The sequence below is a fragment of the Lysobacter sp. DMC104 genome (assembly GCF_056313665.1).
Window position 1 is genome coordinate 53028 of sequence record NZ_JBQUZW010000002.1, and the last position, 114241, is coordinate 167268.

At 68.9% G+C, this 114241-nt stretch carries 104 protein-coding genes, 5 tRNA genes and 1 pseudogene (2 of these 110 only partly in view); 46 read left to right on the forward strand and 64 right to left on the reverse strand.

The window, feature by feature from the left end; genetic code table 11:
• The 14 genes and pseudogenes from rpoB to ACT53R_RS03160 form a co-directional block, all read right to left on the reverse strand.
• A protein-coding gene (gene rpoB, locus ACT53R_RS03095; protein ID WP_476170383.1) for a DNA-directed RNA polymerase subunit beta crosses the window boundary here: on the reverse strand, positions 1–1659 show its start. 2511 nt of this gene lie to the left of the window's left edge; 1659 of the gene's 4170 nt are visible here — the first part of the coding sequence; its start codon is at positions 1657–1659; its stop codon lies off the left edge, out of view.
• Between the two features lie 345 nt (positions 1660–2004).
• Complete coding sequence (gene rplL, locus ACT53R_RS03100; protein ID WP_476170384.1) at positions 2005–2376, reverse strand: 50S ribosomal protein L7/L12; 372 nt, start codon at positions 2374–2376, stop codon at positions 2005–2007.
• Between the two features lie 73 nt (positions 2377–2449).
• A complete protein-coding gene (rplJ, locus tag ACT53R_RS03105; protein WP_476170725.1) occupies positions 2450–2980 on the reverse strand; it encodes a 50S ribosomal protein L10 in 531 nt (176 codons plus the stop codon).
• Between the two features lie 491 nt (positions 2981–3471).
• The gene (gene rplA, locus ACT53R_RS03110; protein ID WP_476170385.1) at positions 3472–4170 is read right to left on the reverse strand and encodes a 50S ribosomal protein L1; all 699 of its coding nucleotides are present in this window, start codon (positions 4168–4170) and stop codon (positions 3472–3474) included.
• 4 nt (positions 4171–4174) lie between these two features.
• Positions 4175–4603: a 50S ribosomal protein L11 gene (gene rplK / locus ACT53R_RS03115; protein ID WP_476170386.1), complete on the reverse strand. Its 429-nt coding sequence runs from the start codon at positions 4601–4603 to the stop codon at positions 4175–4177.
• 110 nt (positions 4604–4713) lie between these two features.
• On the reverse strand, positions 4714–5274 hold the full coding sequence (nusG, locus tag ACT53R_RS03120; RefSeq protein ID WP_476170726.1) for a transcription termination/antitermination protein NusG: 561 nt from the start codon (positions 5272–5274) through the stop codon (positions 4714–4716).
• A 26-nt stretch (positions 5275–5300) separates the two neighbouring features.
• Positions 5301–5687, reverse strand: coding sequence for a preprotein translocase subunit SecE (gene secE, locus ACT53R_RS03125; protein WP_476170387.1), 387 nt, complete (start codon positions 5685–5687; stop codon positions 5301–5303).
• A 91-nt stretch (positions 5688–5778) separates the two neighbouring features.
• Positions 5779–5854 (reverse strand) — tRNA-Trp (locus ACT53R_RS03130).
• 167 nt (positions 5855–6021) lie between these two features.
• A complete protein-coding gene (tuf, locus tag ACT53R_RS03135; protein ID WP_476170388.1) occupies positions 6022–7212 on the reverse strand; it encodes an elongation factor Tu in 1191 nt (396 codons plus the stop codon).
• Positions 7213–7251: 39 nt separating this feature from the next.
• Positions 7252–7327 (reverse strand) — tRNA-Thr (locus ACT53R_RS03140).
• Positions 7328–7395: 68 nt separating this feature from the next.
• Positions 7396–7469, reverse strand: a tRNA-Gly gene (locus ACT53R_RS03145).
• 25 nt (positions 7470–7494) lie between these two features.
• A tRNA-Tyr gene (locus tag ACT53R_RS03150) sits at positions 7495–7580 on the reverse strand.
• Between the two features lie 117 nt (positions 7581–7697).
• Positions 7698–8654, reverse strand: coding sequence for an isoaspartyl peptidase/L-asparaginase family protein (locus ACT53R_RS03155; protein ID WP_476170727.1), 957 nt, complete (start codon positions 8652–8654; stop codon positions 7698–7700).
• A 486-nt stretch (positions 8655–9140) separates the two neighbouring features.
• A pseudogene (locus ACT53R_RS03160) lies at positions 9141–9797 on the reverse strand (cyanophycinase); the annotation flags it as partial.
• Here ACT53R_RS03160 and ACT53R_RS03165 point away from each other — a divergent pair.
• The 3 genes from ACT53R_RS03165 to ACT53R_RS03175 all read left to right on the forward strand — a co-directional run bounded on the left by ACT53R_RS03165 (position 9719) and on the right by ACT53R_RS03175 (position 14701).
• A complete protein-coding gene (locus ACT53R_RS03165; protein WP_476170389.1) occupies positions 9719–10420 on the forward strand; it encodes an RNA polymerase sigma factor in 702 nt (233 codons plus the stop codon). The pseudogene ACT53R_RS03160 and the gene ACT53R_RS03165 sit on opposite strands and share 79 nt — an antisense overlap.
• Positions 10392–11480 (forward strand): FecR family protein, encoded by a 1089-nt coding sequence (locus ACT53R_RS03170; RefSeq protein WP_476170390.1) that lies wholly within the window; start codon positions 10392–10394, stop codon positions 11478–11480. Before ACT53R_RS03165 ends, ACT53R_RS03170 begins: the two co-directional genes overlap by 29 nt.
• 137 nt (positions 11481–11617) lie before the next feature.
• Entirely contained in the window at positions 11618–14701 is a 3084-nt protein-coding gene (locus ACT53R_RS03175) for a TonB-dependent receptor (protein ID WP_476170391.1), read from the forward strand.
• 114 nt (positions 14702–14815) lie between these two features.
• On the opposite strand, the gene ACT53R_RS03180 is transcribed toward ACT53R_RS03175, so the two are convergent.
• Entirely contained in the window at positions 14816–15247 is a 432-nt protein-coding gene (locus ACT53R_RS03180; RefSeq protein ID WP_476170392.1) for a winged helix-turn-helix transcriptional regulator, read from the reverse strand.
• Between the two features lie 113 nt (positions 15248–15360).
• On the opposite strand from ACT53R_RS03180, the gene ACT53R_RS03185 reads away from it, so the two are divergent.
• Complete coding sequence (locus ACT53R_RS03185; RefSeq protein WP_476170393.1) at positions 15361–16257, forward strand: NmrA family NAD(P)-binding protein; 897 nt, start codon at positions 15361–15363, stop codon at positions 16255–16257.
• A gap of 34 nt (positions 16258–16291) precedes the next feature.
• Here ACT53R_RS03185 and ACT53R_RS03190 read toward each other — a convergent pair whose 3' ends face one another.
• The 9 genes from ACT53R_RS03190 to ACT53R_RS03230 form a co-directional block, all read right to left on the reverse strand.
• The gene (locus tag ACT53R_RS03190) at positions 16292–16654 is read right to left on the reverse strand and encodes a VOC family protein (protein WP_476170394.1); all 363 of its coding nucleotides are present in this window, start codon (positions 16652–16654) and stop codon (positions 16292–16294) included.
• 136 nt (positions 16655–16790) lie between these two features.
• Entirely contained in the window at positions 16791–17882 is a 1092-nt protein-coding gene (ychF, locus tag ACT53R_RS03195) for a redox-regulated ATPase YchF (protein WP_476170395.1), read from the reverse strand.
• Between the two features lie 83 nt (positions 17883–17965).
• Complete coding sequence (gene pth, locus ACT53R_RS03200; RefSeq protein WP_476170396.1) at positions 17966–18544, reverse strand: aminoacyl-tRNA hydrolase; 579 nt, start codon at positions 18542–18544, stop codon at positions 17966–17968.
• Positions 18545–18650: 106 nt separating this feature from the next.
• Positions 18651–19307, reverse strand: a complete 657-nt coding sequence (locus tag ACT53R_RS03205; protein WP_476170397.1) for a 50S ribosomal protein L25/general stress protein Ctc — start codon at positions 19305–19307, stop codon at positions 18651–18653.
• 103 nt (positions 19308–19410) lie between these two features.
• The gene (locus tag ACT53R_RS03210; RefSeq protein WP_476170398.1) at positions 19411–20370 is read right to left on the reverse strand and encodes a ribose-phosphate diphosphokinase; all 960 of its coding nucleotides are present in this window, start codon (positions 20368–20370) and stop codon (positions 19411–19413) included.
• A gap of 227 nt (positions 20371–20597) precedes the next feature.
• A tRNA-Gln gene (locus ACT53R_RS03215) sits at positions 20598–20673 on the reverse strand.
• A 97-nt stretch (positions 20674–20770) separates the two neighbouring features.
• A complete protein-coding gene (gene ispE / locus ACT53R_RS03220) occupies positions 20771–21694 on the reverse strand; it encodes a 4-(cytidine 5'-diphospho)-2-C-methyl-D-erythritol kinase (RefSeq protein ID WP_476170399.1) in 924 nt (307 codons plus the stop codon).
• A 5-nt stretch (positions 21695–21699) separates the two neighbouring features.
• The gene (gene lolB, locus ACT53R_RS03225) at positions 21700–22362 is read right to left on the reverse strand and encodes a lipoprotein insertase outer membrane protein LolB (RefSeq protein ID WP_476170400.1); all 663 of its coding nucleotides are present in this window, start codon (positions 22360–22362) and stop codon (positions 21700–21702) included.
• On the reverse strand, positions 22359–24107 hold the full coding sequence (locus tag ACT53R_RS03230) for a tetratricopeptide repeat protein (RefSeq protein ID WP_476170401.1): 1749 nt from the start codon (positions 24105–24107) through the stop codon (positions 22359–22361). Before ACT53R_RS03230 ends, lolB begins: the two co-directional genes overlap by 4 nt.
• Before the next feature lie 101 nt (positions 24108–24208).
• On the opposite strand from ACT53R_RS03230, the gene hemA reads away from it, so the two are divergent.
• The 3 genes from hemA (at position 24209) to ACT53R_RS03245 (ending at position 27458) form a co-directional block, all read left to right on the forward strand.
• Positions 24209–25573 (forward strand): glutamyl-tRNA reductase, encoded by a 1365-nt coding sequence (hemA, locus tag ACT53R_RS03235; protein ID WP_476170402.1) that lies wholly within the window; start codon positions 24209–24211, stop codon positions 25571–25573.
• Positions 25545–26633: a peptide chain release factor 1 gene (prfA, locus tag ACT53R_RS03240; protein ID WP_476170403.1), complete on the forward strand. Its 1089-nt coding sequence runs from the start codon at positions 25545–25547 to the stop codon at positions 26631–26633. The genes hemA and prfA overlap by 29 nt, the downstream gene beginning before the upstream one ends.
• A 321-nt stretch (positions 26634–26954) precedes the next feature.
• Positions 26955–27458: a pyridoxamine 5'-phosphate oxidase family protein gene (locus tag ACT53R_RS03245; RefSeq protein WP_476170404.1), complete on the forward strand. Its 504-nt coding sequence runs from the start codon at positions 26955–26957 to the stop codon at positions 27456–27458.
• 300 nt (positions 27459–27758) lie between these two features.
• Here ACT53R_RS03245 and ACT53R_RS03250 read toward each other — a convergent pair whose 3' ends face one another.
• From ACT53R_RS03250 to ACT53R_RS03290, 9 genes are all read right to left on the reverse strand, one after another.
• On the reverse strand, positions 27759–28151 hold the full coding sequence (locus ACT53R_RS03250; protein ID WP_476170405.1) for an ankyrin repeat domain-containing protein: 393 nt from the start codon (positions 28149–28151) through the stop codon (positions 27759–27761).
• 62 nt (positions 28152–28213) lie between these two features.
• Positions 28214–28990, reverse strand: coding sequence for a glycosyltransferase family 2 protein (locus ACT53R_RS03255; protein ID WP_476170406.1), 777 nt, complete (start codon positions 28988–28990; stop codon positions 28214–28216).
• A complete protein-coding gene (locus ACT53R_RS03260) occupies positions 28987–30198 on the reverse strand; it encodes a hypothetical protein (protein ID WP_476170728.1) in 1212 nt (403 codons plus the stop codon). The genes ACT53R_RS03255 and ACT53R_RS03260 overlap by 4 nt, the downstream gene beginning before the upstream one ends.
• Positions 30199–30270: 72 nt before the next feature.
• Complete coding sequence (locus ACT53R_RS03265; protein ID WP_476170407.1) at positions 30271–30909, reverse strand: polysaccharide deacetylase family protein; 639 nt, start codon at positions 30907–30909, stop codon at positions 30271–30273.
• On the reverse strand, positions 30906–32045 hold the full coding sequence (locus tag ACT53R_RS03270) for a glycosyltransferase (RefSeq protein ID WP_476170408.1): 1140 nt from the start codon (positions 32043–32045) through the stop codon (positions 30906–30908). The genes ACT53R_RS03265 and ACT53R_RS03270 overlap by 4 nt, the downstream gene beginning before the upstream one ends.
• Positions 32042–33388 (reverse strand): phenylacetate--CoA ligase family protein, encoded by a 1347-nt coding sequence (locus ACT53R_RS03275; RefSeq protein WP_476170409.1) that lies wholly within the window; start codon positions 33386–33388, stop codon positions 32042–32044. The genes ACT53R_RS03270 and ACT53R_RS03275 overlap by 4 nt, the downstream gene beginning before the upstream one ends.
• Positions 33385–34932: an oligosaccharide flippase family protein gene (locus tag ACT53R_RS03280; RefSeq protein WP_476170410.1), complete on the reverse strand. Its 1548-nt coding sequence runs from the start codon at positions 34930–34932 to the stop codon at positions 33385–33387. The genes ACT53R_RS03275 and ACT53R_RS03280 overlap by 4 nt, the downstream gene beginning before the upstream one ends.
• Positions 34929–36257, reverse strand: a complete 1329-nt coding sequence (locus tag ACT53R_RS03285; protein ID WP_476170411.1) for an O-antigen ligase family protein — start codon at positions 36255–36257, stop codon at positions 34929–34931. The genes ACT53R_RS03280 and ACT53R_RS03285 overlap by 4 nt, the downstream gene beginning before the upstream one ends.
• 4 nt (positions 36258–36261) lie before the next feature.
• Positions 36262–37365: a polysaccharide deacetylase family protein gene (locus ACT53R_RS03290; RefSeq protein ID WP_476170412.1), complete on the reverse strand. Its 1104-nt coding sequence runs from the start codon at positions 37363–37365 to the stop codon at positions 36262–36264.
• A 151-nt stretch (positions 37366–37516) separates the two neighbouring features.
• Here ACT53R_RS03290 and ACT53R_RS03295 point away from each other — a divergent pair, with 151 nt between their 5' ends.
• From ACT53R_RS03295 to ACT53R_RS03310, 4 genes are read left to right on the forward strand one after another with little or no spacing between them, the layout of a single operon-like run.
• Positions 37517–38224, forward strand: coding sequence for a hypothetical protein (locus ACT53R_RS03295; protein WP_476170413.1), 708 nt, complete (start codon positions 37517–37519; stop codon positions 38222–38224).
• Positions 38221–39420 (forward strand): glycosyltransferase, encoded by a 1200-nt coding sequence (locus tag ACT53R_RS03300; RefSeq protein ID WP_476170414.1) that lies wholly within the window; start codon positions 38221–38223, stop codon positions 39418–39420. The genes ACT53R_RS03295 and ACT53R_RS03300 overlap by 4 nt, the downstream gene beginning before the upstream one ends.
• Positions 39417–41504: an NAD-dependent epimerase/dehydratase family protein gene (locus tag ACT53R_RS03305; RefSeq protein ID WP_476170415.1), complete on the forward strand. Its 2088-nt coding sequence runs from the start codon at positions 39417–39419 to the stop codon at positions 41502–41504. Before ACT53R_RS03300 ends, ACT53R_RS03305 begins: the two co-directional genes overlap by 4 nt.
• A gap of 10 nt (positions 41505–41514) precedes the next feature.
• Positions 41515–42669 (forward strand): glycosyltransferase, encoded by a 1155-nt coding sequence (locus ACT53R_RS03310; RefSeq protein WP_476170416.1) that lies wholly within the window; start codon positions 41515–41517, stop codon positions 42667–42669.
• A 24-nt stretch (positions 42670–42693) separates the two neighbouring features.
• On the opposite strand, the gene ACT53R_RS03315 is transcribed toward ACT53R_RS03310, so the two are convergent.
• The 5 genes from ACT53R_RS03315 to ACT53R_RS03335 all read right to left on the reverse strand — a co-directional run bounded on the left by ACT53R_RS03315 (position 42694) and on the right by ACT53R_RS03335 (position 49661).
• Complete coding sequence (locus tag ACT53R_RS03315; RefSeq protein ID WP_476170417.1) at positions 42694–44088, reverse strand: TIGR03013 family XrtA/PEP-CTERM system glycosyltransferase; 1395 nt, start codon at positions 44086–44088, stop codon at positions 42694–42696.
• Positions 44089–44454: 366 nt separating this feature from the next.
• Positions 44455–46380, reverse strand: coding sequence for a diguanylate cyclase domain-containing protein (locus ACT53R_RS03320; RefSeq protein WP_476170418.1), 1926 nt, complete (start codon positions 46378–46380; stop codon positions 44455–44457).
• Positions 46381–46704: 324 nt separating this feature from the next.
• Positions 46705–48123 carry an alpha-amylase family protein gene (locus tag ACT53R_RS03325; RefSeq protein ID WP_476170419.1) on the reverse strand — a complete coding sequence of 473 codons (1419 nt, stop codon included), beginning with the start codon at positions 48121–48123 and terminating at the stop codon, positions 46705–46707.
• 315 nt (positions 48124–48438) lie between these two features.
• On the reverse strand, positions 48439–48780 hold the full coding sequence (locus tag ACT53R_RS03330; RefSeq protein ID WP_476170420.1) for a zinc ribbon domain-containing protein YjdM: 342 nt from the start codon (positions 48778–48780) through the stop codon (positions 48439–48441).
• 62 nt (positions 48781–48842) lie between these two features.
• Positions 48843–49661 (reverse strand): DUF2189 domain-containing protein, encoded by an 819-nt coding sequence (locus ACT53R_RS03335; protein WP_476170421.1) that lies wholly within the window; start codon positions 49659–49661, stop codon positions 48843–48845.
• Positions 49662–49761: 100 nt separating this feature from the next.
• Here ACT53R_RS03335 and ACT53R_RS03340 point away from each other — a divergent pair, with 100 nt between their 5' ends.
• The 3 genes from ACT53R_RS03340 (at position 49762) to ACT53R_RS03350 (ending at position 53928) form a co-directional block, all read left to right on the forward strand.
• Positions 49762–50727 (forward strand): UbiA family prenyltransferase, encoded by a 966-nt coding sequence (locus ACT53R_RS03340; protein WP_476170422.1) that lies wholly within the window; start codon positions 49762–49764, stop codon positions 50725–50727.
• Between the two features lie 218 nt (positions 50728–50945).
• Positions 50946–51962: a hypothetical protein gene (locus ACT53R_RS03345; protein ID WP_476170423.1), complete on the forward strand. Its 1017-nt coding sequence runs from the start codon at positions 50946–50948 to the stop codon at positions 51960–51962.
• Positions 51963–52092: 130 nt separating this feature from the next.
• The gene (locus ACT53R_RS03350; protein WP_476170424.1) at positions 52093–53928 is read left to right on the forward strand and encodes an extracellular catalytic domain type 1 short-chain-length polyhydroxyalkanoate depolymerase; all 1836 of its coding nucleotides are present in this window, start codon (positions 52093–52095) and stop codon (positions 53926–53928) included.
• A 41-nt stretch (positions 53929–53969) separates the two neighbouring features.
• Here ACT53R_RS03350 and ACT53R_RS03355 read toward each other — a convergent pair whose 3' ends face one another.
• From ACT53R_RS03355 to ACT53R_RS03365, 3 genes are all read right to left on the reverse strand, one after another.
• The gene (locus ACT53R_RS03355) at positions 53970–56519 is read right to left on the reverse strand and encodes an alpha/beta hydrolase family protein (RefSeq protein WP_476170425.1); all 2550 of its coding nucleotides are present in this window, start codon (positions 56517–56519) and stop codon (positions 53970–53972) included.
• 146 nt (positions 56520–56665) lie between these two features.
• Positions 56666–58144 carry a hypothetical protein gene (locus tag ACT53R_RS03360; protein WP_476170426.1) on the reverse strand — a complete coding sequence of 493 codons (1479 nt, stop codon included), beginning with the start codon at positions 58142–58144 and terminating at the stop codon, positions 56666–56668.
• Positions 58145–58491: 347 nt separating this feature from the next.
• Positions 58492–58758, reverse strand: coding sequence for a DksA/TraR family C4-type zinc finger protein (locus ACT53R_RS03365; RefSeq protein WP_476170427.1), 267 nt, complete (start codon positions 58756–58758; stop codon positions 58492–58494).
• 107 nt (positions 58759–58865) lie between these two features.
• Between ACT53R_RS03365 and ACT53R_RS03370 the strand changes: the two genes are divergently transcribed.
• The 3 genes from ACT53R_RS03370 to ACT53R_RS03380 all read left to right on the forward strand — a co-directional run bounded on the left by ACT53R_RS03370 (position 58866) and on the right by ACT53R_RS03380 (position 62010).
• Positions 58866–59885 carry an L-threonylcarbamoyladenylate synthase gene (locus ACT53R_RS03370; protein WP_476170428.1) on the forward strand — a complete coding sequence of 340 codons (1020 nt, stop codon included), beginning with the start codon at positions 58866–58868 and terminating at the stop codon, positions 59883–59885.
• A gap of 128 nt (positions 59886–60013) precedes the next feature.
• Positions 60014–60775: a hypothetical protein gene (locus tag ACT53R_RS03375; protein ID WP_476170429.1), complete on the forward strand. Its 762-nt coding sequence runs from the start codon at positions 60014–60016 to the stop codon at positions 60773–60775.
• 116 nt (positions 60776–60891) lie between these two features.
• On the forward strand, positions 60892–62010 hold the full coding sequence (locus tag ACT53R_RS03380; protein WP_476170430.1) for a DUF1615 domain-containing protein: 1119 nt from the start codon (positions 60892–60894) through the stop codon (positions 62008–62010).
• A 23-nt stretch (positions 62011–62033) separates the two neighbouring features.
• Here the strand turns inward: ACT53R_RS03380 and ACT53R_RS03385 are convergent, their stop codons facing one another.
• The 5 genes from ACT53R_RS03385 to ACT53R_RS03405 all read right to left on the reverse strand — a co-directional run bounded on the left by ACT53R_RS03385 (position 62034) and on the right by ACT53R_RS03405 (position 67586).
• Positions 62034–62810, reverse strand: coding sequence for a hypothetical protein (locus ACT53R_RS03385; protein WP_476170431.1), 777 nt, complete (start codon positions 62808–62810; stop codon positions 62034–62036).
• Positions 62811–63022: 212 nt separating this feature from the next.
• On the reverse strand, positions 63023–63793 hold the full coding sequence (locus ACT53R_RS03390; RefSeq protein WP_476170432.1) for a restriction endonuclease: 771 nt from the start codon (positions 63791–63793) through the stop codon (positions 63023–63025).
• Positions 63794–63880: 87 nt separating this feature from the next.
• Positions 63881–65530, reverse strand: a complete 1650-nt coding sequence (locus ACT53R_RS03395) for a flavin monoamine oxidase family protein (protein ID WP_476170433.1) — start codon at positions 65528–65530, stop codon at positions 63881–63883.
• Positions 65531–65778: 248 nt separating this feature from the next.
• Positions 65779–66510: a hypothetical protein gene (locus ACT53R_RS03400; protein WP_476170434.1), complete on the reverse strand. Its 732-nt coding sequence runs from the start codon at positions 66508–66510 to the stop codon at positions 65779–65781.
• 155 nt (positions 66511–66665) lie between these two features.
• Entirely contained in the window at positions 66666–67586 is a 921-nt protein-coding gene (locus tag ACT53R_RS03405; protein WP_476170435.1) for a M14 family metallopeptidase, read from the reverse strand.
• 194 nt (positions 67587–67780) lie between these two features.
• On the opposite strand from ACT53R_RS03405, the gene ACT53R_RS03410 reads away from it, so the two are divergent.
• The 5 genes from ACT53R_RS03410 to ACT53R_RS03430 all read left to right on the forward strand — a co-directional run bounded on the left by ACT53R_RS03410 (position 67781) and on the right by ACT53R_RS03430 (position 72633).
• Positions 67781–68095, forward strand: coding sequence for a hypothetical protein (locus ACT53R_RS03410; RefSeq protein ID WP_476170436.1), 315 nt, complete (start codon positions 67781–67783; stop codon positions 68093–68095).
• 96 nt (positions 68096–68191) lie between these two features.
• Positions 68192–69703, forward strand: a complete 1512-nt coding sequence (locus ACT53R_RS03415) for a glycosyltransferase family 9 protein (protein WP_476170437.1) — start codon at positions 68192–68194, stop codon at positions 69701–69703.
• The gene (locus tag ACT53R_RS03420; RefSeq protein ID WP_476170438.1) at positions 69700–70413 is read left to right on the forward strand and encodes a hypothetical protein; all 714 of its coding nucleotides are present in this window, start codon (positions 69700–69702) and stop codon (positions 70411–70413) included. The genes ACT53R_RS03415 and ACT53R_RS03420 overlap by 4 nt, the downstream gene beginning before the upstream one ends.
• Positions 70414–70549: 136 nt before the next feature.
• Positions 70550–71722, forward strand: a complete 1173-nt coding sequence (gene phaZ7, locus ACT53R_RS03425) for an extracellular native short-chain-length polyhydroxyalkanoate depolymerase PhaZ7 (RefSeq protein ID WP_476170439.1) — start codon at positions 70550–70552, stop codon at positions 71720–71722.
• 68 nt (positions 71723–71790) lie between these two features.
• Positions 71791–72633, forward strand: coding sequence for a class I SAM-dependent methyltransferase (locus ACT53R_RS03430; protein ID WP_476170440.1), 843 nt, complete (start codon positions 71791–71793; stop codon positions 72631–72633).
• Position 72634: 1 nt separating this feature from the next.
• Here the strand turns inward: ACT53R_RS03430 and ACT53R_RS03435 are convergent, their stop codons facing one another.
• From ACT53R_RS03435 to ACT53R_RS03445, 3 genes are all read right to left on the reverse strand, one after another.
• On the reverse strand, positions 72635–73558 hold the full coding sequence (locus tag ACT53R_RS03435; RefSeq protein WP_476170729.1) for an acyltransferase: 924 nt from the start codon (positions 73556–73558) through the stop codon (positions 72635–72637).
• 158 nt (positions 73559–73716) lie between these two features.
• Positions 73717–75762, reverse strand: a complete 2046-nt coding sequence (locus tag ACT53R_RS03440; protein ID WP_476170441.1) for a M13 family metallopeptidase — start codon at positions 75760–75762, stop codon at positions 73717–73719.
• 88 nt (positions 75763–75850) lie between these two features.
• Positions 75851–76978, reverse strand: coding sequence for a DUF7832 domain-containing protein (locus ACT53R_RS03445; protein WP_476170442.1), 1128 nt, complete (start codon positions 76976–76978; stop codon positions 75851–75853).
• 143 nt (positions 76979–77121) lie between these two features.
• Between ACT53R_RS03445 and ACT53R_RS03450 the strand changes: the two genes are divergently transcribed.
• The 5 genes from ACT53R_RS03450 to ACT53R_RS03470 all read left to right on the forward strand — a co-directional run bounded on the left by ACT53R_RS03450 (position 77122) and on the right by ACT53R_RS03470 (position 79851).
• Entirely contained in the window at positions 77122–78144 is a 1023-nt protein-coding gene (locus ACT53R_RS03450; RefSeq protein WP_476170443.1) for a TIGR00266 family protein, read from the forward strand.
• Between the two features lie 208 nt (positions 78145–78352).
• Complete coding sequence (locus ACT53R_RS03455; protein WP_476170444.1) at positions 78353–79018, forward strand: class I SAM-dependent methyltransferase; 666 nt, start codon at positions 78353–78355, stop codon at positions 79016–79018.
• Positions 79015–79314 carry a YkgJ family cysteine cluster protein gene (locus ACT53R_RS03460; protein WP_476170445.1) on the forward strand — a complete coding sequence of 100 codons (300 nt, stop codon included), beginning with the start codon at positions 79015–79017 and terminating at the stop codon, positions 79312–79314. Before ACT53R_RS03455 ends, ACT53R_RS03460 begins: the two co-directional genes overlap by 4 nt.
• 16 nt (positions 79315–79330) lie before the next feature.
• Positions 79331–79594 carry a hypothetical protein gene (locus ACT53R_RS03465; protein ID WP_476170446.1) on the forward strand — a complete coding sequence of 88 codons (264 nt, stop codon included), beginning with the start codon at positions 79331–79333 and terminating at the stop codon, positions 79592–79594.
• A gap of 35 nt (positions 79595–79629) precedes the next feature.
• Positions 79630–79851, forward strand: coding sequence for a hypothetical protein (locus ACT53R_RS03470; protein WP_476170447.1), 222 nt, complete (start codon positions 79630–79632; stop codon positions 79849–79851).
• Positions 79852–79878: 27 nt separating this feature from the next.
• On the opposite strand, the gene ACT53R_RS03475 is transcribed toward ACT53R_RS03470, so the two are convergent.
• Positions 79879–80928: a hypothetical protein gene (locus tag ACT53R_RS03475; RefSeq protein WP_476170448.1), complete on the reverse strand. Its 1050-nt coding sequence runs from the start codon at positions 80926–80928 to the stop codon at positions 79879–79881.
• Positions 80929–81151: 223 nt separating this feature from the next.
• On the opposite strand from ACT53R_RS03475, the gene ACT53R_RS03480 reads away from it, so the two are divergent.
• From ACT53R_RS03480 to ACT53R_RS03490, 3 genes are read left to right on the forward strand one after another with little or no spacing between them, the layout of a single operon-like run.
• Positions 81152–82303 carry an SPFH domain-containing protein gene (locus ACT53R_RS03480; protein WP_476170449.1) on the forward strand — a complete coding sequence of 384 codons (1152 nt, stop codon included), beginning with the start codon at positions 81152–81154 and terminating at the stop codon, positions 82301–82303.
• Between the two features lie 18 nt (positions 82304–82321).
• Positions 82322–83659, forward strand: coding sequence for a TFIIB-type zinc ribbon-containing protein (locus ACT53R_RS03485; protein ID WP_476170450.1), 1338 nt, complete (start codon positions 82322–82324; stop codon positions 83657–83659).
• A complete protein-coding gene (locus tag ACT53R_RS03490) occupies positions 83656–83919 on the forward strand; it encodes a hypothetical protein (RefSeq protein WP_476170451.1) in 264 nt (87 codons plus the stop codon). The genes ACT53R_RS03485 and ACT53R_RS03490 overlap by 4 nt, the downstream gene beginning before the upstream one ends.
• A 33-nt stretch (positions 83920–83952) precedes the next feature.
• Here ACT53R_RS03490 and ACT53R_RS03495 read toward each other — a convergent pair whose 3' ends face one another.
• Both ACT53R_RS03495 and ACT53R_RS03500 read right to left on the reverse strand, forming a co-directional pair.
• Entirely contained in the window at positions 83953–84501 is a 549-nt protein-coding gene (locus ACT53R_RS03495; protein ID WP_476170452.1) for a hypothetical protein, read from the reverse strand.
• A gap of 156 nt (positions 84502–84657) precedes the next feature.
• Entirely contained in the window at positions 84658–85257 is a 600-nt protein-coding gene (locus tag ACT53R_RS03500) for a hypothetical protein (protein WP_476170453.1), read from the reverse strand.
• Between the two features lie 376 nt (positions 85258–85633).
• Between ACT53R_RS03500 and trmY the strand changes: the two genes are divergently transcribed.
• Positions 85634–86230, forward strand: coding sequence for a tRNA (pseudouridine(54)-N(1))-methyltransferase TrmY (gene trmY, locus ACT53R_RS03505; RefSeq protein WP_476170454.1), 597 nt, complete (start codon positions 85634–85636; stop codon positions 86228–86230).
• 189 nt (positions 86231–86419) lie between these two features.
• Here the strand turns inward: trmY and ACT53R_RS03510 are convergent, their stop codons facing one another.
• From ACT53R_RS03510 to ACT53R_RS03545, 8 genes are all read right to left on the reverse strand, one after another.
• On the reverse strand, positions 86420–86623 hold the full coding sequence (locus ACT53R_RS03510; RefSeq protein ID WP_476170455.1) for a hypothetical protein: 204 nt from the start codon (positions 86621–86623) through the stop codon (positions 86420–86422).
• A 174-nt stretch (positions 86624–86797) separates the two neighbouring features.
• Entirely contained in the window at positions 86798–87682 is an 885-nt protein-coding gene (locus ACT53R_RS03515) for a DMP19 family protein (RefSeq protein ID WP_476170456.1), read from the reverse strand.
• 113 nt (positions 87683–87795) lie between these two features.
• Entirely contained in the window at positions 87796–87999 is a 204-nt protein-coding gene (locus ACT53R_RS03520; protein ID WP_476170457.1) for a hypothetical protein, read from the reverse strand.
• Between the two features lie 196 nt (positions 88000–88195).
• On the reverse strand, positions 88196–88636 hold the full coding sequence (locus ACT53R_RS03525; RefSeq protein ID WP_476170458.1) for a hypothetical protein: 441 nt from the start codon (positions 88634–88636) through the stop codon (positions 88196–88198).
• 64 nt (positions 88637–88700) lie between these two features.
• Positions 88701–88904, reverse strand: coding sequence for a hypothetical protein (locus ACT53R_RS03530; RefSeq protein ID WP_476170459.1), 204 nt, complete (start codon positions 88902–88904; stop codon positions 88701–88703).
• A 251-nt stretch (positions 88905–89155) separates the two neighbouring features.
• Positions 89156–89809: a DUF2290 domain-containing protein gene (locus tag ACT53R_RS03535; RefSeq protein ID WP_476170460.1), complete on the reverse strand. Its 654-nt coding sequence runs from the start codon at positions 89807–89809 to the stop codon at positions 89156–89158.
• Positions 89806–91935, reverse strand: a complete 2130-nt coding sequence (locus ACT53R_RS03540) for a DEAD/DEAH box helicase (RefSeq protein ID WP_476170461.1) — start codon at positions 91933–91935, stop codon at positions 89806–89808. The genes ACT53R_RS03535 and ACT53R_RS03540 overlap by 4 nt, the downstream gene beginning before the upstream one ends.
• A gap of 144 nt (positions 91936–92079) precedes the next feature.
• A complete protein-coding gene (locus ACT53R_RS03545; protein ID WP_476170462.1) occupies positions 92080–95715 on the reverse strand; it encodes a methylmalonyl-CoA mutase family protein in 3636 nt (1211 codons plus the stop codon).
• 155 nt (positions 95716–95870) lie between these two features.
• Between ACT53R_RS03545 and ACT53R_RS03550 the strand changes: the two genes are divergently transcribed.
• The 11 genes from ACT53R_RS03550 (at position 95871) to ACT53R_RS03600 (ending at position 107661) form a co-directional block, all read left to right on the forward strand.
• Positions 95871–97424, forward strand: coding sequence for a phospholipase D family protein (locus tag ACT53R_RS03550; RefSeq protein WP_476170730.1), 1554 nt, complete (start codon positions 95871–95873; stop codon positions 97422–97424).
• The gene (locus ACT53R_RS03555; RefSeq protein ID WP_476170463.1) at positions 97421–98692 is read left to right on the forward strand and encodes a 2OG-Fe(II) oxygenase; all 1272 of its coding nucleotides are present in this window, start codon (positions 97421–97423) and stop codon (positions 98690–98692) included. Before ACT53R_RS03550 ends, ACT53R_RS03555 begins: the two co-directional genes overlap by 4 nt.
• A 263-nt stretch (positions 98693–98955) precedes the next feature.
• Positions 98956–100056 carry a Glu/Leu/Phe/Val dehydrogenase dimerization domain-containing protein gene (locus ACT53R_RS03560; RefSeq protein ID WP_476170464.1) on the forward strand — a complete coding sequence of 367 codons (1101 nt, stop codon included), beginning with the start codon at positions 98956–98958 and terminating at the stop codon, positions 100054–100056.
• Between the two features lie 141 nt (positions 100057–100197).
• Complete coding sequence (locus tag ACT53R_RS03565; RefSeq protein ID WP_476170465.1) at positions 100198–101355, forward strand: isovaleryl-CoA dehydrogenase; 1158 nt, start codon at positions 100198–100200, stop codon at positions 101353–101355.
• Between the two features lie 129 nt (positions 101356–101484).
• The gene (locus tag ACT53R_RS03570; protein ID WP_476170466.1) at positions 101485–102486 is read left to right on the forward strand and encodes a 3-oxoacyl-ACP synthase III family protein; all 1002 of its coding nucleotides are present in this window, start codon (positions 101485–101487) and stop codon (positions 102484–102486) included.
• Positions 102483–103376 (forward strand): MBL fold metallo-hydrolase, encoded by an 894-nt coding sequence (locus tag ACT53R_RS03575; protein ID WP_476170467.1) that lies wholly within the window; start codon positions 102483–102485, stop codon positions 103374–103376. The genes ACT53R_RS03570 and ACT53R_RS03575 overlap by 4 nt, the downstream gene beginning before the upstream one ends.
• Positions 103377–103386: 10 nt before the next feature.
• Positions 103387–104337, forward strand: coding sequence for an NAD-dependent epimerase/dehydratase family protein (locus ACT53R_RS03580; protein ID WP_476170468.1), 951 nt, complete (start codon positions 103387–103389; stop codon positions 104335–104337).
• Positions 104316–105539, forward strand: a complete 1224-nt coding sequence (locus tag ACT53R_RS03585) for a glycosyltransferase (protein WP_476170469.1) — start codon at positions 104316–104318, stop codon at positions 105537–105539. Before ACT53R_RS03580 ends, ACT53R_RS03585 begins: the two co-directional genes overlap by 22 nt.
• Positions 105536–106138: a hypothetical protein gene (locus ACT53R_RS03590; protein ID WP_476170470.1), complete on the forward strand. Its 603-nt coding sequence runs from the start codon at positions 105536–105538 to the stop codon at positions 106136–106138. Before ACT53R_RS03585 ends, ACT53R_RS03590 begins: the two co-directional genes overlap by 4 nt.
• Positions 106135–107373, forward strand: coding sequence for a glycosyltransferase (locus ACT53R_RS03595; protein ID WP_476170471.1), 1239 nt, complete (start codon positions 106135–106137; stop codon positions 107371–107373). Before ACT53R_RS03590 ends, ACT53R_RS03595 begins: the two co-directional genes overlap by 4 nt.
• Before the next feature lie 87 nt (positions 107374–107460).
• Entirely contained in the window at positions 107461–107661 is a 201-nt protein-coding gene (locus tag ACT53R_RS03600; protein WP_476170472.1) for a hypothetical protein, read from the forward strand.
• A 92-nt stretch (positions 107662–107753) separates the two neighbouring features.
• On the opposite strand, the gene ACT53R_RS03605 is transcribed toward ACT53R_RS03600, so the two are convergent.
• Positions 107754–108461, reverse strand: a complete 708-nt coding sequence (locus ACT53R_RS03605) for a hypothetical protein (protein WP_476170473.1) — start codon at positions 108459–108461, stop codon at positions 107754–107756.
• Between the two features lie 144 nt (positions 108462–108605).
• On the opposite strand from ACT53R_RS03605, the gene ACT53R_RS03610 reads away from it, so the two are divergent.
• Entirely contained in the window at positions 108606–109796 is a 1191-nt protein-coding gene (locus ACT53R_RS03610) for a sensor histidine kinase (protein ID WP_476170474.1), read from the forward strand.
• Positions 109793–110440, forward strand: a complete 648-nt coding sequence (locus tag ACT53R_RS03615; RefSeq protein WP_476170475.1) for a response regulator — start codon at positions 109793–109795, stop codon at positions 110438–110440. The genes ACT53R_RS03610 and ACT53R_RS03615 overlap by 4 nt, the downstream gene beginning before the upstream one ends.
• 21 nt (positions 110441–110461) lie before the next feature.
• Here ACT53R_RS03615 and ACT53R_RS03620 read toward each other — a convergent pair whose 3' ends face one another.
• Positions 110462–110902 carry a DUF4279 domain-containing protein gene (locus ACT53R_RS03620; protein ID WP_476170476.1) on the reverse strand — a complete coding sequence of 147 codons (441 nt, stop codon included), beginning with the start codon at positions 110900–110902 and terminating at the stop codon, positions 110462–110464.
• Between the two features lie 300 nt (positions 110903–111202).
• On the opposite strand from ACT53R_RS03620, the gene ACT53R_RS03625 reads away from it, so the two are divergent.
• On the forward strand, positions 111203–112324 hold the full coding sequence (locus tag ACT53R_RS03625) for a Kelch repeat-containing protein (protein ID WP_476170477.1): 1122 nt from the start codon (positions 111203–111205) through the stop codon (positions 112322–112324).
• A gap of 95 nt (positions 112325–112419) precedes the next feature.
• Here the strand turns inward: ACT53R_RS03625 and ACT53R_RS03630 are convergent, their stop codons facing one another.
• Positions 112420–113109: a hypothetical protein gene (locus tag ACT53R_RS03630; protein WP_476170478.1), complete on the reverse strand. Its 690-nt coding sequence runs from the start codon at positions 113107–113109 to the stop codon at positions 112420–112422.
• A gap of 55 nt (positions 113110–113164) precedes the next feature.
• Between ACT53R_RS03630 and ACT53R_RS03635 the strand changes: the two genes are divergently transcribed.
• Positions 113165–113437, forward strand: a complete 273-nt coding sequence (locus ACT53R_RS03635; protein ID WP_476170479.1) for a hypothetical protein — start codon at positions 113165–113167, stop codon at positions 113435–113437.
• Between the two features lie 46 nt (positions 113438–113483).
• Here ACT53R_RS03635 and ACT53R_RS03640 read toward each other — a convergent pair whose 3' ends face one another.
• Positions 113484–114241, reverse strand: the 3' portion of a protein-coding gene (locus ACT53R_RS03640; protein ID WP_476170480.1) for a GDL motif peptide-associated radical SAM/SPASM maturase. The gene runs 691 nt beyond the window's last position; the window shows 758 of its 1449 coding nt (coding positions 692–1449); the start codon falls outside the window, past its right edge; the stop codon is at positions 113484–113486.

A 114241-nucleotide genomic window follows, 5' to 3' on the forward strand; every position in this document is an offset into this window, starting at 1 on the left:
CGGGTTGTTCTGGTCCATGAACTGCGACAGCTGCGAGGAGCCGAAGAACTCCTTGATGGCGGCCGCGACCGGCTTGGCGTTGATGAGTTCCTGCGGCGTCAGGCCTTCGGACTCGGCCATCGTCAGGCGTTCCTTCACGGCGCGCTCGACGCGGACCAGGCCCACGCGGAACACGTTCTCGGCCATTTCGCCGACCGAACGCACGCGACGGTTGCCGAGGTGGTCGATGTCGTCCACGCCGGTGCCTTCGTTGCGGATCTGGCACAGCACGCGGATCACGTCGAGGATGTCCGACATCTCCGGGCCGCAGGCTTCGCGCAGGCGCACGGACTCGTCGTCCTTGCGGTCGGCGAAGTACTTGTAGTCGTACAGCACGGGGCTGCCTTCCACTTCCTTGCGGCCGATGCGGCGGTTGAACTTCATGCGGCCCACGGCCGAGAGGTCGTAGCGCTCGAAGGTGAAGAACAGGTTGTGGAACAGGTTCTGCGCGGCGTCCTTGGTCGGCGGCTCGCCAGGACGCATCATGCGGTAGATCTCGACCAGCGCTTCCAGCTGGGTGCGGGTCGGGTCGATGCGCAGGGTGTTGGAGATGTACGGACCGCGGTCGAGGTCGTTCACCCACAGGGTGCCGACGCTGTCGATGCCGTGCTTGCGGAACTTCTGCAGGTGGTCGTCGCCCAGCTCGTCGTTGGCGCTGGCGATCAGTTCGCCGGTGTTCCCGTCGATGACGTCGTGCGACAGGATGCGGCCCACGAGGTAGCTGTCCGGCACGGCCAGCGCGGCGATGCCCGACTGTTCCAGCTGCTTGATGTGGCGCGCGGTGATGCGCTTGCCGGCCTCGACGATGACGCGGTCGCCGTCGGCGAGGTCGAAGTCCAGCGTCTCGCCGCGCAGGCGCTCGGGGATCAGTTCGAGCTGCACGCCTTCCGGCAGGATGTGGAAGGTGTTGACCTCGAAGAACTGCGCCAGGATCTCCTCGTTGTTGTAGCCGAGGGCGCGCAGCAGGATCGTCACCGGCAGCTTGCGGCGACGGTCGATGCGGGTGAACACCGCGTCCTTCGGGTCGAACTCGAAGTCCAGCCAGGAGCCGCGGTAGGGGATGATGCGCGCGCTGTACAGCAGCTTGCCCGAGCTGTGGGTCTTGCCGCGGTCGTGGTCGAAGAACACGCCCGGCGAACGGTGCAGCTGCGAGACGATGACGCGCTCGGTGCCGTTGACGATGAAGGTGCCGTTGTCGGTCATGAGCGGGATCTCGCCCATGTAGACCTCCTGCTCCTTCACGTACTTCACGGCCTTGCTCGACGATTCCTTGTCGTAGATCACCAGGCGCACGGTCACGCGCAGCGGGGCGCCGTAGCTGAGGCCGCGGTTGCGGCACTCGCGCTCGTCGAACACCGGGTCGCCGAGCTTGTAGCCGACGTATTCGAGGGCGGCGTAGCCGTTGTAGCTGGTGATCGGGAACACCGACTTCAGCGCGGCATGCAGGCCGCGATCATCGCGCTTGGCGGGATCGGCGTCGGCCTGGAGGAATTCACGGTAGGAATCGACCTGGATCGCGAGCAGGAAGGGCACCTCGAGAATCGAACGGCGCTTGCCGAAGTTCTTGCGGATGCGCTTCTTCTCGGTGAACGAATAGTTCGTCGAATGAGCTGTGGTCATGGGAGAAAGGCCTCTCAGCTTGGATTGCGTTGTCGCCGGCGCGCCTGTGTGTCGGCTGCGGCCGGTTGGGGCGGCTCCGGCGGAACCGGTGCCCCGGGGAATCGACAGTCGGAAGTCGCTGGTATTGCCGGCACCAGCACGCCCTCTCCCGCTACTTCCGATTGTCGACTTGCTTCACTGCTGCGTACTGCTGTACCGCATGCTTCGACTGCACCGTTTCCGGCGACGTCCGGACCTCGGAAAACGACGGTCCGCCAGAACGGCCAAAGGCCGGGGGCTTCCGCCCCCAGCCTTGGTGTGTCGCCTTGAGTCGGTTTTGCCGACCCGGGGGCGACGTGGAGCCGCTTACTTGAGCTCGACCTGAGCGCCGGCGGCTTCCAGATCCTTCTTGAACTTCTCGGCGTCTTCCTTCGAGACCGCTTCCTTCACGGTCTGCGGAGCGCCTTCGACCAGGTCCTTCGCTTCCTTCAGGCCCAGGCCGGTGATGGCGCGGACGGCCTTGATGACCTCGACCTTCTTCTCGCCGGCGGCCTTCAGGATGACGTTGAACTCGGTCTGCTCTTCGACCACGGCAGCCGGGCCAGCGGCGACGGCCACGGCGACCGGGGCAGCGGCGGTGACGCCGAACTTCTCTTCGATGGCCTTGACCAGCTCCATCACTTCCATCAGGGTCTTGCCGGCAACGGCTTCGACGATCTGTTCGTTGGTAAGGGACATTGTGTTGACCTCTGGATTGATTGGTTAGCGATCACGCGGCAGGCGCCGTGCGATCGTCAAAGACGTTGTGGACTCAGGCTTCCGCCGGGGCGGCCTCGGCAGGCGCGGCGTCGCCGCCACCCTGCTTGTCGGCCACGGCCTTGATGGCGCGGGCGAACATCGAAGCCGGCTCGGCCAGCACGCGGGCCAGCATGGCCAGCGCCTGATCGCGGGTCGGCAGCGAGGCCAGGACGTCGACGTGGCTGGCCGGATAGACCTGGCCACCGACGGAGACGACCTTCGGCTGCAGCTTGTCATTGCCCTTCGAGAATTCCTTGATCAGGCGGCCGGCGGCGCCCGGTTCTTCCAGCGAGAATGCGTACAGCAGCGGACCGACGAGCTTGTCCTGGACAGCTTCGTATTCGGTACCCGCCACGGCGCGCGAGGCCAGCGTGTTCTTGACGACTTTCAAGTACACGCCGGTTTCGCGGGCCTTCTTGCGCATCTCGGTCATCTGGGAGACCGTGGTGCCTGCGTATTCGGCAGCGACCAGGGAGTGGGCCTTCGCGGCGATTTCCGCCACTTCGGCCACGACGTCTTGCTTCTGGGTGAGATTCAGAGCCATGTGCACTCCTCTTGTGAACTCCGCTCGCGGCTCCTGCCGCTTGCGGTCCCGGACGACGTTCATCCTGAACATCGGGGACGCGGAGGCGTCCCGGTGGCGGCCCATCCAGAAAATTCCAGAGGGGGCGGCACCATCTGCGCAGGCAGCACCCTTGCGGATGCGATTAAGCGATCCCGCTTGCGACGTGACGACTCCCTGCCGTACCGGACGCTTCCGTGCCCGTGCGCGTCGCGCGCGAACCGCACCTGCGGTCTTTGACGGCGATCGCGTCGAAGCGAGGCTTCTTCGCGATGCCCTCAAAACTCGTTGCACGATGCCGGGCGCGAGCCCGGCACCGCTGAAGCGTCATCCCGGCGAAAGCCGGGACCCCGCTCCTCAATTCTTTTCCGGCTTCCAGCGCAGGTTGGCACTGGCTGGAAGCTGGATCCCGACATGCGACGGGATGACGCAGCGACAAACGCGTTCGCGCGATGCGCGAACGCGCCGTTGCATCACTTCAGCGCGAGCGACGACTGGTCGACGGTCACGCCCGGGCCCATCGTCGAGCTGATCGACACCTTCTGCAGGTACGTGCCCTTCGCGGTGGCCGGCTTCGCCTTGATCAGGTCGTGCAGCAGCGCTTCGAGGTTGCCCTTCAGATCGGCGTCCTGGAAGTTCGCCTTGCCGATGGTGCAGTGGATGATGCCGGCCTTGTCGGTGCGGTAGCGGACCTGGCCGCCCTTCGCGTTCTTCACCGCTTCCGCCGGGTTCGGCGAGACGGTGCCGACCTTCGGGTTCGGCATCAGGCCGCGCGGGCCCAGCACCTGGCCGAGCTTGCCGACGACGCGCATGGCGTCCGGCGTCGCGATCACGACGTCGTAGTTCAGGTCACCGCCGAGCATCTTCTCAGCGAGGTCGTCCATGCCGACGATGTCGGCGCCGGCGGCCAGGGCTTCATCGGCCTTGGCGCCCGCGGGCACGAACACCGCGACGCGCACGGTCTTGCCGGTGCCGGCGGGCAGCACGGTCGAGCCGCGCACCTGCTGGTCGGACTTCTTGGCATCGACGCCGAGGCGCACGGCCACGTCGACGGACTCGACGAACTTGGCCTTGGTCGCGGTCTTGATGATCTTGATCGCGTCGTCGAAGGCGTAGGCCTTGCCCGGCTCGACCGCGTTGAGGATCGCTTTCTGTCGCTTGTTCATCGCCATGGGATCAGCCCTCCACCACGAGACCCATCGAACGGGCCGAGCCCGCGATGGTCTTCACTGCCGCGTCGAGATCGGCCGCGGTCAGATCCGCTTCCTTCATCTTCGCGATGTCTTCCAGCTGCTTGCGCGTGACCTTGCCCACCTTCTCGGTGTTCGGGCGCTTCGAGCCGGACTGGATGCCCGCGGCCTTCTTCAGCAGCACCGACGCCGGGGTCGACTTGGTGACGAAGGTGAAGGTACGGTCCGAGTAGGCGGTGATGATGACCGGAGTCGGCAGGCCCGGCTCCAACTTGGAGGTCGCCGCATTGAACTGCTTGCAGAACTCCATGATGTTCAGGCCGCGCTGACCGAGCGCGGGACCGACCGGCGGCGAGGGGTTGGCCTGACCGGCCTTCACCTGCAGCTTGATGTAACCGACGACTTTCTTTGCCATTGGGGATCTCCCGGAGTGTTAGCGCCTGCACGCCTTGCGGCTGCGGGGCTCCTCCATCGTTGCGGCCCGCCGCGGGATGCGACGGGCGGATGAGGCCGGGTCGGAGCGGCTTATGCCTTCTCGACCTGGCCGAATTCCAGCTCGACCGGCGTGGCGCGACCGAAGATCAGCACCGAGACGCGCAGGCGGCTCTTTTCGTAGTTGACTTCCTCGACCACGCCGTTGAAGTCGTTGAACGGGCCGTCGGTGACGCGGACCATCTGGCCCGGCTCGAACAGCACCTTGGGACGCGGCTTCTCGACGCCTTCCTGCACGCGCTGCAGGATCGCATCAGCCTCGGAATCGCGGATCGGCAACGGACGATCGGCAGTGCCGCCGATGAAGCCCATCACCTTGGGGGTTTCCTTGACCAGATGCCAGCTCTCGTTGTCCATGCGCGGGATGCCCGCTTCGTCATGGGTCGCGATCTGGACCAGCACGTAACCGGGGAAGAACTTGCGCTCGGAACGGCGCTTCTGGCCGGAACGCATCTCCACGACCTCTTCGGTCGGGACCAGCACCTCGCCGAACTTGTCCTGCATGCCGGTGCGCGCGATACGATCGCGCAGCGCCTGGGCCACGGACTTCTCGAAGCCGGAATAGGCGTGGACGACGTACCAGCGCTTGGGGATCTCGGTATTGCTCACGGTGTTCTCCATCATGCGGCCAGCAGCTTTTCCACGCCGAACTGCACGATCAGATCGAACAACGCGAGGATGAGACTCATCAGGATGACGGCGATGATGACCACCCAGGTCGTGCGCGTGGCTTCCTGACGGGTCGGCCACACCACCTTGCGCAGCTCGAACCGCGATTCACCGAGGTATTCGCGGGTCTGGGCGCCCTTGGGCGTGGCCATGAACACGAGCGCGCCGGCGATCAGGCCGCCGATCACCGACATGACCCGGGCCACGGTCGGCCATTGGCCGTCGAACCAGTAGAAGGCGAACACGCCACCGACCACCAGCAGCAGGGCCAGGGCGTACTTGACGATGTCGGCTGCGGAAGAAGCGCCGGCCTTGGGTTGTTCGACTCTGCTGTTCAAGTACGTGTCGCCTGCATCGCGGGGCGTCATCGCGCCAGCTCGCCCGGAGGCGGGGCCGCGAGGGGCCCGGACGCGGAACGATCCGCCTGAGTGGCACGCCAGGAGGGACTCGAACCCCCAACCTGCGGTTTTGGAGACCGCTGCTCTGCCAATTGAGCTACTGGCGTGTAGTTGTGTTGACCGGTGTTCTGATACGGCGACGGCGAGCCGTTTCCGACTCGCCTGTCGCCTGCCTTTCAAGTTTGGACTGCCACACCCAAAAACAAGTTCCGGGGAAGTGGGCCTCATGCCCCGGCGCTCGCCGGGGCGAAGGCCCGCCCCTGCGGGCGAATCCTTACTTGATGATCTTGGCGACGACGCCGGCGCCGACCGTACGACCGCCTTCGCGGATCGCGAAGCGCAGGCCTTCGTCCATCGCCACCGGGTTGATCAGCGACACCACCATCTTGATGTTGTCGCCCGGCATGACCATCTCCACGCCTTCCGGCAGCGTCACCGCGCCGGTGATGTCCGTCGTGCGGAAGTAGAACTGCGGACGGTAGCCCTTGAAGAACGGCGTGTGACGGCCACCCTCGTCCTTCGACAGCACGTACACCTCGGCCTCGAAGTCCGTGTGCGGCGTGATCGTGCCCGGCTTGCACAGCACCTGGCCGCGCTCCACGTCGTCACGCTTCGTGCCGCGCAGCAGCAGGCCCGCGTTGTCACCCGCCTGGCCCTGGTCCAGCAGCTTGCGGAACATTTCAACGCCCGTGACCGTCGTCTTCGTCGTCGGACGAATGCCCNCGATCTCGATTTCGTCACCCACCTTGATCACGCCACGCTCGATGCGGCCCGTCACCACCGTGCCGCGGCCCGAGATCGAGAACACGTCTTCCACCGGCATCAGGAACGTCTTGTCGATGTCACGCTGCGGCTCCGGAATGAACGTGTCCAGCGCGTCCACCAGCTTGATGATCGCAGGCACGCCGATCTCCGACTGGTCGCCTTCCAGCGCCAGTCGCGCCGAGCCCTTGATGATCGGGGTGTCGTCGCCCGGGAAGTCGTACTTCGACAGCAGCTCGCGCACTTCCATCTCGACCAGCTCGAGCAGCTCGGCGTCGTCCACCATGTCCGCCTTGTTCAGGAAGACCACGATGTACGGCACGCCCACCTGGCGCGACAGCAGGATGTGTTCGCGCGTCTGCGGCATCGGGCCGTCCGCGGCCGAGCACACCAGGATCGCACCGTCCATCTGCGCCGCACCCGTGATCATGTTCTTCACGTAGTCGGCGTGGCCCGGGCAGTCCACGTGCGCGTAGTGACGGATCGGGCTTTCGTATTCCACGTGCGCCGTCGAAATCGTGATCCCGCGCGCCTTCTCTTCCGGCGCCGCGTCGATCGCGTCGTATGCCTTGAACTCGCCGCCGAAACGCTCCGCGCCGATCTTCGTCAGCGCCGCCGTCAGCGTCGTCTTGCCGTGGTCCACGTGACCGATCGTCCCCACGTTCACGTGAGGCTTGGTGCGCTCGAACTTACCCTTGGCCATGATTGCTTCTCTTTGAACTCAACTGGGTTGACGATGGGGTGGTGCTCACGAAAGGAATCGAACCTTCGACCTCCTCCTTACCAAGGAGGTGCTCTACCGACTGAGCTACGTGAGCAACGATGTGGTAACCGGGCAACCTGTCCGGGACGATCCGCGTCGACCGGGGTGTCCATGGTGCCACCCTGGAGCGGGAGACGGGAATCGAACCCGCACCATCAGCTTGGAAGGCTGAGGTTCTACCATTGAACTACTCCCGCTTCGTGCGGAACGGCGTGGCCAGCGTGGTGGAGGGAGGTGGATTCGAACCACCGAAGGCGTAAGCCAGCAGATTTACAGTCTGCCCCCGTTGGCCGCTTGGGTATCCCTCCAGCTGAACAACTCCGGAAAAACAGTACTCGGCGAAACAGCCCGCAATTCTGACGGCTATGCGGGCAGGTGTCAACGCTTGATGCAATGCCTGATGACGAGTTCCGCGACGTCCCGGGTCAGGGCGCCGGCGGGGTGGGCATTGTAATCGTTTCGTTGGCGAAAACGGCAACATGCGGCACGCCATCCGCACCGATCCAGCCCCGATACATGCCTTCGGTGTTGAACGGCAGGCCGATGCTGCCGTCGGCGGCCAGCACGATCGCGCCACCGTCGCCGCCCAGCGCGGGGACGTCGCGGTTGATGACCGCCTGGCCGGCGTCGGCCGCGGATTCGTGGAGGTAGGTCATGCGCGCGCAGATCTCGTGGGCGGCAGCGGTGCGGATGTAGAACTCGCCCCAGCCCGTGCCCGAGACCGCGCAGATCGCGTTGGCGTAGGTGCCGGCGCCGATGATCGGCGAATCGCCGACCCGGCCGTAGCGCTTGTCGGTCATGCCGCCGGTGGAGGTGCCGGCCGCCAGCCTGCCCTGCCCGTCCAGCGCCACCGCGCCGACGGTGCCGGTATAGCGACGACCGGGATGCGGATCGAGGGCGGCCTGCTTCGCGGCGTCCTCGCGCAAGCGCTGCTGGAGCTGCTGCCAGCGCTTCTCGGTGCGGAACCAGGCCGGATCGACCAGTTCGACGCCCTGCTCCTTCGCGAAGGCCTCGGCGCCGTCGCCGACCATCATCACGTGGGGCGAGCGCTCCATGACCGCGCGGGCCAGCAGGATCGGGTTCTTCACGCGATGCACGCCGGCGACCGCGCCGGCGCGGCGGGTGGCGCCGTCCATCAGCGAGGCATCCAGCTCGTTGCGGCCGTCATGGGTGAACACGGCGCCGCGGCCGGCATTGAAGTGCGGGTCGTCCTCGAGCACGGTGATCGCAGCGGTGACGGCGTCCAGCGCCGGCTTGCCGGCGTGCAGCGCCTCGTAGCCGCGACGCAGAGCCAGTTCCAGTGCGGCGCGGGCGTCGCGCTCTTCGTCGGCGGTGAGGTCGGCGCGCTCGACGCCGGCGCCGCCATGGACCACGAGGATCATGGGTGCCACCTCCTGCAGGCGGCCATTGTCCACCCGATAGGCCTTGCGGAACGTCGGGGCGTCGACCGTGCCGGCCGGCAGATGCAGGGTCGAGCCCGCGCCGACGCCGGTCACGTCGACCCGGGCCAGTTGCAGGGGCTTGCCGGCAACCTGGGTCTCGGGGAAGCCACCGCGGACCACCCAGGCGCTGCCGTGCGGGTCGGTGGCAAAGATGCGGGCGTTGCCCTCGCCGTCCACCGCCAGCGCGGCGCTCTCGTCGACGCCCACGCCGACCAGCGGCCGGCGCGGCGTGCCGGTCAGGGTCTCGGCCTTGGCGACGAAGGCGAACAGGCGGCCGAGGCGGTCGCGCTCCTTGAAGTGGGTGTCGGTGACCACGCCGTGAAGCGTCGCGATGTGCAGGAAATCCTGCTCGATCGTCACTGCGGGACCCAGCGGGTCGGCCAGCGCCTCGGGGCTGACGATGCTGCCGCCGTCCATCGCGCCATACAGGTACTCGCCGAGGATGGCGAGACCGGCGCTGGTGCCGCCCAGCGGCTTGCCGGCGCGGACGTGGGCATCCAGCGCGGCGGCGACGGGCGTGCCCTTCCAGTAGCGGACGTAGCGGGCCTGGTCGCCGCCGGCGATGAAGATGCCGTCGGCACGGGCCAGCGCGTCGAGGATATTCGGATCGGTCGCGGGCTTGCCGTTGGCGAAGACGAAGGTCTCCACCGAGGCCGCGCCGCCGACGTCCTTGTAGAACTCGTCGGCGATCTCGTGGGTGTACGAGGCGCTGAGCACGACGATGTGGCCGTTGCCGGCGCGACCGAGGAACCAGCGCACCGCGTCGCGGTTGCGGTCGCCGCCGCCGGCCAGCAGCAGGCCCGGCTGGACCCGGCCCGGCGTCGGCAGGCCGCGGTCGCCGATGATCAGGCGCTGGTAGTCGCGGGCGAACGCCGGCAGCGCGACCAGGCACAGCAGCGAGGCCAGGCACAGCGCGCGAAACAGGTGGCGCAACGGCGCGGCGGCACGGGGAGCGGAACGGGGCATGGCGGTCTCCGGCAAGGGGCAGTGCGAGCGGTCCGTGCGTGACGCACGGGGCCGATCCGCATTCAGACGAACGGACGCCGATCTTCCCTCCCGGCGCCCCGGCCGGCACAGGCGCATGTCCGGGGCCGCCGATCATCGGCTATCGTGCGGCGATGCGCACTCCCCTCGACGACTGGTTCGTCCGCGAGATCCTCGTCCACGAGGAGGCGCTGGCGCGCTACCTGCGCCGCTGCGCGCCCGCCGGCGAGGACCTCCTCGACCTGCGCCAGGAGGTCTACGTCCGCGTCTACGAGGCCGCCGGCCGGGCGCTGCCGGCCTCGCCGAAGTCCTTCCTGTTCACCAGCGCCCGCAACCTGATCACCGACCGCCTGCGCCGCGGACGGGTGGTGTCGATCGAGACACTGGGTGATCCGGACACCTTGAACGTCTTGATCGACGAGGTGTCCCCGGAACGACGGTTCGGCGGGCGCCAGGCCCTCCGCCGTCTGGCGGAGGCGTTCGACCGGCTGCCGGACCGCTGCCGGGAAGTGGTGTGGCTGCGCCGGGTGGAGGAACTCCCCCAGAAGGTCGTGGCCGCCCAACTGGGAATCAGCGAGAAGACGGTGGAAAAGCATCTGGCCCACGGCGTGCGATTGATCGCCGGGCATTACTTCGGCAGCGAACGTCCGCATGCGGACGCCGACGGCGCCGCCTGGCCTGCGGGAGCGCGCGGTGTCCGCGACCGACAACAGGCAGATTGAGCGCGTCGCCGCGGAGTGGCTGGCGCAGCGGGACGGCGATGGCTGGACCGCCGACGACGACGTGCGCCTGGCGGACTGGCTGTCGGCTTCGACCGCGCACCGCGTGGCGTTCCTGCGGCTGGAGGCGGCCTGGGAGGAAAGCGGCCGGCTGAAGGCGCTGGCCGCGGGCCGCGACGCAGCCGGCCCGCCCGGGCGGGCCTTCTGGCCGGCGCCGGTCGAGGCGGCCCGCGACATCGACGCGCCCGGGGGCGACCCGGCCGACGCGCACTGGCAGGCGGTGCGCCGTCGCGCCGTACGCGCACGGCCGCCGCGGTCGCGCCTGCGCACCTACGCGACCGCCGCCGTCCTCGTCCTGGCGTTGGGCACGGCGGCGTTCTTCGGCTGGCGTCAGTGGGGCAACGACCATGCGCCCGTCCAGTACGCCACCGCCGTCGGCCGGCTGGACACGGTGCTGCTGAGCGACGGCTCGCACGCGACGCTGAGCAGCGACAGCCGCATCGCACTGGCGATGTCGCCCGGCGAGCGGCACATCGACCTGCTCGGCGGCGAGGCGTTCTTCGAAGTGGCGAAGGACAAGACGCGGCCGTTCGTGGTCGCCGCCGACGGCCGCCGCGCGATCGCCGTCGGCACCCGGTTCTCGGTGCGCCGCGACGGCGAGGCCCTGCGCGTGGTCGTGACCGAAGGCGTGGTGCGGCTGGAAGCACCGGCGCAACCGGGCCGGATCGGCGCCGAACCGGTGCTGCTGCCGGCGGGCAGCGTCGCGATCGCCACCCGCAGCGGCGTCACCGTCCACCGCGGCACCCTGGCCGAGGCCGAGCGGGCCGTGGAATGGCGCGGCGGCCGGCTGTATTTCGACGACACCCCGCTGTCGGTCGCGGCCGAGGAATTCAACCGCTACAACACGCAGAAGCTGGTGATGGGCGACGCCGACGTGGCAGCGCTGCGGATCGGCGGCAATTTCCGCTGGTCCAACCCCGAGGGCTTCGTCCGCCTGCTGGAACAAGGCTTCGGCGTGCGCGCGGAGACCCGCGGCGACCTGATCGTGCTGCACGACCGCTGACGCCCCGCCGGGCCACGCGACATCAGACCTTGGTCGAAGTCCGCCCGGCGGAGGGATTCACCGCGCCCGTTCGTCACGACAATTCGGGCTGGCGCATGCCGCGCCGCCATATGCATTCCGGGGACCAAGGGGAGACCATGTCCAGACCGTTCCGACTGTTGCTGCTGTCCGCAGCCTGCAGCCTCGCGCTGCAGGCCCATGCCCAGGGCTCGACCGGCCCCAGTGCGCCGATTTCGATCCCGGCCGGCGATCTCGCCTCCGCGCTGGACACCTTGGCCCGGCAGTCGGGCACCCAATTGGTTTACCGCACCGACCAACTGCGCGGCGCCCGCACCTCGGGCGTGCGCTCCGCCCCGGACGCCGATGCGGCCCTGCAGCGCCTGCTGCACGACAGCGGCTTCGTGTCGCGACGCGACGCCACCTCCGGCGCCGTGGTGATCGTCCGCAACGACACCCCCAAGCGCGCCCCGGAGCCGGCTCCGCAGTCGGAACCTTCCAGCGGGGGCGCCGCCGCGACGACGCCCCCGCCGCCGGCCCAACTGGAAAGCGTGCAGGTCACCGGTTCGCGCATCCCGCGCGCCCGGATCGAGGGGCCGGCGCCGGTGACGGTGCTGAACGCCCGCGACATTCGCGCCGGCGGCTTCACCTCCGTCCCGGAAGTGCTGCGCAGCCTGACCCAGAACAGCGGTGAGACCCAGAGCCAGCAGTCCGCCAGCGGTGCCGACTTCTCGCCGGGCGCGCAGCAGGTCGACCTCCGCGGCCTCGGCCCGAACCACACCCTGGTGCTGGTCAACGGCCGCCGCATCGCCGACTTCCCGATGCCGTTCCAGGGCCGCAGCAACTTCACCGACATCTCCAGCATCCCGCTGGGCATGGTCGACCGGGTCGAGGTGCTGACCGGCAGCGCGTCCGCGGTGTACGGCTCCGACGCCATCTCCGGCGTGGTCAACTTCATCCTGAAGAAGCAGGCCGACGGCACCACCGTCGACGTGCGCTACGGCGACACCACCCGCGGCGGCGGCGAATCCTACGACGTGTCGCTGGCCACCGGCTTCGACCGCGGCGGCCTGAACGCGGTGATCGGCGCCGAGCTGCAGGTGCAGCGCCCGCTGTGGGCCTACGACCGCGCGATCCAGGATTCCACCCTCGATGGCCCGACGGCGCGCTCGCAGGCGGCCCGCCGTGCGTTCCTGCGCACCAACTACGACGACGAATATCTCGATCCGGGCCAGGCCGCCTGCGACGCGGTGTCCTCGCTCAACCGCGGCTCGACCTACTACGCCTCCCGCCCCGGTTTCGGCCCGTACGACCCGGTGATCGACGACTACGGCCCCGGCTACTACTGCGGCAGCGACAAGGCGATCGGCTACGGCACCATCCTGAGCGAGCGCAAGGGCCTCAACGCCTACGGCGCCTTCAACTACACGCTCGCGAACGGCCACCAGTGGTTCGCCGACGTGCAGCTGGGCTACCACAAGATCGGCCTGTTCCGCGACGTGACGTCGTGGAGCTACCAGGCGCCGGACGGCAACGAGGACGGCTACTTCTTCAACCAGGCCACCGGCCAGGTCGAATACTGGCAGCGCCAGTTCAGCCCCGAGGAAATGGGCGGCCTGAACCGCGGCATGATCCGCAGCACGCAGAAGACCTTCGGCATCGCCACCGGCTTCACCGGCCCGCTGGGCGGCAACTGGGACTACGAGGCCACGCTCAGCCACTCGCAGTACCACGCCACCATCGGCTGGCCGCAGATCGTGGCGGCCGCCGCGAACGACCTGTTCCTCGGCCCGCAGCTGGGCACGGATCCGGACGGCTTCCCGATCTTCGACGCCGACCCGGCACGCCTGTACACGCCGCTGACCCGCGCGCAGTACGACGCGATCTCCGGCCGCAGCACCTACCACCCGACCTCGCGCACCGACACGGTCTCGCTGACCCTGACCAACGCCGACCTGTTCCAGTTGCCGGCCGGCCCGGTCGGATTCGCCGGCATCGTCGAGTTCGGCAACCAGGCCTACGACCTGCATCCCGACACCCGCGCCACCGAGTACTACTACTACAGCTGGAAGGACTCCGACGGCCACGGCAGCCGCAACCGCTGGGCGCTGGCGGGCGAACTGCGCGCGCCGCTGCACGAGACGGTGAACGCCAGCCTCGCCGCCCGTTACGACCAGTACCGCTACTCCGGCCACAGCGTCGGCAAGCTGACCTGGAGCACCGGTCTGGAATGGCGCCCGGTCGAGTCGCTGCTCGTCCGCGGCTCGTACGGCACCGCGTTCCGCGCCGCCGACCTGCACTACGTCTATGCCGGCATCGGCAACGACGAGACCTCGGGCATCGACTACTACACCTGCCTCAGCGACGACCCGGGCGCGACCGACTGCTCCGACTACGACGCCCACCTGATCCGCACCCGCCAGGGCAACCGCTCGCTCGATCCCGAGACCAGCACGTCGTGGACGGCCGGTCTGGTGTGGTCGCCCTCGCCCGCATTCGACGTGTCGCTGGACTACTTCGACATCCGCATGCGCGACCAGGTGCAGGACATGAGCGTCGGCGAGATCCTGCGCAACGAGGCCAGCTGCCGCCTCGGCGACCTCGATCCAGCCTCGCCCACCTGCGTCGACGCGCTCAGCCGCATCACCCGCGTCAACGGCGACCTGTACGGCATCTACGTCAACCCGATCAACGTCGCCCGCGAGAACACCAGCGGCGTCGACCTGAGCGCCCACTACAAGCTCGAGACCGCGGCCGGCGACTTCCGCTTCGGCCTCGACCACAGCTGGGTGCGCAGCCACGACTTCCAGCGCTACAGCGGCGACCCGGTGGAAGACGAGCTGGCGGTGAACAGCGGTTTCGACATCCCGCGCACCAAGACCAGCCTGTCGGTCGCCTGGAACCGCGCGCAGTGGTCCGCCGGCGTGCACGGCCAGCGCCTGGGCAAGCTGCCGACCTCGGATTCCTACGACCAGGTCTACGACCCCGCCGACGGCAACAGCGCCTGGGTCGGCGCGACCTGGCGCTGGAACCTCACCGCCGGCTACCGCATCAACGACGCGATGCGCATCGGTCTCGCGATCGACAACGTGTTCGACAAGATGCCGCCGAAGGACCGCACCTACACCGCCTATCCCTACTACGACGTGTCGTGGTTCGACTCGATCGGCCGCACCGTGTACCTCGATTTCAGCTGGAAGTTCGGCGGCAACGGAAGCCTCTGACCCTCCGGGTGACATCCCCCGCGCACATGCCCCGCAAGGAAGTGGACGGGCCCCTCCTGGACTGGGAGGGGCCTTTTTTTCGCCCGCGATCGGCGGATCGCGGCCAGCGGCGACTCAGTCCATCCGCGCCCGTGCGGCGAGGATTTCGGCCTGGTGTTCGTCGGCCCAGCGCACCAGGCCCAACAGCGGCACCAGCAGCGACTCGCCCAGCGGCGTGAGCGCGTATTCCACGCTGGGCGGCTTGGTCGGGAACACGGTGCGCGACAGCAGCCCGTCGCGCTCCAGATCGCGCAGGGTCTGGGTGAGCATGCGCTGCGAGATGTCGGGCACCGCGCGCCGCAGCGCGCCGAAGCGGTGCGGCGCAGCGGCCAGCGTCAGCACGATCAGCACGCTCCACTTGTCGCCGATGCGGTCGAGCACGCCGCGGACCGGGCAGGCTTCGTTCGGCTGACCGCCTTCGCGCCAGGCGTCCCAACCGCCGACGAGGGCATCGGCCACGGCGCGGGGATCGGGCGCGGAGACGGCAGGGAGGGTTTCGGACGACATGGGGTGGTTACCTCGAAGTGACCAGCGGCAGCGGAAGTGCCTGCTTGTCGCGGCGATTCCGGTTCCTATTATGCACATGGTCTCGATTCGAGACTTACTCTCGAAGCAACTCCATGTCCAAGCTCATCGTCACCGGCGCCGGCGGCCATCTCGGCCAGCGCGTCCTCTCGCACCTCCTCGACACCCTGCACGTCCCGGCCGGGGAAATCATCGCCACCACCCGCAAGCCCGACAGCCTGGCCGACTGGGCCGCGCGCGGCGTCACCGTCCGCGCCGCCGATTTCGACGACACGACCTCGCTGGCCACGGCCTTCGCCGGCGGCGACCGCCTGCTGCTGATCAGCACCGACGCCCTCGACCGCCCCGGACGCCGCCTCGAACAGCACCGCGCGGCCGTCGCCGCGGCCGAGGCCGCCGGCGTGCGCCACCTCGTCTACACCTCGATGCCCGAACCGGAAGGTTCGCCGCTGCTGATCGCCCCCGACCACCTCGGCACCGAACAGGCGCTGGCCGCCAGCGCCCTGCCCGGCTGGACCGTGCTGCGCAACCACTGGTACTTCGAGAACCTGTTCCTGTGGCTGCCGTCGGCCCTGCCCGGCGGGCAGTGGTACAGCGCCGCGGCCCAGGGCGGGATCGCCCACATCGCCCGCGACGACCTCGCCCGGGCGGCGGCGACCGCACTCGCCGATGGCCAGGACGGCAAGCGCGTCTTCACCCTGAGCGGCGCGCGTGCATGGACCACGGACGAGATCGCCGCCGCGGTCGCGCAGGCCACCGGCAAACCGCTGGCCGTGGTCCACGTGCCGGTCGAAGCGCTGGTGCAGGGCATGGTCGGCGCCGGCCTGCCGGAACCGCTGGCACAGGTCTTCGCCTCGTTCGACACCAACACCGCCGCCGGCCGCGTGGCGACCGTTACCGGCGACTACCGCGCGCTGACCGGGCAGGATCCGCGGCCGTTCGAGGACTGGCTGGCCGAGAACGCGCCGGCGCTCGCCGCGCTGGCGGGCTGAGCCGCGAACGCCATCGACACCACGTCGCGTCGCTTCAGGGCGCGGCGCCGGTGTCCTGGCCGATCCACAGCCGGTTGCCGTCGGGATCGTCGATGCGGAATTCGGTCATGCCGTAGAAGGTGGTGTGCATGTCCGGCACATCGAGGCCGCGTTCCCGCACCGCGCGGTGGTAGGCAACGATGTCGTCGGGATACAGGTACAGCACCGCGGCGCGATACGCGGGTGAGCCGGTGTTGATCGACTGGTCCAGCATGATGCGGCAATCGCCGCACGACAGCAGTGCCCAGCGCCAGTCGTCGTTGCGGTCGACCACGACGAAGCCGAGGCGCTCGTAGAAATCGATCGCCGCGGCCAGCGCGGCGACGGGCTGCATCGGGATGACACGATCGATCCGCACGGCGGCTCCGGCAGGGCGCCGACGGACGCCGGCCACGGCATTCTCGGCAGCGGCACGCAGCACACGCAAGCGCGAAGCCGCAAACGACACGCCCCGCGCGAGGCGGGGCGTGATCGGAACGCGTTGAAGCAGGACGTCAGACGTTGAAGCGGAAGTGCAGCACGTCGCCTTCCTGCACGCGGTATTCCTTGCCTTCCAGACGCAGGCGGCCCGCGTCGCGCGCGCCGGATTCGCCGCGGTACTTGATGTAGTCGTCGTAGGCGATGGTTTCGGCGCGGATGAAGCCCTTCTCGAAGTCGGTGTGGATCACCGCGGCGGCCTGCGGCGCGGTCGCGCCGGCCTTCACCGTCCAGGCGCGCACTTCCTTCACGCCGGCGGTGAAATAGGTCTGCAGGCCCAGCAGCTTGTACGCGGCGCGGATCACGCGGTTCAGGCCCGGCTCGTCCAGGCCGAGATCGGCCAGGAACGTGTCGCGGTCGGCGTCGTCGAGCTGGCTCAGCTCTTCCTCGATCGCCGCCGACACCGGCACCACTTCGGCGCCCTCGCCCACGGCGCGCGCGCGCACGGCGTCGAGGTGCGGGTTGTTCTCGAAGCCCTCCTCCAACACGTTGGCGACGTACATCACCGGCTTCAGCGTGAGCAGGAACAGGTCGCGCACCGCCAGCCGATCGTCGTCGGACAGACCCAGCGCGCGCGCCGGCTTGCCGCTGTCGAGGCCGGCGCGGATGCGCGACAGCACGTCGACGCGCGCCTTCGCGTCCTTGTCACCGGTCTTGGCCGAACGCTCGGCGCGCTGCAGCGCCTTCTCGACCGATTCCAGGTCGGCCAGCGCCAGCTCGGTGTCGATCGTCTCGATGTCGGCGATCGGATCGACCTTGTTGTTGACGTGGATGACGTCCGGGTTCTCGAAGCAGCGCACCACGTGGGTGATCGCGTCGACCTCGCGGATGTGCGCCAGGAACTTGTTGCCCAGGCCTTCACCGCTGGCCGCACCGGCGACCAGGCCGGCGATGTCGACGAACTCCACCGCCGTCGGCAGCACGCGCTCGGGCTTCACGATCTCGGCCAGCGCGCCGAGGCGCGGATCCGGCACCGGCACCACGCCGACGTTCGGCTCGATGGTGCAGAACGGGAAGTTGGCCGCGGCGATGCCTGCCTTGGTCAGCGCGTTGAAAAGCGTCGACTTGCCGACGTTCGGCAGGCCGACGATGCCGCATTTGATGCCCATGTGCTGTGTTCGTCCGGTTCGGAATGCAGACGTCGGCGGCCGGATTCGCGCCCGGCCGCCGACGTCTGGATTCAGTCACGCGTTCATTTCGGGGTGTGCAGCTTCGTCATCGCGTCCATGACGTTGCCCTGCACCGCCAGCGGCAACGCGGAAAGGGCGTCGTCGATCGCGCGCAGGATCAGCGCCTCGTCGTCCTTGCCCGGGCGACCCAGCACCCACGGCGTGACCTTGTCCTTGTGTCCGGGATGTCCGATCGCGACGCGCAGGCGGTGGAACTTGCCGTGGCCCAGCAGCTTGATGATGTCGCGCAGGCCGTTCTGGCCGCCGTGGCCGCCGTCGAACTTGAAGCGTGCGACGCCCGGCGGAAGGTCCAGCTCGTCGTGCGCGACCAGCATCTCCTCGGGCTCGATCTTCCAGTAGCGCAGCGCGGCGGTCACCGACTTGCCGCTGAGGTTCATGTACGTCGCCGGCTTCAGCAGCCACACGCTCTGTCCGGCGATCTCGGCCTTCGCGGTTTCGCCGAAGAGTTTGCTCTCCAGCCCGAACCGCGCCCCGCACTGCTGCGCGAGGGCGTCCACAAACCAGAACCCGGCGTTGTGCCGGGTTCTGGCGTGTTCGGGACCGGGATTGCCCAGCCCGACGATGAGGCGGAGGCCTGCCATCGGATCAGTCCGGTAGAGCGGCCTTCAGGCCGCTGCCCCGCCTCCGGAAGAGACGAAGCGGGCTGAAGCCCGCTCTACCGTCGAAGTCATCGTCGCGAGGCGACGATTACTTCTGGTCCTTCTTGGTGACCTTGGCAGCCGGCACTTCGGCGGCGGCCGGGGCATCGGCGGACTCGGCCTCTTCCTTGCCGTGCTTGGCGATCACGACCGCGAGATCGTGTTCCTTGCCGAGCTTCAGTTCCGGGATCGAGATGCCGGCCGGCAGCGCGATGTCCGAGAGGTGGATGATCTGGCCGACGGCCAGCGCCGACAGGTCGACTTCCAGATACTCCGGCAGATCCTTCGGCAGGCACTCGATCACGACTTCGTTCAGCTCGTGGGTGACGACCACTTCGGCCGACTTGCCGGCCGGGGACTTGTCTTCGTTGAGGAAGTGCAGCGGCACCGCGGTGCGCAGCGCTTCGTTCTCGTTCACGCGCTGGAAGTCCAGGTGCATGATCTGCTGCTTGAACGGATGGCGCTGCATGTCACGCAGCAGCACCTTCTGCACGTCGCCGCCGAGGCTCAGGTCGAGGATCGAGGAGTAGAACCACTCGTGCTGGCTGGCGAGCCAGATGGCTTCGTGGTCGATCTGGATGCTGACCGGCTTGAGTTCGCCGCCGTAGACGATGGCGGGGATCTTGGCGGCATGGCGAAGGCGGCGGCTCGCACCCTTCCCTTCGTCCGTGCGGCGTTCGACCTTGATTTCGTGGGTAATGGCCATTGGACAACTCTCTTGCTTGCGAATGAACCGCCTCGCGGCGGCGATGCGACTCCCCCGCGACCAGGGGAGCCGGGTTCCGGCCGGAGCCGGGGAATGCGGCAGGTCAGTCCACGTAGAGCGAACTGACCGATTCGCCGAACGCGACCCGGCGGATCGTCTCGGCGAGCAGCTCGGCGACGCTGAGCTGGCGGATGCGGGGGCAGGCGCGCGCCGCGTCCGACAGCGGGATGGTGTCGGTCACCACCAGTTCGTCCAGCTGCGATTTGGTCACGTTGTCGATCGCCGGGCCCGACAGCACCGGGTGGGTGCAGTAGGCGATCACGCGCTGCGCGCCCTGCGCCTTCAGCGCCGCCGCGGCGGCGCAGAGGGTGCCGGCGGTGTCGACGATGTCGTCGACCAGCACGCAGGTCTTGCCGTTCACGTCGCCGATGATGTTCATCACCGTGGCGACGTTGGCGCGCGGCCGGCGCTTGTCGATGATCGCGAGGTCCGCGTCGTCGAGGCGCTTGGCGATGGCGCGGGCGCGGACCACGCCGCCCACGTCCGGCGACACCACGATCAGGTTGTCCGTGCCGTAGGCGCGCCAGATGTCGGCGAGCAGCAACGGCGACGAGTACACGTTGTCGACCGGGATGTCGAAGAAGCCCTGGATCTGGTCGGCGTGCAGGTCCACCGTCAGCACGCCGTCGGCGCCGGCGGCGGTGAACATCTTCGCCGCGACCTTGGCGGTGATCGGCACGCGCGAGGAGCGCGGGCGGCGATCCTGGCGGGCGTAGCCGAAGTACGGCACCACCGCGGTGACGCTGGCGGCCGACGCGCGCTTGAGCGCATCGATGATCACCAGCAGCTCCATCAGGTTCTCGCCGCTGGGCGCGCACGTGGGCTGGACCACGAACACTTCCTGCCGGCGCACGTTCTCCTCGATCTCGACCTGCACTTCGCCGTCCGAGAAATGGGAGACCAGGGCCTTGCCCGGGCGCACCCCGAGTTCCCTGCACACGGCATCGGCCAGGGGCCGGTTGGCATTGCCCGAAAAGATCAACAACTGACGATCGTCCTGCATGGGGGTGCTCCGCTTCGCTCTGACCTTGGCGGTGGAAGGGGCAGACACCGGACGTCCGGTCCGATTTCCGCTTCGCGTCGCGGGCGAACCCGCGTTCGGCGCTGTTGCGCCTCGCGCCCGCGCTTCCCGCCGCGGACGATCGACTACCTGCGACTACCTGACAACCGACTGCGAACGAACGACTGCGAAGGACCGATGGACATTCCGGCGGACCGGGTGAAACGGGATGGCAGGGGCGGAAGGATTCGAACCTACGAATGCCGGGATCAAAACCCGGTGCCTTAACCACTTGGCGACGCCCCTCCGGAAGGTTTCGCGACAGTCGTCCGGCCCGCCCTCGCGGAGCACGTCCGACGGCATCGCGCACCGCCATGCCGAGGAAGCCATGGCCGCCCCCGTGTCAGCGGGCGTTCGATGCCTGCGTTTCGAGCGCATCCAGCAACGGCGAGCGCGGCGCACCGGCGGCGATCCAGGCGCGTTGGCCCGGCGACAGCCGTGGCGTCAGCGCGTCCAGCGCGTTTTCGGCGGATCCGCGGTCGGCGAATTCGACGAAGCACACGCTGCCGGAGCCGGTCAGACGCGGCGTGCCGACGCTGCGCAGCAGCACGAACGCGGCCTCCACGGCCGGTTCGCGGCGACGCAGGACCGGCTCGAACGCGTTGCCGAGCGCCTGCCCTTGCAGGAATGGGTCCGAAACGAAGTCCGATATTGTCGCGGGCGCCGCATTGCGCGTCAATTCAGGGGCTTGGAACAGACCGGCGGTCGCGGCATGCACGCCCGGCGCCAGCAGCAGATACCAGGCCGGCGGGAGGTCCAGCGGGGTCAGGCGTTCGCCCAGCCCCTCGGCCCAGGCATTGCGGCCGCGGACGAAGACCGGGACGTCGGCGCCGAGTCGCAGACCGAGGTCGGCCAGGGCGTCATCGCCCAGAGCGCAGCCCCACAGTCGGTCCAGCGCCCGCAGCACGGTCGCGGCATCGCTGGAACCACCGCCCATGCCGGCGCCCGTCGGCGTGCGCTTTTCGACGACGATGTCGGCGCCCAGCGTCGTGTTCGACGCCGATTGCAGAGACTTGGCAGCACGCACGGTCAGGTCGTCGTCGGCCGCGACGCCCGGCACCGACGGGCCGTGGCGGACGATCCGGCCGTCGTCGCGGACCCGCAGGCGCAGGGTGTCGCCCTCGTCCAGCAGCCGGAACACGGTCTGCAGCAGGTGGTAGCCGTCGTCGCGGCGACCCACGATCCGGAGAAAGAGGTTCAGCTTGGCGGGGGCCGGCCACACCGACCAGCCGTCGGCGTCGGGGACCGGGGAGAGATCGTCGGACATCGGGCTCACGGCGCGGCGAAGGTCCAGTCCTCGATGACCAGCCGGACCCGGGCGACGGCGGCGCCGTCGCGGCGCTCGGCCTCGATCTTCGCCGGCAGGTCAGGGCCACCCGCCGCGCCGGGACGCCAGCCGGTGTAGCGCACGGTCCAGCCAGCCTGCTCGAAGCGCGCCGGACGGCCTTCGGCGTCGTGGACCAACCCGGTCATCGGCACCACATCCGCCGGCATGCCGCGCACCCAGTCGCCGATCTGCTGCAGCGGGACCTGCCAGCCGGTGGTTTCCAGCAGCAGCGACTCGGCATCCTCGCCCTCGCGCGGACCGCCTTCGAGACCGTCGATGCGACCGGATTCGAAATGCAGGTCGCCGCTGAGCCGCCAGCTCTGGCGGGTGATCGGCGCGCTCAGCGCGATCTCGTAACGGCGGGCGTCGTGCTGCTGCCACTCGATGCGGCCGTTGCCGCCGCGGCCGCCGCTTTCGATCGCGGCCCGGCCCGAGAACGCCCAGGCCGGATATGCGGCCCACCACGCCTGCCGCATCGCATCGGCGGCGGTGATCACTTCGGCCGTCGGCGGCGCGTGGACCGTCTCCGCCGTGGTCGCGCAGCCAGCGAGCGCCAGCGCGAGCAGCGCGCCGGCGGTGCGGATCGAAAGATGGCGTGCGCCGCTCATGCCGCAGGCTTGGCGGGCGCCGGCGGCAAGGTCGCGCCGGTCGCTTCCAGCGCACGTTGCAGTGAGCGGCTCTTCGGGTCGATCTCGCGCGCCTCGGCGAAATACTTCATCGCCTCGTCCTTGCGTCCCAGCTTCCACAGGACCTCGGCCACGTGCGCGGCAATTTCGGCGTCCTTCTGCTTGGTGAAGGCGCGACGCAGTTCGACCAGCGCTTCCTCCGGCTTGCCCAGCCGATAGAGCACCCAGCCGTGGCTGTCGATGATCGCCGCGTTGTCCGGCTGCGCCGCCAGTGCACGCGAGATCAGCTCCAGCGCCTCGCGGTAGCGGTCGGTGCGGTCGGCGAGCGTGTAGCCGAGCGCATTGAGCGCGCTGACGTCGTCGGCGTCGATCGCGAGCACGCGGCGCAGGTCGGCCTCGGCGCGGGCGATGTCGTCGCGGCGCTCCCACATCAGCGCGCGGGCATACAGCAGTTGGAGCTCATCGGGGAACGCGGCCAGACCGCGGGTGAAGGCGTCGAGTTCGCCGGCGGCGTCGTTGTCGTCCAGGCGCAGCTCGGATTCGACGAGGTAGGCGTCGCGCTGCGTTTCCTCGGCAGCGGAGGCGTCCGACTGGAGTTCGCGCAGCCGCGCATAGGCCTCGTCGGGGCGCTTGAGCTTGTGCAGCACGCTCGCGCTGCGCAGGCGCGCCTGCCAGCGCTGCGGGCCGCCGGGCACGCTGGCGTACCAGTCCAGCGCCTGCGGGTACTGTTCCATGTATTCGGCGATCTGGCCCAGCAGCAGGCGGCGATCGGGATCGGGCGCCGCGGAGTCGCGCTTCAGTTCCTCGTACACCTTCGCGATGCCGGCCTTGTCCTCGGCCTGGGCGAGATAGGCGGCGCGCAGGGTGTAGCTGCGGTCGCTCTGCGGGCCTTCGGCCAGCACCGCGGCGGCGCGCGGGTTGTCGCCCATCGCGCCGTATTCGCGGGCGACGGCGGCACGCAGTTCGGGCGTCGCCCGCGGCGCGGCCAGCAGCGTGTCCAGCACCTTGCGGGCCTCGTCGTCCTTGCCCGCCTCGCGCAGCTGGCTGGCCTGGAGCAGGCCCACCGCCGGTTCGTCGGGGAAGCGCGCGATCACCCGGTCGACGATCTTCGCCGCGAGATCGTCGCGCTGGAGCTGCTGCGAGAACTCGCCGAAGGCCAGCCACGCATCGAGGCGATCGGGCACGGCGTCGAGCAGGCGGCCGAGCAGCCGGCCGGCGAGTTCGGGATTGCCGGAGCCGGCGTCCAGCGCCAGCAGCACATGGCGCCAGCCGTCCGGGTCGGGTTTGGCGCCGCGCTCGCCGCGCATCAGACCGTCGAGCAGGCGGAAGGCGGTCCGCTCGTCCTTGCGGCGCAGCGCCAGACCGGCTTCGGCGGCGCGGATCGCCGAGGTCGGCGCCCCGGCGCGGGCCCGCCAGAGTTTCAGCGCGGCGGCGGCGCTGGCATCGTCCTTCGCGAGCATGGCGATGCGGGTGGCGCGTTCGGCCAGCACGGCGTCACCGTCGGCGGCACGGGCGGCCTGGAGATACCAGCGCGAGGCCTCGTCGAGCTTGCCGGCCTGCAGCGCGTATTCGCCGGCCATCGCCGGCGTCAGCGGATCGGGCGCGACCGCCGGCGGCTTCGCGAACGCGGCCCCGGTCGCCAGCGCGAACGCCAGGCCCAACCCCGGGAGCAGCGACGCCGAATGCGGGCGGCGCGACGAAAGTGGCAGGCGGAAACGTGGGGGCATCGGCGGGACGGCCGTACACTATGCGGGATCGCCAGCTTACCCGAACCGCCTGAACGGACCTGCCCAGGCCGTCCTGCCCCTGTCGTCCTGCCCCAGTCGTCATGTCGCATCTCGTCGCCCTCGGACTCAACCACCAGACCGCGCCGGTGTCCCTGCGCGAGCGGGTGGCGTTCTCCGAACACACCCTGCCGGCCACCCTCGCCGCCCTGCGCGCGCTGCCCGGCGTGGAGGAAGTGGCGCTGCTGTCCACCTGCAACCGGACCGAGATCTACGCCCTCACCGGCGGCGACGGCGACGCCCTGGCCGACTGGCTGGCCGCCAATCCGCAGGACGGCGGCGGCACCCGCGCTCCGCTCGCGCTGCACGACTATCTGTATCGCCACAACGACGACGCAGCCGTGCGCCACCTGTTCCGGGTCGCGACCGGGCTCGACTCGCTGGTGCTGGGCGAGCCGCAGATCCTCGGCCAGGTGAAGCAGGCCTGGTCGGCCGCCCGCGGCGCCGGCACGCTGGGCAACCGGCTCGACCGACTGTTCCAGCAGGCCTTCGTCACCGCCAAGCGCGCCCGCACCGACACCCGCATCGGCGCGAACCCGGTGTCCGTGGCCTCGGCCGCGGTGCGCATGGCCGAGGAAACCTTCGCCCGACCGGCCGACAGCACGATCCTGCTGATCGGCGCCGGCGAGACCATCGAACTGACCGCACTGCACCTGGTGCAGGCGAAGGCGAAGCGGCTGCTGTTCGCCAACCGCACCCTCGCCCACGCCCAGGAGCTGGCGACCCGCCACGGCGGCGTCGCACTGCCGCTGACCGAACTCGACAAGCACCTGGCCGAAGCCGACATCGTGTTCTCCGCGACCGCGGCGCGCGATCCGATCCTGCACCGCGCCGAAGTCGCCGCGGCGCTGAAGCAGCGCCGGCACCGGCCGATGCTGCTGCTCGATCTCGCGGTACCACGCGACATCGCGCCCGACGTGGCCGAGCTGCAGGACGTGTTCCTCTACACCGTCGACGACCTCGAACGCGTGATCGAGGACAACCGCCGCAGCCGCCGCGAAGCCGCGGACGCCGCCGAGGCGATCGTCGAACTGCAGGTCGCGCGATTCGTCGAGACGCTCGCCGCCAGCGCGCACCACGGCACGCTGAAGTCGCTGCGCGCGCACGGCGAGGCCGCACGCGACGAATCGCTGGCGAAGGCGCGGCAACTGCTCGCCGCCGGCCGCGACCCGGCGGAAGTGCTCGAACAACTCGCGCACACGCTCACCAACCGCCTGCTGCATGCGCCCACCACGGCCGTGCGCGAGGCGGCGATCAACGGCGACGTCGACATCGTCCGCGCCGCCGAACGGCTGTTCCCGCATCGCGCGCCGTCGCACACGGCACTGTCCGATGCGGTCGACCGCCAGTTGCATCCCGACCACGCCCGCCAAGCCCGCGATGACGCCGACCCTGCGCCGCAAGCTTGAAGCGCTGGCCGAGCGCCGCGAGGAAATCGAACGCCTGCTCGCCGATCCGGCGACGGTCGCCGATGCCGCGCGCTATCGCGGGCTGATGCGCGAGTTCGCGCAGCTCGAACCGATCGCCAATGGTCTGGCCGAAGAACGCCGCGCCCGCGCCGACCTCGCTGCGGCCGAGGCGATGCGCGGCGACGCCGAACTCGCGGAACTGGCCGAGGAAGAGATCGCCGCCGCGCAGGCGCGCCTCGTCGCACTCGACGACGCACTGATGGCGCAACTCGTGCCGAAGGACGCCCGCGACGATGGCGGCCTGTACCTCGAAGTGCGCGCCGGCACCGGCGGCGACGAAGCCGCGATCTTCGCCGGCGACCTGTTCCGCATGTATGCGCGCTACGCGGAGCGACAGGGCTGGAAGGTCGAGGTCGAGTCCGCGAATCCCGGCGAGCACGGCGGCTTCCGCGAGATCATCGCCCGCGTCGACGGCCGCGGCGCGTACTCGAAGCTGAAGTTCGAGTCCGGCACGCACCGCGTGCAGCGCGTGCCCGAGACCGAGTCGCAGGGCCGCATCCACACCTCCGCCGCGACCGTGGCGATCATCGCCGAGGACACCGGCGAGGTCGACGTCGAGATCAATCCCGCCGACCTGAAGGTCGACACCTTCCGTTCGTCCGGCGCCGGCGGCCAGCACGTCAACAAGACCGAATCGGCGATCCGCATCACCCACGTGCCCACGGGCGTGGTGGTGGAATCGCAGACCGAACGCAGCCAGCACGCCAACCGCGACAAGGCGATGAAGCGGCTGAAGGCGATGCTGGTCGAAGCCGAGGCCGAGAAGCGCGAGGCCGCGCAGGCGCAGGAACGCAAACTTCAGGTCGGCAGCGGCGATCGCAGCCAGCGCATCCGCACCTACAACTTCCCGCAGGGCCGCATCACCGACCACCGCGTCGAAGGCCTGACCCTGTACGACCTGCCGAACATCATGGAAGGCGGCATCGATCCGCTGATCGAACGCCTGTCGCGCGAGCACCAGGCCGACGCGCTGGCGCAGCTGACCGCGCAGGGCGGCTGAGCCTCCCCACCCCGCTTTATGTAGGAGCGACGTGAGTCGCGACAGGCAACCGCAGCGCTTTCCGCAGCCCGGTCGCGACTCACGTCGCTCCCACAGAAAAGCGATGCCGGACCCGCGCAGGCTGAACATTTCCCGCGCAATCACCATGCAGGATGCGTGATCGCGTCATGCGCATCCGCGCGTCGCGCACGACCACGCAGCGCAATCTGAGCACACTCCCAATGAAATCGGGCGTTCGCGCCATCCATGCGCATCGAACGACATTCCTGCGGCACGGCGTGCCTAGGATGCGGCCACACCGCCCTTCCACGGAGATGCCCCATGTCCGCACAACCCCACGATCTCGCGCCGCTGCGCGCGATGCTGAAGTCCCTGCCGATCGCGATGTTCAACACCGTCGCCCACGACGGCAGCGTGGTCGCCCGCCCGCTGCAGACGCTGGACTTCGACGAAGCCGGCGTGCTGTGGTTCGCCACCGGCCTCGACAGCGAGAAGGCCACCGAGATCCGCGCCCGTCCGCACGTCGGCCTGTCCTTCGCCGACCACCATGCCAACAGCTTCGTGTCGATCTCCGGCCCCGCACGCCTGGTGCATGACCGCGAGAAGATCGACGCACTCTGGTCGCCGGCGATGTCGATCTTCTTCCCGCAGGGGAAGGACGATCCAAACCTCACCCTCATCCGCGTCGAAGTCGAACGCGCCGAATACTGGAACGGCCCCGGCACCCTCGTCGGCAAACTCATCTACCTCGCCGCGGCCGCGATCACCGGCAACCCCGGCGTGATGAGCGAGAACGAGATCATCGTGCCGAGCGCTGTGATCTGATCGACGGGAATGTCTCGCCAGCAGAGCCGTGAATCCATGCTCTGCTGCGGGATGTTCAATCGATCATTCCGCAACCAAGTCGTTCCGATCGGCGATCACGCATCGGCTTGGCAGCCATGCACAGGCGTGATCATCGACCTCGACAGATGCGCCACCGCTGAGCCGGGACAGCGGCCCGGTGTCGAGTTGAACACATGAGGACTGAAGCAAATGCGTGCAATGCGCCTCGCGGACAAGGCGCGCAGGCCGGGGCGCACGCAGTCCGCGCTCTCGGCCTTCACCGGCGCATGCGCGCCGCACTCATGTGTCGCGGGAACGCCTGATCTCGCGGAGGATTTCGGCGAACTCGGCCCGGCCTTCCATCAACGTGATCGCGCTGTCGTCGTAGTCGGCGAGTTTTTCCGGGTCCGCACCATGCGCCAAAAGCAGCTTCGCGACCTCGGGATGCCGCCACTTGATCGCATAGTGCAGCGGCGTGTACCCGCAGTCGCCTGCCACATCGATGTTCGTCACGAAAGGCAGGATCATTTCCAGCAGATCAAGATTGCCGTCCAACGCGATCACATGAAGCGGGGTATCGCCGTCCGAGCACGGGCTTTCTGGCGCGACGATTTCGCAATCCTCGAACATGGCCATCTCGCGGAATTCCGCGAGCAGATCCTGGAGCACTGCGTTGTTCTTGTCTGCATTCATCGGAGCATTGATTCATCGGCTCTGCATCGCGATCGAATGTAACCGACCGCCAGCAGGCATCATCAAACCATCGATTGGCGCCGCTTCGCCACCGCGATCGCCGCATAGTGCGCGAAGTACCACGCCGAGCGCACGCGCCCCAACTGCTCGACGTTGCGATAGATGTTCCACTGCCACTGCGCGGCCTTGCGCTTGTCGGCAGAGAGTGATCCGTCGCGCACGAGGTAGTCTGCCAGCGGCTCGTCGGTGGGCACGCGATGCGCGCGACCGGCCTTGCGCACCATCGACAGCCAGAACACGTAGTCTTCGTGGCCGATCTTCTCGAAGCGGCCGTCTCCGATCGCGCGGTCGTAGAGCCCGGTGAGGTTGCCGATGCGGTTGCTCTTGAGCATGTCGGCGTAATCGACTTCGGCCGGCGGCCGCACGATCGACAGTGTCGCGTCGCGCGCATCGAAGCGGCGGTAGGCGGTGTAGCCGATCGTCGCGCCGGTGGCGCGCAGGTGCGCGAGCTGCATCCTGAGTTTCTCGGGACGCCAGCGGTCGTCGCTGTCGAGGAACGCGATGTGCGTGCCGGTCGCGGCTTCCAGACCGGCGTTGCGCGCGGCGGCGACGCCGGCGTTGCGCGCCTGTCGGATCGGCACGACGCGCGGATCGCGTGCCGCGGCCTCGGCGATCATCTCCGCGGTCGCGTCGGTGGACGCATCGTCGATGACCAGCAGTTCGAGGTCGGCGTGGCTCTGCGCCAGCACCGAGGCCATGGAGGCGTACAGCGTGGCCGCGGCGTTGTACGCCGGCATGACGACGCTGACCTTCGCCAAGCCGACCTGCGCCGTGCTCATGCCGACGGCGCCTGCGCAGCGCGCTCGCGTGCGGTACGGCCACCCGCCCACGAAGCGCGCGGCGGCGGCAGCAGGTAGTCGCGATACTGCCCCGGATCACCGGTCTCGCCGGCTTCCGCGGCCTTCACGATGTTGTAGACCTCGCGTGCGGTCACGTAATGCAGCACGTGGCGCTTGCCGTCGTTGTAGGCGCGTTCGAGGTAGTCGTGCATCGCGTCGACCGGCGCGCCCAGCAGCGTGTCCATGTCGTGTTCCTGGGTGCCGTGGGTGTGGATCTTCACGAACACCCACTCCGGCCGCCCTTCGACGTGGATGCCGGTCTTCACCCACAGGTCGACGCGCGCCTCGGTCGGCGGGCAGTTGCGGCGGATGTCGGCGTTCTCGATCGCCGGCACCAGCCCCTTCTTGCGCTCGCGCCAGTTCAGGCCCAGCGGGCCCTGCACGATCATCAGGTCGCCCTGCGTGCCGCCGCCGACCTTCACCGGCACGCCGGTGTCGTGCGACTTCGGTGCTTGCGGATCGTCGGTGGCGTAGTAGATGCGGTTGGCGGTCGACGTCTGCGTGTCGCTGGGCGCCGACGGCAGCGTGAAGTCGGCGTAGCAGCCGAGTTCGCGCAGCAGGATCAGCTCGTTGTCGAGTCCGCACCAGCGACCGTCGGCGCGCGAATTGTCCAGGCACCAGTTGCCATGGATGAAGCCGAAGCGCAGTTGCCCGGTCTCGGGATCGCGCGGCAGCGCGCCGTGCCGCTCGTGCAGCACCTTGCAGAAGCGGCCGAGCGAGGTGCGGAAATTCGCCTCGGTGTCGTTGTCGTGGTGCAGGTGCACCTCGATCTCGCCGTAACCGTCGCTGCACAGCGCGGCGATCTTGTCGAGGTGCTCCTCGGCGTATTCCTCTTCCGGATAGAAGAAGCCGTGCTGCGGCGGACGGCCGTCGGCATCGCGATGCTTCTCCGCCATCGCGCGGTATTCCGTGCACCAGCGATCGACGCGGCGACGCTGGGTGTCGAGGTCGCCACCCTTCCACATCGGTTCGAAGTGGTCGACGAAGCAGAACAGCACGTGCACCGGACCATCCGCGGGCGCCGCGGGGCGCGGGCGCAGGTAGTCGCGCAACCACAGGTGCATGTTGCGCCGGCGCATGCCGCGCAGCACCAGCAGCGCGGGCACCGCGGCGAGCGCGGCCGCAAGAGCCGCGATCCCCCAGGACATCGTCACGGGCGCCTCCGCATCGGTTCCGGCGTGGTCATGGCATCCCCCTTTTCGGTGCGTAACGTGGCCGGCTCATGCAACCGGCCGCAGCGGTTCGAAGGCGAAGCCGGCGGCCTTCCATTCGGGCAGCATCGTCTCCAGCAGGCGCCGCGACGCCTCGGCGTCGTCGTGCATGAGCAGGATGTCGCCAGGACGCGGCGGATGCCGGCGCGCGGAGTCGATCAGGGCGTCGACCGTGCGCCCGCTGTAATCGAGCGTGTCGTACGTCCAGTACGCGATGCGCGTGCCGTGGCGCAGGCAATCCAGCAGCAGGCCGCGGGGCAGCAGGCCGCGCGGCGGGCGGAAATCGTGCCGTGCAAATCCGTCGGCACGGGCCAGCAGCGCATCGGCGCGCGCGATCTCGGCACGCTGCGCGGCGACCGGCTGCGCGTCGAAATGACGGTGGTGCCACGAATGGTTGCCGAGCACGTGACCCTCGCGGACAAGGCGTTCCACCAGTTCCGGCGCCTGTTCGGCGCGATCGCCGATCAGGAAGAAGGTCGCGCGCACGTCGTGCGCGGCCAGCAGGTCCAGCAGCGGCGGCGTGTGCGTTGCGTTCGGGCCATCGTCGAAGGTCAGGTGCAGCACGCGCCGGCCCGTTTCGCCGCGGGTCAGGACCCAGCGATCCGGCAGCCAGCGCAGCAGCTGGAGTTTCCTTGGTCTCGGATTCACGGCAGGCGTCCTTCGTACAGTGCGTCGTAACGACGCATCATCGCGTCCACCGACGCCTCGCGCAGCGCCCAGTCGCGACCGGCCTGCCCCATCGCCGCGGCGGCATCGCCATCGCGCAGCAGCGACGCGATCGCCCCGGCCAGCACGACGTCGCTACCGGCCGCCACCACGCGACCATTGCCGCCGTCGCGCACGATCTCGCGGTTGCCGCCGACGTCGGTCGCGATGATCGGCAATCCCGCGGCGCAGGCTTCGAGCAACGCCATCGAATAGCCTTCGCTGCGCGAGGACAGCACGAAGACGTCGAAGCCCGCCAGCAGCGCATCCACGTCGCCGCGATCGCCGAGGAAGCGCACCGCATCGGCGATGCCGAGCGCCGCTGCTTCCGTCGCCAGAGTCTCGCGCAGCGCGCCGTCGCCGACCAGCACCAGCGCGGTGTCCGCCATGCCGCCGTGCACACGCGCGAAGGCGCGCAGCAGCGTCGACTGGTCCTTGACCGGATTGAGCCGGCCGACGGTGCCCACGAGGCGCGTGCCTTCCGGCAATCCCAGCGTGGCGCACAGCGCGGCGCGGCGCGCGGGCGTCGTCGGCAGGAAGCGTTCGACGCGGATCCCGTTCGGCACGGCGAGCAGCGCGCCGCGCGGCTTCACGCCGTGCGCGGCGAACAGCGCGCGCGCGGCCTCACAGACCGCGGCGACGGCATCGGTGCGGCGCATCGCGCGGCGGTACAGCCACTCCAGGCGACCGCGCGTCTGCGACGCGCCCATCCCGTGCCGGGTGTTGACGATGCGCGACAGCGGCAACCCCGTCGCGGCGAGTACCGCGTGGTAGTGCGCGTTCGCGTTATGGGTGTGCAGCACGGCGCCCGGTGCGGCGCGCAGCGCGTGGCGCAGGCGGCGCAGCGCACGCACGTCGGCACCGTTGCGCTTGCCGCAGTCGTGGAGCGGGATGTCCAGCGCCTGCAGTTCTCCGGCAAGCAGACCGGGGCGATAGAGGCAGATCACCTGCGGCCGATGCCCGGCCGCGCGCTGCGCGGCGGCGAGATCGACGACCATGCGCTCGAGCCCGCCACGCTCCAGCGTTTCGACCACATGGACGATGTCCGGCGTGCCGGCCGCGATGGGCACACGACTCACGATGGCAGCTCGCAGACGGTGACGCGATGCTTGCCGCTGGCGGTCAGCGCGATCCGGTCGACCTGCTCGAACTCGATCGCGATGCTGTCGCCGACCAGCTTGCGCAGCTCGGCGCGGACGGCGTCCTCGACGTGGGCGCCATAGCCCGCTTCGGGCACCAGACGCACCACCACCGCATCGATCCGGCGCTGTACCACCTGGTACTTGCTGAAGCCGGCGAGCCCCATCAGCGTGTGCACGAAGTATTCGCCGGGCAGCAGGCGACCGTCGGCGGTGCGCAGCGCATCGAGCTTGCGACCGTCGACCTTCGCGAGCTTCGGCAGGCCGCGGCCGCAGGCGCACGTCGTCTTGCCCGGCGTGCCGAGATCGCCGTTGAGGTAACGCATCAGCGGCATGCCGTCGTTGGACAGGTCGGTGATCACCAACTCGCGCGGACCGTCGACATCGGGGCCCGCATACTCGACATGCAGGTGGTCGATGTTGATGTGCAGGCCGTCGCGCGCTTCGCACTCGGCGGCGATCAGCATGACCTCGCGGCAGCCGTAGGTGTCGTAGGCCGGCGCGCCGAACACGCGCTCAATCGTTTCGCGCTGGTGCGGCATCAGCGCCTCGGCCGCGCCGAGCACGCGTTGCGGCCGATGCGGCGTGCGGCCGTGGCGCTCGATCCAGCGCGCCAGCTCGTACAGCGGCCCGACGTAGCCGATGATCGTCTCCGGCCGGAAGCGGTCGATGACGTCGGCGTATTCCGCCATGCGCCGCTCGTCCATGTCGAAGGCGTTGAGCATCCGCCGGTTGAACGCCGCGTGGTACAGCCGGTCCTTGAACAGCCCGAATCCGGCCGGCGCGGCCACCGGCGCGCCCCACAGGTAGACCGTGCGCTGGCCGAGGTGCGCACCGCTCCAACCGTAGCCGCGGTACATCACCGCGACCCGGCGCTCGTAGCTCTCGCGGGTGTAGCCGAAGCGCAGCGGCTCGCCGGTGGAACCGCCGGTCGCCTTGAAATACAGCGCATCGCGGCGCGAGGGCGCGATCAGCGCGTCGAAGTGCTCGCGGATCGTCGCCTTCGTCAGCACCGGCAGGCGCGCATAGTCGTCGCGATCGCGGATGTCGGCGGCGGCGGTCACGCCCGCGGCGCCCCACCACTGCCGGTAGAACGGCACATGTTCCCAGCAGTGCGCGATCAGCGCCTGCAACCGCTGCCATTGCAGCGCCTGCAGCTCGTCCAGCGAACGCCACTGATCGCGTTCGTAGGACTTGAGGTGGACGAAGGTGTCGCGCCGGCGCAACCCGGACTCGTAGGCCGGATACAGCACGTGGCGGAACAACGGTGCGTACAGACTCATGCGGTGATCTCCATGCGCGCATCGCCCCATGCGAACAGGCGCGCGAGGATGCGCGGGTGGCCGCGCATCAGCCGCGCGTGCAATTGCAGCATGTGCGCGATGTCGTTGCGCGACCAGCAGCGCAGCGCCAACGTCCACGGCAGGTAGGTCACCGCGCACGCCGCGCCCGCCAGCAGCGCGGCCATCGGCGACAGCCAGACGGCCAGCAGCGCCGCCGGCGCGGCCGCGCAGGTGCCCGCGAGCAGGATGCGTCCGATGCGCGCCCAGTCCGGCGACACGCCGCATTCGCGGATCGCGAGGGCGAAGCTCGCGATCACGTTGAACGCCGCGACGACGGCGAACGCGACCAGTGCGCCGCGCAGGCCGTCGCTGCGGATCAGCCACGCGTCGAGCACGAGCTTCGACAACCCGCAGGTCGCGATCAGGATCAGCACCAGGCGCTGGCGGTCGGCGCTGATCAGCAGGCTGGAGGCGCCCTGCGCCGTCGCCAGCAGCGCGCTGCCGGCGAGACAGATCGCGAACACGGTCGCGGCGCTGTCGTAGCGCGCGCCGTACAGCACGTGGACCAGCGCGCCGGACAGCGCGATGCCGAACGTCGTCAGCGGCGCGGCCAGCAGCGTGAGGTACGCCGTGGACGTGGCGAAGCGATGGCCGGCGACGGCGCGTCCCTGGGTCAGCGCGCTGGCCATCATCGGCAGCAGCAGCGCCGCGAACACGCCCGGCACCAGCGTCGCCGCGCCGCTGGCCAGCTGGTAGCCGACCTTGAACTGGCCGGCGTCGTGCGCCAGGCCACCGGCGTTGAGGAACATCACCTCGACCTCGCTGGCGACGACGAAGCCGACGGTGACGATCATCGTCGCGTACAGCATCTGCCGGCGGATGCGCGGCACGAGATCGGCGGGCAGCGCCGGCCGACGGTCGCCCGGCGGCAGCAGCGCCTGCACCTGTGTCCACGACATCGCATAGAACACAAGCCCCGACACCAGGAACACGCCGAGCTGCCATTCCACCGGCTTGTCGAGCCACGCCACCAGCGCCGCCAGCGCGAGGTTCAGTGGCGCGGCCACCAGTGCGACCCGCGCGTTGATACGGAAATCCTCCAGCCCCTTGGCGACGCCGATGTTGAACATGTAGCTGGCGCGCAGCGCGATCGAGACCACGAGGAAGGCGAACAGCAGGCGGTGGTCGAAGCCCGGCGCGACCTTCGATCCCGCCAGCCACAGCGCCAGCGCGCCGATCGCGAGCACCGCCGCCATGAAGGTGCGCTGCACGCGGCGCAGGTAGGCCACCAGCGGCCGTACCAGCGCCTCGCGGCCGGCGCCGCGCAGTTCGGCCACGAAGCGGATCGCGGTGGTGGCGGTGCCGGAGTTGGTCGCGGCCACGCCCATGCCGACCAGCCAGATCGCGGCCCCGTAGGCACCGAAGCCTTCGGGCCCGAGATGGCGCGCGATCACGATCGACGTGATCATGCCCAGCACGTATTCGGTGTACATCGCCACCGAGGAGAACAGCGTGTTGCGCAGGGTCCGTGCGCGCAAGTTCATTGCATCACCAGCAGGATCTTGACGACGATGTACAGGCCGACCGCGCTGGCCAGGCCGACCACCGGCCACAGCAGCAGATCGTCGCCCAATGCGAACGCCGGCAGCCCCGGGTCGCCACGGCGCTGGTCGGTGTATTGCGCGACCACCAGCGCCGACAGCAGATAGAGCACGATGACGTAGCTGCGGCTGAGGAAGAACGACGCGGTGAAGAAGCCGACGAGCGACAGCAGAAGCGTCATCGAGATCGCGCGGCCTTCGGCCATGTCGGCCTCGATCGCGTCGAGCTCGGCGAGGGCGCTCTCGGCATCGCCGTCGGCCGTCGGCAGGGCGTCGCTTTCCCAGGTCAGCTCGCCCAGCGGCCGCGAGCCGGCCCACATCATCCGGAAGCCGTAGATCACGAACGCCAGCCAGATCGTGAAGCCGATGATGCCGGTCTCGGCCAGCACCAGCACGAAGGAGTTGTGCGCGGTCAGCGGGTTGTAGTCGGTGTACTGGTCGGGACCGACGCCGAACAGCGGATGTTCGCGGAACATCTGCAGGCCCTCGAACCACGATTCGACGCGTCCCTGCGCCGATTCCTCCTCGGGATCGATCTCGCTGAAGCGCGACGGCAGCGCCAGCAGCACGCCGACCGCCATGACGCCCAGCGCGCCGGCGGTCATCAGGCCGCGGCGCTGCCAGATGAACACGCCCATCACCGCCAGCAGCGCGAGCAGCGCGCCGCGCGAATCGGTGAGGTACACGCCATAGACCAGCACGCCCAGCGCCACCGTCCAGAACAGCCGGCGCAGGCCCATCAGGCCGCCGCGGCTGCCGAGGTACGCCGCCATCGGCACGCAGGCCACGAACAGCATGCCGAGGTCGTTGGGATCGTTGAAGATGCCGACGTACTGGATGCGCGTGCCCTGCGACAGTTCGATCCCGGTCCAGCTCTGGCCGGTGGTCGCCTGCTCGATGCCGTGCACCGCGAGCACCGCGCCGCAGAAGGCGAACATCGCCATCACCTTGAGGATGCGACTGCGCCGGTCCAGCCCGTTCGCGAACACCACGTAGGCCAGCACGATCGGCGCGAACTTGCCGAACTGCTCGATCGCGCCGCCGACCCAGCCGTTGAACACGTGCGACATCAGCATCGCCGCGAAGAATCCGCCCAGCAGCAGGTACTGCGGCGCCTCGAAGCGCTTGTCCGGGGAAAACATCCAGAATCCGGCCGCGACCAGCAGCACCACCGGCTGCAGGGGCACGGTGGCGTAGTCGACCAGCGCCGGGTAGTCCTGGGGCCGGATCAGCACCAGCAGCAGATAGAGCAGCATCGCGATGAACATGCGGCTATCCGCTCCGGCTGCGCGTGCGGTAGCAGAACACCTCGGGCAGCGACAGCATCGCCTCGAACCAGGCCGCATCCATCGTCCGCTCCACCGGGATGCGGCGCCATTCGTGCCGCGCACGGCAGCGCAGCGACTGCGCACCGGCGATGTAACTGCAACCGACGCCGTAGCCCGCCGCGCGCGCGGCATCGAGCACCGCCGCATCGTAGGCATCGACGCCACCGACCGGGTACGACACCGCGATCGGCGCGACGCCGATCTCGCGCGCGATCGCCGCCCGCGAGGACTCCAGCTCGACGCGCATGGCCTCGCGCGGCATCTTCGCGAGCATGTGGTGGCGCACGCCGTGCGACCCGATCTCCATGCCGCCGGCGTGCATCTCGCGCAACTGCGCCCAGGTCATCGGCCGGCAGTCGGGATGGCCCGCTGTGTCGGGCATCGCCCACTCCGCCTGCAGGCGTTCGATCAGGGCCTGCTGCGCCTCGGCCGACAGCGTCTTCAGGCGGTCGAGCGCATGCGCGGCCAACGCACGCCGTGCGGCCAGCGTCTCCGGCAGCCGCAGGTCGAGCCCCAGCTCCGGCGCATGCAGGTACGCGCCCTCGGCGCTGCACAGCATGTGCACCAGCCAGTCGTAGGCATAGGGGCGACCCGAATCGATGTGCCCGGTCGAAACGAAGAACATCGCCGACAGTCCGGCTTCGCGCAGCAGCGGATAGGCGATGCGGTGGTTGTCGTCGTAGCCGTCGTCGAAGGTGATCAGCACCGCGTGGCGCGGCAGCGACCGGCCGCGATCCAGGCGCTCAAGCAGTTCGTCGAAACGCATCGGCGAGAACCGCTTGCGGACGATGCGCAACTGTTCGCGGAAGCCTTCCGCGGAAGCGCTGACGAGGTCGGGATCGAAGCGGAACGCCTCCGGCACCGCCGTCTCCAGCACGCGGTGGTAGGCGAGGATGCGCACGTCGCCGCGCAGCGCGCCGCGAAGACGCCCTGCCAGCGGCAATGTCCCGATGCGGTGCAGCGCACGCGCCAGCCGCGGCCTGAGACCGGCCGACGGCCCGTCGCCGTTCTCCGCCTGCACCTGCGCCCCCTGTTCCGGATCCCCCATCACTCCTGCCTTACGTCATTTCCGATCACCACCGGCCGCGGCCCCGCATGCAGCGCCGCGCTTGCAAAGCCGCGCGGGAAACGTTCCACTGCGCGCTTCCATCGGACGGCGGCAACGGGGACGCGCGCGCATGGGCGAACACGACCGCGGCATGCCGCCCGATGCCACGCCGCCGGATTTCGCGGCGATGTACCGCGAGCTCGGACTGGACGCGACCTGCTCCCTCGCCGAGTTGCGCCTGGCCAGGCGACGGCGCGTCGCCAGGCTGCACCCCGACCTCGGCGGGACTGCGGAGGATACCGGACGATTGCAGCGATTGAACCGCGCCTACACCGCCGCGGTCGCCTTCCACACCCGCTTCGGACGCCTGCCCGGTGCGCCGTCACCCGGAATGCGCGCCGTCCCGGCGACCGCGGACCGCACGTCCGAGACAGCGGATTTCGCGCCTCGCGCCACGGCCGACGCACCGGCCTGGCGACGCGCGGACGTCGCGACGGCATCGCCACCGGCGGCCGGATTCGGCAGAATGTCGCGTTATTCGCTGGCGACCATCGCCGTCATGGCGGTCGCACTCGTCGTCGCGCTGGCCGCTGCCGTGGGGAGCGGTGCGGTCCGGAACGCGATCGGAGACGCAGCCCCTGCTCCGTCCGGCGGGCTCGCGACGGGACAGGACAAAGACACGGTGCGCAAGCGCCTGGGGGAACCGCTCGAGATGCATGCGCTGCGCTGGCACTACGGCCCGTCCTGGGTGGATTTCCGCTGCGACCGCGTCGCCGGCTGGCACAGCGCGGCCGGGCGGACGCTGCCGGTGGACGTCACCGACGTGACCCCGTCCGACGACGACGGCGCGTGCGAATGACCGTGTCCGCGCCGCCTGCGCTCGCGGGCCACGGCATCGTGTATTTCGGCAACGACTGGTTCGCCGAGAACCGCACCAGCAGCCACCACGTCGCGACCCGGCTCGCGCAGCGGCTGCCGGTGCTGTACGTCGATTCGCCCGGCATGCGCGCGCCGAACGCCTCCGGCCGCGACCTCAGGCGCGCGGTGCGCAAACTGCTGGCCGCATTCAGACGGCCCACGCACGTCGCCGACGGCCTCTGGCACTGCACGGTGCCGCAACTGCCGTTCCGCCGTCTGCCCGGCGTCGACGCCTTCAATCGCCTGTTCGGCCGCTGGGCGGTGCGCCGTGCGCTGCGCCTGGCCGGCATCCGCAAACGGATCTCGTGGTTCGTCGTGCCGCATCCGGGCGTGCACGCCGGGAAGCTGGGCGAAGATCTCGTCGTCTACTACTGCATCGACGACTACGCCGCGCATCCGGGCGTCGACGCCGCGCTGATCGCGCAGCGCGACGAGGCCCTGAGCCGTCGCGCCGACCTGCTCTGCGTCGCGCCGCCGGCGCTGCTCGACGCCAAGCGCGCGCTCAACCCGCACACGGTGTTCTCGCCGCATGGGGTCGACGTCGACCTGTTCGCGCAGGCCCAGGATCCGGCGACGCCGGTGCCCGCGCTGGCGCGCGACCTGCCGCGTCCGGTGGTCGGTTACATAGGCTCGATCCACGAATGGATCGACGTGCCGCTGATCCAGTGGCTGGCGCAGCAGCGGCCGCAGTGGACCTTCCTGCTGGTCGGTCATGCGCATGTGAACGTCGACGGCCTGCGTGCGCTGTCGAACGTGCGCCTCGCCGGCGCGCAGCCGTACGCAACGCTGCCGCAGTGGTCGAAGGCGTTCGACGCCGCAATCATCCCGTATCGCCTGAACCGCCAGGTCGCCAACGCGAATCCGCTGAAGCTCCGCGAATATCTCGCTGCCGGCAAGGCCGTGGTCAGCGTGCGCAACCCCGAGATCGAGAAGTTCGCGCACGTGGTGCGCCTGGTCGACGGTCGCGAACAGTTCCTCGCCGCGCTCGATGCCGCGGTCGCCGACGACGCGCCCGAAGCCGTCGCCGCGCGCATGGCCGCCGTCGCCGACCAGACCTGGGACGCGCGCGTCGACGCCGTCCTCGCCGAAGTCGCCGCGCGGCTTTCCCTGAATCCTCCTTTCGCAGTCCGTTCATGACCCTGTCGTCCACCAGCACGTCCCCGCCCGCCCGTCTCCGCGTCGCCATCGTCGGCGCCGGCTACGTCGCCACGCACCACCTCGCCGCGCTGTCGCGGCTGGACTTCGTCGACCTCGTCGGCCTCTGCGACAGCAATCTCGACGCCGCGCAGGCGCTCGCGAAGCGCTTCGGCATCGCGCGCGTCGCCGCCACGCTGGGCGAACTCACCGACGCCACGCCCAACGTCGTCTACGTGCTGACGCCGCCGGCCTCGCACGCGACGCTGGCGATCCAGGCGATGGACATGGGCTGCCACGTGCTGGTCGAGAAGCCGATGGCCGACAGCGCCGCCGACTGCGAGGCGATGCTGGCGAAGGCCAAGGCCACCGGGCTGACGCTCGGCGTGAACCATTCCGACCTGTTCGACCCGGTGCTGATGCAGGCGCTGGCGACGGTGCGCATCGGCGCGATCGGCGACGTGCGCTCGGTCGACATCGTGCGCAACTCCGACTATCCGCCGTACGCCGGCGGCCCGCTGCCGGGGCTGGTCGCGCAGGGCTCGTATGCCTTCCGCGACCTCGGCGTGCATGGCCTGTACACGCTGGAAGCGTTCCTCGGCCCGATCGTGCAGGCCGAGGTGCAGTACCAGTCGCGCGGCGACAACCCCCAGATCGCGTTCGACGAATGGCAGGCGCAGGCGCTCACCGCCACCGGCGTCGGCCGGCTGCTGCTGTCGTGGAACGCGCGGCCGATGGAGAACCGGCTGACCGTGCGCGGCAAGCGCGGCCGGATCGAGGTCGACCGCTTCACCCAGACCTGCCGCGTGCATCGCGAGCTGCCGGGCCCGAAGTTCATCGGCATCCTGCTCAACGGCTTCTTCGCCGCGGTGAAGGACAGCGTGCGCATCCCGCTGAACGTGCTGCGCTTCGCCACCGGTCGGCTGAAGCCCTCGCCAGGCATCCGCGCCGGCGCCGAAGCGTTCGCCCGCGCCGTGCACCGCGGCGAGGCGCCGCCCTTCCCCGCCGAGGACGGCCTGCGCATCGCGCGCATGCTCGATCCGCTGTGCGTCGCACCGGATCGCGAACGCACGCAGCAACTGGCATCCCGCTACGTCGCGCTGCCGCCGGCCGATGCGCTGGTCACCGGCGCCGCCGGCTTCCTCGGCAAGGCCGTGGTCACGGCCCTGCGCGAACGCGGCCAGACCGTGCGCGTGCTGGTGCGTCGCCCGGTCGCCGCATTCCGCGACGACGTCGGCGTGCAGCAGGTGATCGGCGACCTCGGCGATCCGCGGATCGTCGACCACGCCGTCGCCGGCGCGGGCATCGTCTACCACGTCGGCGCGGCGATGCGCGGCGGCCCGCGCGATTTCGAGTCCGGCACCGTGTGGGGCACGCGCAACGTGCTCGACGCGTGCCGCAAGCACGGCAGTCCGCGGCTCGTGTACGTGAGCTCGATGAGCGTGTTCGACCATGCCGGTCGCCGCGACAACGAAACGCTGACCGAGGACTACCGCTTCGAGCCGCATCCGCAGCTGCGCGGCGCCTACACCCAGACCAAGCTGACCGCCGAGGACGCGGTGCATCGCGCGATCGTCGACGACGGCCTGCCGGCGGTGATCCTGCGCCCCGGCCAGATCTTCGGCCCCGGCGCGGAGCAGGTCACACCGAACGGGACCATCGCGCTGGCCGGCCGCTGGATCGCGATCGGCAGCGGCCGCCGCCCGCTGCCGCTGGTGTACCGCGATGACGTGGTCGACGCGCTGCTGCTGGCCGCCGAAAATCCGAAGGCGCTGGGCCGCACCTTCAACCTCGTCGACACCGACACCGTCGACCGCACCACCTACCTGCGCCGCTGCCAGGCGAAGCTCGGCGCGTCGCTGAAAAAGCTGTGGGTACCGCAATGGGTCTTCATGTGCCTGGCGATCGGCGTCGAACTGCTGGGCAAGGTGCTGAAGCGCGACGTGCCGCTGACCCGCTATCGCGTGCGCTCGCTGCGGCCGCTGGCGAACTTCGACACGCGCGCTGCGCGCGACGTGCTCGGCTGGACGCCGCGTGTCGGCGTGAAGCGCGGGCTCGACATCACCTTCGGCGCGGACAAGCGCTGACGGTCGCCGCATGCGCCTGCTGATCGTCACCTCGCAGTTCCCGATCGCCGGCGAGCCCAACCGCGGCCGGCCGATCCTGCAGACCGTGCGCGCGCTGTCGCGGCTGGCCGACGTGCGCGTGCTCAGCCCGATCGCAACCTATCCGCGCTGGGCGCGGCCGCGCAGCTATCTGTTCCGCGCCGCCGATCCCACGCACGTCGTGCCCGGGCTCGACGTGCAGTACGTCGACTATCCCGCGCTGCCCGCTGTCAGCCGTCCGTTCAACGGCGCGCTGTGCGCGCACGCGCTGCATGCGCCGCTGCGCGCGTTCGCGCCCGACGTGGTGCTGTCGTACTGGCTGTATCCCGATGCCTATGGCGCGATGCGCGCGGCGCGGCATGCGAAGGTGCCGCTGGTCGCCGGCGCGCGCGGCTCGGACCTGCGCGTGCGCGACGCGATCAGCAAGCAGCTGACGCAGCCGGTCGTGCAGTCGGCACGGCGTCTGCTGGTGGTCAGCGAAGACCTCGGCCGCGTCGCGGTGCGCGATTACGGCGCCGATCCCGCGCGCATCCGCGCGATCCCCAACGGCTGCGATGCCTCGATCTTCCATCCGCAGGACCGCGCCGCCGCGCGCGCCGCGCTCGGACTCGATGCCGATGCGGAACTGGTGGTCTACGTCGGCCGGCTCGTGCCCGAGAAAGGCCTGCGCGAACTGCTCGACGCGACCGCCGCACTGGCGCCGTCGCGGCCGCGGCTGCAGCTCGCATTGGTCGGCGACGGCCCGATGCGCGCCGAACTCGACGCGCGCGCTGCCGATGCGCCGCATCGCCTGCACCTGCCCGGCGCGGAGGACGCGCACGCGGTCGCGCGCTGGATGGCGGCCGCGGACCTCGTCACCCTGCCGAGCTATTCCGAAGGCCATCCCAACGTGCTGGTCGAGGCGCTGGCCTGCGGCCGGCCGGTGGTGGCGACGCCGGTCGGCGGCATTCCCGAAGTCGTCGACGCCGCGTCGGGTCTGCTGGTGCCGGCGCGCGACGCGCAGGCGCTCGCGGGCGGGCTGCGCGATGCGCTCGATCGCACCTGGGACACCGACGCGCTGGCGCGACGCTTCTCGCGCGACTGGGACGCCGTCGCCGCCGACACGCTGCGCGCCTGCGAGGAAGCCCTCGCCGAAGCGCGCCGCTGACCGTGCGCAGGAACCGCGGCGCGATCAGCGCGCGCCGCGACCGAACAGCACCACTTCGACCGTCTGCAGCATGATCATCAGGTCGAAGATCATGCCGTGGTTCTTCACGTAGAACAGGTCGTACTTCAGCTTCTCGTTGGCATCGCGCACCGACGCGCCGTACGGGTAACGCAATTGCGCCCAGCCGGTGAGCCCGGGCTTCACCGAATGGCGCACGTCGTAGTAGCGGATTTCCTGCGCCAGCATCTCGACGAACTGCGGGCGTTCCGGGCGCGGGCCGACGAAGCTCATCTCGCCGGTGATCACCAGCAGCAACTGCGGCAGTTCGTCCAGACGCGTCTTGCGGATGAACTTGCCGACGCGCGTGCTGCGGTCGTCGCCGGGCTGCGCCCAGCGCGCCACGCCGTCGCTTTCCGCGTCGACGCGCATGCTGCGGAACTTGACGATCTCGAAGTGGCGGCCGTGTTCGCCCACGCGCACCTGCCGGTAGATCGCCGGCCCCTTCGACTCCAGCTTCACCGCGATCGCCACCAGCAGCATCGCCGGCCAGGCCACCGCCAGCAGCGCGCCGGCGGCCAGCAGGTCGAAGAAGCGCTTGGTCAGCCGGCGCGGCGTGGAGTAGTCGAAGCCGCCGGAAAACACCAGCCACGACGGATCGACCACGTTGAGCTGGACCATGCCGGCCTCGCGCTCGAAGAACGTCGACAGGTCGGTGATCAGCACGCCCTGCTGCACGCACTTGAGCATCTGTTCCATCGGCATGCCGCCGCGGCGCTCGTCCGGCGCGATGACGATCTCGTCCACGTCCAGCCGTTCGGCCAGCGTGCACAGCGTCTCGTCGGTGTGGATCACGTGCTCGGGATCGACATGGATCGGCTGGTTCGGCGCCGGCACGAAACCGAGGACGTTGAAGGACTGTCGATCGGTCTTCCGCCGCAACCGCGTGTTGATCAGGTTGGCGTTGTTGCCGGCGCCGTAGACCAGCACGCGCTGCTTCAGCATCTGCGCGGCGGCCAATCGCGACACCAGCCAGCGGATCGCCATCACCGCGCATGCGCCGGTCGCCAGCGCGATCGCGAGCACACCGCGGCCGATGTAGGTCCCCGGCACGACGTAGTAGATCGTCAGCAGCGCCACGCCGCCCAGCACGAACGACAGCGCGATGCGCAGCAGCAGGTCGATCCGCCGATGGCGGACATAGCTCTGGTACAGGCCGAAGGTGAACATCGCGCCGGTGACGCACAGCGCCACGAGCAGCGCACGCGGCGCGATGCCCACGGCGAAGGATTGCAGGCCGTGAGGATCACCATGGAAGCGCAGCCGCGCGGCCACCAGCACCGCCAGCATCAACGCACACGTTTCCGTGCACCACAGTGCGCGGATCGCGTACTGCTTCCGACTCGATCGAACCGTCTTCAACCCTGTCCCCCTGAATGACGTGAACGGGGACGGCGGGCAGGCGCACGACGAAGGAACCCGCCCGTCGAAATGGACGGACGGCTTCGATCGTCACGCACATTCCCCCTGTGCAGACCACCCCCTGTCGTCGGGCAAGGCGGGACGCTTTCGCGTCGCGCGGCATCCTGCCCCCGATTCATTATCGATCAACGTCACAAATCAGGTAAACAGGTCACGACAGACGGGGCCCATCGTTCCATCCGAGGGCGCAATGCGACAGACACATTCCGATGTGCGCGAAAAAACGCATGCAAACGTTCGATATTTTCAACGCCCGTTGCAGATCCTCGCGCGCCGACCGACACGCATTGCAGCCTCTGCGCAGGCTCAGCCGCGTTCGGTGCGATCGCGGCCCTCGCGCTTGGCGCGATAGAGCGCGTCATCGGCGCGGCGCAGCAGGGCTTCGCTGTTTTCGCCGGGCTGCACCGCGGCGACGCCGAGGCTGATGGTCACCCGCCGTTCGCCGCCCGGGCTGGTGTCGGCGGCGACGGCCTGGCGAAGCGCTTCCGCCACCTCATGCGCCTCCTCCGCCGCCAAGCCGGGGAGGACCATCAGGAACTCCTCGCCGCCGAGCCGGCCGACGCTGCCCCCCTCGGGCGTCCGCGCGCGGGCCACGGCGGCGACCGCCTCCAGCACGCGGTCGCCGCCGTGGTGGCCGTGGGCATCGTTGATCCGCTTGAAGTGGTCGATGTCGAACACCGCGATCGCGAGCGGCCGACCATCCTCGCGATGCGCGGCCAGGCCACGCTCGAGCGCATCCAGGATGCCGCGCCGGTTCGGCAGGCCGGTCAGGTCGTCGGTCATCGCCAGCCGCCGCAGCCGGTGCCCCTTCTGCAGTTGCTGCAACGCCATCATGCCCAGCAACAGCAGCAGGGCCGCACCCAGCAGGATCGTCAGCCGCTGCAGCGAGCGCACGCGCTCGGCGGTGCGCAAGGCCTCGCCGCGATGCGCGTTCTCGATCAGCAGCGCGCGGTTCTCCTGCTCTTTCTTGGCGGTGTCGAACTGCACCCGCAGGCGCGAGGTCTGCTCCTCGCGGGCGCGGCGATCAAGCAGCGCCTGCGCGGCACGATGCGCCACCGAGGCTTCGTACGCCTTGCGCCATTCGCCCGCGGTGGCATGCAATTCCGCCATTTCCAGGTAGATCCGCGCGAGGAAACGCGGATTGTTGCTGGCACGGAAGTGGCGTTCGGCCAGTTCCAGTTCGGTCCCCGCCTCGTGGAGGCGGTCGAGCGCACGCAGCGCCCGCGCCCGCGGCAGGCGGCAGCGCGCGACGCTTTCCTCGTCGCCGGCGTCGGCGAACCGGCCCTGGGCGCGATCGATCCACGGCAACGCCTCGGCCGCCTTGCCCTGCCGTACCAGCAGCGAGCCGATCGCGCGCTCGGTCTCGGCGATGGAACTGCGATCGCCCGCTGCGGTGTAGGTCTCCAATGCCTGCCGGTATTCGGGCAGCGCCATGGCGTAGGCGCCCTTCTTCTCGAGCGCGGCGGCGATGTTGTAGCGGGTGGTGGCCTCGCCCAGGCGCGCGCCGGCGGCGCGATCCTGTTCGAGCAACTGCCGGTAATAGGCGATGGCCTTGTCGTATTCGCCGACGTTCTCGTCGCTGTAGACGTTGGCGATGGCGTTGAGCGCATAGCGCTGCTCGCTGGCGAGGCCGAGCTTGATGCTGATCGCATAGGCGCGGTCGAGGTCGGCGATGGCCTCGTCGTAGCGCCCCTGGTAGTGGCGGCTCTCGCCGCGCACGGCGAGCGCATCGGCAAGGACGTCGCGACTCTCGGCACGCTCGGCTTCGGCGACCGCGGATTCGTATTCGATCGCCGCTTCCACCGGATGCCCCTGGCGATCCAGCGCGGCGCCGCGGCAGGCGTGGAAACCGGCCAGCGCCCGACCATCGCGGGCCGCCTTCGCCTCGCGCAGGCCGGCCTCGGCCTCGGCCTGCGCCGCGGCGGGCGCGAGCACGCCGCGGGCATCGCAGATGTCCACCTGCACGTCGCGGCGCAGGGCGTCATTGCCGAGCCGCACCGCCATCCCGCGCGCGCGCTCGAGGATGCGCAGCGCGGCGGCAGGGTCGCGCTCGACTTCCTCGTCGGCCTGCACCATCAGCGCACGGACCTGCGCCGCGGAGGCCTGTGCCGGGGCGGTCTTCGCGCCCGTGCCCGGCGCGGACGGCGGCGAGGCACACAGGGCCGCGCACACCGGCCAGGCCACCAGCAGCGGCCACCATCGACGGGAGCGACGGGCAGTTCGGCTCGACATGCCGTGTCAGTCTCGGGCGCGACGTCGCCAGCGCGACGCGCACCGGGTGTCGTGTGCCGAACCGCGGACGGACGGCACACGGGCGCCGGGCTCTCGATGCATGTTCCGCCCCCCCTGCGGCCGATCGATCATCGTGCGTCCAGGAAACCACGCCGGGACGCGCATGGGGGATTCTAGGCGCGCATCCCCGGGAAAATTGCGGCCTGGATCGCGTTCCGGCCGCGGATCGTACCCGGGTTGGGGCCGGGTTCACCCCGTCGGCACGCCCTCCGCCGGCCGGCAGGGCCGACGGAGGGCATGGCCAGGGCCCCGGGCGTCACCGGTTCAGCGCAGCCACATCCGCGCGCTGCGGGCCGGCAGGCTGAACGTGTAACTGGCGCTGCCGATGTTCACGACGCTGCCCGAGCCCAGCGTGTCGGTGTAGTTGGCGTACCACCACAGGACGCTGTTGTTCATGTTGATCGTCGTGTTGACCGTGCTGCCGCACTTGTTGATGCCGACGATGCCCAGGCTGCCGCGGCGGAACAGCAGGTGGCAACTGCTCGACGACAGCACCTGCATGTCGGTGCCCTGCACCGCGTTGTGGAAGCGGACCATGCCCTTGATGTCGTTGCGCAGGTAGGCGTTGACCCAGCGGTTGTCGCCGCTCTCGTTGTGGTCGGAGAAGACCATCGGCTTGCCGCCGTTGCGACCGAACAGGTAACTGTAGGCCAGCGTCTCGTCGGTCGGATCCATCAGCATGAAACGGAAGCCGCTGTTGTTCGGGATGTCGTGCGTGACCGTGAAGGTCAACGCGCGGTTGCCCTGCAGCGCCTGGCCGACGGACACGGGGTCCGACAGCGTCGCGAGGTTGCCGCCGAGGCCGAACGCGCTGCGCAACTGCGCCTGCAGCGGGAAATCGTAGGCGGCATGGTCGGTGTTCTGCAGGTACGGCTGCAGGAACAGGTTGTATTCGCTGTTGCCGACGCCGCCGCCGGTGATGATCTCGCCGAACACGTACATGCCGCTCTTGATGTCGGCGGTCAGCACGCCGTTGATGTGCGGGAACGGCATGTGCTTGGCCGCATCGATGCGGAAGCCCTTCACACCCAGCGCCTTCAGCTGGCGCAGGTATTCCTGCTGCTGGCCGATCACGTACGTGCTGCCCACGAGGTCCGGCAGGCCGGTGTCGCCGCCACCACCGCACAGGCGCCAGTTCTGCACCTGCCACACGTCGCTGTAGTTGCCGATGCAGGAGGCGGGACCGAAGTCGCTGCCGCTGAGGTAGTTGAAGCTCAGGTTGCCGAACATCCGCAGGCCGCCGTAGTACGCGGAATTGCCGGCGTAGATGCCAAGCACGCGGCTGCCCGGGTAGTTCAGGTCGCTGCGCTGCGCGGATTCGTTGGCCATGTGGTTGAGCACCACGTCGGCGTAGACGTCGATGCCCTTCGCCCGCAGCGCAGCGACCATGTTGCGGAAGCTGGTGGTGTCGCCCAGGGGGTTGTGGATCAGCCGGTAATCCTGCGGCTGGTAGCGCGCCCACCACGCACTGCCTTCGGAGCGATAGGCGGGCGCGACCAGCACCGCCTTGTAGCCGGCGGACTGGATGTCGGCGGCATGCGCCTGCACGTCGGCGTAGGTCCAGTTGAAGGCGTGCAGCACGGCATCGGCGCGGGCCTGGCCGACGGCGGAAGCCGCGACGAGGGCGACGGCGCAGGCACGGAGCGTGGCGGAACGGGCGACGGACTTCGGTTCGGACGACATGCGGTTTCTCCCTGTGACCGATCATGGCCACGCCGATGGCGATTGCAGCGTCCCTGCGCCGCCGCGACGACGGCGACGGTGCGGCGGCATGGCGATCCCGCGTGCAGGAGACGCATCGCGGCTTCATGCCGCGATGCCGTCGCATGCTAGGTCTGCATCGCGCCGCAGCACGCGGACGTGCATACGTTTTCAGGGAAATGCTCGTCGACGACGATCACGAATGCGCGCATGAATACGATCGCGGAGCACGAGCACGCATGACGGCGCGTGCCCCCCCGCAGACGGCGCGCATCGTGGCGCGCCGCCGCGCGTGGATCAGGCCTTGCGCAGGAAGCAGGTCTTCAGCACCAGGCCCTTGATCTTGTCGGAGTTGCCTTCGATGTGTTCGGCGTCGCCGTCGACCAGGCGAATGTGCTTGATCACCGTGCCCTGCTTCAGCGGGATCGACGAACCCTTCACCTTGAGGTCCTTGATCACCACCACGGTGTCGCCGTCGGCGAGCAGGTTGCCGTTGCTGTCGCGCACCGTCGTCGCCGCTTCGCCCGACGCCTCGCCGGCAGCAGACCACTCGTGCCCGCAATCGGCGCAGACCAAGTTGTCGCCATCCTGGTAGGTGTTGGGCATGGCGCAGATCGGGCAGTTCGGCAGGGCGGTCATCGCGGCGTCCGGGAGAGGGAAACCGCGATTATCGCCGATCGGGCCGCCGATCGAGCGGCGGCTCACTCCAGCGCGGGCCAGGCGGCCGCGTCCAGCGTCTCGCGGTAGCCGTGCCAGGCCGCGTAGGCCAGCCACGGCATCAGCAGCGCCAGCCCGAGCAGCCCGGTCGCGAAACCGATCGCGGTGAGGACGACGATGATCCCCGCCCACAGCGCCATCACGCCCTTGTTGCGCAGCACCGCGTTGATGCTGGACACGCAGGCGGTGACCATGTCGACGTCGCGGTCGGCGATCATCGGCAGCGAGAACGCGGCCACCGCGAAGGTCAGCGCGGCGAAGATCGAACCGACCGCCGAACCGATCGCGAGGAACTGCCACACCGTGTCGGCGTTGCTTTCGTCGATCGGGAAGAACGCGCCGACCATCATGCCGGCGCGCGACCACAGCAGCACGATCACGCCCTGCGCCAGCGCGAACACGCCGGCCTGCCCGGCCACGCGCTTCGCGAGCACGAACGATTCCGACAGCGCCGGCGTGCGCCCGCGTTCCAGTGCACGGCTGACGCAGTAGAGGCCGACACAGATCAGCGGCGCGACGTAGACGAAGCCCGACAGCAACGTGGCGAGCAGCGCGAAGCGACCGAGCTTCCACGCCAGCAGCGAGATGCCGGCGCTGACCAGCAGGATGACGATGCCGAAGACCGACGTCAGCGCGGGCGCGGCGCGCAGGTCGCGCCAGCCCGCGCGCAGCCAGCGCCACGGCGCATCGAAGCCGAGCGTCGCGCACGGCACGACGAAGGGGCGGACGGGCGCGTCGTCTTGCCGCGACGCTGCCGCGTCGCCGTCGCGAGGCGACGGCGGTTGGCCGGACTGCTCTTCCATGACGCCCTCCCGCGTCCGGAACGCATTGCATCACCCTACAACCGCCGGCGCCGTGGCGGAAGCCCCGCGACGCCGGGCCACGGGCGATTACCATGCCGTGATGACCGACCCGTCTTCGACACACGCCCCGACGCCGCTCACGACCCGCGTCGCGCTGCCCGACGCGCCGACGCTCTGGCGCATGACCCGCCCGGCCTTCCTCACCGCCACCGTCGTCGCGGTCGCGATCGGCCTGGCGTCGGCGCACGCGTCCGGCGTTCGCCTGTCGCCGGTGCTCGCGGTGGCGACGCTGCTGCTGGCGGTGCTCGCGCACGCCGCGGCCAACGTGCTCAACGATTACGCCGATGCGGTCAACGGCGCGGATGCGGCGAACACCGGCGGCATCGCGCCCTTCACCGGCGGCGCGGGCCTGATCGCGCGCGGCGAGGTCGATGCGGCGCAGACGCGGCGGTTCGCGCTGGCGCTGCTCGGTGCATGCGCGATCGGCGGCATCGCGCTGGCGCTGTGGCTGCGCATGCCGGCGGTGTGGGCGATCGGCGGCATCGGGCTCGGCCTCGGCTGGGCGTATTCGATGCCGCCGCTGCGGCTGATGACGCGACGACTGGGCGAGGCCACGGTTGCAGCCGCGTGGTGGCTGGTCGCGATCGGCACCGATCTCGTGCAGCGCGGGCATGTCGACCTGCTGCCGATCGCCGCCGCCGCAGGCTATGCGCTGCTGGTCGCCGACCTGCTGCTGGTCAACGGCTTGCCCGATGCCGATGGCGATGCACGCGCGGGCAAGCGCACGCTGGCGGTTGCGCTCGGGTCGCGCGGGGCCGCGCGCCTGTACGCGGCGATCGCGCTGCTCGCACACGCGGTGGTCGTTGCTGGCGTGGCGCTGCATGCGCTGCCGACGACGACGCTGTGGTCGCTGGCGACGCTGCCGCTGGCGCTGTACGCCGCCCGCGAGGTCGCGCGCCATGCCGCGACGCCGCATCGGCTGCGGCCCGCGATCGTCGCCACGCTCGCGACCCTGCACCTGCACGGCGCACTGATGGCCGCGGCCCTGTTCGCCGCGCCGCGCTGACAGGCTGTCGAAAAGCAGCCTGTCAGCGGAGCCGGGGATGGCCGCGACGACGAAGCAAGCGCGCAAGCGCATGATTCGTCGCGAGCCAGCCCGGGCCTGTACCGGACTGGCGAGATGCAAAACGATCTGGGTGATCGTTTTTCAACCACCTGCCGAGCGCCCGCTTTGCGCGCTGGCGCGGGGATGGCAGGATGGCCCCTGGCCTCCGGGGATCGCCCATGACCGCGCCCGTGACCCAGCCCGATGCCGGCACCGCCACCACGCGCGACGACGACGCCATCGCGCGTCTCTCGGCACGCGCCTACGACGCCTTCGACGCCGGCGACCTGCCCGCGGCGCGCGCGGACTTCGAGGCGCTGCTCGCGGCCGGTCCCGCGCATTCCGCGCTGCACTACATGCTCGGGCTGATCGCGAAGTACCAGCGCGACTGGGGCGCGTCGCGGCACCACAACCTCAGCGCGCTGCCGCTGTACGAAGATCCTGCCGACGCCGAGGCCGCGCACTGGAACGCCGCGATCGCCGCGACCGCGCTGGGCGACCGCGAGGAAGCGCGGCGGCAATGGTCGGCCTGCGGCATCGAGGTGCCGGCGGACGACGGCGCGATCGAGCGGCACTTCGGCGTCGCCGGCCTGCGGCTGGACGCCTGGGGCAGCGGCGAGACCGTGTTCGCCCGGCGCATCGATCCGGTGCGTGCCTGCATCATCAACGTGCCGCTGCCCGACGGCGGCTATCGCTACGGCGACATCGTGCTGCACGACGGCGCGTCGACCGGCGAGCGCCTGTTCCACCAGAGCCGCGTGCCGGTGTTCAACGCGCTGCAACGGCTGCAGGCGTCGGCGTTCCACACCTTCGCGGTGTTCGTGCGCTGTGCCGAGCGCGACGCACTGGCGGAACTGTTCGACCTGCGCGTGCCGGGCATCGGCGCGATCGAGGACTGGACCGACAGCATTTCGCACCTGTGCCTGCGCTGCAGCTACGGCGCACCGCACGATCGCAGCGGACCGGCGCACGACGCGCGCGGCACGCAGGATCGCCCGCGCGCATGGCATCCGGAGCGCAATCTCGGCGTGGCCGCACAGGGCCGAGCATCGGTGCAACGCCTGCTCGATCGCTGGAAGGCGGGCGGGCCGGGGCGCTGGCTGGATGCGATCGAAAGCCGCAATGCGACGCCGTCCGATCCACCGGCGCGCGGGACGTGCTGGTGGCTGTCGCCGGAGGATCGCGGCGACGCGTGAGCGATGCGGTCGCGCGTCACGTTTCACGTTGTTCCATTGCACATGCTGCGGCGCAGCTTGCCCCATCGACCAATGTCCCCGCCCGGCGGCGTGTGGCCCACTGCGCGCGTCTCCCGCCGAGGATCCGCCGATGTCGACCGTCGTCGCTGCACACGCCGTGCCCCGCTCCGTCGCCCGCCTCCATCGGCGGTGCGTTCTCCTGATCCTGCTCTGCCTCGCCGCATTCGCCGGTCCCGCGTTCGCGCAGACCGAAGTCACCGGCTTCGGCACGAATCCGGGCAACCTGCGCATGTTCAAGTACGTGCCGAGCGGCTTGCCCGCCGGCGCGCCGATGGTCGTCGCGCTGCACGGCTGCGCGCAGACCGCCGCGAACTACGATGCCGAAACCGGCTGGCAACTCTTCGCGGATCGCTACAAGTTCGCGTTGCTGCTGCCGCAACAGCAGAGCGCGAACAACAGCAGCAGCTGCTTCAACTGGTTCGAGACCGGCGACACCACGCGCGGCCAGGGCGAGGCGTTGTCGATCAAGCAGATGGTCGATCGCATGGTCGCCGACCACGGCGTCACGACCTCGCGCATCTACGTCACCGGCTTGTCGGCCGGCGGCGCGATGACCTCGGTGCTGCTGGCGACGTATCCCGACGTCTTCGCCGGTGGCGCGATCCTCTCCGGCCTGCCGTATCGCTGCGCGACCACGCAGAGCGCGGCCTTCAGCTGCATGAATCCCGGCAGCGACCTCACGCCGGCGCAGTGGGGCGACAAGGTGCGCGCCGCGTCGACATGGACCGGGCCGTGGCCGATCGTGTCCATCTGGCATGGCGATTCGGATTTCACCGTGCGCCCGATGAACCTGACCGAGAGCATGGAGCAGTGGACCAACGTCCACGGCATCGACCAGACCGCCGACGTCAGCGACACCGTCGCCGGCTACCCGCACAAGGTCTACAAGACCGCGGCGGGCGTCGCCCGCGTCGAGACCTACACCATCACCGGCATGGGCCACGGCACGCCGGTCGACCCGGGCACCGGCGAAAGCCAGTGCGGCACCGCGGGCGCGTACATCCTCGACGTGAACATCTGTTCGAGCTACTACATCGCGCGCTTCTTCGGCCTCGACAACCTCGACGGCGTACCGCCGACGGCGACGATCACCGCGCCCGCGAACGGTGCCGGCGTGTCGGGCACGGTCAACATCACTGCGACCGCCAGCGACAACGTCGGCGTGGATCGCGTGGACTTCCTGCTCGACGGCGCGCTGCTCGGCAGCGACACCACGTCGCCCTACGCCTACGCGTGGAACAGCACCACCGCGACCAACGGCGCCCATGTGCTCACCGCGCGCGCCGTCGACCTGACCGGCAACACCGGTACGTCGCCACAGGTGAACGTGACCGTCAGCGGCGGCACCGGCGGTGGCGGCGGCACGCCGGTCACCGTCACCTTCACCAACGAGGACGCCAACGACGGCTACGTGAAGGCCGCCGCCAACGGCACCTCGCCGGCGGTGGGCACGCTGGAATCCAGCTTGGGCCTGGCGATCGGCCGCGGCACCGACGGCAAGTTCAACCGCAGCGTGCTGTCGTTCGACACGTCGTCGATCCCGGACACCGCGACCGTGCTGTCGGCGAAGGTCACCGTGACCTACCGCAGCGCCTCGGGCGACCCGTGGAGCGATCCCGCGGGCAACACGCTGGTCGTCGACGTCAACGCCGGTTGCATCGACGTGTGCACCATCGGCACGCCCGACTGGGCCGCCACCGTCACCGCGCCTGCCGCCGCGCAGCTCACCTCGTTCACCGGCGGCACCCAGACCAGCAGCCTGTTCTCCGCGGCCGGCCTCTCCGCCGTCAACCGCACCGGCCGCACCCAGCTGCGCCTGCGCTTCAGCGCCAACCAGGCGGCGACGAACTACCTCTGGATCGGCAACGCCGCCAGCGCCACGCTGACGGTGACGTACCAGCCCTGATCACCCTCCCTGATCGATGGGAACGACGACCGGCCGGCGCGTCAGTGCGTCGCCGGCGGGTCGCCGAGATGGGCGCGGAGGAAGCCGGCGACGGCGCTCCAGACCCGGGTCTTGTCGGCGTCGGCGTCGAAGCCGTGGCCTTCGTGGTCCAGTGCGATCAACGCCGGCGGCCGGCCGGCGAGGTTGAGCATCCGCACCAGCCGTCGTGTGTGTTCGTAGTCCACCCGCAGGTCCTCGCGTCCGTGGACCAGCAGGATCGGCAGCGTCAACTCCTTGTAGCGGTACAGCGGCGAGTTGCGCTGCATCTCCTCCATGTCGGCGTTGGGATCGCCGATCACGCGCTCCATCAGCTTGCGCCCCTCTTCGCTGCGGGCGCTGTCGCTGGCGGTGAAGAACAGGGCGCGGTCGCTGATGCCGGACATCGAGGCCACGCACTTGAGCCGGCCAGGCCAGCGGATCGCGGTCACCATTGCCGAATAGCCGCCGTAGCTGGCGCCAACCGCGCAGATGCGATCGGGATCGAGCGGGTACTGCGCCAGCGCCGCGGCCAGCGCGGCGTCGATGTCGTCCTCGATCGCGGTGCCATAGCTGCGCTCGCCCGCCTTGCGGAACGCGGTGCCGAAACCTTCCGAGCCGCGGAAGTTGACCTGCAGCACCGCGTAGCCGAGCGAGGCGATGATCTGCACTTCCGGATCGAAATAGCGGTCGTCGCGCACGCCGATGGGACCGCCGTGCGGGAACAGCACCAGCGGCACCTTGCCTTTCGCGCCCGGCGGCAGGGTCAGGTAGGCCTCGATCTCGAAACCGTCGCGGCTCTTCGTGCGCAACGCCGTCGCCGGCGCGAACGTGCGCGAGGCCAGCCACGGCATGGTCTCGCTGACCAGCGACGCCGTGTTGGCGTCGGCGTCGAAGAAATAGACGTCCATCGGCTTGTCGCTGCCGCCGACGCCGACCAGGAATTTCCGCCGCTCCGGGGTCGCCTGCAGGATCGTCGCGGAACGGCCGGGGAACGCCGCATTGAGCCGCCGGTAGAGCGTGGCATCGGCGTCGCGGAAATACTGGGTGTAGACCAGTCCGTTCTCGTAGTAGCTGGCGCCGATCAGTTCGCCCTTCACCGACATGACCGGCCGGATCACGTCGCGCCCCGGCTTCGAGAACACGGTGCGCGTGATCTGCGCGGTGGCGGGGTCGAATTCGACCAGCTCGCGTTGGCCGCGATCGCGTTCGGCCGTGCCGTAGACCAACGTACCGTCGGCCGACAGCGCCATCGGTTCGAAATCGGTGTCCTCGTCGAGCGTCAGCACCTTGCGGAACACGCCGTCCCCGCCGTGCACGAGCGCACGCTTGCCCGCCTTGTCGACGGTGATCGCCAGGCGGATGCGGCCGGCGGCATCGGCGAAGAAGGCGCGTCCGTCGACGATGCCGCGGTCGTAGCGCGGCGACGAGGTGAAGTCGAACCGCTTCATCGCCGCCTGCGTGCGGACATCGAGCTTGTGCACCGCGACGCTGCTGCCGCTGACCGAGGCGAACAGGATGTGCCCGGGCTCGTCGTCGAGCACCTTCACCAGCGCGCCGACGCGCGGCACGATGACCTTGTCGTAGCGCCGCCCCTGCGGATCGTCGATGACGTTGGCGACGACCAGGGCGTCCGGTTCGTTGGCGCCGCCGATGCTCATGATCAGCGAACGGTCGTCGGCCCAGTCCAGGCGCGACACCGGCTTGGGCGATTCGAACAGCCGCACGACCTTGTCCTGCCGGAGGTCGACCAGGTCGATCGCCCAGCGCCAGTCGGGCTCGTCCTCGGCCTTCGCCTCGACGCCTGCCTTGCCTTCGCCGTTCTTCTCCTTCCGCGCGGCGCGCTTGCGGAACAGCACGGCTTCCGCGAACAGATCGCCACGCGGATTCAACTCGATCATCTGCACGCGGCTGGGCCACCACAGCTCGCGCAGCGACAGCGGCAACGTGCCGGGTTCGGGCGGATCCACCGTCCGGTCTTCCGCAGGGCGCCCCGCGGCGGCGACCGCCTGCCGGTAGAACTCGGGGAACGGGTCGGGGTAATGGCCCGTGAAGGCGAAGCGCTGCGTGGCGAACAGTGCAGCATGGTCCGGCACCAGCGCGTCCATCGCGCGCAGGCCCCGGTTGCTGACGTGGACGATCGCGCTCAGCCAGCCGGTGGAGCGGAACACGAGATCGCCCGGGTAGTTGATCACGCCGGGCTTCACTTCGAAGCCGAATTCCGGATCCTTCGACAGGCGGAATTCGCCCACGTAGTCGACCGACGCCCAGCGGTAACGGCCGGCGGGCACGGCATACAGGCGCTGGCTGCGACCGACCTTCACACCGCGCAGCGTGCGCATGTCGAGATTCATGCCCTGCCGCGAGATCCGCACCGCCGTCAGGTCGACGTCGGTGTCGACGCCGATCAGCAGCAGGCCGTCGTCGGCACCGAGCCGCGGCGTCTGGCCCGGATCGATCTCGCGCATGATCGCCTGCGCCGGTGACACGCAGGTCAGCAGGCAGACCAGCACCAGCCAGCCAACTTTGCGGACCAGCAACGCGATGCCGCGATGCCGCGTTTCAATGCTGCCCATTGCGTTCCCCTGCGATCCCCGGCCTCGGCGGCCGCAGGATAGCCGATCGCCCGCGCGGACCGGGACGACCTCGATCGTCCCGGTCCGCATGGCGGCGACGGACGCGCGCCTGACGGGGCGCGTCCGTCGTCGTCACGGCACGGCCTTCAGGGAACGATCGCGCAGCACGGCTGCTGGTTCGGCAGCGGGATGCGGGTCGGCACCGACAGCTGGTTGAACGTCTTCGCGAGGGTCGTCACGGTGTAGACGTTGCTCGACAGCGGCAACGCGTTCGCGGGCGGATTCCAGTCGACCGAACAGACCGTCTTGAACGATGCGGCATCGGGGCGCACGGTCAGCGCGTGCAGCGGGTCGCCGTTCGCCAGCCAGTCGGTGGTGGACGCACCGGCGAAGTAGGTGCCGTTGCTCCCGGCCGACACGGCATAGGCCTTCTCGGCCAACGGGCCCTGCGTCCCGTAGCGCTTGCCGATGACCGGGGCGCCGGTCGCCAGCACGTAGGGCAGCAGGGTCTGCGGATGGGCGAGATGAGTGAAGGCGTCCTGGCTGTTGAGCGCCGTGCCGTACGGGCCGTTGACCTCGCCCGCGATCACCAGCACGCCCGCCGGCGCGCCGCTGTAGGTCGTGGCAAGGGTGAGGTCGTTGCTCCAGCCGATCTGCCGGTCCGTGCTGCTGCCCCAGACGGTGTGCACGCGCAGCAGGCAGTTCGGCACGTAGCGCGAGAGGTAGACCTGCTGCGTGCCGCCGGCGGTCGGCATCGTCTCGCCGATCGCCAGCACCTCCGGGCCGCCGGCCGTCTTCACGCCGACCACGTCGTGGTACTGCGCGGTACCGATGCCGACGGTCCGCGCGGTGCAGATCACGTTGCCGTTGTTGCCGTTGACCTGCATCAGCGCGGTCTCGCCGTTGAGCTTGCCGACGGCGACGAGGTCGCCGGTGAGGCTGGGCGCGACCGGCGGCAGTTCAGCGATGGCCTGCAGTTCGAAATCGCCGGCGATCGCGGCCTGGTAATCGCGGACCCAGATCGCCGCGCCGGTCGAACGGGTGCGCGCGATCCGCGGCCGGTAGACCGCCGGCAGGCCGCCCGCCGCGGGCTTGTAGTACTTGCCCAGCGCGACGAGATCGCCCACGGCGGTGCCGGACGCGGCGTCGCCGGAGGTGGTCTGCAGGATGTCGAAGCCGCTGTTGTAGTCGACGTTGTCGCCGTAATAGAAGCGCCACACCGGGTTGCCGTTGCAGTCGAACTTGGCGATGGTGAAGTACGAGTTCAGCGCGCCGCCGGGCGTCGGATCGATGCTGCCGACGACGGCGAAGCCGGTGCCGTCGCGGAACTCCGCGACCTTGGCCGCGCGCTCGAAACGACCGGCGGTGTCGTACTGGTTGCGCCAGATCAGGCCGGCCGAGACGTTCAGCCGCTCGATCAGGATGTCGGTGTTGCCGCTGGCCTGGGTGGCCGTGCCCACGCTGACCGAGCCGCCGCCGGCGCAGGCGCGCACCTCGCGGTTGCCGGTGTGGAGTTCCTTCTGGGTCGCGAGGCCCGAGGTCATTTCCCAGTTCGAGGCCATCGCGGCGGCGGGCAGCAGCGACAGGCAGGCCAGCGTCAGTGCCGTTCTTCTGGATGCGTTCATGTGGCGTCTTCCTTTTCGAGAGGATCCAGGAAGACGGTTCGCGGACGCGAGGTCCCGGCGTGCATCGTGGCGGCGTCTCCGGCCGGGCCACGACGCGATGCCTGCGCGCCTTGCGCGCGTCGGGCGCTCCATCCGATGAACCGCCTGGCGATCGGCGATCGCCATCCGGTCCAACGCCTGCCGCCGCGGGTGGCGGCCAGCCGGGACGAACGAAGCTTGATACCGGTCACACGGCCGGGCGACGGACGGTGCGCAGCGCGCCAAGCGTCCGCAAGGGCGATCGACGACGGTTTGCGCAGGGGCCATTGCGATGCACAGCGTCGATGCCGTCGCACGCAAGCCGTCGTTCAGCGCAGTTGGCTGTCCTTGCTGCCGCGACGGTTGTAGCCGGCATGGCCGGCCTCCTCGCGATCGTGCGCCTCCTGGCAGGGCACGCACAGGCGCACGCCGGGCATCGCCAGGCGGCGCGCTTCGGGGATGGCCGCGTCGCAGTCCTCGCAGCGCTCCAGGCCCGGTCCCTCGCGCAGGCGGCTGCGTGCCCGCGCGATGCCGTCCTTCACGGTCGCGTCGATCTGGTCCTGCACGGCGCCGTCGCCGGCCCAACCGGTGGCCATGGGGGTCTCCTTCAGGCATGGAAACAGGGCGGACCGCGATCTTAGTCCGGTCGCGCCGGGCCTGCATCGGCGACGGCCGGCCTTGGCCGGTTTGTTACCCTGTCGAGATGCCTGCCGCCCCCCTCGCCACCCGCCGCCTCGACGCCGCGTGCGACACCGATGTCGCCGAGGCGGTGCGCCTGCTGCGCGCGGGCCGGCTGGTGGCGGTGCCGACGGAGACCGTCTACGGGCTGGCCGCCGACGCCATGAATCCCGAGGCCGTGCGCGGCATCTTCGCCGCCAAGGGCCGGCCCGCGAACCATCCGCTGATCGTGCACCTCGGCGACGCGGCGTGGCTCGACGACTGGGCCCGCGACGTGCCGGAGACCGCGCGCCGGCTGGCCGCGGCGTTCTGGCCCGGCCCGCTGACCCTGCTGCTGCAACGCGCCGACCACGTGCCGGACACCGCCACCGGCGGTCGCCCCAGCATCGGCCTGCGCATGCCCGACCACCCGGTGCTGCTGCGGGTACTACGCGCGCTCGGCAGCGGCGTGGCCGCGCCGTCGGCCAATCCCTACCAGCGGCTGAGCCCGACCACCGCCGACCAGGTGCTGGCCGGCCTCGGCGGCCGCATCGACGCCGTGCTCGACGGCGGCCCGTGCGCGGTGGGGCTGGAATCGACGATCGTCGATCTCACCGGCGAGGCGCCGCGGATCGTGCGCGCCGGGCCGATCACGCGGCGCCAGCTCGAAGACGTGCTGGGCATGCCCGTCGCCTTCCCCGAGGCCCACGACGCCGCGGTGCCCGGCAACGTCGCCGTGCACTACCGGCCGCACGCGCCGCTGCACGTGTTCGCCACCGAAGCCCTGCGCACGCGACTGGCGATGCTGCCCGCGGACGCGCGCATCGCCCTGCTCGCGCAGACGCCTGACCTGCACGGGTCAACCGCGGCGGGCGTGGCGCTGCGCATCGCGATGCCGGCCGACAAGGCCGGCTACGCGCGCCTGCTGTACGACGCCCTGCACACCGCCGATGCCGCCGGCGTCGACGCGATCTGGCTGGAACGTCCGCCTGCGGACGAGGACTGGCGCGACGTGCACGACCGTCTGGATCGCGCGGGCAGCCCCGCGCCCGGCGACGAAGCCTGACGGCGCGAAAGCGTGTCGGCGTGATCCGGTCCGGCGCCGGATTCCGCTGGAAGAAGGGAACCCGCCCCCGCGGGTCCGCGGCTGCCTCGCGCGCCGCGCCAGACGATCCCCTTCAGGAGCCCCGTTCCATGACGCGCAAGATGTCTTCGCTCGCCACCGCCTGTGCCACCCTGCTGTTCGCCGGCAACGCCTTCGCCGGTCCGGCGACCGCCCCGAACGGCTTCCGCATCGAAAGCGAAGCCCAGTTCCTCCGCGACTACGGCGACCAGGTCGAAGCGGCCGCCCCCGGCGTCTACCAGGTCATCCGCGGCCCGCTCGCGGGCAAGACCATCGCCCTCGGCGAAGCCGGCCTGCGCTACGACCTGGCCGCACTGCGCGCCCGCATCGACGGTTCGGCGGCCTCACCGAAGACCGGCGCCATGCTGCGCCGGCTCGAAGCGGCGCAGACGCAGTTCGCGAAGGCCCGCCCCGCCAGCGACCCCGCCAAGGTGAACTCCGGCGGCGTGCTCTACTGCAACTATTTCAATGGCACCCGCAACATCTTCTACACCGGCCAGGCCTGGGTCGAAGCGACGGCCGGCTATTACCTCGACAACGGCAGCGGCGGGCTGAACTACTACTACGCCCGCGCCCTGGCCAACGCCACCGCCATCATCAGCCGCCCCGGCGGCGTCCCGCTGCGCGTCGCCGTGTACGCCAACGCCACCGCCATCAACCACATTTCGGGGCAGTCGGTCTTCCGCACCGGCGCCGGCGTGTCCAGCGCGACCGCCAACACCGGCTACGTCTACAGCGGACCGGATTTCGTGCACGACCTGTACGCGCTCTCGACCGTCACCGGCACCGGCGACTGCGCCGGCTACATCTCGATCTCGGACAGCCTGCACTGAGCGACCGCCCGCGCCCGTCGCCATGCGCGGCGGGCGCAGGGCCACCGCCCGGTGACGGCGGTGACGCCGTCGCCCCGCCTTCCCGCCACCGGCATCGACGGCTACAGTCGCGGGCGATGACCGCCCCTGCCCCGTTCCGACTGCAACGCATCGCGCTCTGCCTGTCCCTCGCCTTCCTGTTCGCCGGCTGCGCGAGCGACGAGGCGTCGAGCCCCGAACAGGTGCGCGCCCGCCTCCAGCGGCTGATGCCGGCGAACGTGCAGGATCGCCCCGGCTGGGCCGCGGACCTGCAATCCGCGTTCACCGCGCTGGACATCGAACCGTCGTCCGCGAACCTCTGCACCGCGATCGCGGTGATCGAGCAGGAATCGGGCTTCGTCGCCGACCCGGCCGTACCGGGGCTGGGCGCGATCGCGCTGAAGGAAATCGAGGCCCGCGCCGCGCGCCACCACATCCCCGCGTTCGTGGTCCGTGGCGCCTTGCAGCTGAAATCGCCCGGCGGCGACACCTGGGAAACGCGCATCACCGATGCGAAGACCGAAAAGCAGCTCAGCGACCTGTTCGAGGAAATGATCGCGCAGGTGCCGATGGGCTCGCGGCTGCTGGCGCGGCTCAATCCCGTGCACACCGGCGGTCCGATGCAGGTCTCGATCGGCTTCGCCGAGGATCACGCGAAACGGCATCCGTATCCCTACGCGTTCGCGGGCTCGGTGCGGCACGAGGTGTTCTCGCGTCGCGGCGGCGTGTACTTCGGCATCGCGCACCTGCTGGGCTACGACGCGCCCTACGACAAGCCGCTGTACCGCTTCGCCGACTTCAACGCCGGCCACTACGCCAGCCGCAACGCCGCCTTCCAGAACGCACTGCGCGTGGTCGGCGGCACGAAACTGCAGCTCGATGGCGACCTCGTCCGCTTCGGCAAGGGCGACGGCGGCAGCGAGCGCGGCGCCACCGAGGCCGCTGCGATCGCGCTGGCCGACAAGCTCGGCATGACCCCGGCACAGATCCGCAGCGACCTGGAGGACGGCACCGAGGCGTCCTTCGCCGACACCACGCTGTACGCGAAGACCTTCGCGCTGGCGGACAAGCGCGCCGGCAAACCGCTGCCGCGCGCGCTGCTGCCGAAGATCGACCTGCACAGCCCGAAGATCACGCGCCACCTCACGACCGAATGGTTCGCCAAACGCGTCGACGGCCGCTACCGCCGCTGCATGGGGCGCGCGAAGAAAGGCTGATCAGGCCCGCACGCCGCACGCGGTCACTGCTCGCCAGCATCGCCGTACCAGACGCCGGGTTCGCCGCGCGCCGGCTCCGCCGGTTCCGTGCCGCCGTCGTCGACAAGGGCGGGATCGAGTGCCTGCGTGCGATGCACCGACGGCGTGCTCGCGGCGATCACCCGCATGGCCTCGTCGGCATTGCGCCGCGACTCGGCAAGCGACACCGGATCCGCGATCGCGGACGCATTCAGCGGCACGGGCGCGGAAAGCGGTGCGAGCCTGCCATCCGAAGCCGCGTCCGACGGCATCGGCGAGGGCGCGCTGCGTTCACGCGGATACGACGCCTGCACGCCGTTGCCGGTCATCACGTAGGCATCGGTGGTCAACGTGGCGACCGGAAGCGACTCGGGGATGATCACGCGCCCCACGCCGGCGGCATCCGCGACATACCCCTGCGCGGGCGCAATCGGCGCGGGCAACGCGACGGCGGTCGGGCCATGTCCGCCGTCGGACGCGATGCTGGCCGCTTCGCTCGTCGGCGCATTGAACAGCAGGAAGGCGTTGAGGCCGAGCAGGCCCGCCGACAACGACACCATGAAGACCGCGGCGGTGCGGAACCACAGGCCGCCTTGTCCGCGCTGCGCCGCGCGCGACAGCGGACGCGCACGCGGCGGCAGCAACCGGCGCTCGGCCACGATGAGCGCGCGGTCGCCCCAGTGGCGTTCGGAAACCGGGACGGCCGCAGCCGCACGGAACGAGGAAGACGCAGGTTCGCGATCGTCGACGTAGAGATGCGTGGCGATGGAGGACGGATGCATGGGACACCGGACGTGCAGGCGCGCCGTGGCGCGGGCGTCCAGTATCGAAAGCACCGCGCGATGCACCGCCGCAGGCAGCGCAGGCGTTCAGTCCGGGCGTCGTCCGGTACAGATCGGTGAACGACGGGTGATCGCGCGCGGCATCGCGCACGGCGCGCACGATCGCCCGCGTGCGCATCGCATGCCCGTTGCGCACACCATGCGCGCGCGATTCACATTTCCGGCGTGGAATCCTCGATCGTCCGCACCGCCTCGTCGGCCTTGCGCCGCGATTCGCGGATTTCGTCTGCAGTCGGTGGCGCCGGGACGTCGGCCTGCGGCAAGACTGCGGGCGCCGGCTGCGCGGATGGCGGTGATGACGTTGGCAGAGTGACGGTGGATACCACCGGCGCAGGCTGCTCCGGCGGCACACCCGCGGTCGACGCAGTGCGCGCCAGCATTTCGCGCACCACCAGCACGAAGCCGATCGCGCACAGCAGCGCGATGCCGAGCAGCAGCAGGCGCAGGCCGTCGTTCCTGCGCGCAGGCGGCGCGGTGCGGCGCAGTTGTGGCGGCGGCGCGGGCTCCGCCGGCGCGAACGCATCGTCGCCGAGCATGTCGCGCACGCCGCGGCCGTCGATCAGTTTCAGCTTGTCGGTGCGCTGCGCCGCGGCGATCGCCGCATCGGTGAATTCGCCGCTGGTGATCAGGATCGCGCCGGTCGCGCCTTGGGTGACGAGGATGCCGAGCAGCTCGTGCACCGCGTTGTGCGTCACCTGCTTCGCGTTCCAGTGCTTGCATTGCACCAGCACCACCTGCGCGTCGCGGCGCAGGCGCAGGTCGACGCCGCCGTCGAACGTCGCGCCCGTGCCACCGGTGCCGACGTGCTCGACCCACCAGCCGACATCGCGGTAGTACGCGGCGAGCACGCGTTCGAATTCGTCCCAGCCGATCCGGCTGAGCGCGTCGTCGTGACGTGTGCGGACGTTCTTCAATCGCGACATGCCGGCCTCCCTGGCTGCATCGTGCGTCGCGTAGCGGGAGCGTGCCGCCCGCCGAGATCGGCGGGCGACGTCACGCGGGTTCCGCGATCAGGCCATCGCCCGCATCGCGCGGGCGAAGAAGCTGCGGCTCTGCGACAGCGACAGCGTCTCGGCCGCGGCGCGCAGGCCGGACAGCGCCGCACCTTCCATGAAGCCCTGCCACTCGTAGAAGCTGCTGGTGTGGTCGCCGGCGAACAGCACGTTGTCGACGGCCTTGGCTTCGTTGTGGGCGATCATCGTGAAGTAGCCCGGGCGGTGGCAGGTGTACGCGCCCTTGCTGTACGGGTTGTTCGACCAGTGCTGCGCGAACGACACCGGATCGCCGCTGGCGCCGCGCTGCACCGCCTGGAACGCGCCGGGCATCACCGTCTCGAGTTCGGTCAGGAAGCGCGAGGTCTCGGCACGCAGGTTGCGCGGATCGAAACTGCGCGCCGCCGCGCCGCCGATCAGGCCGGTCAGCACCGCGCGCTTGTCGCTGCCGTTGTACGGATTGGTCTCCCACGTGGCCTGCACGCGCGAACGATCGCTGTAGGTCGTGCCGTTGGTGCCGTGCTTCACGTACCAGTACGGCTGGTTGAAGCCGACCATCAGCTTGGCGCTGTCGCCCATCGCCGACTGCTGGATCGCGAAGCGCTTCCAGTCCGGCAGGCCGACGCTGGCGTCGATCTGCACGTCGCGCAGCACGCTGAAGGGCAGCGCCAGCACCACGACGTCGTGGTCGCGCTGGAAGGTGCGGCCGTTGGCGTCGAAGGTCAGGCGCACGCGGCCGCCGGCGAGCTTGCTCACCGCGACCAGGCGATGGCCGGTCTGCACCGGCGACGGCAGGCGCGCGGCCAGTTCGGTGGCGATGCGGTCGTTGCCGTCGACGACGTGGAAGCCGTCGCCGCCGAACGCGCCGACCTGCGCGAACTTGCCGCGCTTGTCGCCGTGCAGGAAGCGCAGGAAGCCGATCGCGCTGAGTTCGTCGATGCCGGCGCCGTATTCGGCGGCGTAGGCCGCGCCGATGACCTTGCGCAGCAGGCCGCCGGCGCCGTTGAGGGTGAGGTAGTCGTCGAGACTCATCAGATCGAAGGTTTCGTCGGCGACGTTGTGGCGCTCGGCGGTGGGCGTGCCGATCAGCGCGAGGTCCTCGCGCATCGCGCCGACGAAGCCGCGGAATTCGTCGACCACCTGCGCCTCGGAATAGACGCGGCCGTCGAAGTGGTAGCGGGTGGAGCCCGGCAGCATCGAGAAATCTTCGAGCTGCAGGCCGAACTCGCGGGCGTAGCCCAGCATGGTGTGGTGCGCGCTGCCGATGAACTCGGCGCCGCGCTCGGCGACCTGGCCGGCGAACGCGCCGCGCAGGCTGAAGCAGCGACCACCGACGCGGCCCGAGGCCTCGTAGACCTGGGCAGCGACGCCGTTGCGGCCCAGCTCGTAGGCGCAGCTCAGGCCGGCGATGCCGGCGCCGACCACCGCGACCCCGCCGCCGCCCGACACCAGCGCCTTGCGCAGCTTCGCCGCGCCGGCCATGGCCATCGGGCTCATCGCCCCGGCGCCGGTGGCCGCGGCCACCGCACCGGCCATCGCGCCGGTCGTGAAGCGACGGCGACCGGCGTCGCGCGGACCGTCGAGATGCTCGATCGCTTCCTGCGCACTCGCGCCCGTGGCTTCGCAATGCGCCGCCAGGCGTGCCAGGCGCTGCAGACGCGCCATCATCGAACTTCCGCTCATGTGGTTCCCCCCGGATGTCTTGAAAGTGATCGGCCATGGCGAAGGCCGGGTCGCCTCGCGGCGACACCCGTCCATGGACCGTCCGTCGTATCCCCTGCCCGCGGCGCAGTTCCCCCGGCGCGCGAGCCCTGCGGGGCAGTGTGCCATAACCGGCGTCGATGGTGCCGCCGCGGACGTCCGCCAGATCGACGGGGCCGCCTCCGCTTGCGCCGGAAGCCCGGCCCGTGCCCGGCTCAGGCCGGCGCCAGCTCGTCGGCAAAGCGCTTGCGCAGTTGTTTCAGGCGCTTCAGCGCGGCATCGGTCTGGTGCTTGGTCTCGCACATCGCCCGGTAGATCAGCAGCGCGTCCTCGACCTCCTCGCGGCAGCGAGCCTCGATCGCCGCGTGGTCGCCGCGGTCGTAGAGGTCCCAGACCGACCGGCCGGGATCGATGCGCTTGCCGTCGACGTACTTCTCGTAGAGCTGGCGCTTGGTCTTCGGGTAGGCGAAATACGGCTGGTTCAGCGCGAACTGGCCGAAACTGGCCACCCCCAGATCGATCTGGCGGCAGCCGTACAGCAGGTCGTGGGCCTGCACCGCATCCAGCACGCCGTGCTGCGCGATGCGCGCCGCGAGGCAGGGCACGTCGCTGTGGCCGATGCCGATGCCGGCGAGGATCGGCGACCCTTCCTGGCGCGCGTCGGCGTAGGGCTTCCACTCGGCCTGCAGGTGCGCGGTCATCGCGCGCAGCATCGCGGCCTCGTCGTCGTGCGACCACACCCAGAACTCGCTGCGCCGGGTCACCCGGTCGAGCATCGGCAGGTAGGTCAGGAAGGCGCCGCCCAGCAACCTGTGGTCGGCGAGGTGCGGCGAGAAGCGCATGCCGCTGCGGGTGTTCCGGGCGCGATCCGGCGCCGGGACGTAGTACTCGAGATCGAAGAACAGGATGCGGGTCCTGTCCGGAAAGAAGCGGCGCTCCACGCGCATGGGCTCTCCTGAGCGAAGGGACGTCCTCGCCCGGCGCGGGGGGTCGCGCCGAATGCCGCGGACCCTACGGGGCCACCGGCAACCGGTCAAGGCGCGCCGTCACACCCCGCGACGATGGTCCAACACGGTTCAGACGGGCGGCACGGCGCGCCCGATCAGGGGTGCGCCAGCACGTAGTCGATCGCTGCACACACCGCCGCGGCCTGCGCGGCGTCGCACTGCTCGGGCGTGGCGCGCGGGCTGTCGGGGTAGACCTCGGTCGTGGTGCGGTACGGCGCATCGGTCAGGCCGGCGCACAGGCCGAGTGCGCGCAGCGGATAGCGGATCACGCCCGGCGCCACCACCGGCGAGCCGATGATCTCGCCCCGTTCGTCCGCCGGCGCGATATGCGTGACCTGCGCGACGGCGGCGATCACCGCGGCCTGGAAATCCGGCTGCGGCGCTTCGGTGTCGTCGACCAGGTAGAAGCCGTCGGGGATCGTGCCGGGCTCGAACGGTTTGCCGTCGCGGGCGGCCAGCGCGGGGCGGAATTCGGATTCGTCCGAATCGGTGGTCTCGTGCAGGTCGATGTGCAGCGCGAAACGAGCACGCCACGGCGCGACCAGACGCATCAGTGCGGCCGACTCCGGCGCCGGGCTGTCCTCGCGGAACGAGCGGTTGGGATCGACCGCGTCCGCGTTCCAGCGCTGGACGTGTTCGTAGGCCCACGGGCTGACGCACGGGACCACGAGCAGGTTCACGCGATCGGCATACGCGGCCGCATGGCGATCGAGGAAACGCAGCGCACCGTGGACGCCGCTGGTTTCGTAGCCGTGCACGCCGCCGGTGACCAGGACGTGCGGCCGATCGTCGCGCCAATCACGGCTGCGCAGCGCGAACAGCGGATGGCGGCCTTCCGGCGCGCCGTCGATCTCGCCGTAGGCCAGCACGTCGAAACGATCGCGCAGGCGATCGATCACGGCCAGCACGTCGTCGGCGTAGCGGCGGCGACGGCGCTGGCGCGAGCGCCATTCGGCGACTTCCGCCACGCCCCAGGGCTGGCCGGGCGTGCCGATGGCGGGAAAGGCGTCGGTCATGGCGTGTCGTCCGGCTGCGGTCGGGACGCAGAGTGTAGTGCGATGCGCGTCGTCGCGAGGCTGATCGCGCATACCTGTCAGTTCTGTCAGGGCCCCCGGCGTGCGCCATCCACGGCGCTTATGATCGGCCCGGGGGGTGATTCCGGATTGCGCACCCCGTTTTCCCCGGAATCCGGATCAACAAGGAGAGTTCGATGATCATCAATTCGCTCGCGGACGCGACGGTCACGTCCAATCAGCTGATCGAGTTCAACCTGCGCGACATCGCCTACAGCGTCAGCGGCTCGAAGGGCACGCTGAGCGGACAGGTCAGTGCGGGCCATTACCAGTCGATCGACGCCACCGCGACCGGCGCCGGCCCGTACAAGGTCACCCTGGGCTACGTGAACCAGTCGTACCAGGCGGCCCCGGTCCTGGTCGACAGCAACGACGCGCTGGTCACGTTCTGGATGGCGTTCCCGGTCGGCCCGAACGGCCCGAAGACCTTCGTGTTCGAGAACCAGAAGTAAGTCCACGCACGCCCGGCTGCGACCGGGCCGACGGAACGGCCGGCGACATCGGCCGTTCCGTTTCCGCCACCGCCGCCACTCCCGGACCGACTGCCGATGTCCTTTCCCGCCAAGTCGCCCGCCGACGCCGCGCCCGACGCGTGCGCGATCGATCCCGCGCAAGCGCTGCACGATGCCGCGATGCTGGCGCGCGCGGGGCGATTGCACGACGCCATCGACTCGTTGGCGCCGGCGCTGCACGCCCTGCCCGCACACTGGCCGCTGGCGTCGGCGATGACCGACCTGCGCGAAGCGGCCGGCGCCTGGCCCGAGGCGGTCACCACGCTGCACACCTTTCTGCACGCCGCGCCGGCCTCGGCCGAAGGCTGGTATCGACTCTCCGGCTTGCTCTGCCGCATCGGCGACGCGGACGCGGCGCTCGACGCTGCCCGCCGCGCCGTGGCGCTGCGCGATGACTGGGCGCCGGCGCTGAACCGGCTGGGCTGCCTGCTCGCCCCTGCATCGCCCGACGCCGCCCGCAACGTCTTCCGCCGCGCCATCGCCGCCGACCCGCGCTGGCCGGGACCGGCACTCAATCTCGCCCGTTCGCAGCGCGATCACGGACAGGTCGCCGACGCGGTATCGACGTTGCGCGAAGCCGCCCGCCACGCACCGGAGGACGCCACGCTGCGTTCGGCATTGGCCGAAGCCCTGCTCGAACACGGCGATTTCGCCGAGGGCTGGCGCGAGTACGCCTGGCGCTTCGGCTGCGGCGGCGCGGTGCCGTCGTTCCCCGGCACGCAGGCGCCGATCTGGGACGGCGAACCGCTCGACGGCCGCATCGTGATGGTGTGGCTGGAGCAGGGCCTCGGCGACCAGCTGCAGTTCTGCCGCTACCTGCCCGGCATCGTCGCCGCCGGTGGTCGCGTGTGGCTGCAGGCACCGCCCGTGCTGCGAGCGCTGATCGCCACGCTGGGCGTGGTCGAACGCTTCGTCGACGAAGGCGAGGTGCCGGTCGGCTTCGACGTGCAGATCCCGCTGCTCAGCCTGCCGCACGCGCTGCGTGCGCGCATGCCGGACATTCCGCCGGCGCCGTATCTCTCCGCTCCGCATGCAGCGACCGACGCCGCCGTCGCATTGCTCGGCACGCCCCCCGGCACGCTGCGGGTCGGACTGGTGCATGCCAGCCGCCCCGATCATCCGAGCGCGCCGCGACGCGACTGCCCGCTGGCGCTGTTCCGCGCGCTGTCGTCCGTGCCGGGCATCGCGCTCTACGGCCTGCAATTCGGCGTGGCCGGCGCCGAAGCGGCGCGCGCGCAGGACTGGCCGATCGTCGATCTCTCGCCCGTGCTCGGCGATTTCGCGCAGACCGCGACGATCGTGCGCGCACTCGACCTGGTCATCACCGTCGACACCGCGATGGCGCACCTGTGCGGCGCACTCGGGCATCCGGTGTGGACGCTGCTGTCCACGCCCTGCGACTGGCGCTGGCAGTGGGGTCGCAGCGATTCCCCGTGGTATCCGTCGATGCGGCTCTACCGGCAACAAGCGCCCGGCGACTGGACCGCGCCGCTGGCGGCGATCGCCGGCGATCTCGCGTCGCTCGCCGCCGCAAGACACGGCGCATGAGTCCGGAGCCGCTGCCCTCGCTGTTCGTGATCGCGCTGCCGCGGTCGCTGTCGTGCCAGGTCCACGCGTGGGCGCAGGCAGCGCTCGGCCTGTCCGCGCCGGCATGGACCAGCGCCGGCGAAATCCTCAACGTCGGTCGCTGGCGCATGCTCGCACGCGAGGACGACGGCGACCGCTTCACCACGCCGGACAAGGTGGTGCGCTTCGAGCTGTGGTCGCACTTCCTCGACGATGTGGTGCAGCCGCACGGGCAGGCCTGCAAGGACGTGGTGCAGCCGTTCGTGTGCGCGCACTGGCTGGCGCAGCCCCGCGCACGCGGCCTGCGCGTGCTGCACCTGCGACGCCCGGTGGCCGACGTGGCGTGGTCGATGCTGCGCGCCGGCTGGCATTACCCCGCGCGCGCCGCCATGGCCGGCGACGACGACACCGATCGGCTGCTGTCGGGGCTGCTGCGCGCCCGCGACGCGCTCGACGGCGTGGCGCAGGCGGTCGACCTCGATTTCGACACGCTGGTGAACGCGCCCGACGCACTGGCCGTCGCGCTCGGTCGGCTGTACCCCGACGCCGACCTGCCGTCGCCGCTGCCGGCATTCGGCGATGCCGGCTTCCAGGCGCACGCGTCCGACGTGCTGGCGCGCCGCCGGACGCCGCTGTGGCGCGACCTGGCAGCACGCATCGAACGCCTCGAAGCGATCGCCGCCGCACGCTGACCTGCCGCGCGTCACGGAACGCGCATGCTGCGCCGCGTCATGCCCTTTCGGGCAATAGGCCGGGACGGGATGGCGGATCACCATCGGGCGGATCGGTCTTCATCGTCGTCGTACCGACCCAGCGGGGAGGATACCCATGTCGCGCAGCACGTCGAAGTTCGCAAGCAGATCGCTTGCTCCCACGTTCGCCTCCGCCGCCGCGTCCGCGCTGCTGGCCATGGCCCTGCCGATGGTCGGCGCCACCGCACTCTTGTTGCCCGGCCGCGCGCAGGCGCTGGACTGCGGCACCAACAACGGTTTCACCTGCACCGGCACCGCCACCCAGTACGCCGGCGGCTTCAACCCGGGCGTCGGCAGCGGCGGCTTCGGCGGCGCCTCCGGCTGCACCGCCACGCGCACGCCGGTGGTGTTCATCCCCGGCAACGGCGACAGCGCGATCAGCTTCGACATGCCGCCGGGCGCGGTGAGCGGCTACACCACGCCGGCCAATTCGATGTACGACGAGTTCAAGGCGCGCGGCTACAGCGACTGCGAACTGTTCGGCATCACGTATCTCTCGTCGAGCGAGCGCGGATCGCCGCAGAACAACTACCACAGCCCGACGAAGTACCAGATCCTCAAGACCTTCATCGACGCAGTGAAGGCCTACACCGGCCGCAGCCAGGTCGACATCGTCGCCCACTCGATGGGGTCGAGCATGGCGCTGGCGACGGTCAAGTACTACGGCATCCAGGGCAGCGTGCGCCGCTTCGTCAACATCGGCGGCGGCCTGCGCGGGCTGAACACCTGCTATTCGACCGGCTACCAGTCGGCGCTGGCACCGACGTGCAACGCCGAAGCCTACGTGTATCCGTACAACTACTACACGTTCGGCTACTACCCCAGCACCGGCGTGACCTTCTACGGCTACAACCGCTGGACCGGCAGCGGCAGCGACAGCCTGCGCGCGATGCCGACGGCGTATCCGTCGATCAGCTTCTACACCATCACCGCCGGCCTGTACGACCAGGTCCACTGCTTCACCACCAGCTATTCCGGCGGATGCAACAACGGCGCCCTGTTCAACGCGACCACGAACGTGAAGGCGCAGGTCGACATCGGCACCGGCAGCAGCGCCTATGCCTACGACTGGAACTGGAACGACGGCAGCCCGTACAACGCCGGCGGCGGCGACACCAGCAACGGCGTCGGCCATTTCCGCTCGAAGACCAACGCCGGCCGCATCGCCTACAACATGCTGGCCACCACCTGCACCACCGGCTGCGCCAACGGCTACGTCGGCGTGAACGGGCCCGCGTTCAACCGCTGACCCCGCTTCCGGGCGACACGCGGGAGGCGCGACGGGTATCCTGCCCGCCCCTCCCGCGGAACGTCCCCGTGCCGAAGTACGCCGGCCCCCTGCTCACCCGCGCGCTCGCCGAGGCGCTGGTCGCCGCGCGCGACGCCGGCGCCGCGGTCTGGACCGGTTCGCTCGACCTCGGCCGCAGCACCGGCGACGCACGGCTCGACGCCGACGGCTGGACCTGGCGCGACGTGCGCTACCCGTGGCCCGGCAAGCTGAAGGACCGCACGATCCACGTCTGGGACGGCGAGGACTTCGTCCCCGCGTCGCGCTTCTCCGGCGGGCTGATCAAACTCGTGCCCACCGACTGGGGCGCACCGACGTTCGAGATCGACGGCATCAAGATGCTGCCCACGGCGAAGACCTCGCCGGTCGAGGACGCGCGGCGCAAGGTCGCGCTGGTGCGGCCGCAGGGCCGCGCGGTGCTCGACACCTGCGGCGGCCTCGGCTATTTCGCCGCCTGCGCGCTGGAGGCGGGTGCCGCGCGCATCGTCTCGTTCGAGAAGAACGCCGACGTGCTGTGGCTGCGCACGCTCAACCCGTGGTCGCCCGATCCTGAGGCGCCGGAACACGACGGCCGCCTGTCGCTGACGCACGGCGACGTGTCGCAGGCGATCGCGCAACTGCCCGACGCCGGGTTCGACGCCCTGCTGCACGATCCGCCGCGCTTCGGCATCGCCGGCGAACTGTATTCGCAGGTGTTCTACGACCAGCTCGCGCGCGTGGCGCGGCGCGATGCGCGGCTGTTCCACTACACCGGCACGCCCAACGCGCTGACCAGCGGCCGCGACGTGCCGCGCGAAGTCGCGAAGCGGCTGGATAAGGCCGGGTTCCGGACCGAACTGGCGCTCGACGGCGTGCTCGGCGTCCGCCGCTGACTCAATCCGCGGTCGCGGCGTCGGCCACGGGCGCCGGCGTCACCTCGGGTTCGCCCAGCAGGCGCGCGATCTCCGCGTCCTTGTCCTGCCAGATCCCGTTGAGCCAGCGCTGGAACTGCACCCGGTAGGCCGCGTCTTCCTGGTAGTTGCCGCCGACCAGCGCCGCCGGGATCGGCCGTTCGCGCACCGTCACGTACACATCGGGGATGCGGTCGCCCATCAGGTCGAGCATCGTCGGCCGGCCGCCGGGATAGACGATGGTGACATCGAGCACCGAGTGCAAACTGTCGCCCATGGCGTCGATCACGAACGCCACGCCGCCGGACTTCGGCTTCAGCAGGTGGCGGTACGGCGACAGCTGCCGCGCATGCTTCTCGGGCGTGAACCGGGTGCCCTCGACGAAGTTCATCACCGACACCGGGATGGCACGGAATTTCTCGCAGGCGTGGCGGGTGGCCTCGCGGTCGCGATGGCCGAGTTCCGGGCGCTTCGCGATCTGCTTCTTGGTGTAGCGGCCCATGAACGGGAAATCCAGCGCCCACCACGCCAGCCCCAGCATCGGCACCCAGAACAGCTGCCGCTTCAGGAAGAAGCGCAGCAGCGGGATGCGCCGGTTGAAGTGTTTCTGCAGGACGAGGATGTCGACCCAGCTCTGGTGATTGGCCAGCACCAGGTAATGACCGTCGATGCGCGGCGACGCCGATTCCTCGACGTGGAACCGGGTGCGGGTGAAGCGGTCGATCATCGCGCTGTTGACCGCGATCCAGCTCGCTGCCAGTCCGGTCAGGACGGGATTGCAGGCCAGCCTGACCCTGTCGAACGGCAGCAGCGCCTTGAACACCGCCACCACCATCAGCGGCGGGACGTGCAGCATGGTGTTCGCCGCGATGAGCAGCAGGATCGGAACCACGCGCAGCCAGAGCATCAGGGACACCGGTCGTCGACAGCCGAAACAGGGCGGGCCATTGTCCTACGCGGACGATGGCGGCAACAGCACCCCGATCGTCGCAATCCGGGCCCCGGTCACACCCGCGGGCCCGGCGGCGGGCGGGACGGCGCAGCGGCCGCCCCGTCCGGCGGACATCACCAGATCTTCACCCGGTCTTCCGGCTTGCGCCACATCGGCTGGCCCGGCTTGACGCCGAAGGCCTCGTAGAACTCCGGGATGTTCGACATCGGCGCCAGCACGCGCCACTTCGCCGGGGCGTGCACGTCCGACAGCAGGCGGGTGCGCAGCACCTGCTCGCGCTGCTGCGACATCCAGCCCAGCGCATAGCCCAGGAAGTAGCGCTGGGTCGGGGTGAGGCCACCGATCTTCTCGCCCTTGCGGTACTGCTCGGTCTTCTGGAACGCTTCCAGCCCCAGCAGCACGCCGCCGTAGTCGGCGATGTTCTCGCCCAGACTGGCCTTGCCGTTGATGTGCAGCCCCGGCAGCGGCTCGTAGGCGTCGAACTGCGCGACCATCTTCTGCGCGGCGGCGTTGAAGCGGTCCTCGTCTTCCTTCGACCACCAGCCGGACAGGTTGCCCTGCTGGTCGTACTGGCGGCCCTGGTCGTCGAAGCCGTGGGTGATCTCGTGGCCGATGGTGCTGGCGGCGACGTAGCCGTAGGCGACCGCATCGTCCACCTGCGCATCGGTGGTGCCCGGGATCATCAGGATCGCCGCCGGCAACACGATCTCGTTGTTCGACGGGTTGTAGTAGGCGTTGTAGGTCTGCGGGGTCATGCCCCATTCGGTGCGATCGACCGGCTTGCCGAACTTCGACAGGTTGTCCTGGAACTGCCAGCGCGCCGCCGCCATCACGTTGGCCGCGTAGGACTCGCGACCGATCTGCAGCGTCGAATAGTCCTTCCAGGTGTCGGGATAGCCGACCTTCGGCGTGACCGAGGCCAGCTTCGCCAGCGCCTTCGCCTTGGTGGCGTCGCTCATCCAGTCCAGGCGCTGGATGCGGTCATGGAAGGTGTCGCGGATCGCCTCGACCATCGCCGTGTAGCGGCGCTTCGACGCCTCCGGGAAATAGTCCTTCACGAAGATGCGGCCCAGCACCATGCCCAGCGCATCGTTCTCCTCGTCGACCACGCGTTTCCAGCGCGGGCGCTGTTCCTGCTGGCCCGACATCGCCTTGCCGTGGAAACGGAAGTGTTCGGCGTCGAACGCGGTCGACAGGTACGGCGCGTAGCTGTCGGCGAGGTGGTAGCGCAAGTAATCCTTCAGCGTGGACACCGGCGTCGCGTGCACGAGGCGTTCCTCGGCCGCGAAGAATTCCGGCTGGCCCACCAGCAGGTACGACGGATGCAGGCCCCACGCCGCCAGCCGCGCCGTCCAGTCGATCGACGGCGTGTACTTCGTGGTGAACTCGGCCGGCGTGAGCTTGTTGTAGTTCTTCTCCGGGTCGCGCAGCTCCTCGAGCTTGCGCGAGGCCTTCGCCAGCGCGGTCTCGAACGCCATCACCCGCTGCGCCGCCGCCTTCGCGTCCGCGGGCTTGCGACCGAGCAGCTCGAAGGTGCGCGCGATGTGGGCCACGTACTCGGCGCGAATCTTCGCGACGCCGGCTTCCTTGTTGAAGTAGAAGTCGCGCTCGGGGAGGCCCAGGCCGCCCTGGTTCAGCTGCGCCGCCATCGTCGCGCTGTCCTTGTCGTCCTGCGCGACGTAGAAGCGGAACAGGCTGGGCACGCCGATCGCCTTGTAGTCGAACGCAGCGTCGATCACGCCGGCCGGGGTCTTGATCGCATCGATGCGCGCCAGTTCGCCGCGCAGCGGGGCGATGCCGAGCCGGTCGGCGCGCGCGGTATCCATCGCCATCGACCAGAAGTCGCCGATCTTCTGCTGGTCGCTGCCGGCCGCGGCCTGCGCCGTCGCCGCGGTCTCGCTGATGGTGCGCAGCCGCGCGTACAGTTCCTCGTCGACCTCGTTGCCGATGCCCCACGACGACTCCGACGCCGGGATCGGGTGCGCCTTCAGCCACGCGCCGTTCGCGTACTGGAAGAAGTCCACGCCCGGATCGACCGAGGTGTCGATGTGCGCGGCGAGGAAATCCTGCGGCGCGTCGGCAGCGAAGGCGGTGCCGGAGGCAAACGCCAGCGCGGCGGAGAGCAAGGCGATGCGGAACGGGGCAAACGACGGGATCATGGGCGTCTCGCGCAGGGAGAGGCCGGGGACTGTGCCGGCCGCACGCGCGCGAGGCAAGCGCCGGAGGTCATGCGCGCGGGCGCGGGGCTCAGGGCATCCAGCCGCGCGCACGGTCGCGGAGGCGCGGGATCAACGCCAGCGCGCCGTCCTGGTCGCGACTGCGTGCACGCGGCGCAATGGCGAGGATCGCGGCTTCGGTCTCGTCGAGCATGCCGCGCAGGCGCGGATGCTTCGCCATCTCGGCGGCCAGCAGCGCGGGATAGGGATCGTGCGGCAGGAACAGCGGCGACGCCGACATCGGCCGGGTGCCGTGGGCCAGCGCCAGCCCGTCGATGCCGTCCAGGCCGCGGAGCAGCGGCAGCACGAAGGTCTTCACGCGCGCGGCCAGCCAGGCCAGCAGCGGTGCGAGATCGTCCTCGCGGAAGAGCCAGAAGCCCGTCTGGTCGCGGCGATAGTCCTGCACCGCCCCCGTCCAGCCCTCGGCGAGCCGCGCGAACGGGACTTCGGCCGAACTCTGCAGCGAGGTGACGACGCCCTGGTCTTCGGTCTTCTCGCGCAGGATGGCGTCGTACAGCGCCGACAGGTGCAGCGTGCATTCCAGGCGCAAGCCGTGGAACCACTCGGGATCGTCGACCGCGTACAGATTCATGGACTGCACGGCATCGCCGACCTTGCGCTCGAAGGTCGCGACGTCGGCGATCTGGCTCCAGACACTCGGCGCCACGCGCGGGAAGCGCGCGGCCTCGAAGACAGGCTGCAACGCGGCGACGAGCCGCTCCAGCACCTCGCTGCGGGGCGGGAAACCGAAGCCCCGGCGCCACTCGGCGTAGCGCCGGTCCAGTTGCCACAGCACGCGCGCATGCCGCTGCGGCGTGAGGTCGGCACCGAAGATGGCATCGACGGAAGCATCCGGCGCGCAGTTCATCGCCTCGATGAAATCCTTGAGCACGAAGCGCTCGTAGCAGGCAGCGGCGAACGCGTTGCCTTCCTCGTTGAGGTCGTCGTCGAGCAGTTTGCCATCGCAGCGGTCGAACAGCAGATCGAGCCCGGTCGTCGTGCCGGCCCGCAGCGCGTCGGCGTCCTCGGCAAAAGTGTCGCCTGCCAGCCCGCGCAGGATCGCCCACGCCAGGAACAGGCCGATGTGGCGGCCGCCGTGCTCGTTGGGCAGGTCGGTCTCGAACTCGAGGAAGTAGTACTCGGCGTCGTCGTATTTCATCGCGGGCGGCGGTTCGGCGGGCCGCAGAGTATAGGCAGGCGTCCAGGCGGCCACCGCCGGGACGCGTCGTGACCGGCGGCACGGGCCGCAGGCGGTGGCGCCTGCTAGCGTGTGCGCCATTCCACCCCACCGAGGATCGCACGATGAACCACTGGTATTTCCACGCCGCCGGCGGCGACCGCATCGGCCCGCTCGACGACGCCGCCGCGCAGGCGTACGCACGGCAGCATCCGACCACGCTGTGCTGGCGCGAGGGCTTCACCGCATGGCGTCCGGTGGGCGAAGTCGACGAACTGCGCGCAACCGGCCCGCAGGCCCCGCTGCCGCCGCCCCTGCCGACCGCGGCCGGCGCGCGCGGCGCGATGCGCAACGACGACATCGACTACCGCATCGTCGGCAACGACATGCAGTTCGTCGAAGTGGAACTCGACCCCGGCGAAAGCGCGATCGCCGAAGCCGGCGCGCTGATGTACAAGCACGCCGACGTCGAGATGAACACCGTCTTCGGCAACGGCTCGCATTCCGGCCAGGGCGGCGGGTTCCTCGACAAGCTGATGGCCGCCGGCAAGCGCGTCGTCACCGGCGAGAGCCTGTTCACCACGGTCTACACGCACACCGGCACCGGCAAGGCGCACGTGGCGTTCGCGGCACCCTACCCGGGCACCGTGCTGGCGATGAAGCTGGACGAGCACAACGGCCGCCTGATCTGCCAGAAGGACAGCTTCCTCGCCGGCGCGCGCGGCGTGCAGGTCGGCATCCATTTCCAGCGCAAGATCCTCACCGGCCTGTTCGGCGGCGAAGGCTTCATCATGCAGAAGCTGGAAGGCGACGGCTGGGTGTTCGTGCACGCCGGCGGCACCGTGATCGAGCGCGAACTGCGCGCAGGCGAGCGCCTGGACGTCGACACCGGCTGCGTCATGGCCTTCCACGACACCGTGAACATGGACGTGCGCGCGGTCGGCGGCATCAAGAGCATGCTGTTCGGCGGCGAAGGCATGTTCCTGGCCACGCTGACCGGCCCGGGCAAGGTGTGGCTGCAGTCGCTGCCGTTCTCGCGCATGGCCGGCCGCATGCTGGCCGCGGCCCCGCAGCGCGGCGGCGGCCGCGACGAAGGCTCGGTGCTGGGCGGCCTGGGCCGCCTGCTCGACGGCGACAACGGGTTCTGATTCTGAACGACGGGTTCCGCACCGGACGGGCCTGCGCGGCCCGTTTCCGGCGGTTTCGCCCGGTTTCCGACATGGCCTGCCGCGGGCCTGCTATCATCCCGCGGCAGGCAAAGCCCTGCAGTGCGCGTTCCGCGCGACCTCCGTCGCCGCCTCGCTCCCGTTCACGCGCCATCGCCCGGACACCGGGCGACGCCTCAAGGGGAGCGCCTTGCCCGGCTTCGCCACCCGCAATCTCACCGTTTCGATCGGCGGACACGCCTATCGCCTGCGGGTCCTGAGCGACCGCCAGCAATTCGCCGATCCCGACGGCCACGGCGCCCGGCTCGGCATTTCGTCCGCCCAGTGGAGCCTGTTCGGCCAACTGTGGCCATCCGAACGCCTCCTCGCCCAGGCGATGTCGCTTGCCGACATCGCCGGCAAGCGCGTGCTCGAACTCGGCTGCGGCATCGGCCTGGCCAGCCTCGTCCTGCAACGGCGCGGCGCGGAGATCGTCGCTTCCGACGTCCATCCGCTGGCCGAATCCTTCCTCGCCTACAACGCTGCGCTGAATGCGCTGCCCGCGCTGCATTACCGGCAATTGCGCTGGGACCAGCCGCTGCCGACGCTGGGCGAGTTCGACATGATCATCGCCAGCGACGTGCTGTACGAGCGCGACCATGCCGACCTGCTGTCCCGCGTGGTCGAGCGCCACGCGCGCCCGGCCTGCGAAGTGCTGATCACCGATCCCGGCCGCGGCCAGAGCACGGCGTTCACGCGGCGCCTCGACGCGCAGGGATTCACCGTCGACGAAGAACGCTGCGCCATGGACGACGACGACCGGGTGAAGCGCGGCCGGCTGCTGCACTACCGCCGCGAGGCGAGGGCGCTGTCATGAGCCTCGTGTCCTGCCGCAACTGCGATGCCGTCTGCTGCCGCCTGACCGTGGTGCTGCAACCGGAAGACCGCGTCCCCCGCCACCTGACCACCCACACCGCCGCCGGACTGCACGTGATGGCGCGCGACGAGGACGGCTGGTGCGTGGCGGTGGATGCCGCGAACGGCCTGTGCTCGATCTACGAGACGCGCCCCGACGTGTGCCGCCGCTTCGTCGAGGCCGGGCCTTACTGCAAGTCGGTCCGCAGCGACCATGCGGATCGCCTGGCGCGCGGCATTCCCCTCGAACTCTACTGACCACCGGAGCATCGACATGCCCCGCGCCAAAGCGCCCGCCCCTCCCGCCACGTCGACGGCGTCGCCGTCCGCCACCCGGCATCTGTTCACATCGCAGAAGCCCGCCGATCGCAACGGCCGCAAGTCCGAACTCACCAGCGAACGCATCGCCGAGGACCTGGCCGCCTTCCGCCGCGCCGGCGGTCGCATCGAGGTGCTGGGCGTGACGCGCACGCTGACGCGCATCGAAGGCGAGCCCCCGCCCGCCGCGCCGACGCCGGCCGGCAAGCGCCGTCGCTGAACACCTTTCCCTTCATTTCCAGACAGGAGCCCGTCTTGGCCACACCCAACTATTCGTTCGAGAAACGCCAGCGCGAGCTGGCCAAGAAAAAGAAACAGGAAGCCAAGGACGCGCGCCGCCGCGAAGCGCGTGCGGCCGGCGCCAACGCCGGCGATGCCGATGCCACCCCGGATGCCGCGCCGGTGGCACCGAGTGCGCCCGCCGATCCCGCGGTCGCCGCCCCGCGCGTCCACCTGCGCAAACCCGCCGCCGAGTGACGCCCCCGCCGCAGCGCGCGACGCGCGCTATCGGCCCAGGTCGCAGATCGCACCGAGGCAGCGCCCGGTGTTCATGTCGTAGATCACCGAATGGCCGGGATTGCCGGTCGGCAGCGGCACGCCGTCGGCCACGTAGAACGCAGCGAGGTGCGCGCCGTACAGCCCGGCCGGGATGCGGAACGGCTTCAGCACGACGAACGCCCGGCCCGGCGCCGCGGCCACGCGCGGCGCGTCGTCGGCGCGCCCCTCCGGCGCACGGCGCCGCCGCGCCTCGCGCCACGCCTGCACGTCCGCCTCGGTGGCCGGACGCAGCACGCCCGCCCGCACCGCCGCTTCCAGGCCGGCATCGCCGGCAAGCGGCGCATCCTTCAGCGCGAAGCTCGCGGCATCGCGCGCCGAGGCATCGGTGACGAGCGATGCCTCGGCCGCCGCATTGCCGAGCAGCACGCGCCCGTCGTGCGCGGTGAAAATGGCATCCGGCGCGCGACCGAACGCCCGCTGCGACAGCGCCTCGATCGCGCCCGCCGTGTCGTCGCCGACGTAGGCGTAACCGCAGGCGCCGCGGTTGTCGTAGGTGCTGACGATCGTCGGCACGTTCGCCGGCACGCCGGACACCTGCTGCGCGTGGTAGCCCGAGACCAGCACCGCGACGATCCGCGTCTGCGGCGACCAGCCCACGCTCCAGACCGTCGGCTCGTACGCACCCAGCAGCAGCGCGACGGACTCTCCCGGCTTGTTCACCGCCACGCGGATCGTCGTCGCCTCGTGCCCGCTCTGGTCGATCTGCAACGACGTCTCGGCGCCGCCATACGCCCCCGCGGCATACACGTGCACATCCGCCGGCAGCGCCGGGAAGCCGCAGACGCTCGTCGCCGGCAGCTCATCGCGCGGCGCACCGTCGTCGAAGGGCTTGGTCGGCATCGGCTTCGGCAACGCGACCGAACCCGGGGCCTGCGCATCGGCAGGCGGCGTCCGTCCCATCCGCGGCGGCGCCCCGTTCGGCCACTCGCAGCCGGCGATGGCGAGCGACAGCAAGGGCACGAGCAACAGCCTCGACAGGGACGTGCGGGCGATCATGGCGAATCCGTGGACGACGGCAGGCAAGCCGACAGGATACCGTCGCCAATCCGTCTGCCTCGTCCGATCGCGACGGACAATCTGCGGACTGCTCGGCATGGTCCGCGCCAACGCGACGCCCGCTGCCACATGACGATCGACATGTCCCGTCCGCCGCGGATCCGCCGTTATAGTGCGCTGCACGGCGGACATGTCGTCCGGCCAGAAATTGCGGAGAGAGGTCATGGGTCTCGTACAGGCGGTGGTGGGTGCGGTCGGCGGCACGCTCGCGGACCAGTGGAAGGACTTCTACACGGTGCCGGCCGGTCTGCCGTCGACGGCGGCGCTGTTCGCGGCCGTGCCGCAGGGCACCAATGCCGGGCGCGGGTCCAACACCCATGGCTCCTCGAACATCATCACCAACGGCTCGAAGATCATCGTGCCGGAGGGCTACGGCCTGCTGCTGTTCCAGGACGGCAAGATCACGGCGTTCGTCGCCGAGCCGGGCGGCTACGAGTGGCGCTCGGATGATCTGAACTCGAAGTCGATCTTCGCCGGCGACGGCCTCGTCTCGTCGCTCATCACCCAGAGCTGGGAGCGCTTCAAGTTCGGCGGCCAGCCGGGCTCGCAGCAGGCGGCGTTCTTCGTCTCGCTGAAGGAACTGCCGGACAACCGTTTCGGCACGCAGTCCGAGATCTACTGGGACGACGCCTTCCTCAACACCCAGGTCGGCGCGATCACGCGCGGCTCGTACACGCTGAAGATCGTCGACCCGATCCTGTTCGTGAAGAACTTCGTGCCGGCCAGCTACCTGCAGCCGGGCAAGGTGTTCGACTTCACCGACCTCGACAACGCGGCCGCCGGCCAGTTGTTCAACGAAGTCGTCGGTTCGCTCGCGCCAGCCTTCAGCCTGTACACGAACGACCCGAGCAAGGGCAACCGCATCACCAAGATCCAGCAGGACTCGGTCGGCTTCGCGAAGAGCTTGTCCGACGCGGTCGAGCAGGGCTACCAGTGGAAGTCGGACCGCGGCCTGGCGATCGTCAAGACCGCCATCGTCTCGATCGAGTACGACGCCAACACCCGCGAGCTGCTGAAGACCGTGCAGCGCGCCGACGCGCTGTCCGGCGCGCGCGGCAATTCGAACCTGCAGGCCAGCGTGGCGCAGGGCATCCAGTCCGCCGGCGAGAACGGCGGTGCCGCGGGGCTGATGGGCATCGGCATGGCCACCGGCATGACCGGCGGCTTCGCCGGCCTGCAGCAGCCGGTCGCACCGCCCGCCCCGGCGGTCGATGACCCGGTCGCCAAGCTGAAGAAGGCGAAGGAGATGCTCGACCTCGGCCTGATCACCCAGTCCGACTACGACGCGCTCAAGGCCAAGGCGCTCGGCCTGTAAGCCGCAGGCGCAGCGACCATGACCGACCCGCGCGTCCCGCCGCCGCTGCCGCCGCCGTCCCCGCCCCCGCTGCCGCCGCGCGTCGACGGCCCGGGGTCGCCGCGGGACGTGCCGCCGCTCCCCGGCACCCTGCCCGTCGACCCGGCCACCCTGCCCGACCCGATCCGCAAGGAACTGGAGGCGCCGGATCCGGTCGCGATCGACACCGCGTCGGCGGAACTCGCCGACGGCATGAACCGCTGCCCCAAGTGCGGTGCGACCGACATCCGCCACAAGCCCGGCACCGACCTGCTGGTCTGCCTCTACTGCCGTCACGAGTGGGACGGCGCGCGGGTCGAGGAACTGTTCGGACTGGGTGACGGCATCGACCAACTCAGGGGCACCGCCGTCGCCTCGGGCGCGCGCGACATCGCCGCCGACGCCAAGGTGATGATGAGCTTCAAGTGCAGCGGCTGCGGCGCCGAGGTCACGGTCAACACCGAGAACGCGATGACCGCACGCTGCCACTGGTGCCGCCACGTCTTCGGCGTGAACGAACAGGTGGCCAACGGCGCCGTGCCCGACGCCGTGCTGCCCTTCCACATCAAGAAGGACGACGCGGTCGCGCGCATCCGCCAGTTCGTCGACAAGCGGCGGCTGTTCGCACTGAAGGAATTCAAGCAACAGTTCACGCCGGAGAACGTCGTCGGCGTCTACCTGCCGTACATGATCGTCGACGGCAACGCCAGCGCCGACCTCTTCGGCGAGGGCGAGATCAAGACGCGCGAATACACCCGCGGCAGCGACAACAACAAGAAGACGTACTACGACGCCGACGTCTACCGCGTCGGGCGCCATGTCGACTTCACCGTCGACGACCTGCCGCTGGAATCGTCCACCGAGCGCGGCAACCTCGACACCCGGGTCAACACCAACAACATCATCAACACCATCCTGCCGTTCGACACCAAGAACGCGGTGAAGTGGAACGCGTCCTACCTCGCCGGCTTCAGCTCGGAGAAGCGCAACAGCAACGTCGAGCAGCTGAAGCCACGGCTGGAGGACCAGTTGCTTTCGATCGCGCGTGCGCAGGTCGAAGCGTCGGTGAGCCGCTACGACCGCGGCGTGCGCTGGGAGCAGGAACGCCTCGAAGTCCACGGCACGCGCTGGGTGTCGATGTACCTGCCGGTGTGGCTGTACTCGTACCACCAGCCCGGCGCCAATGGCGGCCTGCTGCACTACATCGCGGTCAACGGCCGAACCGGCGAAACCATGGGCAGCGTGCCCGTGCAGCAGTGGAAACTGCTGCTGGCCGCGCTCACCGTCGGCACCATCCTCGAAACCATCGCGATCGCGATCGTGGCAGGTTCCCAATGAGCGACGACGGCGGACTCTGGATCCTGCTGGCCGGCCCGGCCGGCGCCACCGCGCTGTACTGGACCCTGTACCGGTACTACCGCAACACCGACAAGTCGCACGGTTTCGAGCGCGAGACCCGCATCGACGCCAAGCCCGTCGAACGCCTCGACGACGACAAGATCGGCGAGAACAACGGCACGCGCGAGCGACGCATCGACGGCGACAACGTGCGGGCGTACCGGCAGCGGGTGCAGCGGCTGCGGGACGAATCCTCCTGATCGACGGTCTGCAGGCCGTCCCGGGATGTCGCTTCAGCTGACTTCCAGCGTGAAGTAACCCTCCTGCAGGAGGCTGGTGTCGGCGACGACCGTGATCGTCGCGTCGGGATTCGTGGTCCTGACCATGTCGGTCGTGATGCCGTTGATGATCGCGTAGATGCTGTACGTGTCGGCGATGTTCAGCGTCCTGATCTCGAAGCTGTTCGGGACGACCACGCTCTGCAGCATGACGCCGTTCCGCGAGACGGTGAAGGTGACCGGATTCAGGGTCGTCTTCTGGAACTGCAGTTCGTGGGGACGCGAACTCGGCACCTGGACCATGTCGAACTCGTAGGTGCCCTGCGCAGACACCTGCCGCACCTGGGCGATGAAGCCGGCGGCACCGGTCACGTCCAACGGCGCCGACGTGTAGGTATTGCCTTCGATCACCGTCGTGGCCGTGACCTGAAAGGTGTCGGTGACGGGCACCAGCAACTGCGCGCCAGGCGCAAGGCCCGGGAGGCGCGCGATCACCTGCTCGCCGCGGTACACCACGAACTGGGCGACGAAGTCCGTGTGATTGCGAAAGGTCAGCACACTCATGGGGCATCCTTGTCGGAGGGGAGCGAACGGCGCAAGGCGAATGTCGCGAGGCGGGCTTGCGGACCCGGTCACCTTGCGAGGCGGTGCGACCGCATGCATTCCGGTGTGCCGCGGCGGCCTGCCTCGATCGCGATTCCGCGCAGCACGGCCTTTCCGTCAGCGCGGCTTGTCCTTGCAATGCCTGTCGGGCTTGCCGTTGTGCTTCAGGCACGGCGGAGGCGGAGGCGACGAAAGATTGGCGATGGTGTCGACCGAGAATTCGAGCAGCACCGTGCTGTTCCCGTCCAGCATGACTTCACCCGCCGCATAGTTGAACTGGCTGAGATCGAAGCTGGCGGGAAGCTCGCGGCCCTGCAGCCCGCTGCCCATCAAACGGAACCCCATGAAGGCCTCGGGGAAGAATCGCTGGTCGATCATCAGCCCCGGGGTGCTGTACAGATCGAACAGATTGGCCGGCGAATTCTGGTAGTAGATCGTGATCCACGTGCGGTCGCTCAGCAGCATATGGCCGTCGACCGTGGCCACGAGCGCGGCGTCCAGCTCGTACAACCCCACCGTGTCCTGCGGATAACTGCCTGCCGTGGCATCGTCGTAGTTGAACGTCGCGTGGAAGACGGACCCGACTTGCGCGATGCGCGGGTTCTCGCTGCGCGTCACCGTGCCGGTCAACTCGAAATAACGCTGTTCCGCACTCGCCGTGCCCGAGACCAGCCACGACACACAGGCGACGACGGCAAACATCCAGTTCCGGGGCATGACCTTGTTCCTTGTCGGCAAGAGCGGGCACGTACTGGCGACACGATCCCCTTGGCCGCCGGTGCAACTTCGGTGGTGTCGATGATACAGGAACGCAGGAGCCGCCCCTGCGAGGCCACGGCGACCTCGCCGAGCCATCGTCACACGGGCATCGCCGCAGGAACACCACACGCCATGCGGCCTCCCGTCTGCCGCCAGCTGCGCGGAGGTGGCGGATCGCGACAGGGTCAGGATCACCTGCCTCTTCGGCGCCGCCACGGCGATTGCATGCAGACGCGTCCGCAAGGCCTGCGCCCGATGGCCGCCGGCACCGCTTCCGCGCGACAATGCCCGCGGCACGCCGGGTGCCGTGCACGACCAGACAGCGGGAACACGCATGCGGACCTTCGTACTCCGGGCTCGCGCCGCCCCCACCGACAGCCAGGCATTGTGGGCCGCAGTGGGCGGGGATGCGCATACCGAGATCCTCGCGCACACGCTGATGAACGCGCTGTTCGTGGCGCAGTCGCATCGCCCCGACGTCATCGTCTACCTGGTGCTGGAAAGCACCCGCGATTTCTCCCGCACCGTCCGCTTCGACATCAACGCCATGCACGACATCGGCGGCTTCGACGAACGCTCGCTGCTGACGAAAGTCGCCAAGGCACTGGACGCCTCGCGCGGCATGGCCAAGGAAGACACCCGCCCCGTCGAATCCGGCGTCACCGTGCAGACGATCAGCTTCGAGAAACTGGTGCAGGCGCTGTCCGCGGACCACCAGTTGTTCCTCATGGACCGCAAGGGCACGCCGATCCGCGAACAGGCGTTCGCCGACAACCCCTGCTTCCTGCTGACCGACCACATCCCCATGCCGAAGAAGACCATCCCCGGCCTCGAACGCATGGGCGCGAAACTGATCGCACTCGGACCGACCATGCTGTTCGCCTCGCAGTGCGTGACGCTGATCCATCATGAGCTGGATCAGCGGAGGTAAGTCAGTTCGGACCGAGAGCGGGGTGTGTCAGATTTTTTGTGTGGTCGGGGCAGACATCGATTCGGGGCCGTTCACGTGGTGATCCGGTGCCGTTACCGGGACGCGCCCGGAGCGGCGCGGACCGGCCACCGGGATAGCCCGGCCACCGGGATAGCCCGGGCGCAGGGCTGGCCCGCGCCCGGGCCGCGATCACGCGGCCGCACCGTCCAGCGGCACCAGCCGGTTGTCGTCGTCGTAGCGCAGGCCGCAGACCATGGCGGCCATGCCGCGCAGGGCGGCTTGCGGGCGGGTGCCGCTGGCTTCGCACAGGGCGATGAACTGGGGCGGGACTTCGACCAGCAGGACGTTCGACACCGCGGCGCGGGACACAGGCGGCGACTTGGGCTTGGACATGACGGCACTCCGTTTCGCCCGATGCCCGGAGTGGACGCCGTTGGCGATGACGGATCGCATCGCGCGCAGGCGCGTCAAGGCTTGGTAGCCCGGGTAAGCGCAACGCGCGCACCCGGGAAGAATCCACGCATGCCTCTTTAAAATTCCCGGGTGCGGCCTTTGGCCTTACCCGGGCTACTTGCTACTTGCTGCATGTGAAATCCAGACGGAGGATGGCGCAGAGCGCACATAGCGCGCCAGCGCATTTCGATACTCCGCCTCGAAATCACGATAGTAGCGGCGCATGATGTCAGAACATTTCTGGCGTGGGACTGGCGGAATGTCGAGTTTTTCACGGGTCCGCTCCACAGACTCGCTGAAGTGTGCGTAGAGCGCAATCGCTTCACAATACAGTGCGATTGCGCTGTCCATCCCGATGCGTTCCAGCCCGCGCAGTGTCGCCACGTGAAGTATCTCGCGAGAAAAAATGCCTGAAACATCGGCAGCACGTGCAAAGTACTGATCAAAGGTGCCATTGCTGGTGTCCGCCTCCCAATCGACCACGGCATAGAGTTCAAACATCGCAGGCGGAACCGGCTCACCGCGTGCAGCGCGGGCCGGCACATGGGTCAGGAACAAGTTCAGAAATTCCCAGTCATCAAGCACATCGATCAGCTCACGATCAAAGCGCTGCCGCATCACGAAGCTCGGAAATCTCCCGGCCACAGTGCGCGCAATGTTAGCGAGTGACCCTTTATCTTCTTCCTCCCACCAGTATCGATACTGCGCGCCAACCAGCGGATTCAACTCGATTTGAATGCGATACGCCGGCCCACGCGGATCGGTCTTCGACCATGCATAGGTTGATTCCAGAAGTTCGGAGAACTCCATTGGCAGATCTACCTGATCGAAGCGCCCACGTCCCGCCAATTCTGTACGAATATTACAAGTGTAACCAACACCGCAAATGTCGAGGTCACAAATGATCTCACCGCTTGCAGACATGCCAGCTGAATTCTGCAGCAGAGCAGAAAGGCGTTCTTCATGGGGATTCTTCATCATCGCAAAATAACCTTCCATCTATCTCTTTAGAAGTGGGAATTATCAATCCCATCGCAATTTGAAACTCAAGAATTGCGTAGCCAAACAGAACCATGTCCCCGGCGCAGGCAATGTCTGCGCCCGGGTGAAGCTTACGCGGCGGTGCCTTCCAGCGGCACCAGCCGGTTGTCGTCGTCGTAGCGCAGGCCGCAGACCATGGCGGCCATGCCGCGCAGGGCGGCTTGCGGGCAGGTGCCGCTGGTTTCACACAGGGCGATGAACTGAGGCGGGACTTCGACCAGCAGGACGTTCGACACCGCAACGCGGGGCGCAGGCGGCGACTTGAGCTTGGACATGACGGGACTCCGTTTCGCCCGACGCCCGGAGTGAGCGCCGTTGGCGATGACGGATCGCATCGCGCGCAGGCGCGTCAAGGTTTGCGCAGCAATTCACCTCGACCTTGACGCGCCGAGCACGATGCGATGCTAGGACGACAACGGTGGGCACCTCAAAACTCTACTCTGCCCCCCTATTTTTCTGCGGGTTTCAAGATTATTTCTTAGAAAGAGCATAGGCTGCAGCTGCCAATGTCAATCCCACCACACCCACTGAAACAACAACCACGCCTTTTATCGCCGTTTTCCAAATTCTCTCATTGCTATCTATACGATGACGTGCCGCCTGATCCGCCCTTTCTTCAGACTGACGGATATCATCTAGAATTCGCTTTCGCTCGTCTTCCGATTCAGATTTACCAAGGAGGACTCGGTATGTAGCTTGCGCATGCTCAAAGTTACTCGCAGCTGATTCAGCCTCTATCTCTTGTGATCGAGCCGCGCCCTTGGCCACCTCTTTCCCAAACTCAGCAGCAGCCTTAGGGTCACCGAATGAATTTGGCGGCATACCGTGAAGTGAAGCTACAATTTCTGCAAAATGCTTGGCCGAATCCGTGCCATTTACTTTCTCGGCCGCTTTGGCGATTACATTTTTCATAATGAATTCTCTTCATGGGTATGGAATACTCTGGAGCAGACACCGCCTGCACCCGAGGTAAAGCTTACGTGGCCGTGCCTTCCAGCGGCACCAACCGGTTGTCGTCGTCGTAGCGCAGGCCGCAGACCATGGCGGCCATGCCGCGCAGGGCGGCTTGCGGGCGGGTGCCGCTGGCTTCGCACAGGGCGATGAACTGGGGCGGGACTTCGACCAGCAGGACGTTCGACACCGCGGCGCGGGACACAGGCGGCGACTTGGGCTTGGACATGACGGCACTCCGTTTCGCCCGGCAGCCACTGTGACCGCCGTTGGCGAGCCCAACCCGCATCGCGCGCAGGCGCGTCAAGGTTTGCGCAGCAACTTGCCTCGACCTTGACGCGCCGAGCACGGTGCGATGCTGGGACGACAACGGTGGGAACTCTCTACCCTGGATTTTCACCGCCACAATTCGATGCTGCTCGACGCTTCGTCATCGGCGGGTCAAGACCCGGCGTAGGGATGACCCGCCTTACGGGTTACTTAGCACTTCGCTATAACTATTGATGTAACGCGGCGTTCGAGATCCGTAATGCATTCCTGGGAACGACAACCAGAAATACTCTTCTCAAACGTATTCTGCTGCTTCCTATAAATTCTGAAATAAAAATTACGCACTACGAACAGTAAAAAGGCATAAGGAGACAGCGGGTGGCTAGCTGGAATCCTACAATTCTCGAACTGACCCAACGTCAAATGAGAATGCGAATGGAACACCGGCTGATAGTTCGCCGGGTCATAGTCGAATCGAATCGGAAACCGCACTAACCGCTCAACAATGATGTCGCCATAGAGCTCATCGTGAGCATAAAGCTCAGGCGCATCCTCTGCCGATGGAAGCTCTGGGCTCGGGAAATATGCAAGACGATGCTTAGTCAGATTTTCAGAATCATCAAAAGAATACTGGAACTGCATGAGCGCACCATCAATCAGCTTCAAATGATAGAGATTGTGAGCATCGAACTCAGTGTAAATTTGACGATAGGGGATGTTTTTCATTGCCACAGACGCCCCTCCCAGCTCTCCAATCATTCGCGGAGCATCAACTGAAGGATAGTTTTGCCTAACTGAGACCCCTGCCTTTATCGAACGCGAATAGACTTCGTCTAATTGACGTTGTACGTCGCGAAATTTCATTTGGAATCACGAACTCGCTTCAAATCGTTAATGAGCTCATCAAGATCTAGCTCACCTTGCTGAGCGGCTTTCAATAGATCATCGCGCTGCTTCATGAGGCGACGCTCGCGCGCTGCCTGCCTAGGTGTTGGGTCTACATTGATTAGCTTCAGCTTCTTCTTCTCCTCCTCAGAAGGATATTTAAAAGTTAGTGCATAGCCGCTCTCGCGCAACCTCTCCCATTCCAACCGCAGCTTATCCATATTAGGCCCGATCCCTAAGACCCGAACCCACGCCTTAGAACGCGTTATTGCGGTAAACAATCGATTGCGATTGACGGCAACCTGAGACCGAGTGAAGCCACCAAAACAATCCTGAGCGTTAATGACATATACCATGCCAGCCTCGTTGCCCTTCGCCCTAAACACGCCAGTGAAGGTCACAGAATTTTCTTTTGAAAATACATCCTGAGAAGTGCTGACACCCGCCAACTCATTGTTCACGCCCCTAGAATAGAGAATTGAACGAGCGGCACCCACCGCCTCTTGGGTCTTGAGTGGATCAGGATTAATGACTACCACGTCCTCGGGACGCAACTCCTCTTCCCTAATATTTCGCAGAATGTTCGCAACCAGCCATTCCGTTTGCGCCTGTTCGCTTTCAAAAGTAATGAATTGAATGAGATCCTCAGGTGGGGAATGATCTTCTAAGAATGGCGGCGAGCTATCGGGCGTCCTAGCTAGCGATACATCATGGCTCGCCTTAAGCTCGCCAGCCACTACCGTATAGCCTACGTCGGTCCAAAGTGAATCTTGATCAAAGAACTGAACCAAACCACCGTCTCGATACACACCAAAACCCAGGGCGTGTGCTGTCGCTAGCACGGGGCGCGAATTTCGATAGCACTTTTCGAGGATAATGTCCTGACGAGGAACAGCTGTCTCCGACGAATCAAACGGCACGACAGGATTTCCGTTTTTATCTTTTCCAAACAGGTCCTCAGGCGGCAGAACCGAACCGGACGTCAGGGTCTGCAACTCATCGTACGCATACACGAGACGTTTCGGTGGTTTAAGAAATCGATGACATAGGCGAATGAACTCCGGCGGAAAATCCTGAGCTTCATCGATAAGAATTGCGTCATACACCTCTTTTGGCTCTGGTGTTGCAGCAATAGCCATCGCGCAAGCACCAGCAAAAGCCCGATCACCTGTGCCGAACTGCACCTTCGCAGTTCCAAAGTCCATGAATGGAACCGAGTTTTCGCGGCAGTATTGATGATAAATGCCATCACGCTCCTTCTCCCCAGGAGCCCCCCAAGCATTAATGACCCGAATTTTCTCCCAATCGGGCTCTGACCCTGTCTGTTCAATAGTGAAGCCATTAATCAATCGACGAAACTGCTCTTTCAAGGAACGAGTATTGAATGTTACAGCGATATTCCAATCTGGATTTTGCGAATGCAGATACGCGACCTTGAGGGCCAGAATGATCGTCTTGCCGGAACCAGCAAGCCCGCGAATACGTTGCAAGCCATCGACAGTCTCAATCACCGCTCGCGATTGATGCTGGTCTAGATTTGCAATTGAATCCTCAACTCTTTTCAATCGAGCGCCACGCGAATCAGGTTGCTTTGGCTCACGCTTTAGCTTTCCTGATCGAATTGATGTTACTACTTGAATTGCAGCCAAGAGATGCGCGAATAGCCCCCCATCCTCAATAGGCGCACCGGCCTCCGCTAGCACCCCAGCAAGATTATTTCGGTTTGCGCAAAAGTACGGCGGATCAACTGCAGGCAACTGGTGCTTCGCCGGCGCAAATGAAACCGCCATAATCTCGAACCTCAGTTTTCGCCCTGACTTCAACGCCGGATAGGGCTTCAACTTAACCTCAAGCATCGAAGCAATTTCGTCGAGCCTCTCTCGAAAATCGCCGAGCTCTAAGCCTTCGACAAGATCGAACGCCACAAGCCCATGAGCACGCGACACAAGCAAAGCATCAAACTTGAGCGGCCCAAGGGGCGATCCTACGATCGGATAACCGATATATAGATAGCCGTCAGAGGCAGGGTCTGCCGTTAGGGCTTCGACCAAGGCGTTAGCGGACTCAGGCTTCTCCTTATGAGAGCCCCAAATTACATTGAGCATTCAGATCTCCTGCCCTAAGTCGATTACTGACTGGCGCCGCACGCAAAATGCGCCACCTAATTTTTTCACGTAAATCACGACAAACATAGCAAATCAAAGACCGGGCCTCGATAGGAATTCACTACCTCTTCGGTAAGGATTCCCTTACATATTTCGCCGATACTCACCACCCACATCATAAAGCGCATGACTGATCTGCCCCAGACTATGCGTCTTCACCGCCTCCATCAAGCTGGCGAACACATTCTGCCGATCCCGCGCCGTCTTCTGCAGTGAGGCCAGCCCGTCGGCAGCATACGCATTGCGGCCCTGTTGATACCCCGCCACATTCGCAATCTGCTGCCCCTTCTCCCCCTCCGTACTCCGGATCAGTTCGATCTCGGTGACGATGTCGCCGCCGTGGTCCTTGGGCAGGAAGGTGTTGACGCCGATCAGGGGCAGGCTGCCGTCGTGCTTCTTGTGTTCGTAGTACAGCGACTCTTCCTGGATCTTGCCGCGCTGGTACATGGTGTCCATGGCGCCGAGCACGCCGCCGCGTTCGCTGATGGCCTCGAATTCCTTGTAGACGGCTTCCTCGACGAGATCGGTGAGCTTGTCGACGATGAAGCTGCCCTGCCACGGGTTCTCGCAGAAGTTGAGGCCCAGTTCCTTGTTGATGATCATCTGGATGGCCACGGCGCGACGCACGCTTTCCTCGGTCGGCGTGGTGATGGCTTCGTCGTAGGCGTTGGTGTGCAGGCTGTTGCAGTTGTCGAACAGCGCGTACAGGGCCTGCAGCGTGGTGCGGATATCGTTGAACTGGATCTCCTGCGCGTGCAGGCTGCGGCCGGAGGTCTGGATGTGGTACTTCATCATCTGGCTGCGGGCGCTGGCGCCGTAGCGTTCGCGCATCGCACGCGCCCAGATGCGGCGGGCGACGCGGCCGATGACGGTGTATTCCGGGTCCATGCCGTTGCTGAAGAAGAACGACAGATTGGGCGCGAAGTCGTCGATCTTCATGCCGCGGGCGAGGTAGTACTCGACGATGGTGAAGCCGTTCGACAAGGTGAAGGCGAGCTGGCTGATCGGGTTCGCGCCGGCCTCGGCGATGTGGTAGCCGCTGATCGACACCGAGTAGAAGTTGCGCACGTTCTTCTCGACGAAGAACTGCTGGATGTCGCCCATCATCCGCATCGCGAATTCGGTGCTGAAGATGCAGGTGTTCTGGGCCTGGTCTTCCTTGAGGATGTCGGCCTGCACGGTGCCGCGCACGGTCGACAGCGTCTGCGCCTTGATGGCGGCGTAGGTCTCGGCGTCGACGATCTGGTCGCCGGTCACGCCCAGCAGGCCGAGGCCGAGGCCGTCGTTGGTCTCGGGCAGCAGGCCGCCGTATTCGGGGCGCTGGCGACCGTCGAACATCGCTTCGATCTTCGCGTGCGCGGCGTCCCAGCGGCCCTGGTCGGCGCGCAGGTACTTCTCGACCTGCTGGTCGATCGCGGTGTTCATGAACATCGCGAGGATGATCGGCGCGGGGCCGTTGATGGTCATCGACACCGAGGTGCTGGGCGCGCAGAGGTCGAAGCCGGAGTACAGCTTCTTCATGTCGTCGAGCGTGGCGATGTTGACGCCGGAATTGCCGATCTTGCCGTAGATGTCGGGGCGCGGCGCCGGGTCCTCGCCGTACAGCGTCACACTGTCGAACGCGGTGGACAGGCGCGCGGCGGGCTGGCCGACGCTGAGGTAATGGAAGCGGCGGTTGGTGCGCTCCGGCGTGCCCTCGCCCGCGAACATGCGGATCGGGTCCTCGCCGGTGCGGCGGTACGGATACACGCCGCCGGTGTACGGGTAATAGCCCGGCAGGTTTTCCTTCTGCAGGAAGGTCAGCAGCTCGCCCCAGCTCTTGTAGGTGGGCGCGGCGATCTTCGGTATCTTCTGGTGCGAGAGGGATTCGCGGTAGTTCTCGACGCGGATGGTCTTGTCGCGGACCTGGTATTCGTTGACCTCGTCGACGATCGACTTCAGGCGCGCGGGCCATTCGCGCAGCAGCTTGAGGGCTTCGCTGTCGAGCGACTGCACGGCGTCGTTGTAGCGCTGGCGCAATGTCAGCAGCGTGCGGTCGACGGTTTGAGCCCCCTCCCCCGCCTGCGGGGGAGGGTTGGGGTGGGGGTTTGCGGTGGCATCGCCCCCATCCCGACCTTCCCCCGCGCGCGGGGGAAGGAGAAGGGCATCGGGCGCGTACAGCGCCAGCATCTTCGGCAGCGCCGGGTCGCCGAGGCTTTCGAGCGACTGCCAGTACGCCTGCGCGCGGTCGGCGATCTCGGCCTGCGATTCGATGCGGCGGTTGATGCCGCGACCCTGTTCGGCGATCTCGGCGAGGTAGCGCACGCGGCTGCCGGGGATGAGCACGGTGGCGCGTGGTTCCTTGAGCGCGGTGTCGATCTGCGGATGCCAATCGCATCGGGACGCAACCCCATCCCCACCCTGCCCTCCCCTTGAAGGGGAGGGTTCAAGGTGCAGCTTCTCGCGCAGCAGGCGGCAGAGGTTCGCAAACATCCAGCTGATGCCGGGGTCGTTGAACTGGCTGGCGATGGTCGGGTAGACCGGCACGTCCTCGTCGGCGACGTTGAAGGCGACGCGGTTGCGCTTCCACTGCTTGCGCACGTCGCGCAGGGCATCCTCGGCGCCACGCTTGTCGAACTTGTTCAGCACGACGAGTTCGGCGAAGTCCAGCATGTCGATCTTCTCGAGCTGGCTGGGCGCGCCGAAGTCGCTGGTCATCACGTACATCGGGAAATCGACGAGGTCGACGATCTCCGAATCGCTCTGGCCGATGCCGGCGGTCTCGACGATGACGAGGTCGTAGCCCAGCGACTTCAGGAAGCCGATGCAGTCCTTCAGCACGACGTTCGTCGCCATGTGCTGGCGGCGGGTCGCCATCGAGCGCATGAACACGCGCTTCGACCGCAACGAGTTCATGCGGATGCGGTCGCCCAGCAGCGCGCCGCCGGTGCGGCGGCGGGTGGGGTCGACGGAGATCACGGCGATGCGCATCTCCGGGAAGTTGGCGAGGAAGCGGTTGAGCAGTTCGTCCGTCACCGACGACTTGCCGGCGCCGCCGGTACCGGTGATGCCGACGACGGGCGTCTTGCCGCCGGCGAGCTGCCATTCCTTGCGCAGGTGGGCGAGTTCGGATTCGGTCAGCGCATCGTCTTCGATCAGGCTCAGCATGTGCCCGATCGAAATTTCGTCGTGTAGGGCGGGCTCAAGCCCGCCGCTCTTGATGGCTGACGTCGATGAGTGGCGGGCTTGAGCCCGCCCTATGGAATCCGTGCGGGCCGCGCCGGCGCGGCGCACCACGTCCTCGATCATCGCGACCAGGCCCATGTGCATGCCGTCGTTCGGGTGGTAGATGCGCTCGACGCCGTAGGCCTGCAGTTCGCGGATCTCCTCCGGCGTGATGGTGCCGCCACCGCCGCCGAAGACGCGGATGTGGCCGGCGCCGCGTTCCTTCAGCATGTCGACCATGTACTTGAAGTATTCGACGTGGCCGCCCTGGTAGCTGGACAGCGCGATGGCGTCGGCATCTTCCTGCAAGGCGGCGCGGACCACGTCCTCGACGCTGCGGTTGTGGCCGAGGTGGATGACCTCGGCGCCCTGCGCCTGGATCAGCCGGCGCATGATGTTGATCGCGGCGTCGTGGCCGTCGAACAGGCTGGCCGCGGTGACGAAGCGCAGCGGCGCGGCGTCGGTGCGGGAGGCGGGGACGTGCCCTTCGGCAGTGTGGGCGACTGGCGTGCTCATGCGCGCTCCGTGCTGGAATCGAATGACGCCCATTCTAGCGTGCCGGTCCGGGCGCCCCCACTGCGGGAGGAGCCCGCGCCTTGCCGCCGGGCCGCGGCGGCATGGATACTGCCGCGCACGGTACGGTCGGGGGTTGGCGGATGGCGGCGATGACGATGCGACGGGCGCTGCGGATCCTCGGCTGGGGCACCTTCTCGCTGGCGGCGCTGGCGTTCAGCGGGCTGCTGCTGGCCGACCACCTGACCCCGCCCGCCACCGGCAAGCCGTCGGTCGCGCTGGCGCCGCAGGCGGACGCGACCGCGCTGGATCGAGAACTGGCGCCGTTGCAGGCCGCGCATCCCGGCCAGACCGGGGCGCTGCTGGTGAACGACGGCGTGGACGCCTTCGCCGCGCGCGCGCTGTCCGCGCAGCGGGCCGGCCGCAGCCTCGACCTGCAGTACTACATCTGGCATGACGATCTAGCCGGCCGGCTGCTGGGTCGCGAGGTCTGGCGCGCGGCCGAGCGTGGCGTGCACGTGCGCATGCTGCTCGACGACATGAACGCGAAGGGCATGGACTCGAAGCTGCTGCTGCTCGACGCGCATCCCAACATCGAGATCCGGCTGTACAACCCGTTCCGCAACCGCACCGGACTGGCGCGCGTCGTCGAACTCGCGCAGCGTTTCTTCAGCGTGAACCACCGCATGCACAACAAGGCGTGGATCGCCGACAACCGCGTGGCGGTGGTAGGCGGCCGCAACATCGGCGTGGAGTATTTCGGCGCCGGCGAAGACGTGAACTTCCGCGACCTCGACATGGTGCTGTTCGGGCCGGCGGTGCAGGAGGCGAGCACGATCTTCGACCGCTACTGGAACAGCCCCGCGGTGGTGCCGCTGGCAGCGCTGGCCGATGCGCCGAAGGCCGGCTTCGACACCCTGGCACAGCAGATCGAGACCGAGGCCGCCGGGCCCGACGCGAAGCGTTACCTGCGCCGGCTGGAAGGTTCGGCGCGGGTGCAGGACTACGCGCGCGAACAGCTGGTGCCGTTCTGGAGCGCGGGCATCCACCTGCATGCCGATCCGCCGCTGAAGGGCCGCGACGACGCCACCGACGGCTGGCTGGTCGACCGCATCGCCCGCGACATCGCCGCCGCGAAGCAGAAGGCGCTGCTGATCTCGCCATATTTCGTGCCCGGCGACGATGGCAGCGCCGCGCTGACGCGGCTGGCGCGCAGCGGGAAGGCGATCGGCGTGATCACCAATTCGCTGGCCGCCAACGACGTGCCCGCCGTGTACGGCGGCTATCGCAACTACCGCGAAGCGCTGCTGCGCGGCGGCGTGCACGTGTACGAGATCCGCGCGCAGGGCGTGCCGGACAGCAGCGTGTTCGGCAGCAGCGGCGCCAGCCTGCACACCAAGGCCTACGTCGTCGACGACCGCCGCGGCTTCATCGGCTCGTTCAACATGGACGCGCGCTCGGCTTACCTCAACACCGAGATGGGCGTGATGTTCGACGATCCCGGGCTGGCGCAGGCCCTGCGCCAGGAATACGTGCGGCTGTCCTCGCCGCCGCTGAGCTACCGCGTGGTGCTCGGCGCGGACGGCGGCACGCGCTGGGTGGATCGCACGCATCGTCCGCCGCAGATCATCGATGTCCCGCCCGACACGACGACGACGCAGCGCGTCGTCGCGCGCGTCGTGTCCTGGCTTCCCCTGGAGTCGCAATTGTGAACGCCGCTGCCATCGCTTCCCTCGACACCCTGCAACGCGCCGCCGAATCGGGCGCACCCGATGACATTCTGCGACTGGCGATGGCGCTGATCGACGCGCAGCGCATGCCCGAAGCGCAGGCGTGGCTGCTGCGCGCGGCCGAGGCCGGGCACCCGCACGCGCAGCTCGAATACGCGCGCATGCGGCTGTACGGCATGGCCGGTGCGCCGGCGCCGGACGCCGCGGCGCAATGGCTCCAGCGCGCCGAGCAGGCCGGGCATCCGGCCGCGAGCGAGCTGCTGGCGAACATCGCGATCGGCGGCGCCGTGCTGCCGCGCGACGGCCGCATCAACGAACGCATCCTGCGTGCGGTGCAGGCGGATTTCCCGCCGGCCTTGCTCACTGCCGCGATCCACTTCGGGCGCAAGGCGCATCCCGAAGACCAGGCGCTGTGCCTGCAACTGCTGCAGCGTGCTGCCGCGCGCGGCAGTGCGGTCGCCGCGGCGCTGCTCGCGGAACGCCTGGCGCATGGCGAAGGTTGCGAAGCCGATCCCGCCGCCGCCGCGGACCTGTGGACGCAGCTCGAAGCGAACGGCCTGCGCCGCCTGCCCGGTTTCACGCTGCCGCCGCCGGAAGCGGCCAACGGCACGCCGCGCCAGCTGTCGCTGGAAGACGCGCTGCATCCGCCGCAAGCGCAGCCACTGAGCGCGCTGCCGCGCGTGTCGGTGATCGATCGCTTCTTCTCCGCCGACGAATGCCGGCTCTACATCGCCAGCGCACAGCCGCACCTGCATGCGTCGCAGACGGCCGATCCGATCACCGGCGTGCCGCACACGCTGCAATTGCGCACCAGCAGCGAGACCTGCTTCGACCCGTTGCTGGAGAACAGCGCGCTGCGCATCGCGCAATTGCGCATGGCCGCCGCAGCGGGCATCGACCTGCCCAATGCCGAACAGCTGACCGTGCTGCGCTACGAACCCGGCCAGCAGTACCGGCCGCATCGCGATTACCTGCCGCCGGGCACGATCCAGATGGATCGACCACATGCCGGCAACCGCACGCGCACGGTGATCGTGTACCTGAACGCGGTCGAAGCCGGCGGCGCCACCGAATTCCCGGTGCCCGGCCTGCGCGTGGAACCGTTTCCGGGCCGCGCGGTGGTGTTCGACAACCTGCACGCCGACGGTTCGCCCGATCCGGACTCGCTGCATGCCGGCACGCCGGTGGAAGTCGGCGAAAAATGGCTGGCGACGCTGTGGATCCGCCAGGGTCGCTATCGCGCCTGCTGAATCCGGCGACGGAAGCGCAGCGGCACGGCAGCCCGACAACGCAGGTCAACCGCGCGCTTCCGACGAACGGGCAGCGCGCCCGCATGCATGCCGGAAGAGCGATGCCGCAACGCCACACGACCGGATGGTGCGGTTGCATTACACTTGCGCGCCTGCGGCCACCCCCTGCCGCATGAACACGACGCTGACTTCCATCAATTCAACGACTTGCAACGTACCGAGCCGTATCTTTCACCACGGCCGCCGGCGCAAGGGAGCTTCCGATGATCTTCGAACACATCGAAAACAACGGCCATGAGCAGGTCGTGTTCTGCCACAACAAGGACGCCGGCCTGAAGGCCATCATCGCGATCCACAACACCGTGCTCGGCCCCGCCCTCGGCGGCCTGCGCATGTGGCCGTACAAGACCGAGCAGGACGCGCTGAACGACGTGCTGCGTCTCTCGCGCGGGATGACCTACAAGAACGCGGTGGCCGGCCTGAACATCGGCGGCGGCAAGGCGGTGATCATCGGCGATCCGTCGAAGGACAAGTCCGAAGCGCTGTTCCGCGCGTTCGGCAAGTTCGTCGATTCGCTGGGCGGCCGCTACATCACCGCCGAGGACGTCGGCATCGACGTCAACGACATGGAATACGTCTACCGCGAAACCGAATTCGTCACCGGCGTGCACCAGGTCCATGGTGGTTCGGGCGATCCCTCGCCGTTCACCGCCTACGGCACGCTGCAGGGCCTGATGGCCACGCTCAACAAGAAGTACGGCGACGAGGAAGTCGGTCGCCACAGCTACGCGGTGCAGGGCCTCGGCCACGTCGGCATGGAGTTCGTGAAACTGCTCAAGGAACGCGGCGCGAAGGTCTTCGTCACCGACATCAACAAGGACTTGGTCGCGCATGCCGTCGAGGAATACGGCGTCGAAGCCGTGGCCCCGGACGAGATCTACGACGTGCCGGCCGACGTCTACTCGCCGTGCGCGCTGGGCGGCACCATCAACGAACACACGCTGCCGCGCCTGAAGGCCAAGATCATCTGCGGCGCCGCGAACAACCAGCTCGCCAACAACGCGATCGGCGACGAAGTGATGAAGCGCGGCATCGTCTACGCGCCCGACTACGCCGTGAACGCCGGCGGCGTGATGAACGTGTCGCTGGAGATCGACGGCTACAACCGCGAACGCGCGATGCGCATGATGCGCACGATCTACCACAACCTCGCGCGCATCTACGAAATCTCCGACCGCGACGGCATCCCGACCTACCGCGCCGCCGACCGCCTCGCCGAGGAGCGCATCGCCGCGATCGGCAAGCTGAAGCTGCCGATGGGTCGCGCCGCCCCGCGTTTCCTGGGGCGCATGCGCGGTCATTGAGATTGGTTTGACCGGTAGAGCGGCCTTCAGGCCGCTCATGCCGTGCATGGGTACGAAACAGCGGCCTGGTGTTCAACAGCCGAATGGCTGGTCAGGCCGCACTACCGGGTTTTTCCTTACTTCGTCGACAAGGTTGTGCCGATGCGTCCGTTTCCCCTGGATGAAGAACTGGATGCGCTCCGCGAGGCGGTGCGTCGTTTCGCCGACAGCGAGATCGCGCCGCGTGCCGCGAAGATCGACGAAGAGAACACGTTCCCGCAGGATCTGTGGCCGAAGCTCGGCGAACTGGGCCTGCTGGGCATCACCGTGCCGGCCGAGTTCGGCGGCAGCGAGATGGGCTATCTGGCGCACCTCGTCGCGATGGAGGAAATCTCGCGCGCGTCCGGTGCGGTCGGCCTGAGCTACGGCGCGCACTCCAACCTCTGCGTCAACAACCTGTACGCCAACGGCAACGACGCCCAGCGCCGCAAGTACCTGCCGAAGCTGTGCAGCGGCGAGTGGAAGGGCGCGCTGGCGATGAGCGAGCCCGGCGCCGGCTCCGACGTGGTCGGCTCGATGAGCTGCCGCGCCGAGCTGAAAGGCGACACGTGGATCGCCAACGGCAACAAGATGTGGATCACCAACGGCCCCGAGGCCGACGTGCTGGTGGTCTACATGCGCACCGCCAGCCGCGAGCTGGGCTCCAAGTGCATGACCGCGTTCATCGTGGAAAAGGGCATGAAGGGCTTCCGCACCGCGCAGAAGCTCGACAAGCTGGGCATGCGCGGCAGCAACACCTGCGAACTGGTGTTCGAGCAGTGCGAGATCCCCGCGGAGAACGTGCTCGGCGAGGTCAACAACGGCGTGAAGGTGCTGATGAGCGGCCTGAACACCGAGCGTCTCGTGCTGACCGGCGGCCCGATCGGGCTGATGCAGGCCGCGCTCGATGTCGCCCTGCCCTACGTTCGCGACCGCCGCCAGTTCGGCCAGGCGATCGGCACGTTCGGGATCATGCAGGCGAAGGTCGCCGACATGTACACCGCACTGCAATCCAGCCGCGCGTTCGCCTACCAGGTCGCGCGCGACTACGACGCCGGCTACAAGTCGCGCATCGACGCCGCCAGCTGCCTGCTGCACGCCTCCGAGGCCGCGGTGCAGGTCACGCTGGAAGCGATCCAGTCGCTCGGCGGCAACGGCTACATCAACGAATACCCGACCGGCCGCCTGCTGCGCGACGCCAAGCTCTACGCGATCGGCGCCGGCACGAATGAAATCCGGCGGATGCTGATCGGCCGCGAGCTGTTCAACGGCAACTTCTGAGTCGACAGCGGTCGCGATCGAGGCGACCGCCGGTCGCGTCGCACGCGACCGATGCACCGCGACGCATCGCGCGCCGGACATCCGGCGCCCCGCACGCTACAGTGCGCGCAGTTCCTCGCGCGCCCCGTCATGCCGTCTCCTTCGCCCCGCCCGCTGCGCCTGCTCGGCACCGGTCTCTCGACGCCGGCGCTGTGGCTGGACAGCGCGACGCTCGACGCCCGCCTCGGGCTCGCGCCCGGCACGATCGAAGCCCGGACCGGCGTCCGCCGCCGCGGCGTCGAACCCGACCGCAACGCCGCGCAGGTCGCCGCCGAGGCCGCTCGCGCCGCGCTCGATGCCGCGGGCCTGACGATCGCCGATCTCGACGCCGTCGTCTGCGCCAACGCCAGCCACGACCAGGCCATGCCCTGCAACGCCGCGTTGCTGCATCGCGAACTCGGCTTGCGCGGCGCGGCCGCCTTCGACCTCAACGCCAGCTGCATCGGCTTCGTGATGGGGCTCGACGTGATCGCGTCGCTGTTCGCCACTGGACGTCATCGCCGCGTGCTGCTGGTCTCGTGCGATCTCGCCTCGCGCGCGCTCGATCCGCGCGACCTCGACACCGTCGGCTTGTTCGGCGACGGTGCGGCGGCGGCGGTGCTCGAAGCCGGCGATTCGGCCGACGGCCCCGCCCTGCTCGCCGCACGTTTCGAGACCTGGTCCGAGGGCGCGCATGCCTGCGAGATCCCCGGCGGCGGTTCGCGACTGCCGCCCTCGCGCCATGACGGCGACTATCGCAACGTCTGCACGTTCCGCATGGACGGCAAGCGGCTGTATCGCATCGCCGCCGAGCATTTCGAGGGGTTCGTCGACGGCGTGCTGGGAGATGCGGGGTGCGACCTCGCCTCGATTGCCCGCGTGATCCCGCACCAGGCCTCGCGTCTGGGCATGGAACACGTGTTCAAGCGCCTCGGTCTGCCGCGTGATCGCGTCGAGGACATCTTCGCGACGCACGGCAACCAGGTCTCGGCCTCGCTGCCGACGGCGCTGCACCATGCGCTCGCCGGCAGACGATTGCAGCCCGGCGACACCGCGCTGCTGATCGGCACTGCGGCCGGTGTCACTCTCGGCGGCGCGGTGCTGCGGCTGTGAGCATCACGATCGCGCTATCGTCGAGCACCGACCTCCCCCGCACGTCGCTGACCGTGCTGCGCGTCGGTCATTGCACGCATCCCGAATGCCTCGCGCTGCGCGGCGGCGGACTGCGCAACGCGAGGTTTCCCGCGCTGGTCGGCCTGATCCGCCATCCCGACGCCGGCGCGCTGCTGTTCGACACCGGTTATGCCGAGCACTTCCTGCACGCGACCGACGCGTTCCCGGAACGCCTGTACCGATGGGCGACGCCGATGACGCTGCCGTCGGAGGAATGCCTGCTGCCGCAGCTCGCGCGCCACGGCCTTACCGCGCACGAGATCGCCGGCGTGTTCGCGTCGCACCTGCATGCCGACCACATCGCCGGCCTGCGCGATCTGCCGCGCGCCCGCATCTGGTGCGGCGACGCGGCACTGCGCTTCGCACGCACGCCCGGTCGTATCGCGCGCCTGCGCAAGGCGACGCTGCGCGAACTGCTGCCCGACGACGTGGATCGTCGTCACGTCGCGATCGAATCGCGCCCGCGCATTCCGCTGCCGACCGGCTGGCAGGCGCTGGGCGACGGCCTCGACCTGCTCGGCGACGGCAGCCTGCGCGCGGTACCGCTGCCGGGCCATGCGCGCGGCCATTTCGGCCTGCTGCTGCGTCATGACGACGATCGCGAGGTGCTGCTCGCCGGTGACGCGACCTGGCGGATCGACGCGGGTCGCACCGCGCGCGGGCCGTCGCTGGCGACACGCTCGCTCAGCGACGACTGGTCGCTGCAGCATGCGACGCTGGCGAAGCTGCAGGCCGTACTCGACCACGGCGACGACGGCCACTGCATCCTGCCCTCGCATTGCGAAGCGAGCTACGCACGGCTGCCCGCGACGATGCGGGGCACGCCATGAGGGGCCGAGCATGAAACTGCTGCTCACCGGTGCCTCCGGCTTCATCGGCGGCCGCTTCATGCAGCGGTTCCGCGGCATGCCGGGGCTGGAACTGCTCGGCGTCGGCCGCCGCACGCTGCCCGATCCGGACTACCGCGCGATCGACCTGTCGCAGCCGTTCGACCTCGACTTCGCGCCCGACGTCGTCATCCACGCCGCGGCGCTGTCGTCGCCGTTTGCGCCGCGCCGCGCGTACCTGCGCCACAACGTCGACGCGACGCGCCACGTCGTCGACTGGTGCCGCGCACATGGCCGGCCGAAGCTCGTCTACATCTCGTCGAGTTCCGTGCACTACCAGCCGCGCGACCAGTTCGGCATCCGCGAGGATGATCCGATCGGCCCGCAGTTCGCCAACACCTACGCCGAAACCAAGGCCGCGGGCGAAACGCTGGTACGCGGCTACGACGGCGCATGGACGATCCTGCGGCCCCGCGCGGTGTTCGGCCCGGGCGACACCGTGCTGTTCCCGCGCCTGCTGGCGGCGGCTAAGCGCGGCAAGCTGCCGATCATCGTGCGCGGCGACACGCCCGCCGTCGGCGACCTGATCGGCGTCGACGCGCTGGTCGACTACATGCTGCGTGCGGCGCAGCGGCCCGAGGCGATCGGCGCGTTCAACCTCAGTCAGGGCGAACCGGTGGTGATGCAGGACTTCCTCGCCGACGTGTTCCGTCGCCTCGACCTGCCACCGCCGACGCGCGTCGTACCGTATCGCGTCGCACGGCTCGCGGCGCATGCGGCGGAACTCGCGTGGACCGTGCTGCCGCTGCGCGGCGAACCGCCGGTGACGCGCTTCGGCGTCGACGTGCTGGCGTTCGGCAAGACCTTCGACATCGCAAAGGCGGTGTCGGTGCTCGGCCCGCCGTCGCGCACGCTCGCGCAAGGCGTGGACGACTTCGTCGCATGGCAGAGGACGCAGCCGTGACGCCCGCCGCGATGGTCGCCACCGCCGTCTGCATTGCGTGGCCGCTGGTCGAAGCGCTGCGTCAGACCTTGGCGTGGCGTTCGCTCCGCGGCACGCGGACGCTTCCGTCGCGCGACGACGCACCGGACCGCTTCGCACGCGTCGACGTGCTGCAACCGATTCGCAGCGGCGATCCCACGCTCGGCGAGGCGCTGGGCGCGAGCCTGCGCACGCTGGGCGCGCGCGGTGCGACGCTGCACTGGCTGATCGACGAGGACGATCCCGCCGCCGCAGGCGTCGTGCGCGGCGTGCTCGCGCGCGAGGCCGCACACGCGGCGCGCGTGCGGGTCACGCTGCATCCGCCCTGCCCGGCCGGCCTCAACCCGAAACTGTTCAAGCTCGATCGCGCACTCGCGGACTGCACCGGTGACGAGGTGCTGGTGCTCGACGACGATGCGCGCCTGCCGGCGGCGTCGCTCGACGCACTGCTCGCGGCACTGGTGCGCAGCGCCGCCACTTGCGATGCGCCGGTAATCGCGACCGCGCTGCCGGCCTACCTGCCCGCACCGGGCCGTGGCTCGCGCCTGCTCGCACGCTTCGTCAACGACCACGCGCCGATCACCTACCTGCCGGCGCGACTCGGCGATCGTTCGCCCACGATCAACGGCATGTGCTGGGCGATGCGTCGCGACGCGCTGGACGCGATCGGCGGCTTCGCGCCGCGGCTGCGCCATCTCACCGACGATCTGGCGATGGCGCAGGCGGTGCTCGTCGCGGGCGGTCGCATCGAACAGTGCCACGAACCGGTCTGGATGCGCACTGCACTGCCGGATGCCGCCGCCTACGTGCGGCAGATGCATCGCTGGATGCTGTTCGCGCGCCTGCTGGTGCAATCCCAGCCGATGTCGCAGCAGTTGCGCATCCTCTTCGGCCAGTGCCTGCCGTCGCTGCTGCCGCTGGCGGCATTGATCGCCTTCGGCTGCGCGCCGACATGGGCGGGCGGTGTGGCCGTCGCCTGCGCCGCGATCCTGCATGTGCGCGGACGCCGCGCGCTGCAGCGCGCCTGCGCGGGCACGGCCACGAAAGCCGAACCCGCCGCGTCGCTGTTCGTCGCACTGTTGATGCCACTGCATCTGCTGCACGCGTTGCTCGACCGACGCATCCAGTGGCGTTCGCATCGCTATCGGGTGCTCGCGAACGATCGCTTCGAGGAACTGCCGTGAGCACGAGGTCGCAGCCGCGGATCGCCTTCCTCACCGGACAGAGCGATCCCGGGCGCTGCGCGCTGTCGCTGGCGCAGCGGCGCACGCTCGACGCACTCGCGTCCGATGCCGACGGCATCGATCTCGTCGCGCTCAATTTCCCGTGGCATGCCGACACCGCACCGTGGCGTCCGGTGCCGCTGCTGCGCGCCAGCCTCGCCAACGGCCGCCAGTACCTCGCCGCACGCCGCGGCGCGCTGTCGCCGTTCGCATCGCATGACATCGTCGCCGCGCGCGACTGGTTGCAGGCATCGCCGCGCACGCTGCTGCTGGTCGGCAGTTGCGGACTGGGCCTGCTCGATCTGCTGCTCGCGCCGCTCGACATCGGCGCACGCGCGCGGCTGCGCGTCGTCGCCTACGGCGGTGTCGCGCCACGCTGGCCGAGCGACATCGCCGGCGTGCAGTTGCGTGGCGACCGCGACCGCATTGCGCACTGGTTCGGACCACTCGACGGCCCGGTGCCGCAGACGCTTTCCTGCGGGCACATGGACTATCTGGATCACGATGCCGTCGTCGACGCCGCACGCTCGCAGTTCAACTGGCTGCGGGGCGCGACGTGAGCCGACCGCGCATCGAGTTGCTCGCACCGCCGTTCGCGGGACACCTGCATCCGATCCTCGCGATCGGCCGCGCGCTGCGCGACATCGCAGACGTCACCGTGATCAGCACCGACGGCGCACAGGCGCGCATCCGCGCGACCGGCCTCGACGGTGTGGCCGTCGTGCCGGGCGCGGATGCGGCGCTGCATGCGATCACCGATCCGCCGCATCCGGTCGGCAGCCATCCGCTGCGGCTGCATGCGCAGTTCCAGCGCAGCCTCGATCTGCTCGAAGCCTTCGCCTCCGCACTCGATGCGCGCTACGCGACTCAGCGGCCCGAGCTGCTGATCGCCGACTTCACGCTGCCCGTGGCCGGTGCGGTCGCGCGGCGACGCGGGATCCCGTGGTGGACGTCGCATCCGTCGCCCTGCGTGATCGAAGCGCCCGGCGGCCCGCCGGCGTACCTCGGCGGCTGGTTGCCCGGCACCGGCGCGTTCGGCCGCGCGCGCGATGCCGTCGCCGCGCGCACCGTGCGCACGTTCAAGCGCGGCGTGTATCGCCTGCATGGCCGGCGACTGGCGGCGCTCGGATTCCCGTCGCTGTATCGCGACGACGGCAGCGAGGCGGCATATTCCGATGAATGCATCCTCGCCCTCGGCCTGCGCGAACTGGAATTCGAGCGCGACTGGCCCGCGTCGCTGCAGTTCGTCGGGCCGATGCTGTGGAGCCCGCCCGATCACGGTGCACCGCCGCCGGACGACGGGCGCCGGCACGTGCTGGCGACGCTGGGCACGCACCTGGGCTTCGCGAAGGACGCACTCGCGACAACGCTGGAAACCGTGGCGCGCGCGCATCCGGACCTCACGCTGCATTTCAGCGATGGCCGCCTCGACGACGGCACTTCCGGCACGCATGCCGCGCTGCAACGGCATCGCTGGGTCGATTACCCCACGTGGATTCCGCGGATGCGCGCGGTGCTGCACCACGGCGGTGCCGGCGTGCTCTGGGAATGCCTGCGCGCCGGCGTGCCGGCGCTGGTGCTGCCGCGCGACTACGACCAGTTCGACCACGCTGCGCGGCTCGATGCCGCCGGCGTCGCGCTCCGCCTGCGCCACCCGCGCGAGATCGCGCCGGCACTGCGGCGCGTGCTCGACGACGATGCCGGACTGCGCGCGGACCGTTTCGTCGATGCCCTGCGTCCGGGCCTGGCCGAGGCCAGGATCGTCGCGCGGGTGCGTGCGCGGCTGGGGGTGTGAAGACGGTCCCGGACCGGCGCATGCCCGGTGCTATGCTCCGGCTCGCAGGGGCATCCGTGGCCAACGCCACGCGTCAAGGAGTCGAAGATGAACGTCATGAGGAAGACCCTGGTGTGCTTCACCGCGACGCTGCTGTTCGCGTCGTCGTTCGCCTATTCGCAGGATGCCGGATGCGCCTTCTGCGAATACCAGTACCGGCAGTGCGTGCGCAGCGGCACGAACATCGACGTCTGCTGGGAACAGCGCGAAACGTGTTACGTGATGAACGGCTGCATGGCCGCGCGCTGACCGGCGCGACGGGAAGAATGTCATCGTGAAACGCGACCGCCCCGCGATGACGGGGCGGTCGCGCGATGCGAGGCTCAATGCCGGGCACGATCTCAGGCGTGGGCCGGGACCATCACGCCCGCCCCCTGCTTCGGCATGTACTTCCGGTTGAGCCGGATGCCGACCACGATCGACAGGGCCAGCGGCAGGAACCACGCGACCATCCCGAACCACGAGGGCGCATGCAGGCCGGCGGCTGCGATCAGTCGATTCAGGCCGATCGCGAGGAAGGCGATGTGCGTGGCGACGCCGCAGCCGATCATCGCGCCGAAGTGTTCGCGCAGCCACCACCGCGTTTCCGCCAGCGGTCGCAGGCGGCGCGCCAGCATCTGCATGCCGCCGATCGCGCCGACCGCGCTGAAGCCCATCAGCAGCACGCTGCCCGTGCGCTGGCCCGCGACGAACACCGTCGCCGCCGCCAGCAGGTTCAGCACGGCGATCGCCGCATAAGGGCCGCCACGAAAAGCCGCCTGGTCGCGCTTGCGCTTCACCGCGCGCCAGCCCAGCCACACGCCGGTCGACGTGATGATCGCCAGATAGGCGAGGAACAGCGCGTTGGCCAGATGCCCGCGCAGGCCGATGATGATCGCCATCGGCACCGCGGTGGCGATGATGCCGATCATGGCAAGCATGTAGACCTTGCCCGTGCGCACATGCAGCGGCGAGCCCTTCTTCGCGAACGCCGCAAGCCAGAAGGTGACGAGGGCGACCAGGCCGACGAGGCCGTGCGCGGAAACGAGAAGGCGGTAGAACGTGTCCATGGCGAACTCCTGCGGGAATGCGGACAGTCTCCGGATCGGGCCGGTCCGCCGGCACATGCCCGTCGTCACCCGCAGGGGGTGAAAAAAGTCACCTCGTGCGCCGGCAGGCTTCCGGCCCGGCGCCGCGGCTGCCATGCTGCCGCCATGCCGACGCCGACCACCGCCGAAGACGCGCTGCCCGAACGCCTGCAACCGCACGACGGCTCGCTGTGCCAGCGCATGTTCACGCCACTGAACATCGCGGCCTATGTGACCTGGCTGGTGATCACGCTGCAGGTCATCGAACCGGCGGCGCTGGCGCGACACGATCCTGCCGAATGGACCGGGTTGTGCGCATTGGTCGGCTTCATCGTGGCCTTCGCGGCCTGCGCATCGTCGTCGCCCCGCGCCACGACGGCGCAGCTCACGGCCGGCCTGATCATCCAGAGCGCGCTGCTGCTGATCGCGGAAGCGCTGCTGTTGGGCGGCCAGACCGCGGTACTGCTGATCCTGCTGACGGTGCAGGCGATCGGCGTGCTGCGGATGCCGGTGGCCCTGGGCTTCCTGATCGTCCTCAACCTCGCGTTCGCTTCGCTGTGGCTCGTACACGGCAATCCGCTGACGAGAACATTGTTGTCGCTGATGTCGATCGTCGGGTTCGAGGTCTTCGCCGGGCTCACCAGCCATTATGCGCAGAGCCGCGAACAGGCACGCGAACGCCTCGCCCGCGTCAACGCCGAACTGATGGCGACGCGCCTGCTGCTGGAGGAATCCGCGCGCGCCGGAGAACGCCTCAAGCTCTCGCGCGAACTGCACGACGTCGCCGGCCACAGTCTCACCGCGCTGAAGCTCAACCTCGCCCGTCTGGCGCGTGACCCGACGCTCGCCGATCGCGAGGAAGTGCGCATCTCGACCACACTCGCCGACGACCTGCTCGCACAGATCCGTCAAGTGGTCGGCGCGCTGCGCGCCCACGACGGCGTCGACCTGCGCGCGGCGTTCGAGGCACTGGCACGACCGATGCCGGGCGTGCGCATCGGCATCGACATCGAGGACGGCCTGCGCGTGGACGACATCGACCGGGCCGAGACGCTGCTGCGCTGCGCGCAGGAAGCGATTACCAATGCGTTGCGCCACGGCCGCGCCGGACGCATCGACCTGCGACTGCATCGCGTCGCAGAAGGGTTGCGCCTGGTCGTCGACAACGACGGTCTCGCACCGCCGGTCGTCATGCCCGGCAACGGCCTCACCGGCATGCGCGAGCGCGTGGAGGCGCTGGGCGGCACGCTGACATTCGCACCCACGCCGCCGCGCGGATTGCGCGTGACAGTGATGCTGCCGGAGCACGCAGCGTGAGCGCGCCGGCCACCCGCGCGGTGCGCATCGCACTGTGCGACGACCAGGCGCTGGTGCTGCGCGGCCTGTCCAGCCTGCTGTCCGACCTCGGCATCGAGATCGCGCTGGAAAGCCAGGATGCCGAGCGCCTGCTCGCCGCGCTACCGCAGCGACCGGTGGACCTGATCGTCAGCGACATCCGCATGCCCGGGCTCGGCGGCATCGGCCTGCTGCGCACGCTGCGCGAACGCGGCGACGCCACGCCGGTGATCCTGCTGACCACGTTCGACGATCCGACGCTGATGATGCAGGCCGTGGAGGCCGGCGCGCAGGGCTTCCTGCTGAAGGACGCCTCGCCCGAGGACCTGAAGGCCGCGATCCTGCGCGTCGCTGCGGGCGAAACGCTGCTGCAGCCGGTAAGTCTGGGACCGGTGCGCGCGGCATGGAGCGACGACAGCGCCAGCAGCAGCGGCGTGCGCCTGACCGAACGCGAACGCTCGATCCTGCGCCTCGTCGCCGGCGGCTATTCGAACAAGGAAATCGGCCGCAGCCTGCATCTCTCCGAAGGCACGGTGAAGAACTACATCTCCGAACTGCTGGTGAAACTGGACTGCCGGGACCGCACCCATGCAGTGCTGAAGGCGATCACGCAGCGGCTGCTGTAGCCTGCGGACCGCACCCGGGCATCACGACGCGGCCGGCGACTTGTCGTCCGCATCCTCGGCGTCGTTGATGTCGAGCGACAGCTTGATGCCGCGCACGGCGAGCGCATGCAGCAGCTCCGGCTCGAATTCGAGGCCGTCGTTGCCCGAGGCCATGAACACGCCGCAGAACATGTCGATGCGGCAGCGCGTGCGCAGTTCGGCCCAGACCGCGGGATCGTCGCTCAGTCGATCCAGCACGTCGCGGATCTGCGCGGGCAGGTCCTCGGGTTCGCGATCCTCGGCGTACAGCGCCCAGCCACCGGTGCGTTCGATCGCCACCCGGCCCGACTTCGGGAACACGCGACGGTCGCCCTTGCGCCAACCGCGCGACGGTGCGCAGCCCAGCGCGGCGGTGACGGCATCGGGATCGAGCGCGTCGCCGTACAGCCTCAGCGTGCAGCGGGAATGGTGTGCGATGCCCATCGGCGCAGTCTAGCGCGGACCCGCGGCGGCGCCCGCCCGCTGCTTGCCGCGGCGTCCAGCGCCGCGATCCCGTCAGTCGCGAACGGTGATACGGCCCGCGCGCATCCTTTCCTTCCCGCGACGCACGCCCGACGCTGCGCTCGGCGGACTTCCCTCCCCCACTTTTCCGCGGCGACGGACACGCCGCGCGATGCGTGCCTCCCTCGGGACGCATCGGACACGCCGACCCGTCGCGGGCCGGTCGCGCCGGCGGGCGCATGGATGCGCGCACGGCGCACTCCCCAACGTCGCACACAAAGGATGACCATGACGCACATGCAGTTCCGCCGCACCCGTTCCTCCCGCCGCGCGCTCGGCCTCGGCCTGCTGGCCGCCACGCTCGCCGTCAGCAGCTTCGCCCAGGCCGCCGGCTGGACGCCCGGCCCCGCGATGACCAACGCGCGCACGGGGACCAGCGCGATCACGCTGCCCGACGGCCGGGTGATGATCGTCGGCGGCGCCGACGCCAAGCGTTCGGCCTTCGCCTTCTACACCGCGGACCTCTACAACCCCGTCACCAACACCTGGACGCAGAGTTCGTACAGCATCGCCTCGCACTATCTGGCCGGCCTCGCGGTGCTGCCCAACGGCAAGGTGCTGGTCGCCGGCGGCCTCGGTGCCACCGGCATCCAGAGCACCGCCGAGCTCTACAACCCGGCGACCAACACCTGGACCGGCGCCGGCTCGCTCAACCAGAGCCGCTACGGCATCGCCATGACACAGCTGCAGAACGGCGACGTGCTCGCGGTCGGCGGCGTCATCACCAACGGCACGCCGCAGGCCACGGTCGAGCGCTACAGCGCTGCCACCAACACGTGGACCACGATGGCACCGCTGGCGACCGCGCGTCGCGAGCCCGCGACCGCGCTGCTGCCCGATGGCCGCGTGCTGGTGTCCGGCGGCGAAGGCATCGGCTACGTGAAGCTCGCCAGCGCGGAGATCTACAACCCCGCCACCAACACGTGGAGCCCGGCGGGCACGCTCGCGGCCGCGCGCAGCATGCACACCGCGACCACGCTCGACAACGGCAAGGTGCTGGTGGTCGGCGGCGCCGCGGACAACGGTTCGGTCGCGACGGCGGAACTGTATTCGCCCGCGACCAACAGCTGGAGCTCCGCCGGCACGCTGTCCGCCGCGCGCCAGCAGCACGTCGCGCTGCGCATGCCGAGCGGCAAGGTGCTGATCGCCGCCGGCTGGCCCAACACGCTGACCAGCGCCGAGCTCTACAACCCCGTCACCAACACGTGGAGCCTCGCGGGCAACCTGTCGACCGGGCGCAGCATGCCCAGCGGCGCGCTCGCGGGCAACGGCGTCGCGGTGATCGCGGGCGGCAAGTCGGCGACCTACGTCGTGCTCGCCAGCACGGATCTCTACAGCGAGTGATCGCCTCTCGTCGACGTCGCTGATCGGCGACGGGTCGGCATCGCGCGCAGGGTGGTCCGCCGCCCTGCGCGTCCTGCGTCATCGCGATGACGCGATCAGTTCTGGTTCTGCGTGATCTGGCCGGTGACCTTGGTCCAGCGGTCGTCGAGCCACAGCACCGTACCGTCGACGAGATCGGCGGTCTTGTTGGGCCCCATCTGCGAACGACGGCAGTACAGCGTGCCCACCGGCGACAGACCGACCAGCATGCTCCACACCAGCACATCCTCGAACAGATCGATGAAGCTGAAGCTGAAGCAGACGAATCCGTCGGTGTGCCCCCACAGATTGCTGCCGCGCCAGGTCCCGATGGGCCACGGGATCACCGTGAAGTTGGCGAAGTGGAAGTCGCCGCCACTGGTCGACACGTCGTAGGTCACGTTCACCGGCACCGGATCCGGACTGTCCTTCAGCGGCATCGCGGCTTTCGTGTTCATGGGCGCGCGCGCGAACGTGATCGCGTGCGCCGCGCCGGTCGCCGGCTCGCGCAGTTCGCCTTCGAGCCCGGCATCGCGACGCACACCGGCGAAGTGGAAGGCCTGCGCATGACCGCGTCCGACCAGCGCCACGTCGATCGCGTCGCCTTCGGCGCGACCGTCGACCGAGAACGCCAGCGGCGCGTCATGCGTGGACAGCGCGGCGAATCCTCGCGCGATGCCGTCGTGGAGACCGGCCTTGTCGAGGCAGACATCGAGGCGCCGGCCATCCGGCAGCACCGCCTGCCAGCACGCCAACATGTCGGACATCGGAAAGGACACACCTGCCTGCATGGAACACTCCTTGTGGGGATGAAGGGACTCCGTGTCGTCGAAACGCGGTCGATGCCGACGAGGGCGGACGACGCGGCGGGGGATCATCGCCGATGGTGACGCGCACGGCAACGGCAACGGCAACGGCAACGCCAGCGCACAGGCACACGGCGACGACATGCAGGCACGCGTATGCACGAAGAAATCCGGGCACCGCAATGCGGTGCCCGGCGCCCATGGGAAGGGCGAGAGACGGATCGGCGGCGTGTGCCGCGTGGTCGTGGTCGGTGATGCGGATGTGCCGCGCCGTCGGAAACGACTGTAGCGACGCGTCATCTCACGCGTCGCGACGCAGAGGATCCGGCGAAAGATCAGGACGTCGTCAGCTGCTTCAGCCGATCCAGCACCGATCGCAGTTCGAGCAGGATCTGCCGCTGGCGCGCGGCTTCCTCGGCGTACCGGGCTTCCGCCGCGGCGATGTTCGCCTGGCAATGCGGGCACGTGACCTCGTGCGGCCAGATGTACTGCGAACAGCTCCGGCACAACTCGAGTTTCGGCAGCGGTGCGTCGGGCGTGCGCACCGGCACGAACGGTTCCAGCGTCGGCGGCGTGGCGACGACCTCGCGCTCCGGGATCGGTGTCTCGACCAGCTCGAAGCGGCCGATCGCGAACGGCTTGTCGGGCGCCGGCGCCACCTTGCGGATGGTCTCGTGGATGCCGCGCTTCTCCAGTTCAAGCGCGCGGTAATGGCAGTACGGATTGTTGCCGGGCTTGCCGAACAGCGAATCCGATGTCCAGGTGCAACCGCCGCGGCACACGTCGGCGTAGTAGCAACTGCGGCAGAAGCCCCACAGCGATTCGATGTCGCGCAGCCGGCCGAAATGCAGTTCGGGCGAGTGGTTCCACAGGTCGGCGACGGTGGCGTCGCGCACGTTGCCGCCGCCGTAGCCTTCGGTCGCCAGCGACGGACAGCCCTTGATGGTGCCATCGGCTTCCAGCCCGATCACGTTCTGCCCGGCGGCGCAGCCGCTCCAGTGCAGGCGCTCGTCGCCGAAGCCGCGCCACAGGTGTTCGTACGGCCCGAAGTAGCCGAGGTTGTTGCCGAAGGTCAGCAGGAAATTGCGCGACA

Bases quoted from the DNA above. Each gene is read 5' to 3' on its own strand.
- ACT53R_RS03465 (WP_476170446.1), top strand. From the start codon at position 79,331: ATGCCCCGCGCCAAAGCGCCCGCCCCTCCCGCCACGTCGACGGCGTCG.
- ACT53R_RS03305 (WP_476170415.1), top strand. From the start codon at position 39,417: ATGACCCTGTCGTCCACCAGCACGTCCCCGCCCGCCCGTCTCCGCGTC.
- ACT53R_RS03460 (WP_476170445.1), top strand. From the start codon at position 79,015: ATGAGCCTCGTGTCCTGCCGCAACTGCGATGCCGTCTGCTGCCGCCTG.
- phaZ7 (WP_476170439.1), top strand. From the start codon at position 70,550: ATGTCGCGCAGCACGTCGAAGTTCGCAAGCAGATCGCTTGCTCCCACG.
- ACT53R_RS03585 (WP_476170469.1), top strand. From the start codon at position 104,316: ATGGCAGAGGACGCAGCCGTGACGCCCGCCGCGATGGTCGCCACCGCC.
- ACT53R_RS03445 (WP_476170442.1), bottom strand. From the start codon at position 76,978: ATGAAATACGACGACGCCGAGTACTACTTCCTCGAGTTCGAGACCGAC.
- ACT53R_RS03625 (WP_476170477.1), top strand. From the start codon at position 111,203: ATGACCATGACGCACATGCAGTTCCGCCGCACCCGTTCCTCCCGCCGC.
- ACT53R_RS03275 (WP_476170409.1), bottom strand. From the start codon at position 33,388: ATGAGTCTGTACGCACCGTTGTTCCGCCACGTGCTGTATCCGGCCTAC.
- ACT53R_RS03550 (WP_476170730.1), top strand. From the start codon at position 95,871: ATGCGACGGGCGCTGCGGATCCTCGGCTGGGGCACCTTCTCGCTGGCG.
- ACT53R_RS03310 (WP_476170416.1), top strand. From the start codon at position 41,515: ATGCGCCTGCTGATCGTCACCTCGCAGTTCCCGATCGCCGGCGAGCCC.
- ACT53R_RS03490 (WP_476170451.1), top strand. From the start codon at position 83,656: ATGAGCGACGACGGCGGACTCTGGATCCTGCTGGCCGGCCCGGCCGGC.
- ACT53R_RS03405 (WP_476170435.1), bottom strand. From the start codon at position 67,586: ATGACCGACGCCTTTCCCGCCATCGGCACGCCCGGCCAGCCCTGGGGC.
- ACT53R_RS03480 (WP_476170449.1), top strand. From the start codon at position 81,152: ATGGGTCTCGTACAGGCGGTGGTGGGTGCGGTCGGCGGCACGCTCGCG.
- ACT53R_RS03365 (WP_476170427.1), bottom strand. From the start codon at position 58,758: ATGGCCACCGGTTGGGCCGGCGACGGCGCCGTGCAGGACCAGATCGAC.
- ACT53R_RS03355 (WP_476170425.1), bottom strand. From the start codon at position 56,519: ATGGGCAGCATTGAAACGCGGCATCGCGGCATCGCGTTGCTGGTCCGC.
- ACT53R_RS03350 (WP_476170424.1), top strand. From the start codon at position 52,093: ATGTCGACCGTCGTCGCTGCACACGCCGTGCCCCGCTCCGTCGCCCGC.
- ACT53R_RS03525 (WP_476170458.1), bottom strand. From the start codon at position 88,636: ATGAAAAATGTAATCGCCAAAGCGGCCGAGAAAGTAAATGGCACGGAT.
- ACT53R_RS03610 (WP_476170474.1), top strand. From the start codon at position 108,606: ATGCCGACGCCGACCACCGCCGAAGACGCGCTGCCCGAACGCCTGCAA.
- ACT53R_RS03415 (WP_476170437.1), top strand. From the start codon at position 68,192: ATGTCCTTTCCCGCCAAGTCGCCCGCCGACGCCGCGCCCGACGCGTGC.
- rplK (WP_476170386.1), bottom strand. From the start codon at position 4,603: ATGGCAAAGAAAGTCGTCGGTTACATCAAGCTGCAGGTGAAGGCCGGT.
- rplJ (WP_476170725.1), bottom strand. From the start codon at position 2,980: ATGGCTCTGAATCTCACCCAGAAGCAAGACGTCGTGGCCGAAGTGGCG.
- ACT53R_RS03510 (WP_476170455.1), bottom strand. From the start codon at position 86,623: ATGTCCAAGCCCAAGTCGCCGCCTGTGTCCCGCGCCGCGGTGTCGAAC.
- ychF (WP_476170395.1), bottom strand. From the start codon at position 17,882: ATGGGCATCAAATGCGGCATCGTCGGCCTGCCGAACGTCGGCAAGTCG.
- ACT53R_RS03560 (WP_476170464.1), top strand. From the start codon at position 98,956: ATGATCTTCGAACACATCGAAAACAACGGCCATGAGCAGGTCGTGTTC.
- ACT53R_RS03515 (WP_476170456.1), bottom strand. From the start codon at position 87,682: ATGGAAGGTTATTTTGCGATGATGAAGAATCCCCATGAAGAACGCCTT.
- ACT53R_RS03375 (WP_476170429.1), top strand. From the start codon at position 60,014: ATGACGCGCAAGATGTCTTCGCTCGCCACCGCCTGTGCCACCCTGCTG.
- ACT53R_RS03475 (WP_476170448.1), bottom strand. From the start codon at position 80,928: ATGATCGCCCGCACGTCCCTGTCGAGGCTGTTGCTCGTGCCCTTGCTG.
- ACT53R_RS03300 (WP_476170414.1), top strand. From the start codon at position 38,221: ATGACCGTGTCCGCGCCGCCTGCGCTCGCGGGCCACGGCATCGTGTAT.
- ACT53R_RS03205 (WP_476170397.1), bottom strand. From the start codon at position 19,307: ATGGCCATTACCCACGAAATCAAGGTCGAACGCCGCACGGACGAAGGG.
- pth (WP_476170396.1), bottom strand. From the start codon at position 18,544: ATGGCAGGCCTCCGCCTCATCGTCGGGCTGGGCAATCCCGGTCCCGAA.
- ACT53R_RS03440 (WP_476170441.1), bottom strand. From the start codon at position 75,762: ATGATCCCGTCGTTTGCCCCGTTCCGCATCGCCTTGCTCTCCGCCGCG.
- ACT53R_RS03280 (WP_476170410.1), bottom strand. From the start codon at position 34,932: ATGAACTTGCGCGCACGGACCCTGCGCAACACGCTGTTCTCCTCGGTG.
- ACT53R_RS03530 (WP_476170459.1), bottom strand. From the start codon at position 88,904: ATGTCCAAGCCCAAGTCGCCGCCTGTGTCCCGCGCCGCGGTGTCGAAC.
- trmY (WP_476170454.1), top strand. From the start codon at position 85,634: ATGCGGACCTTCGTACTCCGGGCTCGCGCCGCCCCCACCGACAGCCAG.
- ACT53R_RS03230 (WP_476170401.1), bottom strand. From the start codon at position 24,107: ATGCCCCCACGTTTCCGCCTGCCACTTTCGTCGCGCCGCCCGCATTCG.
- ACT53R_RS03155 (WP_476170727.1), bottom strand. From the start codon at position 8,654: ATGATCCTCGTGGTCCATGGCGGCGCCGGCGTCGAGCGCGCCGACCTC.
- ACT53R_RS03420 (WP_476170438.1), top strand. From the start codon at position 69,700: ATGAGTCCGGAGCCGCTGCCCTCGCTGTTCGTGATCGCGCTGCCGCGG.
- ACT53R_RS03285 (WP_476170411.1), bottom strand. From the start codon at position 36,257: ATGTTCATCGCGATGCTGCTCTATCTGCTGCTGGTGCTGATCCGGCCC.
- ACT53R_RS03180 (WP_476170392.1), bottom strand. From the start codon at position 15,247: ATGTCGTCCGAAACCCTCCCTGCCGTCTCCGCGCCCGATCCCCGCGCC.
- ACT53R_RS03620 (WP_476170476.1), bottom strand. From the start codon at position 110,902: ATGGGCATCGCACACCATTCCCGCTGCACGCTGAGGCTGTACGGCGAC.
- ACT53R_RS03175 (WP_476170391.1), top strand. From the start codon at position 11,618: ATGTCCAGACCGTTCCGACTGTTGCTGCTGTCCGCAGCCTGCAGCCTC.
- ACT53R_RS03500 (WP_476170453.1), bottom strand. From the start codon at position 85,257: ATGCCCCGGAACTGGATGTTTGCCGTCGTCGCCTGTGTGTCGTGGCTG.
- ACT53R_RS03570 (WP_476170466.1), top strand. From the start codon at position 101,485: ATGCCGTCTCCTTCGCCCCGCCCGCTGCGCCTGCTCGGCACCGGTCTC.
- hemA (WP_476170402.1), top strand. From the start codon at position 24,209: ATGTCGCATCTCGTCGCCCTCGGACTCAACCACCAGACCGCGCCGGTG.
- ACT53R_RS03540 (WP_476170461.1), bottom strand. From the start codon at position 91,935: ATGCTCAATGTAATTTGGGGCTCTCATAAGGAGAAGCCTGAGTCCGCT.
- ACT53R_RS03370 (WP_476170428.1), top strand. From the start codon at position 58,866: ATGCCTGCCGCCCCCCTCGCCACCCGCCGCCTCGACGCCGCGTGCGAC.
- rplA (WP_476170385.1), bottom strand. From the start codon at position 4,170: ATGGCGATGAACAAGCGACAGAAAGCGATCCTCAACGCGGTCGAGCCG.
- ACT53R_RS03385 (WP_476170431.1), bottom strand. From the start codon at position 62,810: ATGCATCCGTCCTCCATCGCCACGCATCTCTACGTCGACGATCGCGAA.
- ACT53R_RS03210 (WP_476170398.1), bottom strand. From the start codon at position 20,370: ATGCAGGACGATCGTCAGTTGTTGATCTTTTCGGGCAATGCCAACCGG.
- ACT53R_RS03450 (WP_476170443.1), top strand. From the start codon at position 77,122: ATGAACCACTGGTATTTCCACGCCGCCGGCGGCGACCGCATCGGCCCG.
- ACT53R_RS03185 (WP_476170393.1), top strand. From the start codon at position 15,361: ATGTCCAAGCTCATCGTCACCGGCGCCGGCGGCCATCTCGGCCAGCGC.
- ACT53R_RS03380 (WP_476170430.1), top strand. From the start codon at position 60,892: ATGACCGCCCCTGCCCCGTTCCGACTGCAACGCATCGCGCTCTGCCTG.
- ACT53R_RS03395 (WP_476170433.1), bottom strand. From the start codon at position 65,530: ATGATGGCGCGTCTGCAGCGCCTGGCACGCCTGGCGGCGCATTGCGAA.
- ACT53R_RS03330 (WP_476170420.1), bottom strand. From the start codon at position 48,780: ATGACCGCCCTGCCGAACTGCCCGATCTGCGCCATGCCCAACACCTAC.
- ACT53R_RS03545 (WP_476170462.1), bottom strand. From the start codon at position 95,715: ATGAGCACGCCAGTCGCCCACACTGCCGAAGGGCACGTCCCCGCCTCC.
- prfA (WP_476170403.1), top strand. From the start codon at position 25,545: ATGACGCCGACCCTGCGCCGCAAGCTTGAAGCGCTGGCCGAGCGCCGC.
- ACT53R_RS03325 (WP_476170419.1), bottom strand. From the start codon at position 48,123: ATGTCGTCCGAACCGAAGTCCGTCGCCCGTTCCGCCACGCTCCGTGCC.
- ACT53R_RS03565 (WP_476170465.1), top strand. From the start codon at position 100,198: ATGCGTCCGTTTCCCCTGGATGAAGAACTGGATGCGCTCCGCGAGGCG.
- ACT53R_RS03630 (WP_476170478.1), bottom strand. From the start codon at position 113,109: ATGTCCGACATGTTGGCGTGCTGGCAGGCGGTGCTGCCGGATGGCCGG.
- ACT53R_RS03260 (WP_476170728.1), bottom strand. From the start codon at position 30,198: ATGTCCTGGGGGATCGCGGCTCTTGCGGCCGCGCTCGCCGCGGTGCCC.
- ACT53R_RS03335 (WP_476170421.1), bottom strand. From the start codon at position 49,661: ATGGAAGAGCAGTCCGGCCAACCGCCGTCGCCTCGCGACGGCGACGCG.
- ACT53R_RS03485 (WP_476170450.1), top strand. From the start codon at position 82,322: ATGACCGACCCGCGCGTCCCGCCGCCGCTGCCGCCGCCGTCCCCGCCC.
- lolB (WP_476170400.1), bottom strand. From the start codon at position 22,362: ATGAGCGGCGCACGCCATCTTTCGATCCGCACCGCCGGCGCGCTGCTC.
- ACT53R_RS03320 (WP_476170418.1), bottom strand. From the start codon at position 46,380: ATGTCGAGCCGAACTGCCCGTCGCTCCCGTCGATGGTGGCCGCTGCTG.
- ACT53R_RS03535 (WP_476170460.1), bottom strand. From the start codon at position 89,809: ATGAAATTTCGCGACGTACAACGTCAATTAGACGAAGTCTATTCGCGT.
- ACT53R_RS03600 (WP_476170472.1), top strand. From the start codon at position 107,461: ATGAACGTCATGAGGAAGACCCTGGTGTGCTTCACCGCGACGCTGCTG.
- ACT53R_RS03360 (WP_476170426.1), bottom strand. From the start codon at position 58,144: ATGAACGCATCCAGAAGAACGGCACTGACGCTGGCCTGCCTGTCGCTG.
- ACT53R_RS03435 (WP_476170729.1), bottom strand. From the start codon at position 73,558: ATGCTCTGGCTGCGCGTGGTTCCGATCCTGCTGCTCATCGCGGCGAAC.
- ACT53R_RS03250 (WP_476170405.1), bottom strand. From the start codon at position 28,151: ATGAATGCAGACAAGAACAACGCAGTGCTCCAGGATCTGCTCGCGGAA.
- ACT53R_RS03520 (WP_476170457.1), bottom strand. From the start codon at position 87,999: ATGTCCAAGCTCAAGTCGCCGCCTGCGCCCCGCGTTGCGGTGTCGAAC.
- ACT53R_RS03400 (WP_476170434.1), bottom strand. From the start codon at position 66,510: ATGCGCGTGGAGCGCCGCTTCTTTCCGGACAGGACCCGCATCCTGTTC.
- ACT53R_RS03605 (WP_476170473.1), bottom strand. From the start codon at position 108,461: ATGGACACGTTCTACCGCCTTCTCGTTTCCGCGCACGGCCTCGTCGGC.
- ACT53R_RS03390 (WP_476170432.1), bottom strand. From the start codon at position 63,793: ATGTCGCGATTGAAGAACGTCCGCACACGTCACGACGACGCGCTCAGC.
- ACT53R_RS03245 (WP_476170404.1), top strand. From the start codon at position 26,955: ATGTCCGCACAACCCCACGATCTCGCGCCGCTGCGCGCGATGCTGAAG.
- ispE (WP_476170399.1), bottom strand. From the start codon at position 21,694: ATGTCCGACGATCTCTCCCCGGTCCCCGACGCCGACGGCTGGTCGGTG.
- ACT53R_RS03580 (WP_476170468.1), top strand. From the start codon at position 103,387: ATGAAACTGCTGCTCACCGGTGCCTCCGGCTTCATCGGCGGCCGCTTC.
- ACT53R_RS03410 (WP_476170436.1), top strand. From the start codon at position 67,781: ATGATCATCAATTCGCTCGCGGACGCGACGGTCACGTCCAATCAGCTG.
- ACT53R_RS03345 (WP_476170423.1), top strand. From the start codon at position 50,946: ATGACCGCGCCCGTGACCCAGCCCGATGCCGGCACCGCCACCACGCGC.
- rplL (WP_476170384.1), bottom strand. From the start codon at position 2,376: ATGTCCCTTACCAACGAACAGATCGTCGAAGCCGTTGCCGGCAAGACC.
- ACT53R_RS03495 (WP_476170452.1), bottom strand. From the start codon at position 84,501: ATGAGTGTGCTGACCTTTCGCAATCACACGGACTTCGTCGCCCAGTTC.
- ACT53R_RS03290 (WP_476170412.1), bottom strand. From the start codon at position 37,365: ATGGGGGATCCGGAACAGGGGGCGCAGGTGCAGGCGGAGAACGGCGAC.
- ACT53R_RS03295 (WP_476170413.1), top strand. From the start codon at position 37,517: ATGCCGCCCGATGCCACGCCGCCGGATTTCGCGGCGATGTACCGCGAG.
- ACT53R_RS03255 (WP_476170406.1), bottom strand. From the start codon at position 28,990: ATGAGCACGGCGCAGGTCGGCTTGGCGAAGGTCAGCGTCGTCATGCCG.
- ACT53R_RS03340 (WP_476170422.1), top strand. From the start codon at position 49,762: ATGACCGACCCGTCTTCGACACACGCCCCGACGCCGCTCACGACCCGC.